We start from the raw sequence: 115343 nt of genomic DNA, 5'->3' as shown, positions 1-115343 counted from the left end.
CTCAATTGTCAGCGGCTCAGCGGCAGGTGCATCGAAAGCCAGGGTGAAGGCCCATTCGAGCGCAATCAACTCAGCCAGCGGCGCGCTCTGTTCCGGCACCAGATGCTCGCGGACGAAGCCTTCGAAGCCTTTGCCCAACCAGCGCAGGCTGAAGTGCGCAGACGGATACCGTTGGATGTAAGCCATTGCGAGGCGGTCGAATTCCTCATCGCCCAGCCAGTGCAGGCTCGTCGGAAAGTCATTGCGCAACACGTCCAGCAAACGCGCCTTGTAAGCATTGTGGTAGATCGCCAGTCCCGTGCCGACATCCAGTGTCGGGCCACCGATCAGGCTCTCGCTCAACGTCGGATTCGCGTTGGGGTCTTCTTCGAGCAGAAACGCTTCAAACGCCAGTTGCCACTCTTTCAGGAGCATGGCTGCCTCCGCGCAAGAACATTGTTCCCGAGCTGACGGGCCGTTTGCAGTTCATCAAGCAGCGCTTCGAAGGGCGGAAAATGATCGTCGCGTTCCAGCAACGTCGCCACCGGGCCGAAATGTTCGAGTGTGCGTTGATAGAGCGCCCAGACCGGATCGCTCACCGGATGGTCGTGGGTGTCGATCACGTAATCGCCGTAATCGCTGTGCCCCGCCAGATGCAGTTGGCGGACTTTATCAACGGGCAGGCTGCTGATGAAGGCCCACGGATCGAAGCCATGATTACGTGAACTGACGTAGACATTGTTCACGTCCAGCAGTAATTCGCAGCCGCTCACATGGCTGAGCAAAGCGAGAAACTCCCACTCGGTGAATTCGTCCGAGGCGCCGCGCACGTAACTGGAGACGTTTTCCAGCACCAACGGGCGCTGCAGAATATCCTGAACCTGCATCACCCGAGCAGCAATGTAAACCAGGCTTTCTTCGGTGTAAGGCAACGGCAGCAAGTCGTGTAGCTGATGGGCATTGCCGCGGCTCCAACACAGGTGATCAGAGATCCATGCCGGTCGGACGCGTTCGGCCAATTGTTTGAGTTGTTTGAGGTACTCAGGATCGAGGGCATGCGGCCCGCCGATGGACAACGATACGCCGTGCATCACCAACGGATAGCGCTCGGCGAAGGCATCGAGGTAATACAGAGCCTTGCCGCCCTGCACCATGAAGTTTTCCGAGACCACTTCGAACCAGTCGACATCCGGCGACTGCTCAAGGATCTGTTGATAATAAGCACTGCGTAAACCCAGGCCATAACCCAGAAAAGGAAGAGAGGCGGACATGTGCGGACTCCTGATAAAAAGTGGCCGCAGTGGCGCAAACCACTGCGGCAACACTTGCCGGTCAGTTATTCGCCGACCTTGCCACCGGCTTTTTCACACGCCGCCTGAGTCATTGCCTTGAAGCCCTGGCCTTTGCAGGCGCCCATGCCTTTACAGGCGTGGTCTTTGGTTTTGCAGTCGTTCTGGCCTTTGCAAGAGGTCACGCCGTAGCAGTGAACGTTGGCATCGGCGGCCATCGCGTTGGAGGCAACACCGGCAAACATTGTGGCGGCAGCCAAAGCGAGAGCGGCACCAGCAGCAGCGGTCTTGATGGTCATTTTTCTTATCCTCGGTAATCGTCAGGGGTGTCGGCTGGAAGGTTGTTCAGTCCCGACATAGCACTAGAGAGAGCGGCCCCGACGGCGTTACAGAGGATCGAAAAATAATTTCAAAGATCGTTCTTGAGCTTGAGCAACGGCTCCTGAAAGCGCAGCAAGCGCCCGGCATTCCCGAGGACCAGCAACGTGCTGAGGTTGTGCAGCAGCGCGGCGATCATCGCCCCGGCGGCACCCAGCCAACCGAAAGCGGCAAACACGACAATGGCCAGCGTCCAGCCCAGGCCGATGATCACATTGACCTGCAACGTCCTGCGGCACTGACGGCTAAGCCGCACACATGTACCGAGACGGCGCAGGTCACTGCCGATCAAGACGATGTCGGCCGAGGCCAGCGCGATGTCCGCTCCGCCCGCGCCCATCGCTACACCGACCACGCCCGCCTTCAGTGCGAGGGAATCGTTGATACCGTCACCGACTACCATCGGCCGAAAACCATTGTTGATTTCCTTGAGTACGTGATTGAGTTTGTCCTCGGGCAGGGCTTGGGCTTGCACCTCATGCAAGCCGACCTCGCTGGCCAGCGATTGCGCCACGCTTTGGCGATCGCCGGTTAGCAGCAATTGCCGGCCAAGACCCAACTCGCGCAATTCGTCGAGGGCAAAACGGGCTTCCGGTTTAACCGTGTCGGCGAGCAACAACCAGGCGAGGAATGCACCGTTCAATGCCAACCCGGCGATGGGACCGTCGTGATCGGGAACCGTCGTCGTGGTGATGCCCAGTTGCGCGAACAACTCCGGTCGGCCCAACGCGGCTTCGCCTTGCGCGGTCATGGCCACCACACCGAGGCCCTGACGTTCGTGGATATCACTGAGTGCCAAACATTCTTCCTGACTGACCAACCCTGCGAGCGCACGACTGACCGGATGACTGCTTGCCGCGCCAAGGCTGGCGGCAAGCGCGATGATCACGGACGAATCTGCACACGGATTATTGATCGACTGCAGGCGCAGGGTGCCGAAAGTCAGGGTGCCGGTCTTGTCGACCACCAGCGAAGTCAGGTCGGCCAGTTCTTCAAGGAACGCCGAACTGCGGATCAGTATGCCGTGACGTGCGGCCACCGCCACACCGGCAATCGCCGTGGCCGGAGCCGACAGCACCAACGCACACGGACAAGCGGCGACCAATACCGCAAGCATCGCTTGCGCATCGTGAGTGATAAACCAGGTCACTGCCGCCAGCAGCAAGACCAGCACCATATAGCTGCCAGCGTAACGTTCGAGCAACCGGGTGATTGGCGGTTTCGAGCGCTCGGCGTTCTGCATCAACGCGATGACCTTGCCCAGTGTCGACTCGCCACCGGTGCGCGTCACTTCAATACGCAACAGACCGTCGAGGTTGATCGCACCGCCGAACACCGACATACCGACACCCGCCTCGACCGGCACCGATTCACCGGTAATCGATGCAGTGTCGAGACTGGCCTGACCGGATAACACTCGACCATCTGCGGGAATCCGATCACCGGCGCGCACTTCAACGGTGTCGCCGGCTTTCAACGTGCCGTTGTCCACTTCGATGATCGAGCCATCCACTTGCACCTTGCGCGCATGGCTGCGCGTCAGTTGGCCAAGGGCATGGATCGCCTCTTGCGAGCCGATGACGCTGCGCTCCTCCAGCACATGGCCGAAGATCATGATGATCGGCAGCAACGCCGCTGTCAGCAAGTCACCAGTCGCCCATGCACCGAGCATAGCCAGGGCAATCAGTTGATCGGTGATGCCGTGCAAGCTCGGATAGCGCAGGCTGTACCACGCCGAGCGCATTACCGGCACGCCAACCAATAAAGATGCAAACCCAAGCAGCAACTGACTGACACCGGTTTGCTCAGGCATCTGCCAGCGCCAGATCAGACCCAGACCAAGCAGGCCCAGCGCAAGCATGGCCAAGGTCAGTTGCCGTGCAGCACGGCGTTGTTCGGCCGAAGACAACAGGCTCGGTGCGGCGGTCGTCGCAGTCATTTACTGGCTCCCTGAATGATCAGGCGGGAATCGTCTTTCGGGTCGACCGTGGTCACCGATCCGGCCTGACCGAGAATCTTCGGTATGCGCTCGCGGTACAGGCGCAGGAGCATTTGCGGGTCGGTAGTTTTGGCCAGACTCGACACCGTGGCCGTATCGGCAGAGGCTTTGGCCAAGCGCTCGCCAGCCTGCGCGTGAGCGACTTGTAGCGTGCGGTCGGCCTGTTCGTTGGCGGTCTGGGTGAGTTTCTCGGCGTCGGTGCGTGCATTGGCCACAGCTTTGTCGGCTTGCTGACTAGCGGTCAATACCGCGTTGAAAGCACTGACCGCCGGATCGGGCAGACTCGATTGCACATCGACTCGCGCCACTTCGATACCGATACCCTGCCCGCTTGCCTTCAAATCGGCCAAGCGTTTGTTGATGCCTTGCACCAGATCGCCACGCAGTTTTTCACGACGTTCCGCGGCTTGATTGTCGGCACCGATCAACTCCGGGCGGGCGACCAGGATGGTGTCCAGATCGCGTGCGGCCGTCAGCGCCACCGCGCTGCGTGTCACCAGACGATCCAGCGCCGGCAAGACATGCTCGCCCTGCAACACGAAGTCGTAAGGGTCAGTGACTTTGTAGAACACCCGCACATCCAGTTGCACCACGCCGGCATCACCGGTCAATAAATAACCGGATCCGGCCAGCGCATCACTCAGGGGGGTGGCAAAGGAAGCGACCCGATCGGCCTTCAGCGCCTCATCACTGCGCAACAGATTCTCGACACGACGCTCGATCACCCGATCGGCTGCCGGCAGCAAAATCACCTGTTCGAATGGCTGCGGCCAAGCCAATAGCAGACCGGCATTCTGGATGCGATCCAGCGCGCCGAAATGCAAAACCACGGCACGATTTTGCGGATCAATTTGCCGCACATTGGAAAACACCCAGACCAATGCAGCCAGGATCGTCACCGCGTACAAGGCAAAAAATGCCAAACGCCCCGCCTGAATCCATGGACTGTTCAGCGAAGATGTTCCACGTGGAACTTCATCATTCATGGCTGCGATCCGGATTTGCTGTCGAGTGTCGGCGGGCCGTCGACCAATACTCGAAATGGCGCGGCGTCGGTACGCAGAATCAGTTTGGTGTCCGGCGTAACGATGGTGCCGAGGGTGTCGAGCGAGCGCAGCAAGTTGTAAAGCTGCGGTGAACTGGCGTAAGCACGGCCATAAATCTGCGCCGCTTCGACACGAGACTGCGCTTCGATCTCTGCCGCTTTTACCGTCGCGTCAGCCTGCACAATTCGCGCATCGCGCTCAGCTGCGGAACGGATTTGCGCGGCCTCACGTTTGCCGATCGCCGTGCGTTCAGTGGCAATTGTTTCACGCTCGGCGCGCATGCGATCGACCGTGGCAGTGAGTGTCACCGACGGCAAGGTCAAACGCTCGATGCCGACTTGCACAACCCGCACGCCATACGTCGCGAGCAATTGCTGATCGATCTGCTGGCGCAACTGCGCTTCGAAATCGGCGATACGCACCTGACTGGCATCGGTGTTCACCAGATTCGCCAGATCAAAACTGCTCGCGGTGGTTTCCAGCGCCGAGCCGACAAAGGTACGAATCTGCCGCGCCGCTTCGTCCGGCTGATTCTGCACCGCACGCATGAAACGCTGCACATTGTCCGCATCGCCCTGCACCTGCCACGCCACGTAGGCCTGCACAATGATGCGCAAGCCGTCACGGGTGCCGACATCCTGCAAGCCACTGGACGTCGTGCGCAAACGCAAGTCGACCGGAATCGCCGCCTCGAACGGCGCTGGCCAACGCCAGCTCAAACCCGGATCAAGCAACACCCGCGCAGGGTTACCAAAACGCGTGATGACCGTGGCCTCGCCCGAGCGCACTTGCACCAGGCTTGCCGCCGCGATGGCGAACGCCACCAGCAATAGGGCCCAACTCATGCGTCGCCACGGGAAAGGCCCTGCCTCTTCCGGCGCACCGTGGTGATGGTGATGATGCCCATGATGATGGTGATGTCCGCCGTTGCCATGATCGTGGCCGCTGTGATCATGCGGTTCGTGAGTATGCGACTGGCTCAATGGGCGACTCCTGGTTGAGCGGTGGTACGCGCGGGCGTCGGGTCAGCCGGCAGCGTGAAGGTCCGCAAGTCGATGGTCGGCGCATTGCTGCTGCCCCCGAGACGATGGTCGAGTACCAGCAACTTGGCCTTGCTCAGCCCTTGGCTGAGCTGACCGAGATATTGCTCCAGCACGAAAGCTTGGCCGGCACTGGCGTAAGCTTTTTGCTCGGCGCTGAATTTCAGATCCGCCGCCTGCGCCGTAGCATTGATTTCCCGCGCATTGGCGCTGGCCTGATCGCGAGCCAGGCTGGCCTGCAATTGCGCCTGATTACTCGCTTCAGCTGCCGCGCCACGCTCGCGGGAGATCAATGCCTGCGCGCCGATCTGCGCGGCTTGCACGCTGTGATAGGCATTGGCGGCACCGGCCGGCGGGTGAATGGCTTCGACGACCGTGGCGAGAATCTCCACGCCACTGTTGAGTGTTTGCAGATCATGCTGCACCGCGCGACCAATCTCATCGCCCAGCCCTACCCTGTCTTGACCAAGTAAGCCGTCCAGCGTGCGCGAGGCAAAGTCGTGCACCAGAATCCGGCTGGCGGTGCTGCGAATCAGCGTTGGCACATCCGCAATGTTATACGTCGCCGCCAGTGCGGCCTGATCGCTGAGGCGTATGCGATAGACGAAGCGCACATCCATGTTGACGATCTGAAAGCTCTGCTGATCGCCACGGCTGCTGGCGATCACTTGCGATTTGTCGTTGACGTGGCTGGCGTCCCACAAACGGTTGGCGGTCATCGGTGCCGGCCCCTCAGCAGGGTTGGCTTGCAGCGGGACCGGGTTTTCGCCGACGCTGGTGGCCAGTTCATGCACCACGCCGTTTTCGATGATCCGCACCCGCCCCAGCGGCCAAGGTAAGCCGCTGTGCAAACCTGGGCCGAATACCTGCACCGGTTTGCCAAAGCGCTCATAAATACCGCGTCCCTGTAGCGGAATTTCATGGATCCCGGTGAGCAACCAACCCACTGCGGCTACTAGCACCAGCACTGGTAGAAAAGCACGGCGCATGTAGCTGAACGCCCAGATCTGGCGCAGATCGATGCCAAAACGGTTGTGCAATTCATGCTGCAACGCGAGTAAAGGTTGTGGCGGCCAGCGCAGCATCTCGGCGACAAAACTGCGCGCCAGCAGGCGCGGCTCAAGCTGCTCGCGACGAGGGCTGAACACTGAAAGAACGGCGCGCAATAACAACTCGATCGCGACCAATCCCGGCAAGATACCGATCAGGACAGCGACGCGAATTGGCCACACCGCATTCTCGCCAGCGAACAACAAACACAGTGCGCCCAGCACCAGGCTGATGATCGCCACACGCGTCAGTTGCGCGAGTGAAACCGCTTCGGGCCATTGCGCCGGGTTTTCCTGGGCCAGTTGCCGCTCCAGCACCAGCAGACCGAACGCCAACAACAATGTCAACGCTGCGCCCACCGTTGCCGATAAACCCACCGCAGCGGGCGGCAACGTCAGATTCCAAACCTGCTCGATGCTCAGCACCGCCAGCAGCGCCCAGCCACCCAACCACAGCGTCGCCGCACCGATCTGGCCAAGCAGATGCAGACTGCGCTCACTCAACCGGTCCAGCAGCCGCTCATACCACCCCTGCGGCGGAGATTGTTCCTCCCCAGCAAGCGGCGCCAGCACAACAGGATTGATCACCCGTGCGCGCCACTGTGTCACCCACCACGCCGATTGCAACCCGGCAACCAGCACCAGCAGGGCGGCGCTCTGATTGACCAGCAGCGGCAGCCACAATGATTGCGCGGCAAACAGCCCGACAAAGAACGCCAGCACCCACCCTGCCCCGGCCAATCCGCCGAAGCCGATCGCCCAGCGGCGCAGACGCCGGCTCTGCACGGCCGCCTGTTGAAAGCGCGGCAGTCCGGTCACGTGCTTGCCATCCACCTCCAGATCGACTTGCATATCACCCCAATTCATTAGCCAACACTGCATATCGTTACGATATAACGAAAAGCGTGAAATATTCGTACACAATTACGCTTATTCAAAGATGCCCAACCTGTCGCTTGGCTGAAGCCTTGACCGAAATGTCCGCAAACGCACATATTACGTTCGTAATTTTTATCCGAAACTACCGTTAGCGATCTGCATCCATCCATCAGGAGCAAGCACATGAGCAACTATGACGTAGTGATTCTGGGCGGCGGCCCGGGTGGTTATAACGCGGCGATCCGCGCCGGCCAGTTGGGCCTCAAGGCCGCTTGCGTCGAAGGCCGGGCAACCCTCGGCGGCACCTGCCTGAACGTTGGTTGCATGCCGTCCAAAGCCTTGCTGCATGCATCAGAGCTTTACGATGCGGCGATGGGTGCGGAATTCGCCAACCTCGGCATCGAGGTCAAACCGACGCTAAATCTTGTGCAAATGATGAAACAGAAAGACGAAAGCGTGGCTGGCCTGACCAAAGGCATCGAATTTCTGTTTCGCAAGAACAAGGTCGACTGGATCAAGGGCTGGGGCCACATCGACGGCCCCGGCAAGGTCACGGTGACCGACGATCATGGCGGCAAAGTCGAACTGACCGCCAAGGACATCATCATCGCCACCGGTTCCGAGCCCACTCCCCTGCCCGGTGTCGAGATCGACAACAAACGTATCCTTGATTCGACCGGTGCGCTTTCCCTGAGTGAAGTGCCCAAACACCTGGTGGTGATCGGTGCCGGTGTGATCGGTCTGGAGTTGGGCTCGGTATGGCGGCGGCTCGGCGCGCAGGTCACCGTGGTCGAATACCTCGACCGCATCTGCCCGGGCGTCGATGGCGAGGCCGGCAAAACCCTGCAACGCTCGCTGAGCAAACAGGGCATCGCGTTCAAGTTGAGTTCGAAAGTCACCAGCGCCACCGCTTCCGCCAACGGTGTGCAACTCAGCGTCGAGCCGGCCGCTGGCGGCACTGCCGAGTTGCTGGAAGCCGATTACGTGCTGGTGGCCATCGGTCGTCGCCCGTACACCCAGGGCCTCGGTCTGGAGAACGTCGGCCTGAGCACCGACAAGCGCGGCATGCTCGCCAACAAACAGCATCGCACCGAAGCGGCAGGGGTCTGGGTGATCGGCGATGTGACCTCCGGGCCGATGCTCGCGCACAAGGCTGAAGACGAAGCGATGGTCTGCGTCGAGCAGATCCATGGCAAGGCCGGCGAGGTCAATTACGACCTGATCCCCAACGTGATCTACACCAAACCGGAACTGGCCAGCGTCGGCAAAACCGAAGAACAGCTCAAGGCTGAAGGACGCGCCTACAAGGTCGGCAAATTCCCGTTCACCGCCAACAGCCGGGCGAAGATCAACCACGAGACCGAGGGGTTTGCCAAAGTCATCGCCGACGAGCGCACTGATGAAGTCCTCGGCGTACACCTGGTCGGTCCGAGCGTGAGTGAAATGATTGGCGAGTTTTGCGTGGCGATGGAGTTCAGTGCTTCGGCTGAGGACATCGCACTGACTTGCCATCCACATCCAACGCGATCGGAAGCGTTGCGCCAGGCGGCGATGAATGTAGAGGGGATGGCGACGCAGATGTAAGCAAAAAATTATCTGGTGACTGGGCGTCTGCTATCGCGAGCAGGCTCACTCCTAACAGTTGATCGCGTTTGTTCAGAAGCACCGCGATCAACTGTAGGAGTAAGCCTGCTCGCGAATGGGGACAACTCGGTCTCAAGCCGGAAGATGCCCCAGCGGCAACGCCCCCGGCGTCTTCACCGTGTGAATCGCAAAGTTGCTGCGGATGTCACTCACCCCCGGCAGTTTCAACAGGCAGCCGCTGAGAAAACGGTCATACGCACGCAAATCCGGCACCACCACTTGCAGCAAAAAGTCCGATTCCCCAGACACCAGAAATGCTGAAATCACCTCCGGCAATGCCGTCACTGCGGTGTAAAACGCCTCGGCCTGTTCATCGTTGTGGCGCTCGACCTTGACCCCGACAAACACCGTCAGTCCCAGCCCGACTTCATCGCGATCGAGATTGGCCTGATAACCGCGAATCACCCCGGCCTCCTCGAGCATCCGCACCCGGCGCAGACACGGTGAGGCCGACAAGCCGATTTCGTCCGCCAGCTCGACATTGCTCAGGCGTCCATTGCGTTGCAGGGCCGTGAGAATCTTGCGATCAAAGGCGTCGAGTTTCATGATTGGCAGATCCTGATAGTCGGGTCGTTGAAAACCAGCAGGTTATGCCAAAGCAGCAGGCTTTTGAAGCGGACTACGCAAGCACCTGCCTCACCTTTCGGGCCTAGACTTGGCGCACCGAATCGACAACGAAAGGGCTGCAACATGGCGAGTCTCTGGCTGTTCTTCCTGGCATTGGCGGTGGTCTATCTGTTGCCCGGCCCGGACATGATCCTGCTGCTGCAAACCGGCGCTCGGCAGGGACGCGGCGCGGCGCTGGCCACCGCTGTCGGTCTGGGCATCGCCCGTGGTTGTCACGTGGCCCTGGCGGCGTTGGGGCTGGCGGCGTTGTTCAAAGCGGCGCCGTGGACGTTCGAGGTGGTGCGATTGGCGGGGGCGGCGTATCTGCTGTGGATCGGCATTCAATGCCTGCGCAGCACCCTGCTGCCGAACCTGAATACCGGTGAAGCTGACGACGCACACGGGCAATGGCGCGAAGCCGTCCGACGCGGTTTGCTGACCAACCTGCTCAATCCAAAAGCGCTGCTGTTCTGTTCGGTGTTGCTGCCGCAATTCATCGTCAATGACGGCGCACCAGTACTGAGCCAATTCGCCGTGCTCGGCGTGCTGCTGGTCGGCGTCGGCCTGCTGTTCGACAGCGCTTACGCGCTGACCGGCGCCGCGCTGGGTCGTTGGCTGCAACACAGTCCAACGGCCCAACGCGTACAACAATGGCTGTTCGGCAGCCTGTTGATCGGTTTCGCCGTGCGCCTGACGTTCATCCAGCAGGCTTAGCCTTTGCGGACCTTGCGCTGGCGACGGCTGATCAACAGCAACGCAGCACCCGTGACCAGCACAATCGCGCCGATCTGCACCGGCCATTTGTACGGCCGCAGCGACGAGCGCACAGCATCGGTTACCTGAGTGACATAACGCTTGTCGGCGTTTTCGAAATCCGGGTACGGGCACTGATTGCCGAAATCCACCGCCCACGGCACAAACGGACCTTCCTTGATGTAACGCTGATACAGCGCGCTCTGATCTTCCAGGCTACTGTTCCAGCCAGCGGCGTTGCACAGCACTGCGGCAAACGCCTGACTGGTGTGCGGCAGGTTGTCAGCGGCGCGCCCGGCCAGCGCGGTGGCGACGAAACGGTAGTGATAGCGCTGATCCGGTTTCGCTTCGCTGGCGACCTGACGTTGCACTTCGGCTTCGCTGACCAGCGGGCCGACTTTCAGCTCAGCGCTTTCCAGGCTGTAGTTGCCACCGAACGTGGCGTAGTCCGGCGCCATCTCGTAACCGAGAATATCCATGCCCCACTCACGCGCCGTCCACGCGGCGTTGTACAGCGCACTGGCGCGTTTGGTCGGCCACCACGCGGCATCGGCCTTCAGCCGTTGTTCGCCGTAGAGTCGGGCCTTGTTTTGCAGGTCGGGATTGTCGAAATAAGCCACCGCGTCGGCGTAATGCCCTTCGCGCAACAAGCGTCGACCAAGCAGATTGCGCAGGCTGGCGGCGACCGGCAGCGGCACGTAGTTGTCACGCTCCTGCTGGGTCAACGCCGGCGGCGCCGGGACGTTGTCGTCGACGTATTTTTTCAGTTCTTCGACCGTCAGCACGCGTTCGGCCACGGTCGCAGCGTCGAACCAATAGGTGCTGTTGCTGCGATACAACTGCACGAAGGCTTGCAGGTATTCGCCGCGCTGCAAGGCGAGAATCGCGCTTTCGCCCTCGACCCGGCACTTCGGCTGAACGGCTTCATACGCCCAGTCCGGGGTGCGCCGGTAACCCCAGTCTTCGCTCTGCGGGAAGGCCTGCGCGGCTTTCGAATAGGCGGCGGCCGCGGCATTTTTATCGCCGTCACGCACCGCCAGTTTCGCCCGTAGCCACCACGCCAATCCGTCGTCGCCGGCGTTCTCGAGAAAAGCCTTGGCCCCAGCGTAATCACCCTGTTGATAACTCATTGCCGCCAGACGATCAGCGTTGTCGAGGCTGCCACGGGTGCTGTTTTGCAGCAGCTTGACCAGTTTCTTCTCGTTCGGCGGCTCATCGCCAAACGACCAGCCTTGGCGGCTGACCAGCGATGCCGTGACCAGTTGCTGCACGGTTTTGTGTTGCAGCAGCTCGGCCAGTTCGGCCTCGGGCAACTCCGCCAGTTCATTCATCAATTGCTTGAGCGAGGTGTAACCCACGGCCGAACCGTGCAGATTCTGTGCTTCATACAATTCGATGGCGCCGCTCCAGTCGCCTGCCGAGCGCAACACCCGCGCCTCTTCACCGAGGCTGGCAACACCCAACTCCAGCGGATCGCTGAAACCGTCGATGCTCAGTTGCCGGGCCTGGCGGAACGCATCACGCGATTGTTCCAGCGCCTCGACCGCATCCCCTCCTTCGCTGCTCATCGCAAACCAGGTACGGCCCATCGAATACGCCGCCCACGTGCTGCGCAACGGACGCTGATCTGCCGGCAGCGCCAGCAGCTTGTTGAAATACTCGACGGCGAGTTGATGATCGCCTGTGGCAAACGCCACTGCACCGGCCACGTACAAACGGATTTCCGTCGGCAGACTGGCGCCCAGCACCTCGACCTGACGCGCATCGGTCAGGCCACGCAGTTGTTTGACCAACGCTTGCTGCTCGGCGCTCAGTCCGGCCTGCTCGGCCTTCTCCCGTGCCTCGGCGGCCGCGTTTTCCTCGCCGTACATATCGTTCGGATTGTGCGTTGCCGCGGTGACATTCTTCAGCCCGGCGATGGCTTTGCCGAGACGACTGAGTTCGAAGTTGAAGTTGCCCTCAGGCAGATCCGCGAGGGTTTGCCCGCGATTGTCGAGCAGGCGCATGGGGAAATCCGGTCCGCAGGCCAGCGCCGAACCCAGCGGCAGGCAGAGGCTCAGGCAGAGCAGATGGCGGGGCCAGTTACGGGTCAACATGCGAACCTCCTTGATCAATATTGGCGCAACGCGCCCAACCGATGGCGCGTTGCCCACCCGCCGGCAAACGGCCGTCGCGCAGGCGGGTGAAGGTAAGCAGATCCGGGCCTTGTTGCAACGAGTAACCGGCGAGCGCATCGGCGCCTTCACAGCTTTGCGCCTTCAAGGTGATTTGCGCAGGCCAGGCACTGTCGAGGTTACCGGGGTTTTCGAGTTTGATGTCGTAGAGACCGTCGTGTTCGCTGAACGTCACGCCGAGCTGGCTGACGAGTTGATCACCCCGGGCCACCGCGCGCAGGGTGGTCAGGCTCCATGCGCGGCGGTCATTAGCCAGCGGCAGGCGAAACCAGATCAATCCGGCCAGATGCGCCGGCGGGTCTTCGCGCAAGGCCTTGCCGAGTTGGCTCAATTGCAGCGGATCAGCCAGCAACTCGCGGCGCTCACCATCCCGTTCAAGTTGCACCTCGCTCTCCACCACCGGCGCCCCGCCGTCATCCGGCAGCAGCGCCACGCCGTAAGCCGGCAGCGCGAGATAGAACGGTTTTTCGGTGATGCGCGCCCAGGCCTTGGCCCATTTCAACGCCTGATCAGGATCGAACAAACCCCGGCGTGGATCGCTGACGGCATGCACTTGCAGCACGCTGCTGTCGACGGTTTGCAGAAGTTCGGGCAATTGCACACTGCCGAGCCAGGCCGGTAGTGCCGTGATGCTCAAGGGCAGATTCGTCGGTAAGGCCGAGCGCAGATGTCTGAGAAATTCAGCATACGCCGGTAACCGCGCATTGCCCGCGTCGTGATCGATTTCGACACCGTTCAATGTCAGGCCTTGTGTTTGCCAATCGGCGAGCACCTGCAGAATCTGCGCGGTGACCTGATCCTGATCCAGCGACTTGAGTTGGCCGTCGAGACGAATCACCGCAATCAACGGACGACCATCGGCTTTCAATAAGTGCGCATCGATCCGCGCCCGACTCCATCCCGCGTTCGGAAAGGCCTGCAGCGCCAGCACCCGCAGCGTCGAGAAGTCATCGCGGCTGTCATGTAGCGCTGCCGTGTGGGCCGGAGTCCACTGACGTTGCCAGATATAGAGGTGTTGGTCGAGGGATGGCGCGTCCTGCTGCTTGCAAGCAGACAGCACGATCAAAGCAAACAGACCGACGATAAACCGCATACCTTCCAGATCCCTGACACCACAAGGCTGCAAGGTTACACAAATCCGCGTGGGGGCGAGCCTGATCGCGAAGGCGGTGTATTAGCCGAAAGCTGTGTGACTGACCCGGCCTCTTCGCGAGGAGGCTCGCTCCCACACGTCGATCCAGAGGTCACTTCAGAAGGCGCTACCTTCGCTCGGGACGTTGCGAGGCGTTTCACCAGTGCGGTGCCACGGTCGCGCATCGGCATTTCGATGAAGCGATAATTCAGTTCGCTGAGCAATACGATCAGACCGAATGCCAACAGCAAGGTAACGATCGGGTGTCCCGCCGGGCTCGGCAGTCCTGCTCCCTGCAAACGGAAAATCACTTCGCGCACCAGGAAGTACGCCGGAATGTGGATCAGGTAGATGCCGTAGGAACGACTGCCCACCCACGCCATCAACCGCTGCAAGCGTCCGGCCGGCAACAGATAATCCCGGTTGTAGGAGGCGATCCACACCAACAAGGCACTGAGTATCGCGATAGCGCCGATGCGATAGTGACTGGCAGAAAAAGGGTCGGTGGCCAGGTAACTCATCAGTAATCCGATGACGATCAGTGCTGAAGTCCCGACCCAGGGACGCCGCAGAAAAGTCGGTTGAAAGCGTTGATAGCTCGGTTGAACACTCCACATTGCCAATAACACGCCAAGGGCAAGCGCGTCGGTTCGCACGACCATCAGCAACGGCGTACGCACCAGCAACAGTTGCACGGCCACCAGCGCCAGCAATACCCACACCAGGTGTTTGCGACAGAGCAGAATCAGCAGCGGAAACAGCAGGTAGAACTGTTCCTCCAGCGCCAGACTCCAGTAGACGAAACTGCTGCCGTACTCATAACGAAAGAAGGCGTCGGCAAAGCGGAAATTGGCGTACTGCAATACCCCCGCGAGCGTGGCCTGCAGGTTGGCCTGTACCGTTCCGAATGCCCCGGAGCGGTTGAAAAACATGCACAGCAATAACACCAGTGCCAGCCATAACCAGGCCGATGGCAACAGGCGAAAGACTCGACGCAACCAGAAGTTACGCGTTTGCTCCCAGCACTCCTGACGGTTGCTGCAACCGCGCAGCGCAGGAATCAGACTACGGGCGATGACAAATCCGGAAATCGCGAAAAAAAGATCGACCCCCCACCACGGCTGCGCCCAGGCGTGAATGGATTCGAGCAGCGGCACAGGATCCTGGAACAGATTGCCGGACAGGTGATGAAACAGCACCCCGAGCACTGCAATGGCGCGCAGCACCTCGATATCCATGATGCGTTTACTGATCATCCGGTCTCCCCGCATCCAGTGGTTTACGGGCAATGATCACCTGGCTCTTGGGCATGAACTGGTCGAGGATCTGTTTGATCGCAAGCCCGTCGGGCCGGTCGAGCATCTCTTCCCAGGTTCTCGCCCACCCGCCCATCAAATGCGGGAACGGTGCCTGAATGCGATCGCGCACCGCACCGCCCGGATCCTTGCCGGCAGCCTTTTCGCTGGCCCAGAAGAAAATCATCCCCATCACCCAGAAGAACCCGGTGGCTTGCCGATGTTCGATGACCAACCCGGCATCCTCGACCATCGCCTCGAAGCGCTCCGGGGTGAAAATCTGTACATGATTGGGAGACTGGTAATAACTCGCAGGGGCGATGCCTTTCTGCAAATGCTCGCCAACCGGTGCCGGCACACTGAGCAGATACAACGCACCGGGCCGCCCCATACGCGCCAGTTCGGCCATGAACGACTCAGGCTCGTCGACGTGCTCCAACACCTCCATACACACCACTCGGCTCGCGCAACCGTCCGCCAGAGGCAAGGGCAAGCTGTTGCTGACCAGCCCCAGACTCGGCCTGGAACTCTTAGCTTCAACCTGACGCGCCAGCTCGCTCACTTTGTCGTGCTCACTGTCGGTGAAGATCACCGATGCGCCCTGACGTACCGCAAACAAAGTCGCGGCACCCTCGCCACAACCGACATCAAGCAAGGTGTCTTCAGGCGTTATGGCGAAGCCCTTGAGCAATTCGCCGCTGTCATTGAGAAACCAGCCGTCCAGAACCGCATCACGCAAACCGACGTCGCGCGGCGACCAGGTGAACAAGGGCTCCGGTTCGGATTCAGGTGTCGGATCAACCACGGGTTCGTCGACGGGTTCAACGGCTTGCGGCGCTTGCGGCTCGGCTAAAAATCGCTGGAACAATCGACGTATCATGCTCCGGCAGCCTCCATGGCAAGTTCAGCGCGGCGCTCGAACAGTTGCGCAAAAAATGCCTGCAAGCGCTGTTCAGCCACAGCCTGACTGCAAAACCCTCGCAGACTCTCCACGGCTTGCGCCGAAAGGTGCGCGTAACGCTGCGGATCGTTTTTGGCCACCGCGTAGCTGGCTCGGTAGGCCGCGCAAATCGACGCCCAATTGGCCGCGTAGCGCAGGGTCCGGTAGGCCGAGCGCGGATCGTGCGGCCAGGCCGTAAACTCCTCGGTCGCCTCGATCAGAAACGCGTTATCGATATTGAGATAGTCGATCATCGCCGTCGTGCACGGCGCCACGGCCGGTTTGCCGCAAGACATGAACTCCATCAGCGGCAGGCACTGGCCTTCGCCGTAGGACGTATTGACGACGTAACGGGTCGCCTGCACCAGCCGTTCGTAATCCGCGTCCGCCAGATAGCCATAGACCAGCACGATACGGCAGCGATAAGGCTGGTTTTTGTAGAGGTGATGAAGGATATCGGTGAGCGCCTCTTCGGCATCGTGGTGAGTGAGTTTGAGCACCAGCGTTGCGTCATCGTTCTCGCGAAAAGTCGCACAGAAGGCACTGATCATGTCCTCCCAGTTCTTGCGGCCGTCGCGCGGATTGAACACCGAGGTGTAGACCACGCCTTCGAGCAACAACGTCTGCTCGGTGACCGGTGCGAGGAAGTCGATACCCGGGCCACTGCGCAGATGAACCGGACCAAAGGCATCCAGATCGACCTCACGGCTGTCGACCACCAGCCCTTTGATCGTCAAACGTACCGAATCGACCACAGGTTGCCCCTGCAACTGAACGCCACGCGCGGCGAATCGATCCCAGACCGGGGCGGGTACGGCAACAATCGGGTAACCGATGCTCATCGCTTCGCGCACCGCATCGACCGTGTAACTGGAATGGGTGATCGCGGCACCGCAGGCCTTGAGTGCAGTGCGCCAGTCGTTCAACGGATCGCCGGCAAATGGCTCGTTGGGGATGGTGCTGAATTCCCAGGCAAAGACAGGCAACGTCGGGCAGGCCAGATGCACCGGAGTGCGGTGCGGTGGCGAGAACGAGAGAAATACACACGGCTCGTCACGGGACTGGCAGTCGGCGTACAACGCATCGACTTCAGTGTTCGGGTCCATGACCTCGATCACCCGCCCGAGTCGCTCCAGGACCGGCCGATACTCCTTGAGAACGAAGTAATAGCTGTACTCCGAACGCCCGAGGTTACGGCTGATGGTGTGCTGGTTGGTTTCCGAATGGATGATGATCAGCATGAGGCGTTATCCGTAATCGGGGCAACGTTGTCGACCGGTGATGCCAGCCCGAAAAAATCGGCGACACGCTTTTGCAACGCCGGTTGCGCGCAGTAATCGTGCATGCGTTCGATCGCCGCCAGCGACATGCGCTGATACTCCTGGGGTTGTGTCTTGGCCATCCGATAGCTGTTTTCGTAGGCCTTCTTCAATGACCCCCAGTCCGGTCGATGCCGTTGTGCGCGAAACAGCATTCGCGGGTCATGGGGCCAGGTGCAAGCCTCTACGCTGGAGCCGACCACGAACGCCACAGACTCATCGATATAATCCTGCATCGCCGTGTGATCGGGAGCGATCACCGGTTTGCCGCTCGCCATGAACTCCATCAGCGGCAGGCACAGGCCTTCGCAATGCGAAGCGTTGACGTAAAAATTTGCGGACTGGTAAAGCCGTGCGTATTCGGCATCGTCCAGATAGCCGTGAATCATCACGACCCGGCAGGAGAATGGTGCCAGTTGCGCCAGCGGTGTCATCAAGTGTGCGTACACCGCCGCCAGATCACTCTGGGTAAATTTCATCACCAGTGTGGCGTCGGGGGTGTCACGAAACGCCGCGCAAAAGGCCGTCAGGATCTGTAGCCAGTTCTTGCGCCCGTCATCGGGGCGGAACACCGTCACGTAGACCACACCGTCCACACGGGTTTGCACCGTTAATGAACTGTCCGGCATATCTCGCGGTGGCGGTTGGACGGCTACCGGTAAAGGCTGTGGGCCTGCGATGTTTGGCAGACGTTTGCCGAGCCAGTCATGCAAAGTCTCTGGAACCAGATCGCGAATCCCTTCCCAGTACCAGTTCTGCAGAAACCTCACGCGTGGCACTGGCGGCTCCTGCTCGTGGCCCAGATTCAGCAACCACAACCGCAGGAAATGTCGGGCAATGATAAAGCGCCGCTTCAAGGTCAGCGGTGGTGGACGCAAGGCCTCCAGCTGTGCCTCGATTTCGGCCAGCTCTTCGGGGGTCAGCGGCTCGGGCAGCAGATTATCCGGATGCAGGTTCATTTGGCGAGAATCAAAGATGCAACCTTTGACCGTCAATGTCGTACCCGCATTGACCGGCGCGCTAACGTGTTGCTCACGAATCGCTGCAAAGTGCTCCCACAGCGGGGCTGGCAAGACCAACACCGGAAAGTCTTCGCCCATGGTGCGCTGGATCACTCGGGCGGTGTAGCTGGACAGTGTGATCACGCGGCCATGTTTGGCCAGCATGCGCGTCCAGTCCTGGCGTGGATCGTTGCCCCACTGCTCGTTGGGGATGGAGTCGTACTCCCACGTCACAACACAAACGGTCGGGCATTGGAGATCGGTCAGGGTTTTCTGCGCCCGGGTGAACGAGAGGAAAACACTCTCCTGGCCAGCGGCGAGCAACTGTCGGTAGAGCGGATCTACCTCTGTCACAGCACTGACCACGTGCACTCGCCCGAGCGTTTCGAGCAACGGCACATAGGCCTTCAGCACAAAGTAGTGACTGGCATCGGGATGCCCAAGATTCTGGCTGATTGAACTGTCGTTGATGTCCGAATAAAGAATGAAATTCATGGCATTCCACAATGAAACTGCCATCCCGGCAGCCTCACACTATGACGGCAAAGCGTTGGATCGGATCAATATCCGTCCTCCGTCTTCGGTCCCGTCTTGTTCTTGTTTTAGTGGTCAGTTTCACCTTTTTTCACGACGATGCCGACGAGCCCGGCCAATCGTGACAAGGCGCATTCTAAACACATCCGCGAAGGGTTCGTGAACCGCCCGGCGAGAATTAATCGACTACGCTGACGAGAACTGACCGGTCACGGTTTGCCCTGTTGAAATTGCTGCGCAATTGGCACAGATTGGTCACAAACAACTACAACAACTGACTTCGCCTGCCTTTCACCCGGTTTTTCTTTCGGTCTGACAGACTTTTCCTCAAGGCCTGTGGGAAGGAGGCGCAAGTTCAAGACCAAGGGGTCGCTGTTTGAAAAAGCGTCTGTTCGTCACGGATCCGAGTGGATGCGTTGGACAACATATCCGGTCGCGTCTGGCATCGTCGGGTTGGTCGTGGGATTTGCTGCCTGCCGCGTCGACCTGCGAACTTATCCATTCGCTTAGCCACACCAATCTGTGGTCGCCACTGCCTGACGCAGTCATTCAATTGGCCGGGCAGCCCCTCGCCTCCGAAGCCTTCCGCGATCCGGCACGTACGCCCGAGATCAATCTGCTCGGTACGCTCACCCTGTTACAGCGCCCCAAAACGCGCGGCCGTGCCGGCACATTCCTGCCTGCCAGTTCCGCTGACGCCTGCGTCCAGAACGGCTCATATCTGGCCAATTCCAAATCGACCTTCATCGCCGCCGGCCACAAGCATCGCCAGGAAAACTCCCATGTGATCGGTGTATCGAGCATAGGAATACGAGGCGGCGAATACCGGGGAGAGGACAACGTCGTCCGCTTCAAAAAACCATACAGCAGGACGACTTAAATGCTGCTTTCCGTTTATCGATCACTGCATGACTACCGAGGTTTCATCCTCGGCAGCGTGCAGAGAGAGTTCCAGGCGCGTTATCGCAATTCACTGTTCGGCGCCCTGTGGCCGATCTTCAATCCGCTGTCGATGATCGTCATCTACACCGTGATCTTTTCCCACATCATGCACACCCGCTTACCGGGCGTGGACGACAGCATGGCCTACAGCATTTATCTATGCGCAGGTCTACTGGCGTGGGGGCTGTTTGCCGAAATCACGCTGCGCAGCCAGAACATGTTTCTGGACAACGCGAATCTGCTGAAGAAGATCAGTTTTCCGAAGGTCTGTTTGCCGGTGATCGTGCTACTCAATGCGGCGATAAATTTCGCCATCATCATCGGCTTGTTTCTGGGTTTTCTGCTCATTACCGGACGCTGGCCGGGTATGGCATTGCTGGCGCTGGTACCACTGGTTGCCCTGCAAATGATGCTCTGCGCAGGACTCGGCATGATGTTGGGCGTACTCAACGTATTCTTCCGCGATGTCGGCCAACTGTTCGGTATCTGTCTCCAGTTCTGGTTCTGGCTGACCCCGATCATTTACCCCATCACCATATTGCCGGAGCGGCTGCAGAGCCTGCTGCAATTCAACCCTCTGACCAGCCTGATGGCTAGCTACCAGAATGTGTTCGTGTACGGACAATGGCCAATCTGGAGTTCGCTGCTTCCGACCTTCGTGATTGGCGCCGCGTTCTGCGCAATCGGTCTGTGTCTGTTTCGCCGTCAGGTCGGTGCAATGGAGGATGAGCTCTGATGGGACATATTCGTGTGACCGGGCTAGGTAAAGCCTTCAAGCAATACCCCAGTCGCTGGAGCCGTCTGGCCGAATGGATGACTCCTTTTTCAACGCTTCATCACCGCCAGCATTGGGTACTCAAGGACCTCACGTTCGAGATTCCTGCCGGCCAAGCCGTGGGCATCGTCGGGGTTAATGGCGCTGGCAAGAGTACGCTGCTGAAGATGATCACCGGCACCAATCGCCAGACTTGCGGCACCATTGAGCTTTCGGGTCGGGTGGCTGCACTACTTGAGCTGGGCATGGGATTTCACCCAGACTTTACTGGCCGGCAAAACGCTGTGATGGCTGGGCAGTTGCTCGGCTTGCATCTCGAGGAAATCAACGCATTGATGCCACAGATCGAGAGCTTCGCTGAAATCGGCGAGGCGATTGATCATCCAGTGCGCACCTACTCCAGTGGCATGCAGATGCGGCTGGCGTTCAGCGTCGCCACCGCACGCCGACCCGATATTCTGATCGTCGACGAAGCGTTGTCCGTGGGCGATGCCTACTTCCAGCATAAGAGTTTTGAACGCATCCGCGGCTTCCGCGCGGCCGGCACCACCCTGCTGATCGTGTCCCACGACCGCTCGGCGATTCAATCGATCTGCGATTCGGCGATTCTGCTCGATGGTGGCCGCATGGCCATGCACGACACGCCCGAAGCAGTGATGGATTACTACAACGCCTTGCTCGCTGAACGTGAGGGCCAGACCGTTCGCCAGGAAATACTCAGCGGCGGCCAGGTACAAACTGTGTCGGGCACCGGTGAAGCCGGCATTCTGCGCGTGCGCCTGCTGGATGAATCCGACCGTTCCATCGAAGTCGCCGAAGTCGGCCAACCCGTAGTACTGGCAGTGGATGTCGAAGTGCGTCAGGACCTCGAACGTCTGGTACTGGGGTTCATGATCAAGGATCGCCTCGGCCAGCCCATGTACGGCATCAACACCCATCGCCAGAACCAGGCACTGGAAAACGTGCGGGCCGGCGAGCGCATCACCTATCGCTTCGCGTTTGTCATGGGGCTGGGCAAAGGCAACTACTCCGTGGCCCTTAGCCTGTCGCGGCTCGACTCGCACCTGGACCGCAATTACGAATGGCGGGATCTTGGTCTGGTGTTTCATGTCATCAACAATCGACGCGAAGATTTCGTTGGTTGCTCGTGGCTCAATGCTCAGACCACGATCAACCGGCATACCGAAGTCAGCCTGCTCGAGCGCACACCATGAACCGCTTGCTAGTGGAATGCACCCATGTGTTTAAACACCCGATGGTCAACTCGGGTATTCAGCGTGTAGTGCGAAACGTCATTAATCAATTGCCCGCCAGCACCGAAGGCATCGAATGCATGCCGGTGGTGTTGCTCAATGGCCAACTCTATCGCGTGCTGCAACTCGCACCGCTCAATACGCCATTCTTCAATAAACTTGAAAACTTCGGAGAACGCCTGGAGCGCCTGGCCCATCGCCTCTGCCAATGGCATGAGCGGCGCGATGCACAATGCACCTCGAAACTGACGCGACGGATTTTGTATGTCGGCTACCGGCTGACCAGCTTCGGCGCGTTCGGCCTGCAACTGCGCCTGATTCGACGGATCAATCGCTCGCAATTGCTTAAACGTTGCACCCCGCTCCAACACCAGCCGGGGGATCAACTGCTGTTGCTGGACTCGTCCTGGCACTCGGACTTTTTCGCCCAGGTCGAGCGAATCAAACGCGACGGCGTCGGTGTGATTGCGGTGATCTACGACCTCATTCCGCTGACTCATCCACAGTTTTACGAATCCCGGCTGGTTGGGGTTTTCAGCGAGTGGTTCGACTGGATCACCCGCACGGCCGATGGCTACATGGCGATTTCCGCAACGGTACGCGATCAACTGCGTGAGGAGTTGAAGTACCGAATCGGTACCGAACGGACCGACAAATGTTGGTTCGATTTTTTTCACCTTGGCTCCGAACTTGATCTGCGAAACACCGAAGGAACCGTCGAGCCGCGCCTGAAGAAGTTGTTTATGACAACCGATCCGGTGTTCCTGATGGTGAGCACCATTGAGCCGCGCAAGAACCATGCGTATCTGCTCGACGCCTTAGAACGCGCCTGGGCCGCCGGTTCCACGGCACGGTTGTGTATCGCCGGGCAGGTCGGCTGGAAGTGCGATGCCCTGCTTGCCCGTGTGAGCAATCATCCAGAGCTCAACCGGCGCCTGTTCATGTTCAACGACCTCAGCGACACCAGCCTCGAACATGCCTACGCCCACGCCAGCGCGTTGGTGTTCCCCTCGTTCGTTGAAGGCTTTGGTTTGCCGCTGGTGGAAGCCATGCAACGCGGCCTGCCGGCGATGGGCAGCGATATTGCAGTGTTCCGCGAAATTGCCGGCGAGTTCATGGCGTATTTCGACTTGCAGGATCCGCAAAGCCTTGCCGACCTGATCAATGGCTTCCAACGCAGCGGGAAGTTCCCCGCCGCCCGCAATATTGCCGACTGGCAGTGGATCAATTGGCGTGAGGCCAGCCTGCAACTGGTCGAACGCAGCGTGCGAAATATCGTGGGAGCTCGTGCGAAGCCAACAAGACGCCGAGCACGGGCATAGGCCATTACGGAGACGAACTGCTCAACTCCTCTCGCAGCGAAGCCGTCGGCGAAAGCGTCGCTCCCCGACTGATGCCGGGATTCAACGCTGGCGGAAGCTGCCTGCAAGGCTATCGGCAATTGATGCCACTGCTGCGACAGATTCCAGATGCCTGTCAGTGGTGAAAACGACTGATTCGAAATCCGCAAAAATTCGTCGCAGGAAAGTAGCTACAGATCCAGTACCAGTGGCTGATTGCTTTGCGCCGGAACTGCGCAGCAAATCAGCACATGCCCCGCTTCCGGAATATCCGCCGGCACCTGTGGATAATTCACCGCACCACTGACCAGCCGGGTCTTGCAGGTACCGCACGAACCACCGCGGCAACTGAACTCCGGACGCAATCCGCGGCTTTCCGCCAACTCCAGCAAACTGCCGCCATCGGGTTGCCAACGTGCCTCTTTCGCCGAGCGCTCAAACACCACCGGCACCGACGTGGCTGCTGCGGGCGGTTGCTCGATCACAATCGCATCCGGATCGGCCTGACGTTTCAGCGTCGACGGGCCAAAGGTTTCCGCGTGAATCTGCGCGTCGCGCACATCCAGTTCGCGCAGGGTGTCGTACAACCCTTGGGTAAAACCACCAGGGCCACAGAGCACAAAGTCGAGCTGATCGAAATCCTCGGCCTCCAGCAGGTTGCTCAGCACCGCGCCGTCGATGCGCCCATGCACATCGAAATCCTCGCCCTCTTGCAGATCGGCTTCCGGCTGGCTGAGCAAACGCAGCACTCGTACAGAATCGCCTGCGGTTTCGAGCAAACGATCCAGCTCCTTTCGAAATGGCTGATCCGCCAGACTGCGCGAACTCTGCAGCAACAACGTCGGACGAATCCCCCGCGTGCGCAAGCCCTGGTACACAACCTCGCGCAACATCGACAGCAACGGCGTGATGCCGACCCCGGCAGCCAGCAGCACCAACGGTCGCTGTTCCAGCGGCGCCACGGTGAAATGCCCCTGCGGCGCCCGCGCCTCGAGCACATCACCAACGCGAATCTGCTCATGCAGGTGCGAGGAAATCAGCCCTTCGCGCTTCACGCTGATCCGGTAGAAACCATCCGATGGCGCACTCGAAAGACTGTAGGTGCGGATATGCACCTCGCCATCAATAGTGAAACGCACTGGCAAATGCTGACCCGCGAGAAACACTGGCAACCCGGCGCCATCGGTTGGCTCCAGATAGATTGAACGGATGCTGCGACTTTCTGCTTCGATCTTCGCCACGCGCAACGGCCGCCATTGATTACCCAGTGCCTGCGCCTGCAAACGCGCGTCCGCCTCGGCCCAATTGCCGGTCAGCAGGCTGGTCGGCGACATGCCGTCGAAGCGCCAGCGTAACGCCAGAGCGGCCGGACGCCGCACCAGTTTTTCCACCTCAAATGTCCACAGCCGTTCCGCACCTTGAAAGGCTTCGATCTGCGGGTCATCGAGAAGGATCTCGGTACGCCCGCTGAGTTGCAGCAGATCACCTGTGGAAAAGTCGATGAACAGCAAGCCGGCCTTGGGATTGAGCAGCAGATTGCCGAGGGTGTTGAAATGCAGATTGCCGGCAAAGTCAGGGATGGTAAGACGATTGCCTTTCACACGGACGAAACCGGCCTGGCCACCCCGGTGGGAAACATCCACCGCACGCTGGCCGTCGACATCCACATAACTGGCAACAAAAAACGTATCGGCGCCAGTGATCAGCGCAACGGCCGCGTCATCGAGGCCGTGTAGATGCTCAGCCGGGCGTGTCTGCGGATCCGTCAGCGGCACCCGCTGAAACTGACGCAGTTGAATGTATTGCGGGCAGTTGCCGAAGGCCTGATCCACGCTTACTTCAAAACCATCAGCGCTCAGATTGCCGACATGGCCGTTGAGGCGATTGCGCCGGCGGGTATGCAATTCGATGCCGAGTAAACCGATCGGCTCGCCATTGCGCAGTTGCGCCGGGTCATCGGCAGCAGGCTGGCTGGCGAAATGCAAATGCTCGGGATCCGGCGAACGGGCAAACCCCGGCGCACCTTCGAGCACACTGGCCCACGGCATCCCCTGCGCATCGACTGCGCCGTACAGCATGAAGGGCAGTTGCTGATAGAACTCACGGTGCTGATCCGGCATCCAGGTGCGAATCACCTTACGCCCGAAGGCTTCCATACGATCGGCAACGCCGACATGGGCCTGCAATTGCTGTTCGCCAGCGTGCCACGGTGAACGTTCCATCACGACCTCTCCCCTGCACCGTCGGCGCAGTGTCGATTGCGAAAATCAGGCAGTGGTTTGCAGACCGGCAACCGTACGCGGCATGCCGACGAAACCAGGCAAGGCTTCAACCCGCGCCAGCCAGGCGCGGACGTTGCCGTAATCGTCCAGTGACACGTTGCCTTCCGGTGCGTGGGCGATGTAACTGTAGGCAGAAACGTCGGCAATGGTCGGTTCGTCGCCGGCCAGGTACGCGGTTTTGCCCAACTCGATGTCCATCACGTTGAGCAGGTTGTGCGCCCGGGTGATTGCCTCGTCCGCATTCAGTTGTGCGCCAAACACCGTGACCAGTCGCGCTGCAGCGGGCCCGAAAGCGATCGGTCCGGCGGCGGCCGACAACCAGCGCTGCACACGTGCGGCGCCGACAGGATCCGTTGGCAACCAACGGCCGTTGCCGTATTTCTGCGCCAGGTACACCAGAATCGCGTTGGAGTCGGCCAGCACCACACCGTCGTCATCGATGGCCGGCACCTGGCCGAAACTGTTGATCGCCAGATACGCCGGCTGCTTGTGCTCACCTTTGGCCAGATCGACGAAGATCAGCTCGGTCGGCAGTTGCAACAGGGACAACATCAGCTCGACACGGTGGGCGTGGCCGGAACGTGGAAAGTTGTAGAGTTTGATCGCTTGCATGGTCGACTCCGCTGAACAGTGGCGCCGCTGCGAGGATGAGAGCGCCGATGGAGGCCATCTTGCGCTGATCGCGAAAACAACAGAATCACCAGCAACTGCAATCGATTATTTCATCGGGTGCAATAACGCAGCGCCTTTCAAAGCAGGATGTTCGCGCAAAGCGTTGGCGGTGAAATCGACAAAACTGCGGATCCGCGCCGGCGCCTTGCGCCCTCCCTGATACACCACATGGATCGGCAATGTCGGCAGTTCAAATTCAGCGAGGACGATTTCCAGCTCACCGGTCGCGATTTTGCTGGCAACTTGATAAGACAGCACCCGAGTCAAGCCCAGCCCCATGCAGGCTGCGGTAATCGCTGCCTGATTGGCGGTCACGATCAGACGCGGCTCAGGACGCACGCTAAGCGGTTCACCCGCGTCGAGAAACGGCCAACTGCGTTGCTGGCCAATCGCTGAAGTCGCCACCACTGGCGCGCCCGCCAACGCGTGGGGATGAGCCGGTCGGCCATATTTGGCAAAGTAGTCCGGCGAGCCGCAAATGACCCTACGCACCTCACCCACGCGAACAGCATGCTGACTGCTGTCCGGCAGATCACCGATGCGCACCGCCACATCGATGCCCTCCTCGACCATGTTGACGATCCGATCGACCAGTACCGCATTGATCGTGACATCCGGATACTGCGCCAGATAACGCGCCATCAGCGGCGTCACAAACAAATCACCGAACAACACCGGCGCTGTGACCGTCAGTTGCCCACGCGGCTCGGCATGACTGCCCGCTGCCGAATCCTCGGCTTCCTGCACCTCAGCGAGAATCCTCCGACAATCCTCCAGATAACGCTGCCCGGCTTCGCTCAAATGCACACTGCGCGTAGTACGAATCAGCAACTGCGTGCCGATGCGCAACTCCAGCGCCGCCACCGCACGCGTGACGCTGGCCGCTGACAAACCCAGACGCCGCGCGGCAGAGGAGAAGCCTTGCTCTTGAGCGACGGTGGTGAAGATGTGCATTTCCTGGAAGCGGTCCATGGTGCCTCTCGAGTCAGATACAAAAATCGCAGCCGAAGCTGCGATTTTTTGTGCGTAGGTCAGCTGTGGATAACTTATTCCACCGTCACCGACTTCGCCAGGTTACGCGGCTGATCGACGTCCGTGCCCTTGAGTACCGCCACGTAGTACGACAGCAACTGCAGCGGAATCGTGTAGAGGATCGGCGAGAGGATGTCGTGGATGTGCGGCATCTGCACCACGTGGGTGCCTTCGCCGTTGGTCATCCCGGCTTTCTCATCGGCGAATACGATCAGTTCACCGCCACGGGCACGGACTTCCTGCAGGTTGGATTTGAGCTTTTCCAGCAGTTCGTTGTTCGGCGCGACGGTAACCACCGGCATATCGTTATCCACAAGCGCCAGCGGGCCGTGTTTCAGTTCGCCGGCCGGGTAGGCTTCGGCGTGGATGTAGGAGATTTCCTTGAGTTTCAAGGCGCCTTCCATTGCTACCGGGAATTGCGCACCACGACCGAGAAATAGCGTGTGGTTCTTCTCGGCGAACAGCTCGGCGATTTTTTCCACGGTGCTGTCCATGGCCAATGCTTCACCGAGACGGGTTGGCAGACGACGCAGTTCCTCGACCAGACGCGCTTCAACGCCCTCGGCTAACGTCCCGCGTACTTGACCCAGCGACAGAGTCAGCAGCAACAGGCCGACCAGTTGCGTGGTGAAGGCTTTAGTCGAGGCGACGCCGATTTCGCGGCCGGCCTGGGTCAGCAGGGTCAGGTCGGATTCGCGCACCAGCGAGCTGATGCCAACGTTGCAGATGGCCAGGCTGGCGAGGAAGCCCAGTTCCTTGGCATTGCGCAGCGCCGCCAGGGTGTCGGCGGTTTCGCCGGACTGCGAGATGGTCACGAATAAGGTGTCCGGCTGCACCACCACTTTGCGGTAGCGGAATTCGCTGGCGACTTCGACCTGGCACGGAATGCCGGCCAATTCTTCGAGCCAGTACCGCGCGACCATACCCGCGTGATAACTGGTGCCGCACGCGACGATCTGCACGTTGCGGACTTTGGCGAACAGTTCGGCCGCTTGTGGGCCGAACGCTTGCACCAGCACCTGATCGTTGCTCAGGCGACCTTCGAGGGTGCGTTGTACAACGGCCGGTTGCTCGTGGATTTCCTTGAGCATGTAGTGGCGGTATTCACCTTTGTCGGCAGCTTCAGCACCATCGCTGTACTGCACGGTCTGGCGCTCGACGGCATTGCCGTTGATGTCCCAGATCTGCACGTTATCGCGGCGAATTTCGGCGATATCGCCTTCTTCCAGATACATGAACCGGTCGGTGACCTGACGCAGGGCCAATTGGTCAGAGGCGAGGAAATTCTCGCCCAGACCCAGACCGATCACCAATGGGCTGCCACTGCGCGCGGCGACCAGACGATCAGGCTGTTTGGCATTGATCACCGCCAGACCGTAAGCACCGTGCAATTCCTTGACCGTCGCTTTTAGCGCAACGCTCAGGTCTGGCTGGTCCTTGAGCTTGTGGTTGAGCAGATGGGCGATAACTTCGGTGTCGGTATCCGAAGTAAACACGTAACCCAGCGCTTTCAGTTGTTCACGCAGGGCTTCGTGGTTTTCGATGATGCCGTTGTGCACCACCGCGATGTCGCCGGAGAAATGCGGGTGCGCGTTACGCTCGCACGGTGCGCCGTGGGTGGCCCAGCGGGTGTGAGCAATGCCGAGACGGCCAACCAACGGATGCTCGGCCAATGCGGCTTCGAGTTCGCTGACCTTGCCCGGACGACGCATGCGCTCGAGGGTTTCGTCGTTGGTGAAGACCGCGACACCGGCGCTGTCGTAGCCGCGGTATTCAAGGCGCTTGAGGCCTTCGAGCAGGATGGCGGTGATATTACGTTCAGCAACTGCGCCGACAATTCCACACATGCTTATTTCTCCTGACTGACAGCCGCGCAAATCACGGTGATACCGCGGGCCTGTATCTGATCGCGCGCTTCGATAGGCAGGCGATCATCGGTAATGAGGGTATGGACGCTGCTCCACGGCAGTTCCAGATTGGGAATCTTGCGACCGATCTTGTCGGCCTCGACCATGACGATGACTTCTCGCGCCACCTCGGCCATGACCCGGCTCAGTCCCAGCAATTCATTGAAAGTCGTCGTGCCGCGCACCAGATCGATACCGTCGGCGCCAATGAACAACTGGTCGAAGTCGTAAGAGCGTAGTACCTGCTCGGCGACCTGGCCCTGAAAGGATTCCGAATGCGGATCCCAGGTGCCGCCAGTCATCAACAGCACAGGCTCGTGTTCGAGTTCGCTCAAGGCATTGGCGACGTGCAGGGAATTGGTCATCACCACCAAACCCGGCTGCTGGCCAAGTTCGGGGATCATCGCGGCAGTGGTGCTGCCGCTGTCGATGATGATGCGCGCGTGCTCGCGGATGCGTTTCACCGCCGCGCGGGCGATGGCCTGTTTGTACTTGGAAACGCTCTGCGCGGTTTCCGCGACCAGTTCCTGCGGCATGGTGATCGCCCCGCCGTAGCGGCGCAGCAACAGACCGTGGCTTTCCAGCGCGGCGAGATCCTTGCGAATCGTAACTTCCGAGGTTTCGAAGCGCTTGGCCAGTTCATCCACACTGACTTCGCCCTGCTCGTTGAGCAAGGCGAGGATGTTGTGGCGGCGTTGCGGCGTGTTGCGTTTCGACATGGCGACTTAAGTTTCGTTTCGAAAGATAACGGAAGCAATCAAAACCTATCGGCTCTAAATCGTCAAGCTGTCACCCAAAAAAAATCGCAGCCTTCAACATTCCCGTAGGAGCTGCCGAAGGCTGCGATCTCTTGATCTTCAAAAAACCGCTGTGGATAACTCAGCTCTTCTTGATCTTCTCCGGCCGCTTCCAGCCGTCGATATTTCTCTGCCGCGCTCGGCCCACGGCCAACTGCGCGTTATCCACATTCTGCGTAATCGTCGAGCCGGCCGCCGTGGATGCACCGTCGGAGATATCCACAGGCGCGACCAGCGAATTATTGGAACCGATGAACACATCTGCACCCAGCACGGTTTTCCACTTGTTGGCGCCATCGTAGTTGCAGGTGATTGTGCCGGCGCCGATGTTGGTACGGGCACCGATCTCGGCATCGCCCAGATAAGTCAGGTGTCCCGCCTTGGCGCCTTCGCCCATGCGGGCATTTTTCAGCTCAACGAAGTTACCCACATGTGCGCCCGCTTCAAGCACGGTGCCTGGACGCAGACGCGCGAACGGGCCGGCATCACTGCCCTCGCCCAGTACGGCACCTTCGATATGACTGTTGGCTTTGATGACCACGCCTTTGCGCAGGGTGCTGTCCTTGATCACGCAGTTCGGGCCGATCACCACGTCATCTTCGATGACAACGTTGCCTTCGAGGATCACGTTGATGTCAATCAGCACATCGCGACCGACGGTCACTTCACCACGCACGTCAAAGCGCGCCGGGTCACGCAGGGTGACGCCTTGCGTCATCAACCGACGACCAGCGCGCAACTGGTAATGACGCTCCAGCTCAGACAGTTGCTTGCGATCGTTGGCGCCCTGCACTTCCATTGGGTCGTGCGGTTGCTCGGTGGCGACCACCAGACCATCACTGACAGCCATCTCGATCACGTCGGTCAGGTAGTACTCGCCCTGAGCATTGTTGTTCGACAGACGGCTCATCCAGTCAGCCAGACGATTGGCCGGGACAGCAAGAATGCCGGTGTTGCCTTCAGTAATTGCGCGTTGCGCTTCGCTGGCATCTTTGTGCTCAATGATCGCGGCCACCTTACCGTCGGTATCGCGCACGATGCGGCCGTAACCGGTCGGGTCATCCAGCTCGACGGTGAGCAAGCCCATCTGTCCAGGCACGACGTGCTTGAGCAGACGCTGCAGGGTTTCGACTTCGATCAGCGGCACGTCCCCGTAGAGGATCAGCACGGTGTCGGCAGTAATGAACGGCACCGCTTGAGCGGTGGCGTGGCCGGTGCCGAGTTGCTTGTCCTGCAGGACGAAATTCAGATCGTCGGCAGCCAGTCGCTCGCGCACCACGTCGGCGCCGTGACCGATCACCACATGAATGCGTTGCGGATCAAGTTGCCGGGCGCTGTGGATAACATGACCCAGCATGGAGTTGCCGGCAATCGGATGCAGCACTTTCGGCAGTGCCGAACGCATACGAGTGCCTTGACCGGCCGCGAGGATAACGATTTCAAGAGACATGACTGGCTACCAATCCTGGGTGGTCAGCAACTGCGACCGGGTTTCGGGAATTCGGAAAAGAAAAAAGGGTAGCCGAGGCTACCCTTTTTTATCAATCGCACAACAAGCGGCTGACGGATTAACCGCCAAACTTCTTGCGGATCTGCTGGACGGTGCGCAGCTGAGCTGCAGCCTCGGCCAGACGTGCGGACGCAGCTCCGTAGTCGAAATCTGCGCTCTTCTCGTGCAGAGCAGCTTCGGCAGCCTTGAGAGCTGCCTGGGCTTGAGCTTCATCCAGGTCGGCGGCGCGTTGCACGGTATCGGCAAGCACCTTGACCATGTTCGGCTGAACCTCGAGGAAACCACCGGAGATGTAGAACACCTCGGCTTCCCCGCCTTGCTTGATCAGGCGGATCGGACCTGGCTTCAGATTAGTGATCAGCGGCGCGTGACCCAGAGCGATACCAAGATCACCCAGTGCACCGTGCGCAATCACCATCTCGACCAGGCCGGAAAAGATTTCCCCTTCCGCGCTGACGATATCGCAATGGACTGTCATAGCCATCTGATTGCCTCAACCTAAATTAGCGCCCGTTGCCGGGCGCCGGGATTACAGTTTCTTGGCTTTCTCGATCGCTTCTTCGATGCCGCCAACCATGTAGAACGCTTGTTCTGGCAGGTGGTCGTAGTCACCATTGAGGATGCCTTTGAAGCCAGCAATAGTGTCTTTCAGGGAAACGTATTTACCCGAAGCACCGGTGAAGACTTCAGCCACGAAGAACGGCTGCGACAAGAAGCGCTGGATCTTACGAGCACGGTTTACCAACTGCTTGTCGGCTTCCGACAGCTCGTCCATACCCAGGATCGCGATGATGTCCTTCAGCTCTTTGTAACGTTGCAGAACGTACTGAACGCCGCGAGCGGTGTCGTAGTGGTCCTGGCCGATTACGTTCGGGTCCAGCTGGCGCGAAGTCGAATCCAGTGGATCTACCGCTGGGTAGATACCCAGGGAAGCGATGTCACGGGACAGAACGACGGTGGCGTCCAAGTGGGCGAAGGTGGTCGCTGGCGACGGGTCGGTCAAGTCATCCGCAGGTACGTATACCGCTTGGATCGAAGTGATCGAACCTTCCTTGGTCGAAGTGATACGTTCTTGCAGAACGCCCATCTCTTCAGCCAGGGTCGGCTGGTAACCTACTGCCGAAGGCATACGGCCCAGCAGTGCGGATACTTCAGTACCGGCCAGGGTGTAACGATAGATGTTGTCGACGAACAGCAGAACGTCGTTACCTTCGTCACGGAACTTCTCGGCCATGGTCAGGCCGGTCAGTGCTACGCGCAGACGGTTACCCGGCGGCTCGTTCATCTGACCGTAAACCAGTGCCACTTTGTCCAGAACGTTGGAATCCTTCATCTCATGGTAGAAGTCGTTACCCTCACGAGTACGCTCACCCACACCGGCGAACACGGAATAACCGCTGTGCTCGATGGCGATGTTACGGATCAGTTCCATCATGTTTACGGTTTTGCCTACACCGGCACCACCGAACAGACCGACTTTACCGCCTTTGGCAAACGGGCAAACCAGGTCGATAACCTTGATGCCGGTTTCCAGCAGGTCGTTGCCGCCTGCTTGCTCAGCGAACGAAGGCGCTGGACGGTGAATGCCCCAACGCTCTTCGGTGTCGATCGGGCCAGCTTCGTCGATCGGGTTACCGAGGACGTCCATGATCCGGCCCAGGGTCGCTTTACCGACCGGTACGGAGATGGCTGCGCCAGAGTCGGTAACTTCCAGACCGCGCTTCAAGCCCTCGGTGGAACCCATCGCAATGGTGCGAACCACGCCGTCGCCCAGCTGTTGCTGAACTTCCAGAGTGGTTTCAGCCGCGCTCACTACTTTCAGCGCGTTGTAGATGCTCGGTACGCTGTCGCGTGGAAATTCCACGTCGATAACGGCGCCGATGATTTGAACGATACGTCCGCTACTCATAGCTGGATCCTCTGAATATTTGAACCGTTAAACCGCGGCAGCGCCGCCGACGATTTCCGAGATCTCTTGGGTGATCGCAGCCTGACGCGCCTTGTTGTAGATCAGCTGCAAATCGCTGATCAAATCACCGGCGTTGTCGGTAGCGTTCTTCATCGCGATCATCCGCGCAGCTTGTTCAGCCGCGTTGTTCTCGACCACCGCCTGGTAGACCTGCGACTCAACGTAGCGGACCATCAAGCCGTCAAGCAGCTCTTTGGCATCCGGTTCGTAGAGATAGTCCCAGTGGTGCTTGAGATCCTGATCCGGGGTTGCCACCAGTGGAATCAACTGCTCCACGGTAGGCTGTTGCGTCATGGTGTTGATGAACTTGTTGGACACCACGGACAGGCGGTCAATACGGCCGTCCAGGTAGGCATCCAGCATCACCTTGACGCTGCCGATCAGATCATTGATCGACGGCTCTTCACCCAGGTGGCTGATAGCTGCAACGACGTTACCGCCGAAGTTGCGGAAAAAGGCCGCACCCTTGCTACCAACGACACACAGATCAATCTCGACGCCGTTTTCGCGGTTTACCGCCATGTCCTTGACCAGGGCCTTGAACAGGTTGGTGTTCAAGCCGCCGCACAGACCACGGTCACTGCTCACCACAACATAACCAACGCGCTTGATTTCGCGGTCGATCATGAACGGGTGGCGGTATTCCGGGTTGGCGTTGGCCAGATGCCCAATAACCTGGCGGATACGCTCCGCATAAGGACGGCTAGCAGCCATGCGCATTTGTGCCTTGCGCATTTTGCTGACCGCCACTTTTTCCATGGCGCTGGTAATCTTTTGCGTGCTTTTGATGCTCGCAATCTTACTGCGAATCTCTTTTGCGCCTGCCATGTAACACCTATCAGGTTAGCAAGCGGGAGCCTCGCGGCTCCCGCTGCGGCTTACCAGGTTTGGGTGGCCTTGAACTTCTCGATACCGGCTTTCATGCCAGCGTCGATTTCGTCATTGAAGTCACCTTTAACGTTGATCTTGGCCATCAAATCGGCGTGATCGCGGTTGAAGAAAGCAATCAGCGCTTGTTCGAAGCTGCCGATCTTGGCGATTTCAATGTCAGTCAGGAACCCACGCTCAGCGGCATACAGCGACAGCGCCATGTCAGCGATCGACATTGGTGCGTATTGCTTCTGCTTCATCAGCTCGGTAACGCGCTGACCATGCTCAAGTTGCTTACGGGTCGCTTCGTCCAGGTCAGAAGCGAACTGGGCGAATGCCGCCAGTTCACGGTACTGAGCCAGAGCGGTACGGATACCACCGGAGAGCTTCTTGATGATCTTGGTCTGAGCGGCACCACCCACACGGGATACCGAAACACCGGCGTTCACTGCAGGGCGGATGCCCGAGTTGAACATGGCCGATTCCAGGAAGATCTGACCGTCGGTGATGGAAATCACGTTGGTCGGAACGAACGCGGAAACGTCGCCAGCCTGGGTTTCGATGATCGGCAGTGCGGTCAGGGAACCGGTTTTGCCGGTCACTGCGCCGTTGGTGAACTTCTCTACGTATTCTTCCGAAACGCGGGATGCGCGCTCCAGCAGACGGGAGTGGAGATAGAACACGTCGCCTGGGTAAGCTTCACGGCCTGGTGGACGGCGCAGCAGCAGGGAAATCTGGCGGTAAGCCACTGCTTGCTTGGACAGATCGTCATAAACGATCAGCGCGTCTTCACCGCGGTCGCGGAAGAATTCACCCATGGTGCAACCGGAGTACGGTGCCAGGAATTGCAGCGCAGGAGATTCCGAAGCACTGGCAGCCACGATGATCGTGTTGGCCAGGGCGCCGTTTTCTTCCAGCTTGCGAACCACGTTGGCGATGGTCGATTGCTTCTGACCGATAGCTACGTAGACGCAGAAAATGCCGCTGTCTTTCTGGTTGATGATCGCGTCGATCGCCAGAGCGGTTTTACCGATCTGACGGTCACCGATGATCAGCTCACGCTGGCCACGGCCGACAGGGATCATGGCATCGACAGCCTTGTAGCCAGTCTGTACAGGCTGGTCTACCGACTTACGCCAGATCACGCCCGGTGCAACTTTCTCGACCGCGTCGGTCTCGGTGTTGCCCAGTGGACCTTTGCCGTCAACAGGGTTACCCAGTGCGTCGACTACGCGACCCAGCAGTTCCTTACCAACCGGAACTTCGAGGATGCGGCCAGTGCACTTGGCGCTCATGCCTTCAGCCAGAGACTGGTAAGCGCCCAGTACAACGGCACCTACGGAGTCTTGCTCCAGGTTGAGGGCCATACCGTAGACGCCGCCCGGAAACTCGATCATCTCGCCGTACATAACGTCGGCCAGACCGTGAATCCGCACGATGCCGTCAGATACGCTGACGACAGTGCCTTCGTTACGGGCTTGGGAGGTCACATCGAGCTTGTCGATGCGGCCCTTGATAATTTCACTTATTTCGGAAGGATTGAGTTGCTGCATTGCTCTGCTGCCCCTTCAAACTCAAGATTTCAATGCTTCGGCAAGTTTCGCGATTTTGCCGCGAATCGAGCCATCGATAACCAGGTCGCCGGCGCGGATAACGACACCACCTATTAGGGCAGCATCCTCCGCAACTTGCAGGCGCACTTCCCGGTTGAGTCGTGCACTGAGAACCTTGGCGAGTTTGTCTTGCTGTTCTTGGTTCAATGCAAAAGCACTGGTCACTTCAACGTCTACCGACTTCTCTTGTTCGGCCTTGTACAGGTCGAAAAGAGCGGCAATCTCCGGCAGAAGCGGGAGACGGTCGTTTTCGGCAACGACATTGATGAAGTTCTGTGCCTTGGCATCAAACTTGTCGCCGCACACGTCAATAAACGTGGCGGCCTTTTCTGCGCTCGTCAGTCGCGGGGCCTTGAGCACGCGCTGCATGGTGTCGTCTTGCGACACCGCTGCAGCCAGGCCGAGCATGGCTGACCAATTGGCCAGTTGCTGGTGGGCCTGAGCGTGCTCGAAGGCCGCCTTAGCGTAAGGTCGGGCCAACGTGGTCAGTTCTGCCATGATCGCCCTCGCTTAGATTTCAGCAGCCAGTTGGTTAACCAGCTCTGCGTGCGCGTTTTGATCGATTGTGGCACCCAGGATCTTCTCGGCGCCGCCGACAGCCAGCAAGCCCACTTGGGCACGCAGCTTGTCTTTGACACTGTTCAGTTCCTGTTCGATCTCGGCTTGAGCCTGAACCTTCACACGGTCAGCGTCGACACGGGCCTTTTCAACGGCCTCTTCGACAATCTGGTTACCGCGTTTCTTGGCTTGCTCGATGATTTCAGCTGCCTGAGCTTTCGCTTCGCGCAGTTGCTGACCCGCTTTTTCTTGGGCCAACTCCAGGTCGCGAGCTGCACGGCTGGCAGCGTCCAGACCATCAGCGATCTTCTTTTGACGTTCGTGCAGAGCAGCGATGACCGGAGGCCATACATACTTCATGCAGAACAGTACAAAAATCAGGAACGCAACGGACTGGCCAATCAGGGTCGCATTAATGTTCACGCCAACACCTCGCAGTTACGTTGTCCATCACATCAAATTACTCGGAAGAATCCGGGTAATTAGCCAGCGATCTGACCAACGAACGGGTTCGCAAAGGTGAAGAACAGAGCGATACCAACACCGATCATGGTTACGGCGTCGAGCAGACCGGCAACGATGAACATTTTAACTTGCAGCATTGGAACCATTTCTGGCTGACGCGCTGCGCCTTCCAGGAACTTGCCGCCCAGCAGGCCGAAACCAATTGCGGTACCCAGTGCGCCCAGGCCGATCAACAGTGCAACAGCGATAGCGGTTAGACCAACTACAGTTTCCATCTTTCCTCCCGACTTTTACGTCGTATGGTTTAGGTTTTTTAGATTAAAGCGGTAAAACAAATCGTTTCAGGTGCCCTGTGAAGAGCCCCTTCCCGTTTGACCGGGAAGGACATCAGACTAGTCGAGACTGGCCTTAATGGTTTTCTTCGTGCGCCATCGACAAGTAGACGATGGTCAGCATCATGAAGATGAACGCCTGCAGCGTGATGATCAGGATGTGGAACACAGCCCACGCCCACTGCAGAACAACGCCCAGGCCGCTCAGCCAGAGCAGGCCGCTGCCGAACATCACAGCGATCAGAATGAACACCAGCTCGCCGGCATACATGTTGCCGAACAGACGCAGAGCCAGAGAGATCGGCTTGGCGATCAGGGTCACGAATTCCAGCAGGAAGTTCACCGGGATCAGCAGGGCTTGAACGAAGATGTTCTTGCTGCCGAACGGGTGCAGGGTCAGTTCGCCGATGAAGCCGCCGAAGCCCTTGACCTTGATGCTATAGAAAATGATCAGTGCGAAAACCGAGAACGCCATGCCCAGGGTCGCGTTCGGGTCGGTGGTCGACACGGCGCGGAACGGGATGTGGTGGTCACCGGAGATCAGGATGGCCAGCTGAGGAATCCAGTCGACCGGTACCAGGTCGACGGCGTTCATCAGGAACACCCAGACGAAGATGGTCAGTGCCAGCGGTGCAATCACCGGGCTACGGCCATGGAAGCTGTCTTTCACGCTGCCATCGACGAATTCGACCAATACTTCAACGAAGTTCTGCAAAGCACCCGGCTGACCCGAAGTCGCTTTCTTTGCCGCCATGCGGAAAAGAAGTACGAAGATCAGACCCAACGCGACCGACCAGCCGAGGGTATCGACGTGGAAAGCCCAGAAGCCCATTTCTTTGGCTTCTGCTGCGGTATGGGCAAAGCCCCAGCCGCCGTTAGGTAGCTGACCGAAGGTCAGGTTCTGCAAGTGGTGCTGGATATAGCCCGAAGCGGTTGTTTCTGCCATGGTTGCCTCAAACGCCCTAAGGTCTCGAAAGTCTTGTTCTCATCAGCAGGGGAGCGAACCAGCTGACCGACTGAGTCAGCACGAACGCGCCGAATACAGCTATCGGCGCCAATGGCTTCACACCTGCAAACACCAGTGCAAAGAGCACTGCCGTCAAAATCAGTTTGCCTGCCTCGCCGGCGTAAAAGGACCGGACGATGGACTGGGCTGCTCGGGCGCCGGAAAACCGAAATGCCTTGTGAGCGAAATAAACATTGGGCAGCAAGGCTATCAGGCCTCCGCAAAGTCCCGAGTATCCGGCAACGACTCCGTGCCATTGCCAGAGCGCCAAAGCGGCAATGAGCAAAATGACAAATTGAGCCATTAACACCGGAAAAACCGCCAGGCGATGGAACGGCAGGCGGTTTGGCTTGCGGGTTTCCATCACGTTTGCTCTCCAATGGTCGGCTGCCAGAATTCAATAACTTGGCATAATTTGTGCCGACAAAATGCGCGCAGAGTATAGGGGCGGTTCTGCCCCTATTCAACTGTCAGGTAGTGATTTCCGACTGCGCGCTACATGAGGAAATGTTTCAGCGGATGTGTGCGAGCACACCTTGAAGCTCATCGAGGGAGTTGTAACCGATCACCAACTGGCCCTTTCCCTTCTTCCCATGGCGAATCTGCACCGCAGAGCCTAGGCGCTCGGCCAGACGCTGTTCGAGGCGGGCGATATCCGGGTCGGGTTTGGTCGCCTCCACAGGCTCCGGTTTGCCACTCAACCACTGACGAACCAGTGCCTCAGTTTGGCGCACAGTGAGACCGCGTGCGACAACATGTCGCGCCCCTTCCACCTGTTGATTGTCCGGCAGACCGAGCAATGCACGGGCATGACCCATTTCCAGGTCGCCATGGGACAGCATGGTCTTGATGACTTCCGGCAGCGCAATAAGCCGCAACAGGTTAGCCACAGTGACGCGGGACTTACCCACAGCTTCGGCGACCTGTTGCTGAGTGAGCTGGAACTCCTGCTGCAAACGCTGCAGGGCCACCGCTTCTTCGATCGGATTGAGGTCTTCGCGCTGGATGTTCTCGATCAGCGCAATAGCGATTGCGGTTTCATCCGGCACATCGCGGACCATCGCCGGGATGGTTTCCTGCCCGGCTTGCTGACTCGCGCGCCAGCGACGTTCACCAGCGATGATCTCGAAGCGGCCACCGCCAATCGGGCGCACCACGATCGGCTGCATCACGCCTTGCGCCTTGATCGACGCTGCCAGTTCTTCCAGCGCCTGCGGATCCATGTCGCGGCGCGGCTGGTATTTGCCGCGCTGCAGCAGATCCAACGGCAAGTGCTGCAGTTCGCGGGTGTCAGCTTGCGCCGCTTGTTCTTCCAGCGCGCTGACGGTCGGACCACTCAGCAGTGCATCCAGTCCACGTCCGAGACCTCGTTTCTTGACGGCCATGGGGATTCCTTAAGTTGCCTGAGCGGCGGCGATGCGTGAGTTTTTGCGCTGACGGCGAACCATCTCGCCGGCCAGGGCCAGATAAGCCAGGGCGCCGCGCGATTGCTTGTCGTAGGCAAGCGCCGGCATGCCGTAGCTCGGCGCTTCGGCCAGGCGGATGTTGCGCGGGATCACCGTGTCGTACAGCTGATCGCCGAAGTGTTCCTTGAGCTGCGCCGAAACGTCGTTCATCAGGCTCAGGCGCGGGTCATACATGGTCCGCAGTAACCCTTCGACTTTCAGGTTCGGATTCAGCAGTTCGGCGATGCGCTTGATGTTATCCACAAGGTCGCTCAAGCCTTCGAGCGCAAAGTACTCACACTGCATGGGGATAATGACCCCATCAGCGGCGACCAGTGCGTTCAGCGTAAGCATCGACAGCGACGGCGGGCAGTCGATCAGAATGTAATCGTAGTTTTCGCGGATCGGCGCCAGCGCGCTGCGCAGACGGCTTTCCTTCATCTGCATTTCCAGCAGCACCACTTCGGCCGCGGTCAGGTCGCGGTTGGCCGGCAGCAGTTGGTAACCGCCATGTTCGGAATAGTGCATGGCCTGGGCCAGATCGCATTCGCCGATCAGCAGGTCGTAGACCGAATTTTCCAGGCCGTGTTTATCCACACCGCTACCCATGGTGGCGTTGCCCTGTGGATCGAGATCGATCAACAGCACCCGGCGCTTGGTCGCGACCAGCGATGCTGCGAGGTTGATGCAGGTGGTGGTCTTGCCCACACCACCCTTTTGGTTCGCTATCGCGAATACCTTAGCCATTCTTGCTTGTGTTCCCAATCATGCCGTGCGGCGCAGTATCAGCAGATGGCGTTGGCCTTGGCAACCGGGTACGGCCAGGGCGTGTTCGCTATCGAGTTTGAAGTCTGCCGGCAATGCTACCAGCTCATCGGCCGGATGAACGCCCTTCATTGCCAGCCAACGTGTATCGGCGTCGCCTAAGTGGCGAGTCCAGTTGGTGAAGTTTTCCATGCTGCTGAACGCCCGGGAAATGATCCCATTGAACGGTTGAGCAGGCTGGAAGGCTTCGACACGACTGTGGATAACTTGCAGGTTATCCAGTTTGAGTTCGAGTTTGACCTGAGTCAGAAAGCGGGTTTTCTTGCCGTTGCTGTCCAGACAGGTCACTTGCGAGTCCGGATACAGGATCGCCAACGGGATCCCCGGCATGCCGCCGCCACTGCCGACGTCGAGCCAGCGACCGTTTTCGATGAACGACATCACGCTCAGACTATCGAGCAAGTGTCGCGAAACCATTTCGTCCGGATCGCGCACCGCAGTCAGGTTGTAGGCCTGGTTCCATTTGATCAACAGGGCCAGATAACCCAGCAGCAATTCGTGCTGGGTTTCAGTGAGATGGACACCGAGCTCGCGGGCTCCTGTGGATAACTCTTCGGCGTGTTGCGAAGTGACCTTAGAACTCAAGCGCTTTGCTCCAACTGACGGCCCGCGCCGCGTTTTTTCAAATGAATCATCAACAGCGAAATCGCTGCCGGGGTCACACCCGGGATCCGCGAAGCCTGACCCAGCGTCTCTGGACGCGTGGCACCGAGCTTGCTCTGGATCTCCTTGGAGAGACCGGAAATGTTGGTGTAATCGATATCCACAGGCAATTTCGTGTCTTCACTGGCGCGCAGACGGGCGATTTCGTCCTGTTGACGGTCGATGTAACCGGCGTACTTGGTTTTGATTTCAACCTGCTCGGCGACCTGAGGATCTTCGGCGCCGTTGCCGGTCACTTCGACCAGACCAGCGTAGTCGATTTCCGGACGGCTCAAGAGGTTGAGCAAGTTGTATTCGTGGGTCAGCGGCGTGCCGAATTTTTCCGCGATCGCATCGCCCTGCTGCGTATTCGGGCGAACCCAAGTGCTTTTCAGGCGCTGTTCTTCGAGTTCGATGCTTTCGCGTTTCTTGCAGAAGGCTGCCCAACGTGCGTCATCGACCAAACCGAGCTCGCGACCTTTTTCGGTCAAACGCAGGTCGGCGTTGTCCTCGCGCAGGATCAGGCGGTATTCGGCACGGGAAGTGAACATGCGGTACGGCTCTTGGGTACCGAGGGTGATCAGGTCGTCGACCAACACACCGATGTACGCTTCATCGCGACGCGGACACCAGGCTTCTTTGCCCTTGGCGCGCAGTGCGGCGTTGGCCCCGGCCAGCAAACCTTGGGCGCCAGCTTCTTCGTAACCTGTGGTGCCGTTGATTTGCCCGGCGAAGAACAGACCGCCGATGACTTTGGTCTCGAGGCTGTACTTCAGGTCACGCGGATCGAAGTAGTCGTACTCGATCGCATAACCCGGACGCACGATGTGCGCGTTTTCCATGCCGCGAATCGATTGCACGATCTGCAATTGCACGTCGAACGGCAGGCTTGTGGATATTCCGTTCGGGTACAGCTCATGGGTGGTCAAACCTTCCGGTTCGATAAACACCTGATGGCTTTCCTTGTCGGCAAAGCGGTGGATCTTGTCTTCGATCGACGGGCAGTAGCGCGGGCCAATGCCTTCGATCTCACCGGCAGCGGAATACATCGGCGAACGATCGAGGTTCGCGCCAATGATTTCGTGGGTGCGGGCGTTGGTGTGAGTAATCCAGCAACTGACCTGACGTGGATGCTGTTCTTTGTTGCCCATGAACGACATCACCGGGATCGGCGTATCGCCTGGTTGCTCGGTCATTACCGAGAAATCCACAGACTTGCCGTCGATACGCGGCGGCGTACCGGTTTTCAGGCGACCGACACGCAGCGGTAGTTCACGCAGACGGTGAGCCAGTGCGATGGACGGCGGATCACCGGCGCGACCGCCGGAAAAATTCTGCAAACCGATGTGGATAAGTCCGCCGAGGAACGTACCGGTGGTCAACACCACGGAATCGGCGAGAAAACGCAGACCCATTTGCGTGACAACACCACGGACTTGTTCCTGCTCGACGATCAGGTCGTCAGCAGCTTGTTGAAATATCCACAGGTTCGGCTGGTTTTCCAGAATTTCGCGGACAGCGGCTTTGTACAGAATCCGGTCAGCTTGCGCACGGGTCGCCCGAACGGCGGGGCCTTTGCGGCTGTTCAACACGCGAAACTGGATGCCACCGAAATCGGTAGCGGTGGCCATCGCGCCGCCGAGGGCATCGATTTCCTTGACCAGATGGCTTTTGCCAATGCCACCAATGGCCGGGTTGCAACTCATGGCACCGAGGGTTTCCACGTTATGCGTCAGCAACAGGGTTTTTGCCCCCATACGTGCTGAGGCCAGTGCTGCCTCGGTACCGGCATGACCGCCGCCGATGACGATCACTTCAAAACGGGAAGGGAAATCCACCACGCACCTCGTGCCTGCTTAAGTAGGTAATTCAGGAATAGTTTGAGATCAGGTTTCTGAACCTGGTCGACAAGTATAGGGACTTCGCCCTTCCTAAAGAACCCTTTGCACAAAATTTAACCAGCTGTGGAGAACTCGAGGTTAAAAGAATAAAAAAGAGAGAAATTTATAAAACCTTTGTTTTTATGTTTATTTTTACTGAGCATACTTTCTGTGGATAGATTGCTACAAGCCTTTATATTCAATATGTACAGAGTTTCAAAACCCTGTGATCATGTGCCAATAAGGGCCTTGGATAACCGGTTTAAGCCTGTGGATTAAAGGGGTGGTTATCCACAACGTGGGTTATATCCAGTTTTCAGGCCCTGTTATCAACTGCCCTTAGTGGCAGTTATTCACAGGGCTTAATCCACAGAAATGCGGTGAATGAAGAAATAACGGGCACGAGAAATCTGCTCAGGGAGACGAAATCTGCCCGGCACTGGAGAAAGGTTTGAGAAAGAGGAGGCGCAGACAGGTCGCGAATGGACCTGTCTGTGGAAAGCGGAGGGTTTATTTACCGATACAGAAGCTGGAAAAGATCCGTCCCAGCAGATCATCAGAGCTGAATGCCCCGGTGATTTCCCCTAGAGAGTGCTGAGCCTGACGCAGGTCTTCGGCCAGCAACTCGCCCGCACCCGCCAGAGTCAGTTGTGCACGACCGTGTTCAAGGGCTGCACTGGCATGGCGCAACGCTTCCAGATGGCGACGACGAGCACTGAAGCTGCTTTCCGAAGTCTGCTCGTAGCCCATACAGGCCTTGAGGTGATCACGCAGGAGTTCCAGACCATCACCTGCAGATTTGGCGCTCAGGCTGATCGTCACGTGGCTATCTTCACTGACTTCCAGGGAAATGGATTCACCAGTCAGGTCTGCTTTGTTACGAATCAACGTAACCTTGGCCGGATCCGGGCGGGTTTCGAGGAATTCAGGCCACAAGGCAAACGGATCCAGTGCTTCCGGAGCGGTTGCATCGACCACCAGCAGGACGCGATCCGCTTCGCCGATGGCTTTCAGTGCGCGTTCAACGCCAATCTTTTCCACCTGGTCTTCGGTATCACGCAAACCTGCGGTATCCACAACGTGCAACGGCATACCGTCGATGTGGATATGTTCACGCAAAATATCGCGGGTGGTGCCGGCAATCTCGGTGACGATCGCCGCTTCCCGACCGGCTAACGCATTCAACAGGCTGGACTTGCCGGCATTCGGACGACCGGCAATCACCACGGTCATACCATCGCGCAACAACGCGCCCTGTCCGGCTTCACGCAGTACTGTGGATAATTCATCACGGACCTTGTCCAGCATGCTCAGCACGTGGCCATCGGCAAGAAAGTCGATTTCCTCTTCCGGGAAGTCGATGGCGGCTTCGACGTAGATGCGCAGACCTATCAGCTGTTCGGTCAAGTTATGCACACGCTGGGAAAACGCGCCTTGCAAAGAACGCAGGGCATTGCGCGCCGCTTGTGCAGAACTCGCCTCGATCAAATCGGCAATCGCCTCGGCCTGGGCCAGGTCGAGTTTGTCATTGAGGAACGCGCGTTCGCTGAACTCCCCCGGACGCGCCAGACGGCAGCCCAGTTCCAGGCAGCGTTTGAGCAGCATGTCCAGAACGATCGGCCCACCGTGGCCCTGCAATTCCAGAACGTCTTCGCCGGTGAACGAGTTTGGCCCCGGGAAATATAGCGCCAGACCTTCATCGAGCACTTGCTGGTCATCACTGAAAAATGGCCCGTAATGGGCGTAACGCGGTTTCAGTTCGCGGCCGCTTATAGCTTTGGCTGCAACGCTGGCCAGCGGCCCGGAAATACGAACAATGCCCACACCGCCGCGACCCTGAGCGGTGGCGACGGCGGCGATGGTTTCACGAGGTGTGCTCATAAACCGGAATCCAGACAAAAGTGGCAGATAGCAAAACGCCCCACTAGGGGGCGTTTTGAGTGGTGTTATCCACAGTGCAAGTTACGCCTCGGCTTTTTTCGTCGCCGCTTCGATCTTACGCGTGATGTACCACTGTTGTGCAATCGACAGGCAGTTGTTCACAACCCAGTACAGCACCAGACCAGCAGGGAACCACAGGAAGAAGAAGGTGAAGATGATTGGCATCATTTTCATGACCTTCGCCTGCATCGGATCCGGCGGAGTCGGGTTCAGCTGCTGCTGGATGAACATGGTTGCGCCCATGATGATCGGCAGAATGAAGAACGGATCCTTGATCGACAGGTCAGTGATCCACAGCATGAACGGCGCCTGGCGCATTTCCACGCTTTCCAGCAGAACCCAGTACAGCGAAAGGAAAACCGGCATCTGTACGAGGATCGGCAGGCAGCCGCCCAGCGGGTTGATCTTCTCTTTCTTGTACAGCTCCATCATGGCTTGCGACATTTTCTGCCGGTCATCGCCATGTTGCTCTTTCAGAGCAGCCAGTTTCGGCGCGACAGCACGCATGCGCGCCATCGATTTGTAGCTGGCAGCCGACAGAGGGAAGAAAATACCCTTGATCAGCATGGTCAGGAAGATGATCGACCAGCCCCAGTTACCGACAATGGCGTGGATGTGTTGCAGCAGCCAGAAGATTGGCTGGGCAATGAACCACAGAATGCCGTAGTCGACGGTCAGTTCCAGACCTGGGGACAACTCTTTCAATACAGCCTGGCTTTTCGGACCGGCGTACAGCACAGCGCTGGTTTCAACTTTGGCACCCGGAGCAGCGGTCAGTGTAGGACCGGTGTAGCCGATGATGTAGTTGCCTTTGCTGTCTTTACGGGTCTGGACGATGTTGTTTTCGCCCTTGGCCGGAATCCACGCGGTCACGAAGTAGTGTTGCAGCCAGGCTACCCAGCCACCGGTGACGGTTTCTTTCAACTGCGCCTTGTCCATGTCTTTCATGGACACTTTCTTGTACGGCTCCGAACTTGTCCACAGGGCGGCGCCCAGGTAAGTCGCGGTGCCAGTAGCAGTAGTGGACGAAGGATCAGCGCTGTTATCACGCTTCAACTGAGCAAACATTGCGCCGTTCCAGGGCTGAGCGCTCTGGTTATCCACAATGTAGGAAACGGCTACGTCATACAGGCCGCGTTTCAGGGTGAAACGCTTGATGTAATTGACGCCGTCCTTGCTGAACTTCAGGTCGACGACCAGTTGGTCCTGACCGTCAGCCAGTTGATAAGTCTTCTTCTCCGAAGAGTAGACCGGACGACCGGCCGGATTTGCATCCGGGCCATTGGTGCCGATCAGACCGCTTTGGGCCAGATAAACACGTTCGCCGCCGTTATCGAACAGCTGGAACGGTACATCAGGACGATCCTGACGACGTGGATACAAAGGCAAGGTCAGTTGAGCAACATCACCACCTTGTGGATCGATCGCGAGATCGAGCACGTCGGTTTTGATCTGGATCAGATCCTTGCTGGCGGCTACCGGAGTTTCGGCAGGTGCACTGGTATCGCTAGCGGCGCGCGGAATATCGTCACTGGCGGCAGCATTATTGCCAGTGGCGGTGTCCGGCAAACCGGATGTAGTCGTACTGGAAGCAACATTCTGAGTCGGCAGGGCAGCCTGGCCATAGTCCTGGTTCCATTTAAGAACCATAACGTAGGACACGATTGCCAGGGCGACGATCAGGATCGTGCGTTTGATATCCATGATTACTCGGCCATCGAAGAAGAACGGGAGGTAGGGATAGGTGGAACCGGGTCATAACCACCGGGATTCCACGGATGACAGCGACCTAAACGACGAAAGGTCAGCCAGCCACCGCGCAGAAGGCCATGATTTTCGATGGCTTCATACGCGTAGCAGGAACAACTGGGGTAGAAACGACAGTGGCTGGCCATCAAAGGACTAATGGCATAGCGATAAAACTGGATCGGAACGAGGGCCAGTTTACGCATCGGTACTGTCTACCCCTACAGTTTCGGTTTTGACTTCTGGAACTGGCTTGCTGCGTGCCAGACGCTTCCAGAGCTTGCCGAAATGCTGAATCAATTCGGGGTTTTCTACATCGCCCAGACCTTTGCGCGCGACGATAACGATATCCCAGCCGACCAGTGAATCCTGGTGCAGACGAAATGATTCGCGCATCAAACGTTTGAGGCGATTGCGCTCAACGGAGAGCTTTACGCTCTTTTTCCCGATAACCAGCCCGAGACGGGGGTGATCAAGATCGTTGTTGCGTGCAAGGAGCAGGAGATTTTTCCCCGGAACCTTGCCGGTAGGGGAGTCAAAGACTGCCTTGAAATGCCGGGGAGTAAGCAGACGCTTTTCCCGACTGAAGTCCTGACTCACCTCCAGTACCGGATTATCAAACTGCCAGACGCGCACGACCTTTGGCGCGGCGACGCGACAGGACAGCACGGCCGTTCTTGGTAGCCATGCGAGCACGGAAACCGTGGGTACGGGCGCGTTTGATAGTGCTTGGTTGGAAAGTACGTTTCATGTCGTGTTACCTGGTTCGTCCACAACGGGCCGGAATGGCCCCCGTTTTAAGAGACCGGGGATTCTAGAGAAAGCAAGCCTTCAGGTCAATTTCCAACCAGCGTTTCCTTATAAATAGATATCTAGGTGTTCTTTGCCTGATCACCTGCTTGCCATACATAAAAATAAAGAAGGGAATTATTTAAAGCTTTTCTGTAAAGCTTATAAAAGCTAGGCACACCTTCTTCTGTGGATAAGTAGCATTAGGCCTTGTCTGACGTGATGTACAGAGAATGACAACTACAGTGGAAAACCGTGTTCAGCCTGTGCTGCGCTGTCGGATAACCTGTGTGTGGAATGGCCTGTTATCCACAGGCAGGTTATCCACCGAGTTCAACCCCCAGTTGTCCAGTGCCCTTAGAGGCGGTTATCCACAGAGCTTATTCACACACCGTTGGTCGCCTTTTTCCGATTTAACGCATTGATAAATCATGGTCACCGGGCAACCTGCATGTGGATAAGTGGACGGCTCGCCGCTACAATGGCCGCTTGTTTTTGCCTCACCGGCTTTCAACTTAGGGGATATCCGTGTCAGTGGAACTTTGGCAGCAGTGCGTGGAGCTTTTGCGCGAGGAGCTGCCTGCCCAACAATTCAACACCTGGATCCGTCCACTACAGGTCGAAGCCGAAGGCGACGAGTTGCGCGTCTACGCACCGAACCGTTTTGTGCTGGACTGGGTCAACGAAAAGTACCTGGGCCGCGTCCTTGAACTGCTGGATGAGCATGGCAACGGCATGGCGCCGGCGCTTTCCTTATTAATAGGCAGCAAACGCAGTTCCGCTCCGCGTGCCGCACCGAATGCGCCGCTTGCAGCCGCGCAGGTTTCCCAGCAGGCCCAGGCAAATGCCACGCCTGTGAGTACGCAGGCACCGACGCAGACGCCCGCACCGACGGCCAAGCGCTCGACGCAGAAAAGTCCTGAAGTCAGCGATGAACCGTCTCGCGACAGTTTCGATCCGATGTCCGGTGCCGCTTCGCAGCAAGCCCCGGTTCGCGCCGAACAGCGCACCGTGCAGGTCGAAGGTGCGCTCAAGCACACCAGCTACCTGAACCGCACCTTCACCTTCGAAAACTTCGTCGAAGGTAAATCCAACCAGCTCGCCCGCGCGGCCGCCTGGCAAGTGGCGGACAACCCCAAGCACGGGTACAACCCGCTGTTCCTTTATGGTGGCGTCGGCCTGGGTAAGACCCACTTGATGCACGCGGTGGGTAACCATCTATTAAAGAAGAACCCGAATGCGAAGGTTGTGTACCTGCATTCCGAGCGCTTCGTGGCCGACATGGTCAAGGCACTGCAACTGAACGCGATCAACGAGTTCAAGCGTTTCTACCGTTCAGTGGATGCGTTGCTGATCGACGATATTCAGTTCTTCGCCCGCAAAGAGCGCTCGCAGGAAGAGTTTTTCCACACCTTCAACGCCCTGCTTGAAGGTGGCCAGCAGGTCATTCTCACCAGTGACCGCTACCCGAAAGAAATCGAAGGCCTTGAAGAACGCCTCAAATCCCGCTTCGGCTGGGGCCTGACGGTTGCCGTCGAGCCGCCGGAACTGGAAACCCGCGTGGCGATCTTGATGAAGAAGGCCGACCAGGCCAAAGTCGAGTTACCGCATGACGCCGCGTTCTTCATTGCCCAGCGCATTCGCTCCAACGTCCGTGAGCTGGAAGGTGCGCTGAAACGCGTGATCGCCCACTCGCACTTCATGGGCCGCGACATCACCATCGAGCTGATTCGCGAATCCCTGAAAGACTTGTTGGCGTTGCAGGACAAACTGGTCTCTGTGGATAACATTCAGCGCACCGTCGCCGAGTACTACAAGATCAAGATCTCGGATCTGCTGTCCAAGCGCCGTTCGCGCTCGGTGGCTCGTCCGCGTCAGGTCGCCATGGCCTTGTCCAAGGAACTGACCAACCACAGCCTGCCGGAAATCGGCGATGTGTTCGGCGGCCGCGACCACACCACGGTGTTGCACGCCTGCCGCAAGATCAACGAACTTAAGGAATCCGACGCGGACATCCGCGAGGACTACAAGAACCTGCTGCGTACACTGACCACTTGATGAACACCAGCGCAGCTTATTAAGGCAAGGGACTAGACCATGCATTTCACCATTCAACGCGAAGCCCTGTTGAAACCCCTGCAACTGGTCGCAGGCGTCGTCGAGCGCCGACAGACCTTGCCGGTACTCTCCAACGTGCTGCTGGTTGTCGAAGGCCAGCAACTGTCGCTGACCGGTACCGACCTCGAGGTCGAGCTGGTCGGTCGTGTGCAACTTGAAGAGCCGGCTGAAACAGGTTCCATCACCGTGCCTGCGCGCAAGCTGATGGATATCTGCAAAAGCCTGCCCAACGACGCGCTGATCGACATCAAGGTCGACGAGCAGAAGCTGGTGGTGAAGGCAGGCCGCAGCCGCTTCACCCTGTCGACTCTGCCGGCCAACGATTTCCCGACCGTTGAAGAAGGTCCGGGCTCGCTGACTTGCAGTCTTGAACAAAGCAAACTGCGTCGCCTGATCGAACGCACCAGCTTCGCCATGGCCCAGCAGGACGTGCGTTATTACCTCAACGGCATGCTGCTGGAAGTGTCCGAAGGCATCATCCGCGCTGTGGCCACCGACGGTCACCGTCTGGCCATGTGCTCGATGAAGGCCGATATCGGCCAGCCGGATCGCCATCAGGTGATCGTGCCGCGCAAAGGTATTCTGGAACTGGCGCGTCTGCTCACCGAGCCGGACGGCAATGTCAGCATCGTGCTGGGTCAACATCACATCCGCGCCACTACCGGCGAATTCACCTTCACCTCGAAACTGGTTGACGGCAAGTTCCCGGACTATGAGCGCGTTCTGCCAAAGGGCGGCGACAAGCTGGTGTTGGGCGATCGCCAGGCCTTGCGTGAAGCGTTCAGCCGTACCGCGATTCTGTCCAACGAGAAGTACCGTGGTATCCGTCTGCAACTGGCCAGCGGTCAGTTGAAGATCCAGGCCAACAACCCGGAGCAGGAAGAAGCGGAAGAAGAAGTGGGCGTTGAATACAACGGCGGCTCCCTGGAAATCGGCTTCAACGTGAGCTATTTGCTCGACGTGCTGGGCGTGATGACCACCGAGCAGGTTCGTCTGATCCTGTCCGACTCCAACAGCAGTGCACTGGTGCAAGAGTCCGACAACGACGATTCGGCTTACGTTGTCATGCCGATGCGTCTGTAATCAGCTGACCCTGGATGTCCTTAAGTCGTGTTTCGGTCACCGCGGTGCGCAATCTGCACCCGGTGACCTTCTCCCCCTCCTCCCGCATCAACATTCTTTACGGCGCCAACGGCAGCGGCAAAACCAGTGTTCTGGAAGCCATTCATCTGCTGGGGCTTGCCCGTTCGTTTCGTAGCACGCGGCTGTTACCTGTCATTCAGTACGAGCAACTCGCCTGCACCGTGTTCGGTCAGGTCGAATTGGCTGAGGGTGGGCACAGTGCGTTGGGGATCTCGCGCGATCGTCAGGGCGAGTTCCAGATCCGCATCGACGGCCAGAACGCCCGCAGTGCTGCGCAACTGGCGGAGATCCTGCCGCTGCAGTTGATCAACCCCGACAGCTTCCGCTTGCTTGAAGGTGCGCCGAAGATTCGTCGACAGTTTCTCGACTGGGGCGTGTTCCACGTCGAGCCGCGCTTTATGGCCACCTGGCAGCGGTTGCAGAAGGCCCTGCGCCAGAGAAACTCTTGGCTGCGACATGGTACACTTGACGCCGTTTCGCAAGCGGTTTGGGACAGGGAACTGTGCCAGGCCAGCGCTGAAATCGATGAATACCGCCGCGCCTACATCAAAGCCTTGAAACCAGTCTTTGAACAAACCTTGAGCGAACTGGTTGAGCTTGAAGGTTTGACGCTCAGCTATTACCGAGGCTGGGACAAAGACCGGGAATTGAGCGCCGTACTGGCTGGATCCGTGCAACGGGATCAGCAAATGGGTCATACCCAGGCCGGACCGCAACGGGCTGATTTGCGTCTTAGATTGGGCGCTCACAACGCCGCGGACATCTTGTCCCGGGGTCAGCAGAAGTTAGTGGTCTGTGCACTACGGATTGCCCAAGGGCATTTGGTCAGCCAGGCCCGTCGCGGTCAGTGTATTTATCTGGTGGATGACTTGCCGTCCGAGCTGGACGAGGGCCACCGTCGCGCGCTGTGCCGCTTGCTGGAAGACTTACGCTGCCAGGTATTTATCACCTGTGTAGATCACGAATTATTGAGGGAAGGCTGGCAGACGGAAACGCCAGTCGCTCTGTTCCACGTGGAACAGGGCCGTATCACCCAGACCCACGACCATCGGGAGTGAAGGCATTGAGCGAAGAAAATACGTACGACTCAACGAGCATTAAAGTGCTGAAAGGCCTGGATGCCGTACGCAAACGTCCCGGTATGTACATTGGTGACACCGACGATGGCAGCGGTCTGCACCACATGGTGTTCGAGGTGGTCGACAACTCGATCGACGAAGCCCTCGCCGGCCACTGCGATGACATCAGCATCATTATCCACCCGGATGAGTCCATCACCGTTAAAGACAACGGCCGTGGCATCCCGGTAGACGTGCACAAAGAGGAAGGCGTTTCCGCCGCCGAGGTCATCATGACCGTCCTCCACGCTGGCGGTAAGTTCGACGACAACTCCTACAAAGTATCCGGCGGTCTGCACGGTGTAGGTGTGTCGGTAGTGAACGCACTGTCCGAGGAGCTGGTACTGACTGTTCGCCGCAGCGGCAAGATCTGGGAACAGACCTACGTCCACGGCGTACCTCAGGCTCCGATGGCCATCGTTGGCGACAGCGAAACCACCGGTACCCAGATCCACTTCAAGGCTTCCAGCGAAACCTTCAAGAACATTCACTTCAGCTGGGACATCCTGGCCAAGCGCATTCGTGAACTGTCCTTCCTCAACTCCGGTGTCGGCATCGTCCTCAAGGATGAGCGCAGCGGCAAGGAAGAGCTGTTCAAGTACGAAGGCGGCCTGCGTGCGTTCGTTGAATACCTGAACACCAACAAGACTGCGGTCAACCAGGTGTTCCACTTCAACATCCAGCGTGAAGACGGCATCGGCGTGGAAATCGCCCTGCAGTGGAACGACAGCTTCAACGAGAACCTGTTGTGCTTCACCAACAACATTCCGCAGCGCGACGGCGGTACCCACCTGGTGGGCTTCCGTTCCGCTCTGACGCGTAACCTGAACAACTACATCGAGCAGGAAGGTCTGGCGAAGAAGCACAAAGTCGCCACCACCGGCGACGATGCCCGTGAAGGCCTGACCGCGATCATCTCGGTAAAAGTGCCGGATCCGAAGTTCAGCTCGCAGACCAAAGACAAACTGGTGTCTTCCGAAGTGAAGACTGCGGTCGAGCAGGAGATGGGCAAGTACTTCTCCGACTTCCTCCTGGAAAACCCGAACGAAGCCAAGCTGGTCGTCGGCAAGATGATCGACGCCGCCCGTGCCCGCGAAGCGGCGCGCAAGGCCCGTGAGATGACCCGCCGCAAAGGCGCGCTGGACATCGCCGGTCTGCCGGGCAAGCTCGCTGACTGCCAGGAAAAAGACCCGGCGCTGTCCGAACTGTATCTCGTGGAAGGTGACTCCGCGGGCGGCTCTGCCAAGCAGGGACGTAACCGCAAGACCCAGGCGATCCTGCCGTTGAAGGGCAAGATCCTCAACGTCGAGAAAGCGCGTTTCGACAAGATGATCTCTTCCCAGGAAGTGGGCACCTTGATCACCGCACTGGGCTGCGGCATCGGTCGCGACGAATACAACATCGACAAGCTGCGTTATCACAACATCATCATCATGACCGATGCTGACGTCGACGGTTCGCACATCCGTACCCTGCTGCTGACCTTCTTCTTCCGTCAGTTGCCGGAGCTGATCGAGCGTGGCTACATCTACATCGCCCAGCCGCCGCTGTACAAGGTCAAGAAAGGCAAGCAAGAGCAATACATCAAAGACGACGACGCCATGGAAGAGTACATGACGCAGTCGGCTCTGGAAGATGCGAGCCTGCACCTGAACGAAGAGGCCCCGGGCATTTCCGGTGAAGCTTTGGAGCGTCTGGTAAACGACTTCCGCATGGTGATGAAGACCCTCAAGCGTCTGTCGCGCCTGTACCCGCAAGAGCTGACCGAGCACTTCATCTACCTGCCGGCCGTGAGCCTGGAAATGCTTGGCGACCACGCCAAGATGCAGGACTGGCTGGCCCAGTACGAAGTCCGTCTGCGCACCGTCGAGAAGTCCGGTCTGGTCTACAAGGCCAGCCTGCGTGAAGACCGTGAACGTGGTGTGTGGCTGCCGGAGGTCGAACTGATCTCCCACGGCCTGTCGAACTACGTCACCTTCAACCGCGACTTTTTCGGCAGCAACGACTACAAAACCGTCGTCACCCTTGGCGCTCAACTGAGCACCCTGCTCGACGACGGCGCGTACATCCAGCGTGGCGAGCGCAAGAAGGCAGTCACCGAGTTCAAGGAAGCCCTCGACTGGCTGATGGCGGAAAGCACTAAGCGCCACACCATTCAGCGATACAAAGGTCTGGGCGAAATGAACCCGGATCAGCTGTGGGAAACCACCATGGACCCAAGCGTGCGCCGCATGCTGAAAGTCACCATCGAAGACGCCATTGGTGCAGACCAGATCTTCAACACCCTGATGGGTGATGCGGTCGAACCTCGCCGTGACTTCATCGAGAGCAATGCGCTGGCGGTTTCGAACCTGGATTTCTGATCCCGGTTTGCGTCAAACAAAAGGCCAACGCATTGCGTTGGCCTTTTTATTGGCAGATCAAAAGATCGCAGCCTACGGCAGCTCCTACAGAGATAGGTGTAGGAGCTGCCGTAGGCTGCGATCTTTTGCTCTTTTTACTCGGATGCTGCAGACACACTCTCCAACCGATACCCATACCCATAAATCGTCAGCAACTGCCACCCTCGATCCGCCGTCAGCCCGAGCTTGTTCCGCAACCGGTAGATATGAGTATCCAACGGTCGCGATGATGCCATCTCCTCATGTGGCCAAAACCGCTCATACAGATAATCCCGCGACAACGGCCGGCCCAGATTGCTGAACAGACACCGCGCCAGTCGATACTCGCGTTCGGTCATGACGATGGGTTTTCCCTCGCGGGTAACAGTCAGTTCGGCGTCATCGAAGGTCAGGTCGTTGAAGCTCAGCACTTCCGTCGCCGCCGCACGTTGCTGGCTATGCCGACGCAACACCGCAGCCACACGCGCTTTCAGTTCATTCGGCCGGAATGGCTTGCTGACGTAATCATCAGCCCCGGCATTCAACGCCTGGACGATATCGCTTTCGCCATCGCGGCTGGTCAGCATGATCGCCGCTGGTGGCGCTTCCATGTGTTCGCGGGTCCAGCGCAGCAGGGCCAGGCCGGTGAGGTCGGGCAGTTGCCAGTCGAGGATCAGCAGGTCGAAGGTTTCCCGGCGTAGCTGTCGCAACAGGTCTTCGCCACGCTCGAAGCTGTGCAGTGACCACGGCTGTTCGCCGGCATCGGCCATTTGCTGCAGGGTTTGCTCGACCCGGCGCAGTTCGGCGGGTTCGTCGTCCAATATCGCAACGCGCATACGCGGTGGTTCCTTGTTGCTTGGGCAGTTGGGCGTCAACCATAGTCGCTTGGTCATCACCTTGAAAGTAAGCGGCCCGCCGTTGGTCGACGTCCGCTATGATTCTTCGAGTCTACGTCTCAGACCTGTGACCTATGAAAGCATTCATCCTGCCCTGCCCTTTTTCCCCATGAATAATCAGCGCCGGCGCGAAAGCCGTGAGCCAAGTCAGGTGCAGCGACTGTTTCGACAGTTGGTGCGTGAATGGTTGTGGATAAGTCTAGTGCTGTTGCCGCTGACTGCGCTGCTGTCTTATCGCGCGCAGATCAACCTGCACGATGCGCATCCGGCGATGGGCGCATTATTGTCGGTCGTTTGGGTGGCAGGCAGTCTAGGGCTGCTGTTATGGCGCCCGCGCTGGGCGCTTTGGGTCACGTTGATCGGCATGGCGTGCGCACTGCTGGCCAGTACGGGTCTGGCAGAAATGCGCCATTGGTGGTCGCCGACGCCGGCAGTGCTGGGCATGTTGTTCGGTTATCTGATCTGGAACTGGCGGCGCCTGAGTGTGGTGCTGACCTATTTCGGTTGGGAACTGGCGCGGCTGGACAGTGAACCGAAGGTGTTCCCCGAGCGCCGTCGTTCGCAATTTACTGGCGCCGATCGCTTGCAGGGCCAGATCATGGCGCTTGAACAGGCCATGAGCCGTACCCGCGATACGCGGCGGTTCATCGCCGATGGCCTGGAATACCTGCCCGTCGCCACGCTGATCAGCGATCCCAAAGGGCAGATCCTGCTGGGTAATCGCAAAGCTCGTCAGCTCTTCGATAACAATCTGGTAGGTGACGACGTTCTCGATCAACTGGCTCGACTCGGTTATCCGGAGTTGTCCACAGAGCAACGGCCGCCACTGTCGGCCATGCCGCTGCTGGAGTTTCGCGATTACAAGGAACGCAGCTTGCGGCTGGAGCGTGCGGCTTTACTGCCGGTGGATGGAGACACGCCGATCGGTTGGCTGCTCAGCCTCACGGACCTTAGCGCCGAACGTGCCGCCGAGGAGCAACGCAGCGTGTTACTGCGGTTTCTGTCCCACGACCTGCGCGCACCCCATTCGGCGATTCTTGCGCTGCTGGACGTTCACCGCCATCAGGCCGGGGCGGATTCACCGTTGTTCGAGCAAATCGAACGCCAGGTACGTCGCGCTCTGGACCTGACCGATGGATTTGTTCTGTTGGCGAGGGCCGAATCCGAGGCTTATCAGTTTCAACCGACGCTGTTCGCGATGCTGGTGCTGGACGTGCTGGATCAAGCGTTGCCCATCGCCCAGCAGAAACGTATCGAGCTGCTGCATGACATGGATGAAGAGTCGCAGGAACGTCTGATCAATGCTGATCAGGGCTTGCTGACCCGCGCGCTGTTCAACCTCCTGGAGAACGCGATCAAGTACAGCCCGGCAGATACCACTATCACCCTGCGCGTCAGTTGCCGTGAGGAATGGTTGCACTGTGAATTGATCGATCAAGGCAAGGGCATCGCCGCTGATGAATTGCCCGACCTGTTCAGTCAATACCGACGTTTTTCTTCCGCACAGGGCATCGACGGCGTGGGCCTCGGCTTATCGATGGTCAAAGCGGTATTCGATCATCACGGCGGCAAAATTGAATGCCGCAGCGTGGTTGATCAAGGCACCACCTTCCTGCTTGAGTTACCGCTGATCCCCGAATGATCAGGCACAAAAAAACCGGCTATATCAGCCGGTTTTTTTACTTCCGAAAAAAACTTATGCACCTTTTACGGTGTTTTATGAGCTTGAGAAATATATAAGTAAATCAATAACTTAATTTCAATATTCAGGCTTTTTCAACAAAACCGTACACAGGTTATCCACAAAATCTCAGACAGCGATCTGATCATTTGCAGCCGGTGCCTGCGGAGCAGGTGGCAGTGAGCCCATTTCCCGTTGAGTCTTCTCGTTCCACGCTTGTACGCGGTCGTTCAGATGAGCAATGGCGCGAGGCCCTGTGCCTTCGGCATACATCGGCTCACCGATGACCACGGTGATCACCCCAGACTTCTTGCCCCAGCCGATTTTCGGCCAGAACTTGCCGGCATTGTGTGCAATCGGCAGTACCGGAAGCGCCGCATTCACTGCCAAAGCGCTACCACTGCGGGAGAACTTGCCGACAGTGCCGTAAGGAACGCGTGTACCTTCAGGGAAGATCAGCACCCAAACGTTGTCCTTGAGCAGTTCATCACCCTTCGCTGCGACTTGTTTCAGCGCGGCTTTCGGGTTGTCGCGGTCAATCGCGATCGGCCGCAACATGGCCATCGCCCAGCCGAAGAACGGCACATAAAGCAATTCGCGCTTGAGCACCTGGCTCAGCGGCGAGAAATAAGCGGAGAGAAAGAACGTCTCCCAAGTGCTCTGGTGGTTCGACTGAATCACGCAGGGCCGATCAGGTACGTTTTCCGCGCCTTTGATTTCGTAACGGATACCGAGAAACACCTTGGTCAACCACAAGGCGCAGCGGCACCAGTACACGTTGATAAAACGATAGCGCGCCTTGAACGGCAAAAATGGCGCGATAAAGAAACTCAAGCTGCACCACAGCAGGGAGGTGGTGCCCAGCAGCAGGTAAAAGAGAAAAATCCTGATGGCCCGCAGTATCGACATAGTGACGTTTACCGTTACGGGGCAATGCCCGAATGTTCAAGCGCACTCCCGATCAATCCCTGGTCAGGAACTTCAGAAGTACTCTAGTTGTGGATAAGTTCTGCGGCAATCGCCGCCAGATCGTCAAAAATCAGAGTGCCAACCGGCAGGGTTTTGCCCTGAGTCTTTGCGCCTTTTCCGGTCTTTACCAAAACTGGCTGTGAATCGACGGCTTTGGCGGCCTCCAGGTCACCAAGGCTGTCGCCGACGAACCAGACATTGTTCAGTTCGACGTCGTAATGCGCGGCGATGGTTTTCAACATCCCCGGTTTCGGCTTGCGGCAATCGCAGCCTTCGTCCGGCCCATGCGGGCAATACACGATCAGCCCGACTTCACCGCCCTGCTCCGCCACGAGCGTACGCAGTCGCGCGTGCATGGCATCGAGGGTGGCGAGGTCGTAGTAGCCGCGAGCAATGCCCGACTGGTTGGTGGCGACCGCCACCGTCCAGCCGGCCTTGCTCAACTGCGCAATCGCTTCGATCGAGCCGGGCAGCGGAATCCACTCCTCTACCGACTTGATGTAAGCGTCGGAGTCGTAATTGATCACTCCGTCCCGATCGAGAATCAGCAGTTTCAACAGCAATCCCTCAACCCAGCAGCGAAATGTCGGCAACACCGAGGAACAGACCACGCAGACGCGCCAGCAGCGCGTAACGGTTGGCCCGCACATTGGCGTCGTCGGCATTGACCATCACCGCGTCGAAGAACGCATCCACCGGTTCACGCAATGCCGCCAAGCGTGCCAGCGATTCGTTGTACTGACGCGCTGCCGCCATTGGCTGCACCGCTTGATCCGCTTGCTGGATCGCCGAGTACAGCGAGAACTCGTTGGCGTTGTCGAAGTACTTGGCTTGCACCTCGGTCGGTACCGCGCCTTCGAGTTTGCTCAACAGGTTCGACACACGCTTGTTCACCGCCGCCAGCGCTGCTGCTTCCGGCAGTTTGCGGAAGGCTTGCACTGCTTGCACACGCTGGTCGAAGTCCAGCGCCGAACCCGGCTTCAGGGCACGCACCGACAGGTAAGTGGCAACATCGACGCCTTCGTCTTCGTAACGTGCACGCAGACGATCGAAGATGAACTCCAGCACGGCTTCGTTGAGGCCGGCAGCCTTGACCTTGGCGCCGAACGCAGTCACGGCGAAAGCCACGGCGTCGTTCAGGTCCAGATCGAGTTTTTTCTCGATCAGGATGCGCAGCACACCGAGGGCCGCACGGCGCAGGGCATACGGGTCTTTGCTGCCGGTTGGCAGCATGCCAATACCGAAGATACCGACCAGGGTGTCGAGCTTGTCAGCGATCGCGACGGCTGCACCGGTCAGGGTGGCTGGCAGTTCCGCACCGGCACCGCGTGGCATGTACTGCTCGTTGAGCGCCAGCGCGACGTCTTCCGGCTCGCCGTCATTCAGTGCGTAGTAGTAACCGGCGACACCTTGCATCTCCGGGAACTCGCCGACCATTTCAGTCGCCAGGTCGCACTTCGACAGCAGGCCTGCACGGGCAGCCCACGAGGCGTTGCCACCGATGCGTGCGGCGATGTACGCAGCCAGTTTGGAAACGCGCTCGGCCTTGTCGTAGACGCTGCCGAGTTTTTCCTGGAACACCACGTTCTTCAGGCGATCATTGAAGGCTTCGAGTTTCTGCTTCTTGTCTTGCTTGAAGAAGAACTCGGCGTCGGTCAGGCGTGGACGAACCACTTTCTCGTTACCGGCGATGATCTGTTGCGGGTCTTTGCTTTCGATGTTGGCCACAGTAATGAAACGTGGCAGCAACTTGCCGTCGGCATCCAGCAGGCAGAAGTACTTCTGGTTGTCCTGCATGGTGGTGATCAGCGCTTCTTGCGGCACGTCGAGGAAACGTTCCTCGAACGAGCACACCAGCGGCACCGGCCATTCAACCAGGGCGGTCACTTCGTCGAGCAGCGCCGGCGGAACGATTGCCGTTCCTTCCTGACGGGTGGCCAGCTCTTCGGTGCGCTTGCTGATGATCTCGCGACGCTCATTGGCATCGGCCAATACATAAGCGGCACGCAGGTCGGCGAGGTAGCTCGACGGCGAACCGATGCGCACGCTTTGCGGGTGATGGAAGCGGTGACCACGGGAATCACGGCCAGCCTTCTGCGCGAGGATGGTGCAGTCGATGACCTGGTCACCGAGCAGCATCACCAGCCATTGGGTCGGACGCACGAACTCTTCCTTGCGCGCACCCCAACGCATGCGTTTCGGGATTGGCAAATCGTTCAGCGAATCTTCGACGATGGTCGGCAGCAGGCTCGCGGTCGGCTTGCCGGCGATGCTCTGGCTGTAACGCAGTTTCGGGCCGCTCTGGTCGATTTCGCTCAGATCGACGCCGCACTTCTTGGCGAAGCCCAGTGCTGCTTGCGTTGGATTGCCGTCAGCGTCGAACGCCGCCTGACGTGGTGGGCCGTCGAGGTTGATGCTGCGATCCGGCTGTTGAGTGGCCAGTGCAGTGATCAGCACGGCCAAACGACGCGGTGCGGCGTAGACGGTTTTAGTCTCGTAGCTCAGGCCAGCGGCTTGCAGGCCTTTGTCGATACCGGCGAGGAACGCTTCAGCCAGGGTGTTCAGGGCTTTCGGTGGCAGTTCTTCGGTGCCCAGTTCAACCAGAAAATCTTGCGCACTCATTGTGCAGCCTCCAGCTTGGCCAGTACTTCGTCACGCAGGTCCGGGGTCGCCATCGGGAAGCCCAGCTTGGCGCGCGCCAGCAGGTAGGCTTGCGCAACGGAACGCGCCAGGGTGCGTACGCGCAGAATGTATTGCTGACGCGCGGTCACCGAGATCGCCCGGCGCGCATCCAGCAGGTTGAAGGTGTGCGACGCCTTCAGCACCATTTCGTAGCTCGGCAACGGCAGCGGCTGGTCGAGTTCGATCAGGCGCTTGGCTTCGCTTTCATAGAAGTCGAACAGTTCGAACAGCTTGTCGACGTTGGCGTGTTCGAAGTTGTAAGTGGACTGCTCCACTTCGTTCTGGTGGAACACGTCGCCGTAGGTCACTTTGCCGAACGGGCCGTCAGCCCAGACCAGGTCGTAGACCGAATCCACGCCTTGCAGGTACATGGCCAAACGCTCGAGACCGTAAGTGATCTCGCCGGTCACCGGGTAGCACTCGATGCCGCCCGCCTGCTGGAAGTAAGTGAACTGAGTCACTTCCATGCCGTTGAGCCAGACTTCCCAGCCCAGACCCCAGGCGCCGAGAGTCGGCGATTCCCAGTTGTCTTCGACGAAGCGAATGTCGTGGACCAGCGGGTCCAGGCCAACATGCTTGAGCGAGCCCAGATACAGTTCCTGGAAATTGTCCGGGTTCGGTTTCAGGACGACCTGGAACTGATAGTAGTGCTGCAGACGGTTCGGGTTTTCGCCGTAACGGCCGTCAGTCGGACGGCGGCTTGGCTGTACGTAGGCGGCGTTCCAGGTTTCCGGGCCGATGGCGCGGAGGAAGGTCGCGGTGTGGAAAGTGCCGGCGCCTACTTCCATATCGTAGGGCTGAAGTACCACGCAACCTTGCTCGGCCCAGTATTGCTGGAGCGCGAGGATCAAGTCTTGGAAGGTACGCACGGCTGGCGTAGGCTGGCTCACGAAATTCACCTGTTTCTTGGGCTGCGATTTAAAGAGCGGGAGTATACCCGATTCAGTCGCACCTCCACCCCCTGGAGCCTTATGCCACGCTGCTTTTGGTGTACCGAAGATCCGCTGTACATGGCTTATCACGATCAGGAGTGGGGCACGCCGCTACGCGATGCGCAGGGTTTGTTCGAGTTGCTTTTGCTCGAAGGGTTCCAGGCCGGGCTGTCCTGGATCACCGTGTTGCGCAAGCGCGAGCGTTATCGCGAGGTGTTGTTCGGCTTCGACGTACAGCGCGTGGCGCAGATGAGCGACGCCGAAATCGACGAATTGATGCTCGATCCTGGGATCATCCGCAACCGCCTGAAACTCAACGCCGCCCGGCGTAATGCCCAGGCCTGGCTGGCCTTGGAGGACCCGGTGGCGTTTCTCTGGTCGTTCGTCGGTGATCAACCGCTCATCAATCATTTCAAGGATCGCAGCGAAGTCCCGGCGATCACCCCCGAAGCCGTTGCCATGAGCAAAGGCCTGAAAAAGGCCGGGTTCACGTTCGTCGGCCCAACCATTTGCTACGCACTGATGCAGGCCTCGGGCATGGTCATGGATCACACTCAGGATTGCGACCGCTACGCGCAGCTCGTCAACGGCGGTTAGAATGGCCGCCTCGCGCACCGCACAAGATCAGGAGTGACCTGTGGAAAAGTTTAAAGGCGCCTTGCTGGTAGGCGCTCTGCGGCTGTTTGCCCTGCTGCCATGGCGGGCCGTGCAGGCCGTAGGTTCGGCGATCGGCTGGATCATGTGGAAAACCCCCAACCGTTCCCGCGAAGTGGTGCGGATCAACCTTGCGAAATGTTTTCCACAGATGGATGCCGCCGAACGTGAACGTCTGGTCGGCCAAAGCCTGAAAGACATCGGCAAGTCGCTGACCGAAAGCGCCTGCGCGTGGATCTGGCCGGCGCAGCGCTCGATCGACCTGGTGCGTGAAGTTGAAGGCCTCGACATCCTCAAGGATGCCTTGGCCTCGGGCAAAGGCGTGGTCGGCATCACCAGCCATTTAGGCAATTGGGAAGTGCTCAATCACTTCTATTGCAGCCAGTGCAAACCGATCATTTTCTACCGTCCGCCGAAGCTCAAGGCTGTGGATGAGTTATTGCGCAAACAGCGCGTGCAACTGGGCAACAAAGTCGCTGCTTCCACCAAGGAAGGCATCCTCAGTGTGATCAAGGAAGTGCGCAAAGGTGGTGCAGTGGGCATTCCTGCTGACCCGGAACCGGCCGAATCCGCCGGGATCTTCGTGCCGTTCTTCGCCACCCAGGCGCTGACCAGCAAATTCGTGCCGAACATGCTGGCGGGTGGTAAAGCGGTCGGTGTATTCCTGCATGCGCTGCGCCTGCCCGACGGTTCTGGCTACAAAGTGATCCTCGAAGCCGCGCCAGAAGCCATGTACAGCACCGATACCGCCGAATCCTGCGCCGCGATGAGTAAAGTCGTCGAGCGTTACGTCGCCGCGTACCCGAGTCAGTACATGTGGAGCATGAAGCGCTTCAAGAAGCGTCCGCCGGGCGAAGAGCGCTGGTACTGAGCTGATTGGCATGATCTGTGGATAACCTCACTAGCGAGGTTATCCACAACCGTTCATCAAAGGGCGCAACAAGATGTCCGAACAACGCAAATCCTTCCGCATCAAGATTACCCACGACAGCTTTGGCGAATGCCTCGGGCAGACGCGCAACTTGTCGCCTACCGGGGTGTTTGTGCAGCATCCGGTTTTGGCTTCTTTGCCCAAAGGCGCAGTGGTTTACGGCGAGGTGCAGGGTTTACCCACAGGCGCGCCGCGGGTGCGGATGGAAGTGGTGACGGTAGATGCCGATGGTATCGGTCTTCGCTACCTTTGACTTATAGCGCCTGACGATCAAGCTTCTTCAGAAACACAGTCATTTCCTTCTCGGCCTGCTTGTCGCCATGGGCGCGAGCCGCTTCCAGACCGTGTTCCCACGCCAGACGTGCGGCGGCGTGATCGCCCAGCGCCAGATGCGCCTTGCCTAACAGTTTCCATGCCGCCGAATACTTCGGATCGAAACCAACACATCGCTGGAAGTGCTCGGCGGCCTTGGCGTTTTCACCCAGATCCAGATAACCCTTTCCCAGGCCGAAGCGCAGCAGGGAGTTATCCACACCCTTGGCGAGCATTTTTTCCAGGGATTCGAGCATTTTTTGCACCCTCGTTTCAGTGATCGTTCCCACGCTCCGCGTGGGAATGCCTCAATGGACGCTCTGCGTCCGCTCTTGGGACGCAGAGCGTCCCGGGCTGCATTCCCACGCAGAGAGTGGGAACGATCAACCTCAGAAGAAGCTCAACCCCACATGGAACAGCTTCTCCACATCGCGAATATGCTTTTTATCCACAAGGAACAGGATCACATGGTCGCCTGCTTCGATCACCGTGTCGTCGTGGGCGATGATCACTTGCTCGTTGCGAATGACCGCGCCAATGGTGGTGCCCGGCGGCAGGCCAATCTTCTCGATGGGTTTGCCGATGACCTTGCTCGACTTCGCATCACCGTGGGCAATCGCCTCGATGGCTTCTGCCGCACCGCGGCGTAGTGAGTGCACACTGACGATATCGCCACGACGCACGTGCGCCAGCAAGGTGCCGATGGTCGCCAGTTGCGGGCTGATGGCGATGTCGATATCGCCGCCCTGAATCAGATCGACGTAGGCCGGGTTGTTGATGATCGTCATGACCTTCTTCGCCCCCAGCCGTTTGGCCAGCAGCGACGACATGATGTTGGCTTCATCATCGTTGGTCAGGGCGAGGAAGATATCGGCGTCGGCAATGTTCTCCTCCAGCAGTAAATCACGATCTGATGCACTGCCCTGCAGCACCACGGTGCTGTCGAGGGTGTCGGAGAGATAACGGCAACGCGCCGGATTCATCTCGATGATCTTCACCTGATAACGGCTTTCGATGGCCTCGGCCAGACGTTCACCGATCTGCCCGCCACCGGCAATGACAATGCGTTTGTAGGTTTCGTCGAGGCGGCGCATTTCGCTCATCACTGCGCGAATATTCTCACGGGCGGCGATGAAAAAGACTTCGTCATCCGCCTCGATCACCGTATCGCCCTGGGGCAGGATCGGCCGGTCACGGCGGAAAATTGCGGCGACGCGAGTCTCGACATTCGGCATGTGCTCACGCAACTGCCGCAGTTGCTGACCCACCAGCGGACCGCCGTAATAGGCGCGCACCGCCACCAGTTGCGCTGCACCCTCGGCGAAGTCGATCACCTGCAAGGCGCCCGGATGCTGGATCAGGCGCTTGATGTAGTTGGTCACCACCTGCTCGGGGCTTATCAGCACGTCGACCGGAATCGCTTCGTTCTGAAACAGTTGCTCCTCGCGATTGAGGTAGGACGCTTCGCGCACCCGGGCGATCTTGGTCGGCGTGTGGAACAGCGTGTGGGCGACCTGGCAGGCGACCATATTGGTTTCGTCGCTATTGGTCACCGCCACCAGCATGTCAGCGTCGTCCGCTCCGGCCTGACGCAGCACCGACGGCAGTGAGCCCCGGCCCTGCACGGTGCGGATGTCGAGGCGGTCGCCGAGGTCGCGCAGGCGCTCACCGTCGGTGTCGACTACCGTAATATCGTTGGCCTCGCTGGCCAGATGTTCTGCCAGCGAACCGCCGACCTGTCCCGCACCGAGGATGATGATTTTCATCCAGTCACTCCGTTAAATCCGTTTAGCTGCGCGCTGCAGCGATCTTGATCAGCTTGGCGTAGTAGAACCCGTCATGGCCCCCTTGCTGGGCCAGCAGTTGGCGACCATGGGGCTGTTTGAGCCCGGCCGACGTGGCCAGATCCAGTTCGCGGGCGCCGGGGGTACGCTCAAGGAACGCAGCGATGACTTCGGTATTCTCGGTCGGCAGCGTCGAGCAGGTGGCGTACAGCAGGATGCCGCCGACTTCGAGGGTTTTCCACATCGCGTCGAGCAACTCGCCTTGCAGTTGCGCGAGGGCGACGATGTCGTCCGGTTGACGGGTCAGCTTGATGTCCGGATGACGGCGAATCACACCGGTGGCGGAGCATGGTGCGTCGAGCAGAATGCGCTGGAACGGTTTGCCGTCCCACCATTTCGCGGTATCGCGGCCGTCGGCGGCGATCAGTTCGGCGTTGAGACCAAGGCGTTCGAGGTTTTCTTTCACTCGCACCAGACGCTTGGCTTCCAGATCCACCGCCACTACACCGGCCAGCGCCGGTTCGGCTTCGAGGATGTGGCAAGTCTTGCCGCCCGGCGCGCAGCAGGCGTCGAGCACGCGTTGGCCCGGCGCCAGATCGAGCAGATCGGCGGCCAGTTGCGCCGCTTCGTCCTGCACGCTGATCCAGCCTTCGGCGAAACCTGGCAGGCTGCGTACGTCGGCAGCGGCTTCGAGAATGATGCCGTCGCGACTGTAAACGCACGGCGTCGCGGCAATCCCGGCTTCAGTCAGCAAGCCGAGGTAGGCGTCGCGGCTGTGATGGCGGCGGTTGACCCGCAGGATCATCGGCGGATGTGCGTTGTTCGCTGCGCAGATGGCTTCCCACTGCTCCGGCCAGAAGGCCTTCAGGGATTTTTGCAGCCAGCGCGGGTGAGCGGTACGCACCACCGGATCACGTTCCAACTCAGCGAAAATCGTCTCGCTTTCGCGCTGGGCGTTACGCAGCACCGCGTTGAGCAGGCCTTTGGCCCACGGCTTCTTCAGCTTGTCCGCGCAACCCACCGTTTCGCCGATGGCGGCGTGGGCCGGCACGCGGGTGTAGAGCAATTGATAGAGACCGACCAGCAGCAACGCCTCGACGTCGGCATCCGCGGCTTTGAACGGCTTTTGCAGCAGCTTCTCGGCCAGTGCCGACAGGCGTGGCTGCCAGCGCGCAGTGCCGAAGGCCAGGTCCTGAGTGAAGCCGCGATCACGATCCTCGACTTTGTCCAGTTGCGTCGGCAGGGAGCTGTTCAAAGAGGCTTTGCCGCTGAGCACGGCGGCGAGTGCCTTGGCGGCGGCCAGGCGCGGGTTCATTGCGCGTCCACCGCTGCGCCGAGCACGGTGCCGACAGCGAATTTCTCTCGACGGCTGTTGAACAGGTCGCTGAAGTTCAGCGCCTTGCCGCCGGGCAGTTGCAGGCGGGTCAGGCACAGCGCCTGCTCGCCGCAAGCGACGACCAAACCGTCCTTGCTGGCGCTGAGGATTTCACCCGGCGCGCCTTTACCTTCGGCGAGTGTCGCCGCCAGTACTTTCAGCGCTTCACCGTTGAGGGTGCTGTGGGTGATCGGCCATGGGTTGAAGGCGCGCACCAGGCGTTCCAGCTCAACGGCCGGACGGCTCCAGTCGATGCGTGCTTCGTCTTTGTTCAGCTTGTGCGCGTAAGTGGCGAACTCATCGTTCTGCACTTCGCCTTCCAGCGTGCCTGCAGCCAGACCGGCAATCGCCTGGACCACGGCGGGCGGGCCCATTTCGGCGAGGCGGTCGTGCAGGCTGCCACCGGTGTCGTCAGCGCTGATCGGGGTCACCACCTTGAGCAGCATCGGTCCGGTATCCAGGCCCGCTTCCATGCGCATCACGGTCACGCCGCTTTCCGCGTCACCGTGTTCGACGGCGCGCTGAATCGGCGCCGCACCGCGCCAGCGTGGCAGCAAGGAGGCGTGGCTGTTGATGCAGCCCAGACGCGGGATATCCAGCACCACTTGCGGCAGGATCAGGCCGTAGGCGACCACTACCAGCAAATCCGGCTTCAGTGCGGCCAGTTCAGCCTGAGCGTCAGCGTTGCGCAAGGTCGGCGGCTGCAACACCTGAATATGGTTTTCCAGGGCGAGTTGTTTGACCGGGCTTGGCATCAGTTTTTGCCCGCGACCGGCCGGACGATCCGGTTGGGTATAGACCGCAACGATCTCGTAAGGGCTGTTCAGCAGGGCCTTGAGGTGTTCGGCGGCGAATTCGGGGGTGCCGGCAAAAACGATGCGCAGTGGCTCAGTCATGAAGGGAGTCTCATAAAAAGAAAAAGGCTTGCCGCAGCAAGCCTTTGAAGAGGGGCATCAAGCGTTCTGGCGGTGCTGCTTTTCCAGTTTCTTCTTGATCCGGTCGCGTTTGAGCGTGGACAGGTAATCGACGAACAATTTGCCGTTGAGGTGGTCGCATTCGTGCTGGATGCACACCGCGAGCAGGCCTTCGGCGATCAGTTCATAGGGCTTGCCATCGCGGTCCAGCGCCTTGATCTTGACCTTTTGCGGGCGGTCGACGTTTTCGTAGAAACCCGGTACCGACAGGCAACCTTCCTGGTATTGGTCCATTTCGTCGGTCAGCGATTCGAACTCGGGGTTGATGAACACCCGCGGTTCGGTGCGGTCTTCGGAAAGGTCCATCACGACGATACGTTTGTGCACGTTGACCTGGGTCGCGGCAAGGCCGATGCCCGGCGCTTCATACATTGTTTCAAACATGTCATCGACCAACTGACGCACTTCGTCGTCCACTACAGCCACAGGCTTGGCGATAGTGCGCAGACGCGGGTCCGGGAATTCGAGGATGTTTAAAATGGCCATAGGCTTTGATTGCTGCACACGTTGAGTAAAGTCGGGCGATGGCCTGGCAGGTCCGAAGATGCAGGCTACCGTTGTGAAGCGTAGCTTGTGCATTTTGCACAAGCGAGCCACGGGGGCTCTGACGGTTCACGCGAATGCACATGATAAAGGGATTCACTGCATGAGGAAAACACTACTCGCCCTGCTGCTGTTGGCCTCGGCCGGCGTGGCGCAAGGGCAAGTGCAACTCAGGGATGGTTTTCCACAGCAATACACGGTGGTTTCGGGGGATACGCTCTGGGACATTTCCGGCAAATACCTGCGCGAGCCCTGGCAGTGGCCACAACTGTGGCGGGCCAATCCGCAAATCGAAAACCCCAACCTGATCTATCCCGGCGACACGCTGACGCTCAGTTATGTCGATGGCCAGCCACGTCTGACCCTTAATCGCGGCGAGTCGCGCGGCACCATCAAGCTCTCGCCACGCATTCGCACCAGCCCGGTGGCCGAGGCGATTCCGAGCATTCCGCTGAAATCCATCAACAGCTTTTTGCTGAGCAACCGCATCGTCGACAAGGTCGAGGATTTCGACAAGGCGCCGTACATCGTCGCGGGTGACGCCGAACGCGTGCTCAGCGGCACTGGCGACCGGATCTTCGCTCGCGGCCATTTCGATCCCGATCAACCGGTCTACGGCATCTTCCGTCAGGGCAAGGTCTACACCGATCCACAGACCCAGGAGTTTCTCGGGATCAACGCCGACGACATCGGCGGCGGCGAAATCGTCGCCACCGAAGGCGACGTCGCCACCCTCGCCCTGCAACGCACCACCCAGGAAGTGCGCCTCGGCGACCGTTTGTTCAGCGGCGAAGAGCGCTCGATCAACTCGACCTTCATGCCCAGCGCGCCAACCACCAGTATCAACGGCGTGATCATCGATGTACCGCGCGGCGTCACCCAGATTGGCGTGATGGACGTGGTCACGTTGAACAAAGGCAAGCGCGACGGTCTGGCCGAAGGCAACGTGCTGGTGGTGATGAAAACCGGCGAAACCGTGCGTGACCGCATCACCGGCCAGCCACTGAAGATTCCCGATGAACGCGCCGGGTTGCTGATGGTGTTCCGCACTTACGACAAACTCAGCTACGGCCTCGTCCTCAACGCATCGCGCTCGTTGGCGGTGCTCGACAAGGTGCGAAATCCGTAAGCGTGCTTCACAAGTTACCAACAGAGTTATCCACAGCTTGTTCCGAATGGTTCGGGGCTTATAACGATCAAGGATGATCCATCATGTTGCCTGTCTGTACACCAGTTTCCCCGGCGGAACTGGAAGCGCGTTTGCGCCTGCACCGCTTGCCCGATGTCGGCCCCAAGCGCTTTGCCAAATTGCTCGAGGCTTTCGGCTCGGCCTCCAAAGCCATCAGCGCACCGGCCAGCGCCTGGCGTTCGCTGGGTTTGCCGGCGACGTGTGCCGAAGCGCGGCGCTGTCCCGAGGTTCGCGACGGCGCCAGCCATGCAATGCGCTGGCTAGAGCGCCCGGAGCATCATTTGCTGATGTGGGATCAGCCGGATTACCCGGCGTTGCTGGCGCAGATTCCCGATCCGCCACCACTATTGTTTGTTGCCGGTGATCCGCAGATTCTGGAAAAACCGCAACTGGCGATGGTTGGCAGTCGCCGGGCATCGCGTCCGGGCATGGACACCGCAGTGGCATTTTCCCGCAGTCTCGCCGGGGCCGGTTTCGTCATCACCAGCGGCCTGGCGCTAGGCATCGATGCCGCTGCGCATCAGGCCGCGCTGGATACTGGCGGGTTGACGGTCGGTGTCCTCGGCACGGGGCTGGAAAATTTTTATCCACAGCGCAACCGCCGCCTGGCTGACGCGATGATTGCGTCCGGCAGCGCAGTGCTTTCCGAGTTTCCGCTGGACGCCGGACCAACGGCGAGCAACTTCCCGCGACGTAACCGCATCATCAGCGGTTTGTCCCTTGGTGTACTGGTGGTCGAGGCCAGTGTGGCCAGCGGTTCGCTGATCACCGCGCGGCTGGCAGCAGAACAGGGGCGCGAGGTTTATGCCATTCCCGGTTCGATCCATCATCCCGGCGCGCGCGGCTGTCACCAATTGATCCGCGATGGCGCGGTGCTGGTGGAAACCATTGAGCACATCCTCGAAGCCTTGCGTGGTTGGCAGCATCTGCCGCTATCCACTGACACGGCGAAAGCCGATCACCCGTTGCTCATCCTGCTCCATGCCGCCCCGCACACCAGCGAAGGCTTGGCTGACAGCAGCGGCTGGACGTTGCCCAAAGTGCTGGCGGCACTCACCGAACTGGAAATGGATGGCCGTGCAGTGTGCGAAAACGGTCGCTGGTTGGCCAGGACACGCTAGGTTTTACAAGGAAGATCGGTAAACTGCGCGAAACCTGTTTGCGGAGAGTTTTTTCATGGTTAACAGTTGGCGTGTGCAACAAGCCGCACGAGAGATTCGCGCCGGGGCGGTGATTGCCTATCCAACCGAAGCCGTCTGGGGGCTGGGTTGCGACCCATGGAACGAAGAGGCCGTGGATCGTTTGCTGGCGATCAAGAATCGTTCGGTGGTCAAAGGCCTGATTCTGGTTGCCGACAACATTCGCCAGTTCGACTTTCTGTTCGAAGACTTCCCGCAAGAATGGATCGACCGCATGGCCAGCACCTGGCCGGGGCCGAACACCTGGCTGGTGCCGCATCAAGGCTTGCTCCCGGAATGGGTGACCGGCATGCACGATACCGTCGCGCTGCGGGTCAGTGATCATCCGCAAGTACGCGATCTGTGCTCGATGGTCGGGCCGTTGATTTCGACCTCAGCCAACCCGCAGGGCCGCCCGGCGGCGCGCACGCGATTGCGTGTCGAGCAGTATTTCCGTGGGCAGATCGATCTGATACTGGGCGGGCAACTGGGTGGGCGCAAGAACCCCAGCGTGATTCGTGATCTGGCGACCGGCAAAGTCATTCGTCCCGACTGATCCAGCCTCGAACATTTGTAACGTGAGTACTCCTCGCCTTGATGGCGAGGAGTACTACAGGTGTCTGCGATTTATCCTGCAATGATGCTGGTTGTTGCGTCGGAAAAATCGTCAACTATTTGAATCAACTGAATTTTCCCACCTGATTATCAGACCGCATTTCGTGGCGGTATCGCCAAAAGCAACCATCCTTTCCCTGCACTCGAAACACTTCGATAAGTTAAGGTCTGCGGAGAAAGAATGGACACTACGGATTTGCAACTCACGGATTACCTGCAGGCGCTCCAGGTGACGTTAAACAGTCATCAGGAGGGTTGCCGTATCGTGATGCTTGAAGCGGGGTCGGATACCCAGGTGTTCGATCGGTTTATCGATCGGCAATTTCGGCTTCGGCTGCAGCATTACATGCTGACGTCCAGGGCGCGGATGCTCGAAACCCGACTGGCGACACGGTCGCGCAGTACCCATTTTCTGCTGTATCGGCACGAGCAACTGCTGGCGGTATTGAGGGCCACTCCGGCGCCGTTCGAGTGGGCATCACTGGCGCAGCAACATGTTTCGCCCACGGTGGCGTTGTCACGCCATGTCGAACTCAGTCGCTTGATCTCGTACGCGCCCAGCCAACAGCCCATTGCCGTCGACAGTCTGCTGGCGGCCGCTGCCGAGTGGGCCATAAAACAGGGCTATCAAGGTGTCACAGCGTTGTGCAGGGCATCGCAGCTACGCCTGTACCAGCGTTTCGGTCTGATGCCGGTCGCCTCCAATCCCTTGCATATCGAACAGCGCGCACGCGGGGATTACTGGGTGTTGTCAGCCGAGTGGCGGCAAATCCTCGCCGCTTTGCAACAGCCTGATTCCGCGACGGTCGGTCATTGGGCGCCAAGACCGTTGGCGGCTCATCCACCGCAGTACTGAACGCGCTCGAAGCGTCCTGCCAGTCATGGTTCTGAAACCCTGACTGGCAGGACGCCCGGAGGTATCAAGGCAGCAGGACGGTGGAACCGGTAGTGCGCCGCGCCGACAGCTCGGTTTGCGCCTTCGCCGCATCAGCCAGTGGATAACGCTGGCTGACATCCACCTTCAACTTGCCGCTGATGATCATCTCGAACAGCTCATCGGCCATTCGCTGCAGGTTTTCGGCGTTGTTGGCATAAGTCGCCAGCGTCGGCCGGGTCACGTACAGCGAACCCTTGGCGGAGAGAATCCCCAGATTCACGCCGTCCACCGCACCGGAGGCATTGCCGAAGCTCACCACCAGGCCACGCGGCGAAACGCTGTCGAGGGACGTCAGCCAGGTGTCCTTGCCGACACCGTCATAGACCACCGGGACTTTCTTGCCATCGGTCAATTCCAGCACGCGCTGGGCAACGTTTTCGTGGCTGTAATCGATCGTCGCCCAGGCGCCATTGGCCTTGGCCAGTTCGGCTTTCTCTTTGGAACTGACGGTGCCGATCAGCTTCACACCCAGTGCCTTGGCCCACTGACAGGCTAGCGAACCGACACCGCCGGCCGCCGCGTGGAACAGAATGGTTTCGCCACCCTTGAGTTCATAGGTCTGGCGCAGCAGGTATTGCACGGTCAGGCCTTTGAGCATTACACCGGCAGCCGTTTCGAAACTGATTTCGTCGGGCAGATGCACCAGATTGTCCTGGGGCAGCACATGCAATTCGCTGTAGGCCCCCAACGGGCCGCTGCCATAGGCCACGCGATCACCGACCTTGAACCGGGTGACGTCGCTGCCCACGGCATCGACGATCCCCGCACCTTCAGCACCCAGGCCGGACGGCAAGGCGGGCGGTGCGTACAGACCGCTGCGGTAATAGGTGTCGATGAAGTTCAGGCCGATCGCCTTGTTCGCCACGCGGACTTGATTGGGGCCGGGCGCGGCGGGTTGGTAATCAACATATTCGAGCACTTCGGGGCCGCCATGGGCGCGGAACTGGATACGCTTTGCCATCTGCCTGCTCTCCTTGGGTCTTTTGTGAGCCCCCTATCCAACTCCCATGCTTGATCTTCGTCAACTGCGGCGGGCTGTTGTGCGGTGGTATGCTACGCGCCCATTTGCGTCGCCCGTCTGCCGGGGCGCCGCCCGATTCAAGGTGAAGCCATGACGACCCGCACCGACGCCGTAAAGGCCTATCTGCTCGACCTGCAAGACCGCATCTGCGCGGCTCTCGAAACCGAAGACGGCGGCACGCGCTTCGTCGAAGACGCCTGGACCCGGCCCGCCGGCGGTGGCGGTCGTACTCGCGTGATCGAGAACGGCACGGTAATCGAAAAGGGTGGTGTCAACTTTTCCCATGTCTTCGGCAGTGGTCTGCCACCGTCGGCCAGCGCCCATCGCCCGGAATTGGCTGGCCGCGGTTTCGAAGCCCTTGGCGTGTCGCTGGTGATCCACCCGCACAACCCGCATGTGCCGACGTCCCACGCCAACGTGCGCTTTTTCATCGCCGAGAAGGAGGGTGAAGAGCCGGTCTGGTGGTTCGGCGGCGGCTTCGACCTGACCCCGTATTACGGCAATGAAGAAGATTGCGTTCACTGGCACCGCATCGCCGAGCAGGCCTGCGCACCGTTCGGGGCAGACGTTTATCCGCGCTACAAGGCTTGGTGCGATACCTATTTCCACATCAAGCATCGCCACGAACCGCGTGGCATTGGCGGCCTGTTTTTCGATGACCTGAACGAATGGGACTTCGACACCAGCTTCGCCTTTATGCGCGCCATCGGCGATGCGTACATCGACGCCTATCTGCCGATCGTGCAGCGCCGCAAGAACGATGCCTTCACTGCCCGGCAGCGAGAGTTCCAGGAATTCCGCCGTGGCCGTTACGTCGAGTTCAATCTGGTCTACGACCGTGGCACCTTGTTCGGTCTGCAATCGGGCGGGCGCACCGAGTCGATCCTGATGTCGTTGCCGCCGCAAGTGCGCTGGGGCTATGACTGGAAAGCCGAGCCTGGCAGCGAAGAAGCACGCCTGACCGAGTACTTCCTGCAAGACCGCGACTGGCTGGCTGAGGCCTGAGGACATCTGATGGATCGTTACGTCGTTTTCGGCAACCCGATCGGCCACAGCAAATCGCCGATGATTCACAAGCTGTTCGCCGAGCAGACCGGCCAGCACCTCGACTACAGCACCTTGCTGGCGCCGCTCGACGATTTCGCCGGCTGCGCCACGGCGTTTTTCCAGGAGGGTCGCGGCGCCAACGTCACTGTGCCGTTCAAGGAAGATGCCTATCGTCTGGCCAACAGCCTGACCGCGCGTGCACAACGGGCTGGCGCGGTGAACACCTTGAGCAAACTGGCCGACGGCTCACTGCTCGGTGATAACACTGACGGCGCCGGACTGGTGCGCGATCTGACGGTGAACGCCGGGTTCAGCCTGACCGGCAAACGCATTTTGCTGCTCGGTGCCGGTGGTGCGGTGCGCGGGGCGTTGGAGCCGTTGCTGGCGGAACAACCGGCCTCGGTGATCATCGCCAATCGTACGGTGGACAAGGCTGAATTGCTGGCGGAGTTGTTCTGTGACCTCGGGCCGGTGTCGGCCAGTGGTTTCGACTGGTTGCGCGAGCCGGTGGACGTGATCATCAACGCCACGTCAGCCAGCCTGAGCGGCGACGTGCCGCCGATTGCGCCAAGCCTGATCGAGCCGGGCAAGACCCTCTGCTACGACATGATGTACGGCAAGGAGCCGACGGCGTTCTGCTGCTGGGCCCGTGAACATGGCGCGGCGGTGGCGATGGATGGCTTGGGGATGTTGGCGGAGCAGGCGGCTGAGGCGTTTTTCCTGTGGCGTGGTGTGCGCCCTGATACCGCTCCGGTACTCGCCGAACTACGCCGCCAACTGGCGCAATAAATACCCATGTGGGAGCGAGCCTGCTCGCGAAAGCGGTCTGTCTGACACATCAATGTTGGATGTGCAGCAGTCTTCGCGAGCAGGCTCGCTCCCACAAGGATTACCTTGATCGCCAATCAATCCTCAAACCGGATCGGGCATTTCTCTGGCCCTTCCAGTTTGCGTAACTCCTCTACGACCTGCGGCCGCGCCCGGCGCAAGGTCAGGCTGCGATCCTGGCCAAGCAAGCGTCGCGCCTCCTGATGCAACATCTCCACGCCCGAATAGTCGATGAAGTTGATCTGCTGCGCCTCAATCACCACGCGTGCGCCGTGCATGCGCTGCAGACGTACTTGCAGGTAATGGCTGGCGCCGAAAAAGATCGATCCGCCGACACGCAACACATCGTCTTCGCCGTCGCGCCAGTGCTGTACGCGCGGTTGCGAAGTGCGCTTGAGGTAGAAGAACAGCGAGGCCAGCACACCGGCATAAATCGCCGTCTGCAATTCCAGCAGCAAAGTCGCGAGGCAGGTCAGCGCCATCACCACGAACTCGGCGCGGCTGACGCGCAGCAATGAGCGAATGCCTCGGTGGTCGACCAGCCCCCAGGCAATCAACAGAATGCTCCCAGCCATCGCCGGGATCGGAATGTGCGCAATCAGCCCCGCACCAAAAATTGCGAACAACGCCACCCAGATTGCTGAAAACACCCCGGCCAGCGGCGAGCAAGCGCCCGCCTCGTAACTTAGGCCCGAGCGGGTGAACGACCCGGCCGACAGCGACCCGGAAAAGAACGCCCCGAGAATATTCGACAAGCCCTGCGCACGGACTTCCTGATTGGCATCAAGCAATTGCTGCGACCGCGTCGAAATCGAGCGGGCAATCGACAGACTGGTAACCAGGCCGAGCATGCCCACCGCCACAGCGCTTGGCAGCAACCGCAGGATCAAATCCAGATCCAGCGGCAACGCACTGAACGGCGGCAAACGCCCGACAAACGCGCTGATCAGATGCACATGGCCGAACATCGCCGGCCACAGCCACACCAGCAGGCTGGCCAAAGCGAGGGTTATCAACAGCGTGGGCCAGCGCGGCAGCAGGTGTTTGAGCAGCAGACCGACGACCACCGTGGCCAAACCCAATACCAGCGAAGGTTTATCCACAGCCCGCAGGTGTTGCAGCAGATCCATCAAACTGGCCAGCGCAGTGGCTTTTGCCGGCAACTCCAGGCCCAGCAGGTTTGGCAATTGCCCGATAGCAATCACCACCGCCGCGCCAAGGGTGAACCCCAGCACCACCGAATGCGAGACAAAATTCACCAGCGCGCCAAAGCGCAGCAAACCGAGCAGCCACTGGAATATCCCCGCAAGCAAGGTCAGCAGCAGGATCAGGGTGATGTAGTCCTGCGAGGCCGGAACCGCTAAAGGGCTGACACTGGCAAACAGCACAATCGAAATCGCTGCCGTCGGACCGCAGATCAAATGCCACGACGAACCCCACAGGCAGGCGATCAGCACTGGGATGATCGCGGCGTAGAGGCCGTACTCAGGTGGCAGACCGGCGATCAATGCGTAGGCAATCGACTGGGGTAAGGCGAGAATCGCCCCGCTGAGGCCGACGATCAGATCCCGTCCGACGCTGGCGCGGGTTTGTCGCGGCAACCAGGTGAGGAAGGGCAAGAGAGAGTGGCGGCTGGGGAAGGCCATGGGTCCTCGCGGTTGGGTTTTGTTCAAGGTTATCAGGGTGCCAGGGCAAAGGCCCCTCACCCTAACCCTCTCCCGGAGGGAGAGGGGACTGACCGAGGTGAATGAGGGGGGTACGCTGACCTGAGATATCCAGTCGAACTCAGGTTCTGAACGGCATAAAGATCGGCTCCCTTCCCCCTCGCCCCCTCTGGGGGAGAGGGCTGGGGTGAGGGGGCAACAATCTCAAGCCGGGCACAATTCCAACAGCCCCACGATCAAAGCTTCGCTTTCACCGCCGCCAACGCATCCTTTCCGTCAGCCGTCTTGACGCCATCCAGCCACTTATCCAACACCGCCGGATTCGCCTTGATCCAAGCCTTCGCCGCCTCGGTATTGCTGACCTTTTTGTTCACCACCTCAGCCATGATGCTGTTCTCCATCTCCTGAGTGAACGAAAGATTGGTCAGCAATTTGCCCACATTCGGACACGCCTCGGCGTAGCCTTTGCGCGTTAACGTAAACACGCTGCCGGTGTCGCCAAAGTACTTCTCGCCACCCTTGAGGTAATGCATCTTCAACTGCACGTTCATCGGGTGCGGCGTCCAGCCGAGGAAGGTGACGAATTTCTGTTTCTTCACCGCCCGCGACACTTCAGCCAGCATCGCCTGTTCGCTGGATTCGATCAGCTTCCACTGGCCCATGTCGAAGTCGTTCTTCTTGATGATTTCCTGCAGCGAGATATTCGCCGGCGCACCCGAACCGATGCCGTAGATCTTACGATCGAACTTGTCCGCGTATTTGTTCAGGTCGGCAAAGTTATGCACACCCGCGTCCCACACGTAGTCCGGCACGGCGAGGGTGAATTCTGTGCCGTCGAGGTTCTTCGCCAGTTGCGTGACATCGCCGGTGGCGACGAACTTGTCATAGAAACCCTGCTGCGCCGGCATCCAGTTGCCGAGAAACACGTCCACCTGGCCGTCCTTCAAACCACCGAAGGTGATCGGCACCGCGAGGGTGTCGACCTTGGCCTTGTAGCCCATGCCATCCAGCAGAAACCCGGTGATGGCGTTGGTCGCGGCGATGTCGCTCCAGCCCGGATCGGCCATTTTCACGGTGTCGCAGCTTTGCTCGGCGAAGGCCGAGGCGCTGCTCAGCGCGAACAGGCCGACCGTCACTATTGTGGATAACTTACGCATGGACTTCCCCTTAACATTATTGGTTTTGGCAGGGTTGTGGATAACGTGCTTTGCGTTCCAGATCGTCGAGGTCGATGTGGTTGCGCATGTATTGCTGACTGGCGTCCACCAGTGGCTGGTGATCCCAGCTCTTCAGCTTGCCGATGGTCAACGCGTCGGCGACAAATCGGCGGCGGCGCTGGCTGGCGAGGACCTCCCGGTGAATCGACTGAATGTCCCATTTGACCCGTGCTTCGGCGAGAAAATCGTCGAACAGCGGGCGATGCTGCGGCGATTGGCTGAGTTCTTCCAGTTCACGCGGATCGTTATCTACGTCGAAAAGTAGGCAAGGGTCGCTTTCACTGTAGATAAATTTGTAGGCGCCGCGACGGATCATCATCAGCGGGCTGATGGTGCCTTCGGCCATGTATTCGCCGAACACTTCGTCATGACCGCCCTGCCCTCGCAGGTGCGAAACCAGTGAGCGGCCATCCAGTGGCAAGCCGGGTTCCAGCGTGCCGCCGGCCAATTCGACGAAGGTTGGCAACAGGTCTGCGGTCGATACGGCAGCGCTGACACGCCCGGCATCGAACTGGCCTGGAGCACTTATCAACAGGGGGACGCGCGCCGCCATTTCGTACCAATGCATTTTGTACCAAAGGCCCTTTTCGCCGAGCATGTCGCCGTGGTCACCGGAGAAGACAATAATTGTGTCATCGATCAGCCCGGTTTCTTCGAGGGTTTGCAGAAGTTTGCCGACGTTGGCGTCGATATAGCTGCAGGCACCGAAATACGCCCGGCGTGCATCGCGAATCTTATCCACAGGCAGTGGCTTATCCCACAGGTCATAAACCTTGAGCAGCCGCTGCGAGTGCGGATCGAGTTCGTGTTGATCCGGAGTTGTAGGCAACGGGATATCGGCATCGTCGTACAAATCCCAAAATGCTTTGGGAATGGTGTACGGGTCGTGTGGATGGGTCATCGACACGGTCAGGCAGAACGGCTGATCGCCGTCCTCGCGGATGTGATCGAACAGATATTGCTGCGCCTTGAACACCACCTCTTCATCGAAATCCAGCTGATTGGTGCGCACACATGGCCCAGCCTGCAGCACCGAAGACATGTTGTGGTACCAGCTCGGCCGTACATCCGGCTCATCCCAGTTCACGGCCCAACCGTAATCGGCCGGGTAGATATCACTGGTCAGGCGTTCTTCATAACCGTGCAACTGGTCCGGACCGCAGAAGTGCATCTTGCCGGATAGTGCGGTGCGGTAGCCCATGCGGCGCAGGTAGTGCGCGTAGGTCGGAATGTCGGCAGGGAAATCGGCGGCGTTGTCGTAGGCGCCGATCTTGCTCGGCAACTGGCCGCTGACCAGGGTGAACCGCGACGGCGCGCACAACGGGCTGTTGCAGTAAGCGGCGTCGAACACCACGCCTTGGGCGGCGAGGCGGGAAAGATTCGGCAGTTTGATCGGCGATGGGCCGTAAAACGGCAACATTGGCGCGGCCATCTGATCGGCCATGATGAAAAGAATATTCTTGCGCTTCATGTGATCGCGGCATTCCATAGTGAATATTTATGCGACATTGCTGCGATCGAGCATGGAGTCCATGCTTTATTCGGTAAAGCCGGCGCCGGACAATGACTAGGATAAGCACAGCTTATGTTTGAAGCCTTGGGTGATCTGTCCCTCGACCTGTTGCGTGCCTTCGAAGCGGCAGCCCGCCAGCGCAGCTTTACCGCAGCGGCGGTAGAGCTTGGCACCACGCAACCAGCGATCAGTCAGCAGATCAAACGGCTGGAAGAACAACTCGGTACGCGACTATTTGATCGCATTTACCGTGGGATCGAGCTGACCGAAGTCGGCGCGATACTGTTTGAGCAAGTTACTCTCGGCTTGCAGAATATCGATGCAGGATTGAGCGCGATCAGCGCACAACAGCAGCATGAAGTCCTGCAAGTTGCCACCGACTTTGCCTTCGCTGCTTATTGGCTGATGCCGCGCCTGCACCGCTTTCATGAAGCCAACCCGCAGGTCGACGTCAGCCTGGTGACCAGCGAACGCAACCACAACATGCTGCGCACCGATATCGATGTGGCGATCCTGTTTGGCGACGGGCGTTTCAAGCAGGGCGAAAGCCATTGGCTGTTCAGCGAAGAAGTGTTCCCGGTGTGCAGTCCGCAATTGCTCAAGGACCGCGCCCTGCCCTTGCCTGCTCACGCGCTGCTGGAGTTCCCGTTGCTGCACCTGCGTGGGGAGAACAGCAGCAACTGGTTTGACTGGAGCGGTCTGTTTCGCGAGTTGGGCATCACTACACCGCCGGCGCCGGGGCAATTGCGTTTCGACAATTACACGCTGTTGATTCAGGCGGCGATTGGCGGCCAGGGCGTGGCGATCGGTTGGCGGCACCTTGTGGATAACTTGCTGACGCAAGGTCTGTTGTGTCGCCCGATTGCTGAAACGACGCTGTCGCGGTTGGGTTATTACGTGGTGCTGCCGCAACGCAAACGTCGGGGCGCGCTGATTCAGCAGTTTGTCGATTGGTTGATGGCGGAACAGGCGAGCAGTGCTGAGTCGCTTAATGGACTCGCACTGCCTTCGATCGCGGTTTGAAAGTCAAAAGATCGCAGCCTGCGGCAACTCCTACATCTGGAGCGCGGTCCCCCTGTAGGAGCTGCCGAAGGCTGCGATCTTTTACGAATCTGAAGCCGCAACGAAATTCACATGCTGCCCTACATGCAAATTCAGCCTTAGCTCATCGGCAATCCCCACCGCCACGCGGTTCAGCCGCTCCAGTGGCTCGGCCAGTCCCGGTTCGAGATTGCCGCCGACCTGGCTGAAATGCTCAATGGTCAACCCGGCCACGCCGTGTGGCGCATTGACCAGTGTCCAGTGCAGCGGACTGCTTTGCACGGCTTCGCGAATTTCTTCGGCGGCATGGCGTTGCAGGCGATCATCGACGTCCCGCTCATCGAGTACGGCAAAATCCCCCACCAGAAACAGCCGCGACACATTGGCCGCTTGCAGGCCATCGACCAGTGCGTCGACGGCCAGTACCTGCTCGACCGGTCCGAGCACAACGGAGCGTTCAATTTGATCGCTACTGAATGGCAACCCCGGTGCATCCAATAAACAGATCACTGCCGAACTGCCGGCCACGCTCTGATTGATCCGCTCCGAGTCGAACAAATCACCGGTTTTGGTACGCAAGCCCGGACGCGGCGCAAGTGCGGTCAGATCGTCGAGAATGGCGATGACTTCATGCTGACGACGCAGCAACTCAGCCATCAACGCGCTGCCCAGGCTACTCATGGCACCATAGAGCACCACTTTTACCGCCGGGGTTTCGGCATTTTTCATGGCTGATCCCTTTTCTTATACCTTGTATGGCGTGTGACATACGGGTAACGCTGAGGGTTCGAACCGATTTCCGAGGGTTTGCGATGCAAGCGATCAAGGGCTACCACGCCCACGTCTATTTCGACGCCGACACCATCGATCAGGCGCGCGCGTTGTGTGAGAAAGCCGCGCAATTGTTTCCATTGAAAATGGGCCGCGTCCACGAACGCCCGGTCGGCCCGCATCCGGACTGGAGTTGCCAGTTGGCCTTCGGCCCCGAGTTGATCAGCGATGTGCTGCCGTGGCTGGCGCTGAACCGCAAAGGTCTGGTGGTATTCCTGCACCCGGACACCGGTGATGACCTGCTCGACCACACCGAACACGCAATCTGGATGGGCGCGATGCGGTCGCTGGATCTGTCTGTTTTCTGATCACAGCGTTTCTTCGGCTTCGCCCGGCAGATGCTCGTCCAGGTGCAGCCAGGGCAATTGGCTGTCCGTCCAGATGTGTCGCTCGGCGGGTGCCTGCTCTGGGTGATCAAGTGTGGCGATGGTCACGTCGATGCTTTCAGGGCTGAGCAACGTCACCAGCGCCAGTTGCGCGCCGCACTGCGGGCAAAAGAACCGCGCACAACTGGCGGACGAGTCGTAACGCGACGGCGTACCGGCCAGCCATTGGAAACTGGAGCCTGGCACTGTGATCCACGTCGTGACGATGCCGCCGCTGACCTTGCGGCAGATCGAACAATGGCAATGGGCGATATCCTGCAACGCCCCGCTGAACTGATAACGAATGTGTCCGCAATGGCAGCCGCCGCTGTGCAATTGGCTCATGATCAAAGCCCTCCTTCCCGTGTTTATTGACTCTGGTTCGCATCCGACGGCCGGTTGACCGTTCACCCAAAGCTTTCTTCAGCGAAAGGTAGCTGAAAGCTTCCGCGATTAGGATCGCCTCCACTTCCGGCAACAGACCGGTCGGCCAATGCGTGTGATACCCCGCACGAACGGCCCAATTAACAACAACAATGGTGATTCTGATGTCCTCTGTAGCCCGCCTTCGCGCTGTCACTCCTCCCGTACGTCTCGTGCTTCCCGTTCTGCGCTGATCGGCCCGATCTGCTCATTTAACTAGCCACGCTACGCCTGGAGTATTCCCATGCTGACTTTCCTTGGCTTCGCCATGGTCATCACGTTCATGTTCCTGATCATGACCAAGCGCCTGTCCGCGCTGATCGCTCTGATCATCATCCCGATCGTCTTCGCCCTGTTCGGCGGTTTCGCACCGAAGATCGGTCCGATGATGCTCGAAGGCATCACCAAGCTCGCGCCGACCGGCGTGATGCTGATGTTCGCCATTCTCTATTTCGCCCTGATGATCGACTCCGGCCTGTTCGACCCGGCCGTGCGCAAGATCCTCAAACTGGTCAAGGGCGACCCGCTGAAAGTTTCGGTCGGCACCGCCGTACTGGCGCTCGTCGTTTCCCTCGATGGTGACGGCGCGACCACTTACATGATCTGCGTGGCCGCCATGCTGCCGCTGTACAGCCGCATCGGCATGAGCCCGCGGATCATGGCCGGTCTGATCATCCTCGCCGGTGGCGTGATGAACATGACCCCATGGGGCGGCCCGACTGCCCGCGCCGCCAGTGCGCTGCACGTCGATCCATCGGACATTTTCGTGCCGATGATTCCGGCGATGGCGGCTGGTGTTTTGGCGATCCTGGTCATCGCCTACTTTTACGGTAAGCGTGAGCGTGCGCGTCTCGGTGAGCTGCATCTGGTTGGCGATGATATCGATCACAGCGAAATCAGCGTGTCGCAATTCCCGGATGCCCGCCGTCCGAAACTGATCTGGTTCAACGGCGCCCTGACCTTCGGCCTGATGTGCACGCTGATCGCCGGCCTGTTGCCGTTGCCGGTGCTGTTCATGGTGGCGTTCAGTATTGCCATGATCGTCAACTACCCTTGCCTGCAGATGCAAAAGGATCGTGTCGCCGCTCACGCCGGCAGCGTGCTGGCAGTGGTCGGGCTGATCTTTGCGGCGGGTATCTTCACCGGTATCCTGAGCGGCACCGGCATGGTCGATGCGATGTCGAAGAGCCTGTTGGCGGTGATTCCGGATTTTCTCGGCCCGTACCTGGCCGTGATCACGGCGCTGGTGAGCATGCCGTTCACCTTCTTCATGTCCAACGATGCGTTCTACTATGGCGTGTTGCCGGTGTTGGCCGAGGCCGCCAGCCACTACGGGATCACCGCAGTGGAAATGGCCCGTGCCTCGATCGTCGGTCAGCCCGTCCACTTGCTGAGCCCGTTGGTGCCATCGACGTATCTGTTGGTGGCCCTGGCCGGCATCGATTTTGGTGACCACCAGCGTTTCACCCTGAAATGGGCGATCCTGGTTTGTATCTGCATCCTGATTGCTGCACTGCTGTTGGGGACTTTCCCGGTGTTCAGCACTCTATAAGCCCACGACTCACCGTTTCGGGTCCTGGCTTCGCTGTTTGAAGCCCGGACCTTTTTCGGTTTAACAATCGCTCAAAGGAATACACATGGAATGGCTGACCAACCCCGAAATCTGGGTTGCCTTCTTCACCCTGACCGCCCTGGAAATCGTCCTCGGCATCGATAACATCATCATGATTTCGATCCTGGTCAGCCGCATGCCCAAACACATGCAGCAGCGCACCCGGATCTTCGGTCTCGGCCTGGCCATGATCACCCGCATCCTGTTGCTGCTGTCGATCACCTGGGTCATGCGCCTCACCGCCGACCTGTTCGAGGTGTTCGGCCAAGGCATTTCCGGCCGTGACCTGATCCTGTTCTTCGGTGGTCTGTTCCTGCTGTGGAAGAGCTCGCAAGAGATGTACCACGCGCTGGAAGGCGAAGACGAAAGCGACGAAACCCCGGGCGGCAAGGGTGGCAACTTCCTCTACACCATCATCCAGATCGCGATCATCGACATCGTCTTCTCGCTGGATTCGGTGATCACCGCCGTGGGCATGGTGTCCCACGTGCCGGTGATGGTCGCGGCGATCGTCGTGGCGGTGCTGGTGATGATGCTGGCCTCGGGCAAGATCAGCGAGTTCATCGACAAGCACCCGTCGCTGAAGATGCTGGCGCTGTCGTTCCTGCTGGTGGTCGGCACCGTGCTGATTGCCGAGTCGTTCGACGTGCATGTACCGAAAGGCTACGTCTACTTCGCCATGGCGTTCTCGCTGGCGGTGGAAGCGATCAACATCAAGCTGCGCGGCGCGATGGCCAAGAAGAGACAGCAGCAAGATCCGGTGAAACTGCGCAAGGACATCCCGGGCCAGTAACCCGGTAATCCAGACGCACGCAATACCCCCTGTGGGAGCGAGCCTGCTCGCGAAGACGGAGTGTCAGTCGACAAAAATGTTGGCTGATCCACCGCTTTCGCGAGCAGGCTCGCTCCCACATTTGTTTGTGCAACATTCAGTCACTGCGGACCTTGTGGGAGCTGGCTTGCCAGCGATAGCGGAGTGTCAGGCGACATCAATGTTGGTTGTGCCGACGCCATCGCTGGCAAGCCAGCTCCCACAGGAGACGGCGTTGATTTAAAGGGAGTGTATGAAGCGCTTTTCATGACACTTTTGTTTCAATCGACACTTTAGCTGTGCAATGCTGGCGCCCAGACCGTTAGCCAACTACAGCTTAAGTATCAAAAACGTAGAAACCGCGCGGTACCGTCAACTTGCCTCTCTGAGGCACTGCTATTACAGGGGGTCTGCATGCTCACCCTGCTCAATCTGCTTTCCGCCGTCGCCCTGCTGATCTGGGGCACGCATATCGTTCGAACCGGCATCCTGCGGGTGTACGGCACCAACCTGCGCCATGTGATTGGCCAAAACATGTCCAAGCGCTGGCTGGCCTTTGTCGCCGGCATCGTCGTTACCGCGATGGTGCAGAGCAGCAATGCCACGGCCATGCTCGTGACCTCTTTCGTCGGCCAGGGCCTGATGGCGCTGACCCCGGCGCTGGCGACCATGCTCGGCGCCGACGTCGGTACCGCGCTGATGGCGCGGGTGCTGACGTTTGACTTGTCGTGGCTGTCGCCGCTGCTGATTTTCCTCGGGGTGATTTTCTTTCTGTCGCGCAAACAGACGCGGCTCGGGCAGATGGGCCGGGTCAGCATCGGTCTGGGGCTGATCATTCTCGCGCTGCAATTGATCGTCGAGGCCGCTGCGCCGATCACTCACGCTCAAGGGGTCAAGGTGATCTTCGCCTCGCTGACCGGCGATATCCTTCTCGACGCCTTGGTCGGCGCATTGTTCGCGATGATTTCCTACTCGAGCCTCGCCGCCGTGTTGCTCACCGCGACACTGGCCGGCGCCAGTGTGATCAGCTTGCCGGTGGCGATCGGTCTGGTGATCGGCGCCAACATCGGCAGCGGCATTCTCGCTTTCATGAGCACCAGCATGCAGAACGCGGCCGGGCGGCAAGTGGCGCTGGGCAGTCTGCTGTACAAACTGATCGGCCTGCTGCTGATCATTCCGGTACTCGATCCGCTGGTGCACTGGATCGACAGCCTCGATTTCAGCCCGCAGGAAATGGTCATCGGTTTCCACTTGCTCTACAACACTGCGCGCTGCCTGATTCTGCTGCCGTCGGTGGGGCCGATGGCGCGCCTCTGCGCGTGCCTGCTGCCGGAACGGCCGGAGGTCAACGGCACTGCCAAACCGCGTCACCTCGATGCGACGGCACTGGTCACGCCGAGCCTGGCGTTGGCCAACGCCGCGCGGGAAACTCTGCGCATGGGCGATCTGCTCGACAACATGCTCGACGCCACCCTCGATGTGCTGCGCGGCAAGCAGACCGCCGTCACCCAGGAAATGCGCCGACTGACCGACGACGTCGAAGCGCTGTACAGCGCGATCAAGCTGTACCTGGCGCAGATGCCCCGCGAAGACCTCGGCGAGCAGGACAGTCGGCGCTGGGCCGAGATCATCGAGCTGGCGATCAATCTGAAACTGGCCGCCGACCTGATCGAACGCATGCTGCGCAAGATCCAGCAGCAGAAAACCTCGCAGCGGCGCTCGTTTTCCGAGGAAGGTCTGGAGGATCTGGCCGGATTGCAGCAGCAATTGATCGCTAATCTGCGGTTGGGGCTGTCGGTGTTCCTCAGTGGTGACCGCGAAAGCGCCCGCCAGCTACTGCGCGAGAAACGCCGCTTTCGCGCGCAGGAACGTCGTCTGGCCCATGCGCATGTCAGCCGTTTGCAACGCAAGATCGTGCAGAGTATCGAGACCAGTTCGCTGCATCTGGAGTTGATTGCCGACATGAAGCGGCTCAATTCGCTGTTTTGCGGCAGTGCGTATGTGGTGCTGGAAACGGCGGATACCGGGGCGCTGGCGACGGATGATATTGCCGACATTACGCATTCGCCTTGAACGACTGGGGCTGGGTTTAGTCAGTTACATTGATTCAGCCTTCAGGCCGCTATCGCGAGCAGGCTCACTCCTACAGTGGGGAATGCATTTCAAATGTGGGAGCGAGCTTGCTCGCGAAGGCGATCTGACTGACGACACGGATCTCCAAATCAGCCGTATGGAAGCCTGTTATGCGTTGCCTGTTGTTCGCCTGTCTGTTGCTCGGTTCCCTGCCCGCCTTCGCCCTGGATCGTTTTCAGGTTGAAGGCTATGCGCTGCCCAATGGTTTGCAGTTGCTGCTCAAGCCCGGCACCGAGCGCGGGCATGTTGCGATCCGGTTGGTAGTGGGCGTCGGCCTTGATGATTTCGATTGCGATGACAAGGAGTTGCCGCACCTGCTTGAGCATTTGTTGTTCAGCGGCATCGATGCGACCGGCGAAGGCGGTTTAGAGGAACGTATGCAAGCGCTGGGTGGTGACTGGAATGCGTTCACCAGTAACGCCGACACCACGTTTGTCATCGAAGCGCCGGCGAAAAACCAGCGCAAGGTACTCGACCTGCTGCTCGCTCTGCTCACGCAAACGCGCATCGACGACAACGCGATCAACGCCGCCAAACGTGTGGTCGAGCGCGAGGACGGCGGCCATTACACGCGCCTGCAACGCTTCCTTGATCGTCAGGACCTTGGCCACACCGCGAGCAATCAGCTCGCCGTCGAACTGGGCTTGAAATGCCCGCAGCGCGCCGAGGTCGGTCACCTGACTCAGGAACAACTGGAGAAGGTGCGCGAGGCCTGGTACGCGCCGAACAACATGACCCTGATCGTCGTCGGCGAACTCGACAAACTGCTGCCGGCCTATCTGGAACGCACCTGGGGCGCGCTCGAAGCGGTCGAGCCGAGCGAGCACCGTGCACTGCCGGACATCAGCACTAGCGCCGCCCATGAGCGCACCCTCACCCGTGGCTTTATCGGCGACAGCGCCAAGTTGCACTGGCTGGTGCCGGAACCGGTGCTGAACGATCAGTACGATGAGACGTTCGATATCCTCAAGGATTATCTGGATTGGGCGCTGTATCGGCAGATTCGTCTCAACCACGGTTTGTCCTATGGGCCGTGGGCCGAGCGTGAGGTATTTGGCGGCGTCGGTTTCATGAGCCTGAATGCCGATCTGGATCGTGATGACGTCGACGAAGCTATTCAGGTGCTGGAGGACCTCAAGGCTGATCTGCTGAAAAACGGCCTAGACCCGGATACTTTCGCGCGGATCAAGCAGGCCTCGATCGCCCATCAGGCGTGGGCGGTGCAAGGCAACAGTGCGCTGGCGGATTATTACTGGAGCGCCCTCGGTGATTACCAGGACGGTCGTTTTGCCAACCCGGCGCGGGAGCTTCAAGGGGTGACGCTGGAAGCGGCGAACAAGGCCATGCGTGAGTTGCTGTTGCAACCGGGGTATCTGCGGATCGAGAAGCCGTTGATCAGTGATGATCAGGTTTTGTGGTTGAGTGCGGGTGGCTTGGGTCTGGTGTTGCTGGTCCTGATCGGCTGGCGTTTGCATCACCGCCGCCGGCCGGCCGAGCACTAATCCTGTAGGAGTGAGCCTGCTCGCGATAGCGGTCCTTCAGTCACCATTTCTTCGGCTGATATTCCGCAATCGCGAGCAGGCTCACTCCTACAATGAAATGCGTTGGTTTTAAGTGACCATCAGCCTTGCCAGCGCTACTCTGTCCAGGTTTTTTCCCCTCAAGTCGTGAACCGCCCAAATGCCAAAAATACAGCTCCTGATCCAGCGTATTCTCGAACTGATGAAGCGCTATCCCGGGGTCATTGCGCTTGGTGGTTTTATCTCTGGGGTCGGCAGTTTCATCATGGTCGATCGTCAGCAGGGCCTGGCGAGTTGGATCACCGTGATCATGCTGCTCAGCTGGATCTGGCTGATGCTGGAAAACACCCTCACCGGCCTCTTCACCCGCGTGTTCAAACGCGAGATTCCCCAGCCGCTGCTGCGTTACGCGACGCAGATGATCCATCAGGAAAGCCTGTTTTTCGTCCTGCCGTTCTTTTTCATCACCACGACGTGGAATAGCGGACAGCTGTTTTTCACCGGCCTGCTCAGCGTCGCGGCACTGATTTCCATCGTCGATCCGCTCTATTACAAATGGCTGGCGCCACGGCGCTGGGCGTTTCTCGCGCTGCACACTCTGACCCTGTTCGCCGCCCTGCTCACCGCGTTGCCGGTGATCATGCACCTGACCACCGCGCAAAGCTTCAAGTGGGCGCTTGGCATTGCCGTGTTGTTGTCGTTCCCGAGTCTGGCGTCGATCTTCCCGATCCGCACGCTGCGCAATGCCCTGGCGATCCTGTGCATCACGGTCGGCATCGGTGGCGTGGGTTGGGCGCTGCGTTCGTGGGTGCCACCGGCGACGCTGTGGATGACCGACGTGGCGATCAGCACGCAAATGCAGGACCGCACCCCAGGCGCCAGCCTCGACACGGTCAGCGCCGAGCAGATTCGTGGCGATGGCCTTTACGCCTATACCGCTATCAACGCGCCGCGCGGGCTGGATGAGCGGATTTATCACGTCTGGCAATTCAACGGCAAAGAGGTCGACCGCATCGCCCTCGACATCCATGGCGGGCGCAAGGAAGGCTACCGTGCGTGGACGCACAAGCAGAACTTCCCCGGCAACCCGGCGGGCAAGTGGCAAGTGCGGGTGTTGACCGAGGATGGCCAGGTGATCGGCGTGCTGCGTTTCGAAGTCACGGACAGCACAGCGATCAAAGAAAAGTAATCCGGTTCGTGCTATTACGTTAGTTCGCATAAAGGCCGAACAAGCACGGAGCTTATGACCAGCAGCTCGATCAGCGGTAATGCTCAACTGGACACGTCGATAACCCCTGCCCGCCTGAGGGTCACGGGGGACTGGACGCTTGCCCATTACGCCGAGCTCAAGCAACTGAGCGAAAAGCTCCACGGTCAGTACGATGCCAACACCCCGATCGACCTCAACAGCCTCGGCGCCCTCGACACCGCTGGCGCTTCGTTGCTGGTCGAACTGCTCGGCTCCGAACGCCTGGGCAAATCCGCCGAACACCCCGATTGCACCCTGACCTCCGCCGACCGCGCGCTGCTGCAAACCGTGTACTGCTCGATGACCGATTTCTGCGTGCCGATCAAAGAGCCGGAAATCAGCGTCAGTGTGCAACTGCTGAAGCGCATTGGTCGCGCCGTCGACACCGTCTGGCAGGACACTCTGCAACTGCTCGGTTTCGTCGGCCTGATCATGGAAACCATCGCTCGCAACCTGTTACGGCCCAAGCGCTGGCGCATCACGCCAATGATCGCGCACATCGAGCAGACCGGCCTCGATGCCGCGCCGATCGTGGCATTGCTGACATTTCTGGTGGGTGCGGTGGTGGCGTTTCTCGGCGCCACGGTGCTGGCCAGTTTCGGTGCGACGATTTTTACCGTGGACCTGGTGGGCTTCTCGTTCCTGCGCGAATTTGGTGTGCTGCTCACGGCAATCCTCATGGCCGGGCGCACTGCCAGTGCCTTCACTGCGCAGATCGGCTCGATGAAGGCCAACGAGGAAATCGATGCGATTCGCACCCTCGGCCTTGATCCGATGGAGCTGCTGGTGGTGCCGCGCGTGCTGGCGATGCTGGTGGCGTTGCCGATGCTGACCTTCCTGGCGATGCTCTGCGGGATAATCGGCGGCGGCGTGGTCTGCGCGGTGTCGCTGGATATCTCGCCGGCGATGTTCCTGACGCTGTTGCAGTCGGATATCGGCGTGCAGCACTTTCTGGTCGGCTTGGTGAAGGCGCCGATCTTCGCCTTCATCATTGCTGCAATTGGTTGCCTGGAAGGCTTCAAGGTCAGTGGCAGCGCCGAGTCGGTCGGCGCCCACACTACGTCTGCCGTGGTGCAATCGATTTTCGTGGTGATCGTGCTCGACGCGGTGGCCGCGCTGTTCTTCATGGAGATGGGCTGGTGAGTCGTCTACCCCGCGCGCCCTCGGAGGCGGTGATCGAAGTCCGTGGCCTGTGCAATCGCTTTGGCAGCCAGAGCGTGCACGAGAACCTCGACCTGGATTTGTACAAAGGCGAGATTCTCGCCGTGGTCGGCGGCTCCGGCAGCGGCAAATCGGTGTTGCTGCGCAGCATCGTCGGCCTGCGCCGGCCCAGCGAAGGCATCGTCAAAGTGTTCGGCAAGAACCTGCCGAGCCTGTCCGAGCATGAGCGCTCGCTTATCGAACGCCGTTTTGGTGTGCTGTTTCAGAAAGGCGCGCTGTTCTCCTCGCTGACCGTTACTGAGAACGTCGCCCTGCCCCTTATCGAACACGCCGGCCTCAGCCGCAACGACGCCGAGCACTTGGCTGCGGTGAAGCTGGCGCTGGCCGGGTTGCCGCTGTCGGCGGCGGACAAATACCCGGCATCGCTGTCCGGCGGCATGATCAAACGCGCTGCTCTGGCCCGGGCTCTGGCGCTGGACCCGGACATCCTGTTTCTCGATGAACCCACCGCCGGCCTCGATCCGATTGGTGCGGCGCAGTTCGATCAATTGATCCTGACCCTGCGCGATGCGCTCGGTCTCAGCGTGTTTCTGGTGACCCACGACCTCGACACGCTCTACACCATCACCGACCGCGTGGCGGTGCTGGCGCAGAAAAAAGTGCTGGTCGCCGGCCCGATCGACGTCGTCTCGGAAACCGACGACGCATGGATTCACGAATACTTCCACGGTCCGCGTGGCCGCTCGGCGCTGGACGCCGCCAAATTGCTCAACGAGGTCTGACATGGAAACCCGAGCGCATCATGTGTTGATCGGCCTGTTCACCGTGATTGTGGTGGCAGGTGCCCTGCTCTTCGGTCTTTTCCTGGCAAAGTCCAGTGTCGACACCGAGTTCAAGGATTACGAGATTGTCTTCAGCGAGGCGGTCAGTGGCTTGTCCAAGGGCAGCCCGGTGCAGTACAGCGGGATCAAGGTCGGCGATGTGATCAACCTGCGCCTCGATCCAAAGGATCCGCGGCGGGTGCTGGCGCGGATTCGTCTGGCCGGTGATACGCCGGTCAAGGAGGACACCCAGGCCAAACTGGCGCTGGCCGGGATCACGGGGACCTCGATCATCCAGCTCAGCGGTGGTACACCCGAAAGCCCGAAACTGCGTGGGCATGACGGCAATCTGCCGACCATCGTCGCCTCGCCCTCGCCTATTTCGCGCTTGCTCAATGACAGCAACGATTTGATGACCGGCATCACTGCGCTGCTGCAGAACGCCAACCAGATGTTTTCTGCCGAGAACGTCGAGCGTGTGAGCAAAACCCTCGCCCATCTGGAGCAGACCACCGGCACCATCAACGATCAGCGCGGTGACATCAAGCAAGCCATGCAGCAACTGGCGAGCGTTGGCAAACAGGCCGGCAGCATGCTCGAACAGACCTCGTTATTGATGCGCAATGCCAACGGCTTGATCAACGATCAGGGCAAACAGGCATTGGGCAGTGCCGAACAAGCCATGAAGTCGCTGGAGCAAAGTACCGCGACGATCAGCACCCTGCTGAACAAAAACGAAAACTCCCTCGACAACGGCATGCAGGGCCTTAATGGCCTGGCCCCGGCGATCCGCGAACTGCGCGAGACGCTGACCTCGCTGCGCGCCATCTCCCAACGCCTTGAGGCCAACCCCAGCGGCTACCTGCTGGGCCGTGACAAGAACAAGGAATTCACGCCATGAAGCTGACTCGACTTGCCCTCCTCGCCGGCTTCACGCTGATCAGCGCCTGTTCGATTCTGCCCCAGTCCGAGCCGTCGGATGTCTATCGCCTGCCGGCCGCACAGGCGCCCGCCTCGGCCAGTTCAGCGGCGACTCAGTCTTGGTCGTTGCGGTTGAACAAGTTGCAGGCCAGTGAGGCGTTGAACCGGCCGACGATTGCGGTGATTCCGCAGGGCGACGTGATCAGCAGTTACAAGGGCTCGCGCTGGAGTGATCCGGCGCCGGTGCTGGTGCGTAATCGCTTGCTCGATGGGTTTCAGCGTGATGGTCGGGTGACGTTGCTTAGTACCGATGACAGCAACTTTGCGGCGGATCTGGAATTGGGCGGGAGTTTGCAGGCGTTTCAGACCGAATACCAAGGCTCACAGGCCAGCGTTGTGGTGCGCGTCGATGCGTTGCTGGTGCGCGGTTATGACCAGCGCATTCTGGCCAGTCGCCGCTTTGAAGAGCGCCAGCCTCTGAACGATGTACAGGTGCCGGCGGTGGTGGCCGGGTTTGGCCAGGCCAGTGATCGCCTGACCGCCAAAATCGTCGCTTGGGCTGTCGAACAAGGCCAGAAACTGGCCCCCCCAAAACCTTAAGCCCGACACACAACCCCCGTAGGAGTGAGCCTGCTCGCGATAGCGGTGTATCAGTCACCGATGATGGCGATTGATAAACCGCTATCGCGAGCAGACTCGCTCCTACAGTTTTGATGTGTGATCAGCCGAAGAACCAGTAGCACACGCCAATCGCGCCGAGCACACCCGCCAGTTCCGCCAGCAACGCACACCCCACCGCATGCCGCGCCCGCTGAATGCCCACCGCGCCGAAATACACTGCCAGCACATAGAACGTCGTCTCGGTACTACCCTGCACCGTCGCCGCGACCAGCGCCGGGAAGCTGTCGACGCCCGAGGTCTTCATCGTCTCGATCAGCATGGCCCGCGCTGCGCTGCCGGAGAACGGCTTGACCATCGCCGTCGGCAACGCATCGACAAACCGTGTGTCCCAACCCGCCCACTCGACCAGATGACGAATGCCATCCAGACCGAAGTCCAACGCCCCGGAAGCACGCAGTACGCCGACCGCACAGAGCATCGCCACCAGATACGGCAGCAGGTTCTTCGCGACGTCGAAGCCTTCCTTCGCGCCTTCAACGAACGCCTCGTAAACCTTCACTTTCCTCAACGCGCCGATGATCAGAAACAGCATGATCAACCCGAACAGCGTGAGATTGCCGAGGATCGACGACAATCCCGCCAAAGCCGTCGCTGAAAGGGTGCCGAGCAACGCCATGAAGCCACCCAACAACAGCGCACCCGGTACCAGATAGGCCAGCACCACTGGATCCCAGATCCGCAGGCGCTGCATGAACGCCACCGAGAGGAAGCCGACGATCGTCGAGCAACTGGTTGCCAGCAGGATCGGCAGGAACACCAGCGTCGGATCTGGCGCGCCTTGCTGGGCGCGGTACATGAAGATCGTCACCGGCAGCAGGGTCAGGGAGGAGGCGTTGAGCACCAGGAAGAGGATTTGCGCGTTACTGGCGATGGTGGCACTGGGATTGAGCTCCTGCAGCGCCTTCATGGCTTTCAGGCCGATGGGCGTGGCCGCGTTGTCGAGGCCCAGACCGTTGGCGGCGAAGTTCAGAGTGATCAGGCCAAGGGCAGGGTGACCGGCCGGGACTTCCGGCATCAGCCGAAGGAACAGCGGGCCGAGTACCTTGGCCAGCCACTCGACGATCCCGGCCTTCTCGGCGATGCGCAGAAAGCCCAGCCACAGGGTGAGGGTGCCGAACAGCAGCACCATGACTTCGACCGAGAGCTTGGCCATGGCGAAAATGCTTTCCACCATCGCCGCAAAGATCCCGGCGTTGCCGCCGATCAGCCACTGCGCCAGCGCCGATACGGCTGCCACGATGAAGAAGCCAAGCCACAGGCCATTAAGCATCAGTCAAATCCCCCGAAGAATGCCGCGAATGATAGCGGGGTCACCAGAAACGACAAACCCCGGATTTCTCCGGGGTTTGAGTGTACCTGCTGCCACCCCATTTACCGGGTTGACCTCAATCTCCTGTAGGAGCTGCCGAAGGCTGCGATCTTTTGATTTTGTTTTTAAAAAGCAAGATCAACAGATCGCAGCCTGCGGCAGCTCCTACAGGGGTGTGTCAGTTCTTCGAGATTTCGCCTGCAGGCAGTTTTTCCTTGCTGCGCCAGTGCGGCAGGGAGTTCCAGTAGCGCTGGCCCTTGGCATCGTCGTACATGCCTTCCCAACGTGCGATAACCAGTACCGCCAGGGCGTTACCAATCACGTTCAGAGCGGTACGCGCCATGTCCATGATGCGGTCGACACCGGCGATGAACGCCAAGCCTTCCAGCGGAATGCCGACGCTGCCCAGAGTGGCCAGCAGTACCACGAAGGACACGCCCGGTACACCGGCGATGCCTTTGGAGGTGACCATCAGGGTCAGGACCAGCAGCAGCTGCTGGCTGATCGACAGGTCGATGCCGTAGAGCTGGGCAATAAAGATGGCGGCGATCGACTGGTACAGGGTCGAACCGTCGAGGTTGAACGAATAACCGGTAGGCACCACGAAGCTGCAGATGGCTTTCGGTGCGCCGTAGGCTTCCATCTTCTCGATCACGCGTGGCAGCACGGTTTCCGAAGACGCGGTGGAGTAGGCCAGCACCAGCTCATCCTTGAAGATGCGCATCAGCTTGATCACAGAGAAACCGAACAGCTTGGCGATCAGGCCCAGCACCACGAAGGCAAAGAAGGCGATGGCGACGTAAACCAGGATCACCAGTTTCGCCAGCGGCAGCAGCGAGGCGAAGCCGAAGTTGGCCACGGTCACCGCGATCAGTGCGAACACGCCGATCGGCGCATAGTTCATGATCATGTGGGTGACTTTGAACATGCTTTCCGAGACGCCCTGGAACATCTTCACCAGCGGCTCGCGCAGGTCCGACTGCAGGCTCGACAGACCGAGACCGAACAGCACGGAGAAGAAGATGATCGGCAGCATTTCGCCGCGGGCCATGGCCGCGAAGATGTTCGACGGGATCAGGTTGAGGATGGTCTCGATGAACGCGTGTTCATGCTGCACTTCGGCGGCGGTCGCCTGGTACTTCGAGATGTCCACCGTGCCCAGGGTGCTCATGTCGATGCCGGTACCCGGGTGGAACAGGTTGGCCAGCAGCAGGCCGACAACGATGGCGATGGTGGTGACGATTTCGAAATAGATGATCGTCTTCAGGCCAATCCGCCCGAGTTTCTTGGCGTCGCCCACGCCGGCAATGCCGACAATCAGGGAAGAGATGACGATCGGGATCACGATCATCTTGATCAGACGGATAAAGATATCGCCTGCCGGTTGCAGGACGTTGCTGATCCACCAAGCCTTCTCGGCACTGAAGTGATTGAGCAACGCACCAATTGCAATCCCTAGAACAAGACCGATGAGGATCTGCCAGGCGAGGCTGATTTTTGCCTTCTTCATTATCTTTACCCTTACTTGCGTTTGACTCAGGCACATGCAGGAACTGGAACGCTCTTTAGCGGAAAAGTCTGTGCATCTGCCTCCGTATAAGGTGCCCCGAAGCGCGTATTTACGGCTCTTCGGCAGGCGAAAAAAGGCGCAACTATTCCGATGCAAGGTTGCGCCGTCTAATGCCGTAAACGCCTACCCTATGCCGAATCGGCATGAGCTTTTTTAAATGAAACTGGCGTCCCAACCGGTTCGATTGTGACATTTCGGCCGGCATAAGTGCCGTGAACCGGCCATCACAGCCTAGGTTGGTTGTTTTTTGAACGAGAAAAATCGACGAAATATTTAGGAAAAAGCCTACGCAGGAAGACTAGAAGTCCTACTGTTTAAGTGGTCTCTTTGTCGATATACGGTCGCCATGAAACACCGCGTAATGTTTTCGCGCGCAGTGTCAGCGATAAAAAGGATGAGCTAGACGCTCTGGATCAATGTTTTGCGTGTTGGAAAGCTCAGCGCAAGTCCGTCGAGCCACTACGGGTCGGCGAACCTGCGGCGCAGCTTTTACCCTGACCCGGCCCTTGCGCAGGCACTCCCTGTCCCCGTAGGTCACTCCGACCCTGCAACAGTCAGAACGTCCCGGCCCCTTGGTCATGCGCCTGCCTTCCTCAGGTGGGCGCAATGGAAGGCAGCAGGGCTGCTGCCTTCATGTTCAAATCAGTACCACTTCGGATCTTTCTTCAGGGTTTCCATCAAAAGATCCTGCATGCCCTGATCGGGTTTGCCGAGGAAGCGGTAGGTGGCATGTCGCGTTGGCGACTTGTCGGCCGGCAGTCCTTCGGGCACATCCACGAGCATGGCGTATGCGTCTTTCTTGTCGAAACTGAACGCGACGATCAAGCGGTGGTTCAGGCACTTGTCTGCGGATTCGCAGAGCGGGCCGACCAGATACTGGTCGCCATCTTCAGTTACGGCATTCATCTGCTGGTCAGGCGTGCCGGACAGGTTCATCACCCATTCCGGCAGGCGTTCTTCCTTCTTCACCACGCCTTCCCAGGTTTCGCGATACTGCGGGTCGGAACTCAATAGTTCGTTGACCCGCGCCTGGCCGTCATTGGCCGCCATCGCCATGGCACTGCCGCCCAGAAGCAGGGCGGCTGCCAGTGTCTTTAACACAGTCATCGTTAACCTCGGCCGCGACGGCCAAAGAAGAAGGAAGCGATGAACATCACCAGGAACACGACAAAGAGAATCTTGGCGATACCCGTGGCGGTGCCCGCGATACCACCGAAGCCCAGTACGGCAGCGATGATGGCAATGATCAAGAATGTAATTGCCCAGCTCAACATGGTGATTCTCCTTACTTCTCTATTTAGGGGTGTTACGTGTTCTGGCGCTGCGCGCCCGAATTCATCTGTTCTTTAGAAAACCCAACGCTCTTCACGTGGCAGTTGATCCAGCGGCTGCGCCTGATCGACATCCATCATGCGCATCGAGGCGCTCTCGGCCTGGCTGCTGCTGACGGCGCTGAAGTGTGTTTGCGTGTTGTGCTGGATCGAAATCAGCGGCTCAACCTGCTGGCTGTTTTCCCAGCGCAGGTATTGCTGACAGGCGATCAGGGTGATCAACAGCGCCAGTACGCCAAACAGACCTTGCTGAATATGCAGTGGCGAGATACGCACTTGGGCGGCACGTTGGCGAGTCATCCTGGGTTCCTCACTCTTATTCGGTTGGGGCAGTTCATTTCTGCCCGGGCTGAATGAGGTATTGCAGCCTGCATGCCAGTTTTTTAATTGAAAAATATTCAATAAAATCAATTGGTTATAGGCGCGGTAGAAAACCTTCGCGACGCATCCTGCACGATGGGGCATCTGGGATCGTGCGCAATGCACGATTTTTTCGTAGGAGATTTCATTCTTATGGAATTGAGAGCAGGGCGCAGATGTCAGAAAAGTACGCAGGGAATGCCCTGCAAATCGGCATTTGTTTAAAAAACCAACAAAATCAACGTATTGGCCGTAAAGGCAGGAGAGAGCTACCCTCCTATGGCTGGCATCGTTCAGAATCAACCATGCAACTTGCCCGATTTTTCCGGGACTAACCCAAGACCAATCACTATGGAGCGTAGGAAAAATGGAATCTGCCACTGAGCATCAAGGCCGCATTCTGCTGGTGGACGACGAATCCGCCATCCTGCGTACTTTCCGTTATTGCCTCGAAGATGAAGGCTATACGGTTGCCACAGCCAACAGCGCGGCTCAGGCCGACACCTTGCTGCAACGCCAGGTCTTCGATCTGTGCTTCCTTGATTTACGTCTGGGAGAAGACAACGGCCTCGACGTACTGGCGCAGATGCGCATTCAGGCACCATGGATGCGAGTGGTGATTGTCACCGCGCATTCGGCTGTCGATACCGCCGTCGACGCGATCCAGGCCGGCGCCGCCGACTATCTGGTCAAACCGTGCAGCCCGGATCAGTTGCGTCTGGCCACTGCCAAGCAATTGGAAGTGCGCCAACTGTCGGCGCGCCTCGAGGCCCTCGAAGGCGAGATCCGCAAACCGAAGGACGGTCTCGATTCCCACAGCCCGGCGATGAAGGTCGTACTGGAAACTGCACGTCAGGTCGCCGGCACCGACGCCAACATTCTGATCCTCGGCGAGTCCGGCACTGGTAAAGGTGAGCTAGCCCGAGCGATTCACGGCTGGAGCAAGCGCGAGAAAAAATCCTGCGTGACCATCAACTGCCCGTCGCTGACGGCGGAATTGATGGAAAGCGAGCTGTTCGGTCACAGTCGTGGCGCCTTTACCGGGGCCAGCGAAAGCACGTTGGGTCGAGTCAATCAGGCTGACGGCGGCACTCTGTTTCTCGACGAGATCGGCGATTTTCCACTGACATTACAACCCAAGTTGCTACGTTTCATTCAGGACAAGGAATACGAGCGGGTAGGGGATCCGGTCACCCGCCGCGCCGACGTGCGCATTCTAGCGGCGACCAATCTCAATCTCGAAGACATGGTCCGTGACGGGCGTTTCCGTGAAGACCTGCTCTATCGCCTCAACGTCATTACTCTGCACCTGCCGCCTCTGCGCGAGCGTGCCGAGGACATCCTGACGTTGGCCGACCGCTTCCTCGCCCGCTTCGTCAAAGAGTATGCGCGTCCGGCACGTGGCTTCAGCGACGAGGCTCGCGAGGCACTGCTCGGCTATCGCTGGCCGGGCAACATTCGCGAGTTGCGCAACGTGGTCGAGCGGGCGAGCATCATCTGCCCGCAGGAACGCGTGGAGATCAGCCACCTGGGCATGGCCGAACAACCGGCCAACAACGCGCCACGAGTCGGTGCCGCGTTGAGTCTCGATGAGTTGGAGAAGGCGCACATCGGCGCCGTCCTCGCCACCGCCGGCACCTTGGACCAAGCGGCGAAAACGCTCGGCATCGATGCCTCGACCCTGTATCGCAAGCGCAAGCAGTACAACCTGTGAGTGCCCGACGATGAAATTGGCGATGAAGTTGCGGACCCGTTTGTTCTTGAGCATTTCCGCTCTCATCACCGTGGCCTTGCTCGGGCTGTTGCTCGGGCTGGTCAGCGTGATGCAAATGGCTGGCTCGCAGGAAACGACGCTGCGTAACAACTTCGTCACTCTCGATCTGGGCCTCAAGCTGCGACAAACCCTGGGTGATCAACTGGTCCTCATGCTCGCCGAAGAACCCGATCCGGTCGCGTTCGAGGCGTCCAAGCAGCAGTATCTCAAGTTGCTTGATGACGGTATCGCCCAAGAGCACATTGGCGATGGCCGCCAGTATGGTTTTAGTCAGGCCAAGGCTGATTACCTGAGTTTTCTTCAGGCCTTTGATGTGTCCCGTGATCCGGCGGCTGCGTTGAGCAGCAACGCCAACCTCCGAGAGCGCTTCAACACGCTGCGCAACGGTTTGATCACTGAACACAAGCATGCACTGGACAACATTAACGTGGTTCAGCATCAAGCGCGCGACCGGGCATTGTTGATCGCCGGTCTGCTGGGATTTGTCGGGCTGGCGGTGTTGATCATCGGCTTCATCACGGCCCACGGGATTGCCCGGCGTTTCGGCGCGCCGATCGAGGCGCTGGCGCAGGCGGCGGACAATATCGGCCAAGGCAATTTTGAAGTGACCCTGCCGATTTCCTCCGCGATGGAAATGAACCTGCTGACCAAGCGTTTCGGTCTGATGGCTGAGGCCCTGCGGGAACATCAGGCGACCAACGTCGACGAATTGTTCGCCGGTCAGCAGCGGCTGCAAGCGGTGCTCGACAGTATCGACGACGGCTTGCTGATGATCGACCGCCAGGGGCATCTGGAACACCTCAATCCGGTGGCTCAGCGCCAGTTGGGTTGGGAAGATGATCGCCTCGGCCAAGGCTTGGGCACCGCGCTGGAGCGGCCGGAGCTGGATGCGCAGTTGCAACTGGTGTTGCGCGGTGGCTCGCTTGAGCGCGCACCGGAAGACCTGAGCATCGAGGTCGACGGCGAATCTCGTTTGCTGACCTACAGCCTGACGCCGGTCAGCCACACGCAGGGGCATATCCTTGGCGCGGTGATGGTCTTGCATGACGTGACCGAGCAACGCGCCTTCGAGCGGGTGCGCAGCGAATTCGTGTTGCGCGCTTCCCATGAGCTGCGCACGCCGGTCACCGGCATGCACATGGCCTTCGGGCTGTTCCGCGAACGAGCGAAGTACGCCCCGGAATCGCGCGAAGCCGATTTGCTCGACACCGTGAACGAAGAGATGCAGCGCTTGATGCAGTTGATAAACGACTTGCTCAACTTCTCGCGTTATCAGAATGGCCTGCAGAAACTCACGCTGGCACCATGCTCCATCGAGGATTTGCTGGAGCAGGCGCAACTGCGCTTTGCCGATTCGGCGGCGGCCAAGGGCATCGCCCTGCATGTCGAAGTGCAGGGACCGTTGCCACGTTTGCAGGCCGATCAGGCACAGCTCGATCGTGTGCTGGATAACCTGATCGACAACGCCTTGCGCCATACCGCCCGCGACGGTCAGATCCGCTTGCAGGCACGTCGGCATGGCGAGCGGCTGATTATCAGCGTCGAAGACAACGGCGAAGGCATTGCCTACGGCCAGCAGGGGCGGATCTTCGAACCTTTCGTGCAGGTAGGGCGCAAGAAGGGCGGTGCCGGTTTGGGCTTGGCGTTGTGCAAGGAAATCGTCCAGTTGCATGGTGGACGCATGGGCGTTTACTCACGGCCGGGGCAGGGCACGCAGTTTTATATGGCGCTCGCTGTCTAGGCTTCATCATCCATGCGTCGACCGGCAAGGCGCCGGCCACGGGTGATCAGTTCGATGAATTGCACCGCGCTCAGCGCATGGGCGAACAACCAGCCCTGACCGAATTTCACCCCTTCACTGCTGAGCAATTGCGCTTGGGATTCGAGCTCGATGCCTTCGGCAATCACCTTCAAATCCAGCGCCTGGGCCATGTGAATGATGTGCGGGGCGACGCCGCTGCTGGCCGCGTCATGGCCCAGTGCATCAATGAATGCTTTGTCGATCTTCAAGCAGTCCACTGGCAAGGTTTGCAAGTAGGCGAGGCTGCAATAGCCGGTGCCGAAATCGTCGATCAGCACCTGATGGCCAACATCGCGCAGCGCTTGCAGGTTTTCCCGTGCCACCACCACATCAATCAAGCCACGTTCGGTGACCTCGAAGGCAATCTGCCGCGCCGCCACGCGATGCAGTGTGAGCAGCCGCGCCATGACCTGGCCGATGCGTGGCACCATCACGTCGCAGGCTGCCAGGTTGACCGAGATGTATAGCTGCGGATTGGCGCGCAGCAACTGGCCCAGTTGCTCCAGCAGGCGCTGCAGGACGAAGTCGGTCATCTGCCGGATCTGCCCGGTGTTTTCTGCCATGGGGATGAACAGGTCAGGGCTGGTCAGCGTACCGTCGGGGCGGCGCCAGCGCAGCAGGGCCTCGGCACCGACGCAGTTGCGGCTGTCGAGGTCGAAGATCGGTTGATAGAGCACCTGCAGCTCGCCACGGCGAATTGCACCGTGTAGTTCGGCATCCAGAGACTGACGCTGGCGCACCAGTAAGAACACGAAAAATCCGACAAAGGCGCCGAGCAGCAGACACGCCGGGATGATCCACCACCAGACAGCCGGAATGTGCATGCCGGTTCTGGGTGTGATCAGGACCAACTGATACTCCGGATTATCCGTGGGCATGCGGTAGATCAGCCGGGTTTGCGTAACTTGCAGGGCATCGCGACTTTTCGGTGGCCAGTGTTCCGTGGGTGGCCAGGCTTGCGCCGTGCCAAGCACCGGGATAGCACGGGTGCCATGATCGAGCACCACCAGCAGGCTGCTACCGGGAGACAAATCGACCATGTCGGTCAGATGCCCGCGCGAGGTGGCGACGCGGAAATTGCCGCGCCCCAGCATCAGCGCCGCGCGGTTTTCATCAGGTTCGGTGGTGGTGTTCAGCCAATAGCTGTAGGTCGGGCCTTTGATGTCTGGCGCGCGGACCACCGACAGGCCTTCCTGGCGCGGACGGTTGGAGCAGATCCGCGAAGCGTCCATGTAAGCCGCTTCATAGACGAAGCGATAGTTGAAGGTGACTTGCTGCAGGGTGGCGATCATTTCATCGTCACAACTGCGCAAGGGCTGCGCTTCCAGGTCATCGAGACTTTCACGCAACTGGCCAAACAATTGTTCGAGGCGGGCCAGGAAACGTTCGCCTTGTGCGTTCATTTGTTGGCTTTCGTTTTGCTCGACCTGACGCATCGCCACGAACATACCGCCGGCGATCAGCAGGCAGGCACTGAGGACAGCCGCGATCATCGCCAAAAACCAGGGGCGATAAAACCAGCTACGCAGCGTCTCTCGGGTAGCAACCATCATGGAATATCCGAAGAATTACCAATGAGTTATAGCTGCTGATTGCAATTTCGCCCTGACCGTCGGGCGGGCGTCATTATTTTGTCTGATTGAGTACCAGCAACAACGCTGCCGTTTGTGCATCCGGCGTGCCGTCGAAGCGCGAAGGGCGGAAGTGCATCTGGAAGGCGGCGAGGACGTGGCGTGTGGCAACGTCCAGCTCACCGGTCTGCGGTGTGTCATAACCCAAGTGCGCCAACTGTGCCTGGAACCAGCTGATGCTCGGCAGTTCGCTGCTGTTGAACAGCATTTGCTGGCGCGCTACTGCCTGTTCGTTCGGCCATACGCCCAAGCCTTCGGCGGCGAGACGTTTCCACGGGAACAAAGGGCCCGGATCGAGTTTGCGCAATGGCGCGATGTCGCTATGGCCAATGATGTGGCGCGGGCTGATGCCATTGCGCTTGCTGATGTCCTTGAGCAGGACGATCAACGATTGAATCTGCGCTTCGCTGTACGGATACCACAGACGGCCGGTCGGGGTGTCCTTGAAGCCCGGATTGACGATTTCGATACCGATCGAGCTTGAGTTAAGCCAGGTACGGCCCTGCCATTGGCTTTCGCCGGCGTGCCAGGCGCGCTGGTTTTCGTCCATCAGCTTGTAGATGGTGCCGCTCTTGTCGTCGCCGATCAGGTAATGGCTGCTGACTTCGCCGTGGGTCAGCAATTGCAGCGAGCGCTCCAGCGAGGCCGACGTGTAATGCACAACCACAAACTGAATGCGGCTGTCGTAATTGGCCGAAGGATGGCTGGTGTTGTAGCGCGGGCCGCTGGCACAACCGGCCAGAACGAGCAGCGAAGCGAGGAGGGTAAAGAATTTCATGGCAGAAGGCAGTACACGCAAGACAGTAATGCAACAGTGTAACGTACTGCCTCGCGTCTCGACGGTCAGTGGACGGATTTAAACAAAATGGAACAATTTGCTCAGCCCAGCTCGACCCTGTTGCGCCCCGCATTTTTCGCTCGGTATAACGCCTGATCGGCTCTCTTCAATACAAGATCGCTGTGTTCTCCGGCACGGAATGTCGCCAGTCCCATGGAGATGGTGATGGTCACTCGTTCACCCTTGAAGTGGAACGGGCAGGCTTCGATAGCGGCGCGCAGGGTTTCCAGCAGTTTTGCGCCGACCGCTGGCGGCGTCGCCGGCATCAACAGAACGAACTCCTCACCGCCGAAACGGGCGATGAAATCGGCGCCGCGCAGACGCTTGCGCAGTACGGTGGCGATGATTTTCAGCACCTTGTCGCCGGCCAGATGGCCGTAGTTGTCATTGATCCGCTTGAAGTGATCGAGGTCGAGCATGGCCAGGCTCAGCGTGTTGCCGTGCAGTTGCCACTGTTTGATTTCATGCTCAAGGCGTTCGCTCCACGCGGCGCGGTTCGGCAGGCCGGTGAGCGGGTCGATCAGTGCTTTCTGCCGTTGTACTTCAAGATGTTCGCGGAAACCCTGGGCTTCCTGCTCCATATGCGCCACGCGTTCGGACAGGCTTTTCAGCCGCGTGGCGACTTCTTGCTCGCGGGCGTCGCGCTGCTTCTGATGCTGGTCCATGGTGCCGAGCAGGCCTTCAAGATGATTTTCCAGCACGTGCTTGAGGTCTTCCAGATCCGCAGCTTCCTGCACGCTGGTCTGCAGGCCGTCGACTTGCTCACGGATCTGCGTGTCCATGGCTTTCGCCGCCGAGCTGTTGTCGGCATGGCCCTCGCTGGCGGCTTGCAGATTGCTCTGAAACGCTTCGAGGCGTTCATTGAGCTGTTGTAGATAGGCTTCGAATTCGTGCTGGCCGCTGTCGGTGATCGCCAGCATCAACGTTGCAAGATCGTCGAGAATAGGGATCAGTTCGTACCAGTTCAAACCGTGTTTTAGCCGCTCACGCATGGCTTCGGCTTGCGGGCGGTGGCGTTCCGGCAGAGTCAGGTCGTCGAGCAGCCCGATCAGGGTGTCTTCGATGTGCTTGGCCACGGAACTGTAAGACGGCTCCGGGGTGTCCGGCAGGGCGAACAGGATGTCGTGCTCGGGCTGTTCCGGGTCGATGGCGGCCAGCGCCTGAGCAATCGGTTCGGGCAGGGGCAGGCTGTCGATGATCGGTGGTGATGGATCACCGGGGTGGATCAGTTCATCGGGATTGACCGCCTCAGCGGTGATCGGCGCTTGAGCCGGCGCTGAAGCCGGGGCGAAAACAGGCTCGGGCTCGAAGCGCTCTGCCTCCGGTTCGAGCGGTTCACTGATAACTTCGCTGATGACCGTTGGCGGTACGAAGGCCACTACATTTGCCGGTTCCAACTGGGCTGGAGCGGCTGGCGTGGGTGGTTCGACAACAGGCGCAAGTGCTTTGCTGGCAGGCGCTGCCGGTACCGGCTCAGCCGCCGCGACAGGCGCGAGCTGTGCGGTTTCCGCTGTGGTTGACGGTACAGCCAGTGGTTGCTCTGGCGGCGAGGCTGGAACCTGCGCGGGGGATTGTGTCGCTAGCGCTTCTTCGCTGTCACGGCTACCAAACAAACGCTGCAACAATCCTGGGCGTCCCGGTTCGGCTGGCGTTTCCAGCTGACTCAAAGCCTTGCCCTGCAAGCCGCTGAGTTCACTCAGCAACAGTGGCATTTCCCGCGCCGAACCGACGCGGCTATCCAGTTGTTTGGCGAATTTCTTCAGTGGCTGAGCGACTTCACGCGGCAACGGCAAAGCCTGCAACTGAGTGACCAGCGATGTCAGCGCGGTACTGACTTGATCGATGCGGGTTTCGCGGCGCTGCTCGGAATCGAGCACGGCTTTTTCCAAGCGCGGCAACAGGGCGGCGAGGCCGGCGTCCATGTCGTCGGTGCGCACCACGTCGCGCATCTCTTTCATGCACTGATCGACGACTTTATCGGTGCCTTCAGCCGCTAGTGTGCTGCGCACCAGACCGCGCCGCAGCAAGTCGAGCCTGGCGGCCCAGCGCCGCTCAAGCTTGTCTTGCTGTTCGATGCTTTTGAGGTACTTCTCTTTCCAGCGCTGGGCGTCGTCGCTCATTCAGGGGTTCCGCGAGGGGCAGGACTCAACGCGGGCAATGCATCGGCCGTGAGCGAACCCGGCAGACGAATCTCTACCGCGACCGGCAGGTGATCGGAAATCGGTTGTGCCAGCACTTCGACCTTTTCCAGCGTCAGGGTCGGGCTGAGCAAAATATGATCAAGGCAACGCTGAGGACGCCAGCTGGGGAATGTCGCTTCCACCTGCGGGGCCAGCAGGCCGAGATCGCGTAACGGAGAATGTTGCAGCAGATCGCTGGCATGGGTGTTCATGTCGCCCATCAACACTTGGTGTTTGTAACCGCCGATCAGCTCACGAATATAGGCCAGTTGCAGGCTGCGGGTTCGCGCGCCAAGGGCCAGGTGCATCATCACCACCACTAACGCCTCCGGACCTTCGCCGAAGCGCAGCAGAATCGCGCCACGACCTTTCGGGCCTGGCAGCGGGTGATCTTCAATCGCCGACGGTTTCAGACGACTCAGCACGCCGTTGCTGTGCTGGGCCAGTCGGCCGAGATTGCGATTGAGTTGTTGATACCAGTAAGGGAAGGCGCCGAGCTGGGCAAGGTGTTCGACCTGATTGACGTAGCCCGAACGCAGGCTGCCGCCATCGGCTTCCTGCAAGGCGACCAGATCGAAGTCGCCGAGCAAGTCGCCGATCTTTTGCAGATTGCCTGAGCGACCGTTGTGCGGCAGCAGGTGCTGCCAGCTACGGGTCAGGTAATGCCGATAGCGCTCGGTGCTGATGCCCACCTGGATATTGAAACTGAGCAGGCGCAGACGTTGGTCTGCGGGCAGGCCCGTGGACTCCAGGTGATGCTCGTTGACCTGCGGATCATGCAGGCCAACGATGCGTTCAGACTTCCAGCGGCGCATGGCGGGGGCGGCGCTTAGTTGGCTGCAGCCTTGGTTGCCGCTCGCTCTTTGGCGACCAGTTGGTCAGCCAGTTGCAGCGCTTGTTCGGCACCACCGGCAGAGCCGATGTCAAAGCGGTACTTGCCGTTGACGATCATGGTTGGCACGCCAGTGATTTCATACTTCTTGGCCAGTTCACGGGCCTTGACGATCTGGCCTTTGATGGCGAACGAGTCGAAGGTGGCGAGGAACTTGTCCTTGTCCACGCCTTGAGTGGCGAGGAAGTCAGCCATGTCGTTCTTGTCGGTCAGCTTCTTGTGTTCTTTCTGGATTGCGTTGAACACGGCGCTGTGAACCTTGTGCTCGACACCCATGGCTTCGAGGGTCAGGAACATCTGGCCGTGAGCGTCCCATGGGCCGCCGAACATCGCCGGAATACGCACGAAGTTGACGTCGGATGGCAGTTTTTCAACCCACGGGTTGATCACCGGCTCAAAGGCGTAGCAGTGCGGGCAGCCGTACCAGAACAGCTCGACCACTTCGATCTTGCCAGGCTCTGCCACCGGCACCGGATTGGCCAGTTCGACATACGGTGCGGCAGGGGTTTCGGCGGCTTGAGCGGTCACGCCGAACAGGCTGGCAGCGACGAGGGCGGCGCTGATGATCAGATTACGCATGCTTTACTCCTGGACAATTTGGGTCGCCTCGCGCGACCTGTTTTCAGACAGATCCTGGCGGGCATGAGTTCTGTAGTGTAACGGCAGCGGCCACAAAAAAGGGCGGCCAAAGCCACCCTTTTTATACTTGCTGCGACGGATTAATCGAGCGTTAACGTTGCGCGAGATCTATCGCTGCCAAATGCGCTTAGTGCAGACCTTGAATGTAGCTGGAGACCGCAGCAATATCTTCGTCGCTCAGGCGCTTGGCGATGGTCTGCATGGTCATGGTGTCGCCGTCGTTGTTGCGGCCGCCTTCTTCCTTGCGGAAATCGGTCAGTTGCTTGGCGATGTATTGAGCGTGTTGGCCACCCAGGTGCGGGAAGCCTGCCGCGGCGTTGCCAGCGCCGTTCGGTGAGTGACAGCCGGTGCAAGCTGGCAGGCCCTTGGCCAGGTTGCCGCCACGGAACAGGGCCTCACCGCGAGCGACGATCTTCGGATCGGCGGCGCCGACGCTGCCTTTCTGGCTGGCGAAGTAGGCGGCGATGTCGGCCAGGTCCTGATCGCTCAAGTTGGTCAGCAATCCGGTCATTTCCAGAACGGTGCGCTTGCCCGACTTGATGTCGTGCAATTGCTTGGTCAGGTAGCGTTCACCTTGACCGGCCAGTTTCGGAAAGTTTGGCGCCATGCTGTTCCCGTCCGGGCCATGGCAGGCTCCGCATACGGCGGCTTTTGCCTGGCCTGCTGCGGCATCACCGGCAGCATGGGCGAAGCCTGAGATTCCCACGGTCAACAGCAGACTCACGATCAATTTGTTCATCAGCTAATCCAACTACGGCTAAGGGTTAAGTTATGGACCGGGCTTACTCGCGCTCATCCACAGGATGATGGCTTGGTAATCCTCGGCACTGCAGTCCATGCACAAACCACGCGGCGGCATCGCCTTGAAACCCTGGGTCACGTGTTGCACCAGCGTCTCCATACCTTTCGCCAACCTCGGCGTCCAAGCTTCCTGATCGCCTCTTTCGGGCGCCATGGGTAGTTGGCCGGAATGACAGGCACCACAAACACGGTTGTACACAGCTTCCGGATCCTGTGTAGCCTGTGCGCTGTAAAGCGGCATCAAGACTCCGGCAGCCAGCAGCCATTTCGTCATAAAACGACCTTTTCAGGGTTGAGAGCGTTCTGCGTTCTAATGCGCAATCAAGGTCTGTCGCTCTCGTGAACTTCATCCTACGCTGGGACAAAGCACACACAAAATCTGCGGCATTATATACTGGCGTCACTGAAACGGAAGCGACACCGCGTTCCGCGCCCAATCCCGGCGCCGCCCACATCGGAAATCCCATGCAACTCAAGAATCCCATCCTCGGCCTGTGCCAACAGTCCACGTTTATGCTCAGTGCCGCCAAAGTCGATCAATGCCCTGACGACGAAGGCTTCGAAGTAGCGTTCGCCGGTCGTTCCAACGCCGGCAAATCCAGCGCACTGAACACTTTGACTCACGCCAGTCTGGCGCGCACCTCGAAAACCCCAGGTCGCACACAGCTGTTGAACTTCTTCAAGCTAGACGAAGATCGTCGTCTGGTCGACCTGCCGGGCTACGGTTACGCAAAAGTACCGATCCCGCTGAAGATGCACTGGCAGCGTCACCTCGAGGCTTACCTCGGTGGCCGCGAGAGTTTGAAGGGGCTGATTCTGATGATGGACATCCGTCATCCAATGACCGACTTCGACCTGCTGATGCTCGACTGGGCCGTTGCGGCCGGCATGCCAATGCACATCCTGCTGACCAAGGCCGACAAGCTGACCTACGGCGCAGCCAAGAACACCCTGCTCAAAGTGCAGTCGGAAATCCGCAAGGGTTGGGGCGACCTGGTCACCATCCAGCTGTTCTCGGCGCCAAAACGCATGGGCCTGGAAGAGGCCTACACTGTACTGGCCGGCTGGATGGAACTGGCAGACAAAGGCGCCGAGGCGGCTGAGTAAAACAGGGATTAGAAAATTGGCTGTGGTGCGCTCAGGCAAGGCGAAAGCACAGCTAAAAAGCGGAGTTTAGGTTACCTAAATGAGCATTTTTAGCTGTGCTTTCAACGCAGTCTGAGCGTGCCACAGCCAATTTTCGGGCAAAAAAAGCCCCGGACTTCATTGGGGAGGGAGAAGTTCCGGGGTTTAAGTTCCGAACCGCTAGGGCGGGGTTCAGATATCTGCCAACACTTAACACAACATAGGAGCATCGAAGGGCTTCACCAGCCATTCAGTATCTCTGAGTGGTGTCCTTCCAGATTAGTTCAGATTTTTTTCAAAAAGCTTTGGAATAATCCCAAGCGCTTTTCGAAATAAGCAGGTTTTACTGGCGCTGCCGCGACAACAGGTCGCGGCAAACCGTGTTCAAAAGCCTCAGTGAGCCTCATCCCAATTGTTGCCCACACCCACTTCGACCAGCAGCGGCACATCCAGTTTCGCCGCCTCGCTCATGTGCACGCGAATCTCGGCACTGACTTGTTCGACCAGATCCTCACGAACCTCCAGCACCAGTTCATCGTGCACCTGCAGGATGACTTTGGCGTCCAGCCCGGATGTCGCCAACCAGTTATCCACCGCCACCATGGCTTTCTTGATGATGTCGGCAGCCGTGCCCTGCATCGGCGCGTTGATCGCTGTGCGCTCGGCAGCGGCACGTTCCTGCGGCTTGTTCGAGTTGATTTCTGGCAGGTACAGACGACGACCGAAGAAGGTCTCGACATAACCCTGATCCGCCGCCTGTGCGCGGGTGCGATCCATGTATTCGCGAACCCCCGGATAACGGGCGAAGTAGGTGTCGATATAAGCCTTGGCGGTCTTGGTGTCGACGCCGATGTCCTTGCCGAGCTTCTGTGCGCCCATGCCGTAGATCAGGCCGAAGTTGATCGCCTTGGCGCCACGGCGCTGGTCGGAGGTCACTTCGTTGAGTTCGACCTTGAACACTTCGGCAGCGGTGGCGGTGTGCACGTCCAGATTGTTGCGGAAGGCATTCATCAGGCCTTCGTCCTTGGACAGGTGCGCCATGATCCGCAGTTCGATCTGCGAATAGTCCGCCGCCAGCAGTTTGTAGCCCTTTGGCGCGACGAACGCCTGACGGATGCGCCGGCCTTCCGCGGTGCGCACCGGGATATTCTGCAGGTTTGGATCGCTCGAGGACAAACGCCCGGTTGATGCCACAGCCTGGTGATACGAGGTGTGGACACGCCCGGTGCGCGGATTGATCTGCTCCGGCAGGCGATCGGTGTAGGTGCTTTTCAGCTTGCTCATCGACCGGTGCTCCATCAGCACCTTCGGCAAGCGGTGATCGTCTTCAGCGAGCTTCGCTAGCACTTCTTCAGCGGTGGACGGTTGGCCCTTGGCGGTCTTCTTCAATACTGGCAGGCCGAGTTTCTCGTAGAGAATCACGCCCAACTGCTTCGGCGAGCCAAGGTTGAATTCTTCCCCGGCGATCTCGAACGCTTCGCGCTCAAGTGCGACCATTTTGTTGCCCAGTTCGATGCTCTGAATGCCGAGCAGTTCGGCATCAACGAACGCGCCTTGGCGTTCGATGCGCGCCAGTACCGGCACCAGCGGAATCTCGATGTCGGTCAAAACGCTGGCCAGACTCGGGATGGCGCTGAGTTTTTCGAACAGCGTCTGGTGCAGGCGCAGGGTGATATCAGCGTCTTCGGCGGCGTACGGCCCGGCCTGTTCCAAAGCGATCTGGTCGAAAGTCAGCTGCTTGGCGCCTTTGCCGGCGATGTCCTGGAAGCTCACGGTGGTGTGATCCAAGTACTTCTGCGCGAGGCTGTCCATGTCGTGGCGGGTGGCGGTGGAGTTGAGCACGTAGGACTCAAGCATCGTGTCGAAGGCGATGCCGCGCACGTTGATGCCTTGGCTCTGATCGCCGCCGATGGCACAGTTGGCCAGAATATTCATATCGAACTTGGCGTGCTGGCCGACCTTCAGCTTGCTCGGGTCTTCGAGAATCGGCTTGAGTGCGCGCAGCACGGTGTCGCGATCCAGCTGTTCCGGCACGCCGATGTAGGAGTGAGTCAGCGGAATGTACGCGGCTTCGTTGGCCTGCACGGCGAACGACAGGCCGACCAGCTGCGCTTGCTGCGCGTCGATGCCGGTGGTTTCGGTGTCGAAGGCGAACAGTTTGGCGTTGTTGAGTTTTTCCAGCCAGACGTCGAAGCGCGCCTGATCAAGGATGGTTTCGTAGGCAGCTTCGGCGGGAGCGACAGGCGCTTCTTCCGCTGGTGCGCTGAACAGATCGCCGGCCAGCGCAGGTTCGCTGGCTGCGCTCAGTTCCAGACGTTTGGCGTCGCGATCGAGATCATTGATCCAGCTTTTGAATTCCAGCAGCGAGTACAGCTCGTAGAGCTTGGCCGGGTCTTCGGCGCCCATCTGCAGGTCGTCGAGTTCGACGTCCAGCGGCACGTCGACCTTGATGGTCGCCAGTTGATAGGAGAGGAACGCCATCTCCTTGTGCTCTTCAAGCTTGGCCGGCAGGGTCTTGGCGCCGCGAATCGGCAGGGTCGGCACGATGTCGAGATTGGCGTACAGCTCGGTGAGGCCGCCGTTGACGCCGACCAACAGGCCGGACGCAGTCTTCGGGCCGATGCCGGGAACGCCCGGAATGTTGTCGGACGAATCGCCCATCAGCGCCAGATAATCGATGATCTGCTCCGGAGCGACGCCGAATTTCTCCTTAACGCCCTCCACGTCCATCGAGCTACCGGACATGGTGTTGACCAAAGTAATGTGGCCATCGACCAGTTGCGCCATGTCCTTGTCGCCGGTGGAGATGATCACCGGGCGATCCGCCGCCGCGCTGCTGCGCGCCAGGGTGCCGATCACGTCGTCAGCCTCGACGCCTTCCACGCACAGCAGCGGGAAACCGAGGGCGATCACGCTCTGGTGCAGCGGCTCGATCTGCACGCGCATGTCGTCGGGCATGCTCGGGCGATTGGCTTTGTATTCGGCGTACATTTCATCGCGAAATGTCCCGCCCTTGGCGTCGAACACCACGGCGAACGGGCTGTCCGGGTACTGCTTGCGCAGACTCTTGAGCATGTTCAGCACGCCTTTGACCGCACCGGTCGGCAGGCCTTTGGAGGTGGTCAGTGGTGGCAGCGCGTGAAACGCGCGGTACAGGTAAGACGAACCGTCCACCAGGACGAGGGGGGCTTGGCTCATGAGCAGGATCAACCTTTTCGGCGGGTCCGGCGCTAGAATAGCGGGACCGTTGACGACAAAGGGACAAGGTTATCATGCGTACGTTAAATCGCTTGCTGCTGGTCGGTCTGATTGCTGCCTCACCGTTGGCCGCGATGGCGGCGGATGATGCGCCGTCAGGGGATCCTGAAGTAACCATTCGCACGGAAGGCGACAAGACGATTCAGGAGTACCGGCAAAACGGCTTCCTGTACGCGATCAAAGTCACGCCGAAGGGCGCGCCGCCGTACTTTCTGGTGCGTGCAGATGGGACGGATGCAAACTTCATCCGCTCGGATCAGCCGGATATGCTGATTCCGTCGTGGAAGATTTTCGAATGGAAGTAGATTTTTAATTCACCCGGCGCCGCGATTGGCGGCGCCCGTACTGGCAGTTAAAACATGTCTGTGTTCACTCCCCTGGCTCGGCCCGAGCTGGAAACCTTTCTCGCCCCTTACGGGCTTGGCCGTCTGCTTGATTTCCAGGGGATCGCCGCCGGCAGCGAAAACACCAATTTCTTTATCAGCCTGGAGCAGGGCGAATTCGTCCTGACCCTGGTCGAGCGCGGCCCGGTGCAGGAGATGCCGTTTTTCATCGACCTGCTCGATGTGCTCCATGAAGCCGATCTGCCGGTGCCGTACGCACTTCGCACCACCGACGGCGTGGCGCTGCGTGAGCTGAAAGGCAAACCGGCACTGCTGCAACCGCGCCTTTCCGGTAAGCACATCAAGGTCGCTAATGCTCAGCATTGCGCGCAGGTCGGCGAGTTGCAGGCGCACCTGCACCTGGCGACCCAGGACGAGCGCATGATCAAGCGCAAGACCGACCGTGGCCTGGACTGGATGCTGGAAGAGGGCACGGAGTTTCTTTCGCACCTGAGCGATGAGCCGCGTGCGCTGCTGCAAAAGGCGTTGAACGAGATCACCGAGCGCAAAGACAAGATTCTTGCGCTGCCTCGCGCCAACATCCACGCCGACCTGTTTCGCGATAACGCGATGTTCGAAGGCACGCACCTGACCGGTTTGATCGACTTCTACAACGCCTGCTCAGGGCCGATGCTCTACGACGTGGCGATCGCCTTGAATGACTGGTGCTCGGACGAGGACGGTTTAATCGACGGGCCGCGTGCCCGCGCGTTTCTCGGCGCCTATGCGGCGTTGCGACCGTTCACGGCGGCGGAGGCTGAGTTGTGGCCGACGATGCTGCGTGTAGCCTGTGTGCGGTTCTGGCTGTCGCGGTTGATCGCGGCGGAGCAGTTCGCCGGGCAGGACGTGTTGATTCACGATCCGAAAGAGTTTGAACAGCGGTTGGCGCAGCGGCAGCAGGTCAATACACCTTTGCCTTTCGCGCTTTAATATCAAAAGATCGCAGCCTTCGGCAGCTCCTACATGGGATTACCTGTAGGAGCTGCCGAAGGCTGCGATCTTTTTCTATGCGGCTACAGAGATTCCAGGCATCCCGCCAGATCATTGCCCAACTTCTCTAGCACTTGCTCATAGCCCTGAGCTGTCGCCGGGGTGTACCCGCCCAACGCGTCCAGCTCCGCCAGTTTCACCGGCAAACCTGCAACCAAGGTTTCGGCCAAACGCGGCCGCAACGGCGGCTCACTGAACACACACGTCTTGCCGACTTCCTGCAAACGCTTGCGCATCGCCGCAACATGCTGCGCACCGGGCTGCACTTCGGCGGCCACGCTGAACACGCCGGCATGCTTCAGGCCATAAGCCTCTTCAAAGTAATCAAACGCCTCGTGAAAGACGAAGTACGGCTTGCCTTCAACGCTGGCCAGACGCTTCTTCAAACGCTGATCCAGTGCGTCCAGACGTTCGTCAAATGCCTTGGCGTTTTTCTGATAGCGCTCGGCATTGGCCGGATCAACGGCGCTCAAGTCCGCGGCCATTTTGTCGGCAATTACCCGCGCATTGACCGGTGATAACCACAAGTGCGCATCGAGCGTGCCAGGACGGTGATCGTGATCATGCTCGTCAGCCTCTTCGGCGTGGGAGTGGCTGTCCTCAGCGAAACGCCGCAGTTTCATCCCTGGCAGATCCTGCACCGCGACGCTCGGCAGCGTTCGACCGTTCAACACGCGCGGCAGAAAGCCTTCCATGTCCGGGCCGATCCAGTAGAGCAGATCCACCGATTGCACCTTCCGTACGTCGGATGGCCGCAGCGCGTAATTGTGTGGCGAAGCACCCGGCGGCAGCAGCACTTCGGGAATCGCTACGCCGTCCTGCACGGCCGCTGCAATCAGCTGCAACGGTTTGATGCTGGTGAGGACTTTGACCTCGGCCTGAGCCGAACCGATCAGCAGAAAACTGGCGACAAAAGCCACAAAAACAGAAAAAAGTCGGGACACGATGACCACTCAAGGAGGCGAGAACGGGTAACATAATAACGTCTCTATCAAAACTCGTCGCCGCCCATGCCTATTACACCGATTGCCAGCCGTCCCCACGACCACTCTCATTGCGTGCACAGCGCTTTGTCCGAGGCCGATACCTTGTGCGCCCAGAAAGGCTTGCGCCTGACCGCGTTGCGCCGCCGGGTGCTGGAACTGGTGTGGCAGAGCCACAAGCCGCTGGGCGCCTACGACATTCTTGCGGTGCTGAGCGAGCAGGATGGCCGCCGCGCCGCACCGCCGACGGTGTACCGCGCGCTGGATTTCCTCCTGGAAAACGGCCTGGTGCACCGCATTTCTTCGCTGAACGCCTTCGTCGGCTGCGTGCACCCGGAACACGCGCATCAGGGCCAGTTCCTGATCTGCCGCGATTGCCACGCTGCCATCGAGCTTGAGCAAAAAGTGATCAGTGACGCGATCATCAACAGCGCCAAAGACGTTGGTTTCATCGTCGAAGCGCAGACCGTCGAAGTCGTCGGCCTGTGCTCTGGTTGCCAGGGGGCTTGATGAGCAATGCGCTGATCCGTCTGGAACAGGTCGCCGTCACATTTGCCGG

105 protein-coding genes and 2 pseudogenes (2 of these 107 cut by a window edge) are annotated in these 115343 nt (G+C 59.2%); 39 read left to right on the top strand and 68 right to left on the bottom strand.

From position 1 onward, the window contains the following. From CKW26_RS18260 to hflK (CKW26_RS18230), 7 genes are all read right to left on the bottom strand, one after another. On the bottom strand, positions 1–414 hold the 5' portion of the coding sequence (locus CKW26_RS18260; protein ID WP_095049607.1) for a DNA-binding domain-containing protein. Its footprint begins 375 nt before the window's first position; the window shows 414 of its 789 coding nt (coding positions 1–414); it begins with the start codon at positions 412–414; its stop codon lies beyond the left edge, outside the window. Beyond that, entirely contained in the window at positions 405–1250 is an 846-nt protein-coding gene (locus CKW26_RS18255) for a DUF692 domain-containing protein (RefSeq protein WP_095049606.1), read from the bottom strand. Before CKW26_RS18255 ends, CKW26_RS18260 begins: the two co-directional genes overlap by 10 nt. Positions 1251–1315: 65 nt before the next feature. Then, entirely contained in the window at positions 1316–1567 is a 252-nt protein-coding gene (locus CKW26_RS18250; protein ID WP_095049605.1) for a hypothetical protein, read from the bottom strand. A 110-nt stretch (positions 1568–1677) separates the two neighbouring features. Then, the gene (locus CKW26_RS18245) at positions 1678–3585 is read right to left on the bottom strand and encodes a heavy metal translocating P-type ATPase (protein ID WP_095049604.1); all 1908 of its coding nucleotides are present in this window, start codon (positions 3583–3585) and stop codon (positions 1678–1680) included. After that, positions 3582–4631 (bottom strand): protease modulator HflK, encoded by a 1050-nt coding sequence (hflK, locus tag CKW26_RS18240; protein WP_095049603.1) that lies wholly within the window; start codon positions 4629–4631, stop codon positions 3582–3584. Before hflK (CKW26_RS18240) ends, CKW26_RS18245 begins: the two co-directional genes overlap by 4 nt. Beyond that, the gene (hflC, locus tag CKW26_RS18235; RefSeq protein WP_095049602.1) at positions 4628–5674 is read right to left on the bottom strand and encodes a protease modulator HflC; all 1047 of its coding nucleotides are present in this window, start codon (positions 5672–5674) and stop codon (positions 4628–4630) included. Before hflC ends, hflK (CKW26_RS18240) begins: the two co-directional genes overlap by 4 nt. After that, positions 5671–7632: a protease modulator HflK gene (gene hflK / locus CKW26_RS18230; RefSeq protein ID WP_095049601.1), complete on the bottom strand. Its 1962-nt coding sequence runs from the start codon at positions 7630–7632 to the stop codon at positions 5671–5673. Before hflK (CKW26_RS18230) ends, hflC begins: the two co-directional genes overlap by 4 nt. A 210-nt stretch (positions 7633–7842) precedes the next feature. Between hflK (CKW26_RS18230) and lpdA the strand changes: the two genes are divergently transcribed. Then, complete coding sequence (lpdA, locus tag CKW26_RS18225; protein WP_095049600.1) at positions 7843–9243, top strand: dihydrolipoyl dehydrogenase; 1401 nt, start codon at positions 7843–7845, stop codon at positions 9241–9243. Between the two features lie 132 nt (positions 9244–9375). Here lpdA and CKW26_RS18220 read toward each other — a convergent pair whose 3' ends face one another. After that, on the bottom strand, positions 9376–9849 hold the full coding sequence (locus tag CKW26_RS18220; RefSeq protein WP_095049599.1) for an Lrp/AsnC family transcriptional regulator: 474 nt from the start codon (positions 9847–9849) through the stop codon (positions 9376–9378). A gap of 144 nt (positions 9850–9993) precedes the next feature. Here CKW26_RS18220 and CKW26_RS18215 point away from each other — a divergent pair, with 144 nt between their 5' ends. Next, positions 9994–10623 (top strand): LysE family translocator, encoded by a 630-nt coding sequence (locus tag CKW26_RS18215; protein ID WP_095049598.1) that lies wholly within the window; start codon positions 9994–9996, stop codon positions 10621–10623. On the opposite strand, the gene CKW26_RS18210 is transcribed toward CKW26_RS18215, so the two are convergent. The 6 genes and pseudogenes from CKW26_RS18210 to CKW26_RS18185 form a co-directional block, all read right to left on the bottom strand. Continuing rightward, a complete protein-coding gene (locus CKW26_RS18210; protein WP_095049597.1) occupies positions 10620–12758 on the bottom strand; it encodes a hypothetical protein in 2139 nt (712 codons plus the stop codon). The two genes, CKW26_RS18215 and CKW26_RS18210, sit on opposite strands and share 4 nt — an antisense overlap. Then, positions 12745–13929 (bottom strand): DUF3142 domain-containing protein, encoded by a 1185-nt coding sequence (locus CKW26_RS18205; protein WP_095049596.1) that lies wholly within the window; start codon positions 13927–13929, stop codon positions 12745–12747. Before CKW26_RS18205 ends, CKW26_RS18210 begins: the two co-directional genes overlap by 14 nt. Before the next feature lie 146 nt (positions 13930–14075). Next, positions 14076–15224, bottom strand: a pseudogene (locus CKW26_RS18200) (acyltransferase family protein); the annotation flags it as partial. After that, on the bottom strand, positions 15214–16143 hold the full coding sequence (locus CKW26_RS18195) for a class I SAM-dependent methyltransferase (protein WP_095049594.1): 930 nt from the start codon (positions 16141–16143) through the stop codon (positions 15214–15216). The gene CKW26_RS18195 and the pseudogene CKW26_RS18200, both read right to left, overlap by 11 nt. Continuing rightward, a complete protein-coding gene (locus CKW26_RS18190; protein ID WP_095049593.1) occupies positions 16140–17444 on the bottom strand; it encodes a glycosyltransferase in 1305 nt (434 codons plus the stop codon). Before CKW26_RS18190 ends, CKW26_RS18195 begins: the two co-directional genes overlap by 4 nt. Continuing rightward, on the bottom strand, positions 17438–19018 hold the full coding sequence (locus tag CKW26_RS18185; protein WP_256579907.1) for a glycosyltransferase: 1581 nt from the start codon (positions 19016–19018) through the stop codon (positions 17438–17440). The genes CKW26_RS18190 and CKW26_RS18185 overlap by 7 nt, the downstream gene beginning before the upstream one ends. Before the next feature lie 415 nt (positions 19019–19433). On the opposite strand from CKW26_RS18185, the pseudogene CKW26_RS30530 reads away from it, so the two are divergent. The 5 genes and pseudogenes from CKW26_RS30530 to CKW26_RS18165 all read left to right on the top strand — a co-directional run. After that, a pseudogene (locus CKW26_RS30530) lies at positions 19434–19754 on the top strand (NAD-dependent epimerase/dehydratase family protein); the annotation flags it as partial. Further along, complete coding sequence (locus tag CKW26_RS30525) at positions 19734–19937, top strand: hypothetical protein (protein WP_371917968.1); 204 nt, start codon at positions 19734–19736, stop codon at positions 19935–19937. The pseudogene CKW26_RS30530 and the gene CKW26_RS30525, both read left to right, overlap by 21 nt. After that, positions 19938–20735 (top strand): ABC transporter permease, encoded by a 798-nt coding sequence (locus CKW26_RS18175; RefSeq protein WP_095049590.1) that lies wholly within the window; start codon positions 19938–19940, stop codon positions 20733–20735. It begins immediately after the preceding gene. Beyond that, positions 20735–21988, top strand: coding sequence for an ABC transporter ATP-binding protein (locus CKW26_RS18170; protein ID WP_095049589.1), 1254 nt, complete (start codon positions 20735–20737; stop codon positions 21986–21988). The genes CKW26_RS18175 and CKW26_RS18170 overlap by 1 nt, the downstream gene beginning before the upstream one ends. Then, positions 21985–23349 carry a glycosyltransferase family 1 protein gene (locus CKW26_RS18165; protein ID WP_095049588.1) on the top strand — a complete coding sequence of 455 codons (1365 nt, stop codon included), beginning with the start codon at positions 21985–21987 and terminating at the stop codon, positions 23347–23349. The genes CKW26_RS18170 and CKW26_RS18165 overlap by 4 nt, the downstream gene beginning before the upstream one ends. 209 nt (positions 23350–23558) lie before the next feature. On the opposite strand, the gene CKW26_RS18160 is transcribed toward CKW26_RS18165, so the two are convergent. The 24 genes from CKW26_RS18160 to rpmH all read right to left on the bottom strand — a co-directional run bounded on the left by CKW26_RS18160 (position 23559) and on the right by rpmH (position 47610). Further along, entirely contained in the window at positions 23559–25589 is a 2031-nt protein-coding gene (locus tag CKW26_RS18160; RefSeq protein WP_095049587.1) for a pyridoxamine 5'-phosphate oxidase family protein, read from the bottom strand. 45 nt (positions 25590–25634) lie between these two features. Next, positions 25635–26261, bottom strand: coding sequence for a glutathione S-transferase family protein (locus CKW26_RS18155; RefSeq protein ID WP_095049586.1), 627 nt, complete (start codon positions 26259–26261; stop codon positions 25635–25637). 105 nt (positions 26262–26366) lie between these two features. Further along, positions 26367–27293 carry a LysR family transcriptional regulator gene (locus CKW26_RS18150; RefSeq protein WP_093429557.1) on the bottom strand — a complete coding sequence of 309 codons (927 nt, stop codon included), beginning with the start codon at positions 27291–27293 and terminating at the stop codon, positions 26367–26369. A gap of 74 nt (positions 27294–27367) precedes the next feature. Continuing rightward, on the bottom strand, positions 27368–29200 hold the full coding sequence (gene glmS, locus CKW26_RS18145; RefSeq protein ID WP_095049585.1) for a glutamine--fructose-6-phosphate transaminase (isomerizing): 1833 nt from the start codon (positions 29198–29200) through the stop codon (positions 27368–27370). A gap of 2 nt (positions 29201–29202) precedes the next feature. Further along, positions 29203–29979 (bottom strand): DeoR/GlpR family DNA-binding transcription regulator, encoded by a 777-nt coding sequence (locus CKW26_RS18140; RefSeq protein WP_007911964.1) that lies wholly within the window; start codon positions 29977–29979, stop codon positions 29203–29205. Between the two features lie 160 nt (positions 29980–30139). Next, positions 30140–31507, bottom strand: coding sequence for a bifunctional UDP-N-acetylglucosamine diphosphorylase/glucosamine-1-phosphate N-acetyltransferase GlmU (glmU, locus tag CKW26_RS18135; protein WP_095049584.1), 1368 nt, complete (start codon positions 31505–31507; stop codon positions 30140–30142). A 118-nt stretch (positions 31508–31625) separates the two neighbouring features. After that, positions 31626–32051, bottom strand: coding sequence for a F0F1 ATP synthase subunit epsilon (locus CKW26_RS18130; RefSeq protein ID WP_007954164.1), 426 nt, complete (start codon positions 32049–32051; stop codon positions 31626–31628). 45 nt (positions 32052–32096) lie between these two features. Beyond that, entirely contained in the window at positions 32097–33476 is a 1380-nt protein-coding gene (gene atpD, locus CKW26_RS18125; protein WP_007911961.1) for a F0F1 ATP synthase subunit beta, read from the bottom strand. Positions 33477–33503: 27 nt separating this feature from the next. Next, on the bottom strand, positions 33504–34364 hold the full coding sequence (gene atpG / locus CKW26_RS18120; RefSeq protein WP_007911960.1) for a F0F1 ATP synthase subunit gamma: 861 nt from the start codon (positions 34362–34364) through the stop codon (positions 33504–33506). A 50-nt stretch (positions 34365–34414) separates the two neighbouring features. After that, complete coding sequence (gene atpA / locus CKW26_RS18115; RefSeq protein WP_016984064.1) at positions 34415–35959, bottom strand: F0F1 ATP synthase subunit alpha; 1545 nt, start codon at positions 35957–35959, stop codon at positions 34415–34417. Between the two features lie 21 nt (positions 35960–35980). Then, a complete protein-coding gene (locus CKW26_RS18110) occupies positions 35981–36517 on the bottom strand; it encodes a F0F1 ATP synthase subunit delta (RefSeq protein ID WP_007911956.1) in 537 nt (178 codons plus the stop codon). 12 nt (positions 36518–36529) lie between these two features. After that, the gene (locus CKW26_RS18105) at positions 36530–37000 is read right to left on the bottom strand and encodes a F0F1 ATP synthase subunit B (protein ID WP_003229781.1); all 471 of its coding nucleotides are present in this window, start codon (positions 36998–37000) and stop codon (positions 36530–36532) included. A gap of 59 nt (positions 37001–37059) precedes the next feature. Next, a complete protein-coding gene (atpE, locus tag CKW26_RS18100; protein WP_003097235.1) occupies positions 37060–37317 on the bottom strand; it encodes a F0F1 ATP synthase subunit C in 258 nt (85 codons plus the stop codon). 133 nt (positions 37318–37450) lie between these two features. Continuing rightward, a complete protein-coding gene (atpB, locus tag CKW26_RS18095; protein ID WP_007911917.1) occupies positions 37451–38320 on the bottom strand; it encodes a F0F1 ATP synthase subunit A in 870 nt (289 codons plus the stop codon). A 16-nt stretch (positions 38321–38336) separates the two neighbouring features. Beyond that, a complete protein-coding gene (locus tag CKW26_RS18090; protein ID WP_003229783.1) occupies positions 38337–38744 on the bottom strand; it encodes a F0F1 ATP synthase subunit I in 408 nt (135 codons plus the stop codon). Positions 38745–38892: 148 nt separating this feature from the next. After that, positions 38893–39765 (bottom strand): ParB/RepB/Spo0J family partition protein, encoded by an 873-nt coding sequence (locus tag CKW26_RS18085; RefSeq protein ID WP_034152184.1) that lies wholly within the window; start codon positions 39763–39765, stop codon positions 38893–38895. A 9-nt stretch (positions 39766–39774) separates the two neighbouring features. Beyond that, positions 39775–40572 (bottom strand): ParA family protein, encoded by a 798-nt coding sequence (locus CKW26_RS18080; protein WP_008084406.1) that lies wholly within the window; start codon positions 40570–40572, stop codon positions 39775–39777. Positions 40573–40590: 18 nt separating this feature from the next. Beyond that, entirely contained in the window at positions 40591–41235 is a 645-nt protein-coding gene (gene rsmG / locus CKW26_RS18075; protein WP_064116544.1) for a 16S rRNA (guanine(527)-N(7))-methyltransferase RsmG, read from the bottom strand. After that, complete coding sequence (gene mnmG, locus CKW26_RS18070) at positions 41232–43130, bottom strand: tRNA uridine-5-carboxymethylaminomethyl(34) synthesis enzyme MnmG (RefSeq protein ID WP_095049583.1); 1899 nt, start codon at positions 43128–43130, stop codon at positions 41232–41234. Before mnmG ends, rsmG begins: the two co-directional genes overlap by 4 nt. Positions 43131–43682: 552 nt before the next feature. Next, positions 43683–45053, bottom strand: coding sequence for a tRNA uridine-5-carboxymethylaminomethyl(34) synthesis GTPase MnmE (gene mnmE / locus CKW26_RS18060; protein ID WP_093429551.1), 1371 nt, complete (start codon positions 45051–45053; stop codon positions 43683–43685). Between the two features lie 81 nt (positions 45054–45134). Continuing rightward, the gene (gene yidC / locus CKW26_RS18055; protein WP_095049582.1) at positions 45135–46817 is read right to left on the bottom strand and encodes a membrane protein insertase YidC; all 1683 of its coding nucleotides are present in this window, start codon (positions 46815–46817) and stop codon (positions 45135–45137) included. A gap of 2 nt (positions 46818–46819) precedes the next feature. Next, positions 46820–47065, bottom strand: a complete 246-nt coding sequence (gene yidD / locus CKW26_RS18050; RefSeq protein WP_010465488.1) for a membrane protein insertion efficiency factor YidD — start codon at positions 47063–47065, stop codon at positions 46820–46822. Then, positions 47058–47459: a ribonuclease P protein component gene (gene rnpA / locus CKW26_RS18045; protein WP_016984072.1), complete on the bottom strand. Its 402-nt coding sequence runs from the start codon at positions 47457–47459 to the stop codon at positions 47058–47060. The genes yidD and rnpA overlap by 8 nt, the downstream gene beginning before the upstream one ends. Positions 47460–47475: 16 nt before the next feature. Further along, complete coding sequence (rpmH, locus tag CKW26_RS18040) at positions 47476–47610, bottom strand: 50S ribosomal protein L34 (protein ID WP_003213577.1); 135 nt, start codon at positions 47608–47610, stop codon at positions 47476–47478. A 566-nt stretch (positions 47611–48176) separates the two neighbouring features. Between rpmH and dnaA the strand changes: the two genes are divergently transcribed. Genes dnaA through gyrB form a run of 4 tightly spaced genes read left to right on the top strand, consistent with a single transcriptional unit; the run spans position 48177 to position 54390 of the window. Then, the gene (gene dnaA / locus CKW26_RS18035) at positions 48177–49706 is read left to right on the top strand and encodes a chromosomal replication initiator protein DnaA (RefSeq protein WP_095049581.1); all 1530 of its coding nucleotides are present in this window, start codon (positions 48177–48179) and stop codon (positions 49704–49706) included. A 39-nt stretch (positions 49707–49745) separates the two neighbouring features. Continuing rightward, positions 49746–50849, top strand: a complete 1104-nt coding sequence (dnaN, locus tag CKW26_RS18030) for a DNA polymerase III subunit beta (protein WP_007911887.1) — start codon at positions 49746–49748, stop codon at positions 50847–50849. Between the two features lie 14 nt (positions 50850–50863). Further along, positions 50864–51967, top strand: a complete 1104-nt coding sequence (gene recF / locus CKW26_RS18025) for a DNA replication/repair protein RecF (protein ID WP_095049580.1) — start codon at positions 50864–50866, stop codon at positions 51965–51967. 5 nt (positions 51968–51972) lie between these two features. Continuing rightward, on the top strand, positions 51973–54390 hold the full coding sequence (gyrB, locus tag CKW26_RS18020) for a DNA topoisomerase (ATP-hydrolyzing) subunit B (RefSeq protein WP_093429549.1): 2418 nt from the start codon (positions 51973–51975) through the stop codon (positions 54388–54390). Positions 54391–54524: 134 nt separating this feature from the next. On the opposite strand, the gene CKW26_RS18015 is transcribed toward gyrB, so the two are convergent. Then, entirely contained in the window at positions 54525–55244 is a 720-nt protein-coding gene (locus CKW26_RS18015) for a response regulator transcription factor (RefSeq protein WP_034152192.1), read from the bottom strand. A gap of 169 nt (positions 55245–55413) precedes the next feature. Between CKW26_RS18015 and CKW26_RS18010 the strand changes: the two genes are divergently transcribed. Then, positions 55414–56946: a HAMP domain-containing sensor histidine kinase gene (locus CKW26_RS18010; protein ID WP_095049579.1), complete on the top strand. Its 1533-nt coding sequence runs from the start codon at positions 55414–55416 to the stop codon at positions 56944–56946. A 168-nt stretch (positions 56947–57114) separates the two neighbouring features. Here the strand turns inward: CKW26_RS18010 and CKW26_RS18005 are convergent, their stop codons facing one another. From CKW26_RS18005 to glyQ, 4 genes are all read right to left on the bottom strand, one after another. Continuing rightward, on the bottom strand, positions 57115–57894 hold the full coding sequence (locus CKW26_RS18005) for a 1-acyl-sn-glycerol-3-phosphate acyltransferase (RefSeq protein ID WP_095049578.1): 780 nt from the start codon (positions 57892–57894) through the stop codon (positions 57115–57117). Between the two features lie 83 nt (positions 57895–57977). Further along, positions 57978–58517: a D-glycero-beta-D-manno-heptose 1,7-bisphosphate 7-phosphatase gene (gmhB, locus tag CKW26_RS18000; RefSeq protein WP_176471260.1), complete on the bottom strand. Its 540-nt coding sequence runs from the start codon at positions 58515–58517 to the stop codon at positions 57978–57980. A 4-nt stretch (positions 58518–58521) separates the two neighbouring features. After that, positions 58522–60576, bottom strand: a complete 2055-nt coding sequence (glyS, locus tag CKW26_RS17995; protein ID WP_095049576.1) for a glycine--tRNA ligase subunit beta — start codon at positions 60574–60576, stop codon at positions 58522–58524. Further along, on the bottom strand, positions 60573–61526 hold the full coding sequence (gene glyQ, locus CKW26_RS17990) for a glycine--tRNA ligase subunit alpha (protein ID WP_003187265.1): 954 nt from the start codon (positions 61524–61526) through the stop codon (positions 60573–60575). Before glyQ ends, glyS begins: the two co-directional genes overlap by 4 nt. A gap of 81 nt (positions 61527–61607) precedes the next feature. Here glyQ and CKW26_RS17985 point away from each other — a divergent pair, with 81 nt between their 5' ends. The 3 genes from CKW26_RS17985 (at position 61608) to CKW26_RS17975 (ending at position 63406) form a co-directional block, all read left to right on the top strand. Continuing rightward, positions 61608–62165, top strand: a complete 558-nt coding sequence (locus CKW26_RS17985) for a DNA-3-methyladenine glycosylase I (RefSeq protein ID WP_095049575.1) — start codon at positions 61608–61610, stop codon at positions 62163–62165. Between the two features lie 40 nt (positions 62166–62205). Next, positions 62206–63093: a lysophospholipid acyltransferase gene (locus tag CKW26_RS17980; protein ID WP_095049574.1), complete on the top strand. Its 888-nt coding sequence runs from the start codon at positions 62206–62208 to the stop codon at positions 63091–63093. Positions 63094–63166: 73 nt separating this feature from the next. Next, positions 63167–63406 (top strand): PilZ domain-containing protein, encoded by a 240-nt coding sequence (locus tag CKW26_RS17975; RefSeq protein ID WP_095049573.1) that lies wholly within the window; start codon positions 63167–63169, stop codon positions 63404–63406. 1 nt (position 63407) lies between these two features. On the opposite strand, the gene CKW26_RS17970 is transcribed toward CKW26_RS17975, so the two are convergent. The 5 genes from CKW26_RS17970 to def all read right to left on the bottom strand — a co-directional run bounded on the left by CKW26_RS17970 (position 63408) and on the right by def (position 68084). Then, positions 63408–63722 carry a tetratricopeptide repeat protein gene (locus CKW26_RS17970; protein ID WP_095049572.1) on the bottom strand — a complete coding sequence of 105 codons (315 nt, stop codon included), beginning with the start codon at positions 63720–63722 and terminating at the stop codon, positions 63408–63410. Positions 63723–63854: 132 nt separating this feature from the next. After that, positions 63855–65231 carry a Trk system potassium transporter TrkA gene (gene trkA, locus CKW26_RS17965; RefSeq protein ID WP_064389689.1) on the bottom strand — a complete coding sequence of 459 codons (1377 nt, stop codon included), beginning with the start codon at positions 65229–65231 and terminating at the stop codon, positions 63855–63857. A gap of 22 nt (positions 65232–65253) precedes the next feature. Next, a complete protein-coding gene (gene rsmB / locus CKW26_RS17960) occupies positions 65254–66564 on the bottom strand; it encodes a 16S rRNA (cytosine(967)-C(5))-methyltransferase RsmB (protein WP_095049571.1) in 1311 nt (436 codons plus the stop codon). Further along, positions 66561–67520 (bottom strand): methionyl-tRNA formyltransferase, encoded by a 960-nt coding sequence (gene fmt, locus CKW26_RS17955; protein WP_095049570.1) that lies wholly within the window; start codon positions 67518–67520, stop codon positions 66561–66563. The genes rsmB and fmt overlap by 4 nt, the downstream gene beginning before the upstream one ends. Before the next feature lie 57 nt (positions 67521–67577). Then, positions 67578–68084, bottom strand: coding sequence for a peptide deformylase (gene def, locus CKW26_RS17950; RefSeq protein ID WP_016984087.1), 507 nt, complete (start codon positions 68082–68084; stop codon positions 67578–67580). A 160-nt stretch (positions 68085–68244) separates the two neighbouring features. Here def and CKW26_RS17945 point away from each other — a divergent pair, with 160 nt between their 5' ends. The 4 genes from CKW26_RS17945 (at position 68245) to CKW26_RS17930 (ending at position 71979) form a co-directional block, all read left to right on the top strand. Then, a complete protein-coding gene (locus CKW26_RS17945) occupies positions 68245–69270 on the top strand; it encodes a LysM peptidoglycan-binding domain-containing protein (protein WP_095049569.1) in 1026 nt (341 codons plus the stop codon). Between the two features lie 80 nt (positions 69271–69350). Next, a complete protein-coding gene (gene dprA, locus CKW26_RS17940) occupies positions 69351–70451 on the top strand; it encodes a DNA-processing protein DprA (RefSeq protein ID WP_095049568.1) in 1101 nt (366 codons plus the stop codon). Positions 70452–70506: 55 nt separating this feature from the next. Beyond that, positions 70507–71064 (top strand): L-threonylcarbamoyladenylate synthase, encoded by a 558-nt coding sequence (locus CKW26_RS17935; protein WP_093429535.1) that lies wholly within the window; start codon positions 70507–70509, stop codon positions 71062–71064. A gap of 240 nt (positions 71065–71304) precedes the next feature. Further along, a complete protein-coding gene (locus CKW26_RS17930; RefSeq protein ID WP_095049567.1) occupies positions 71305–71979 on the top strand; it encodes a hypothetical protein in 675 nt (224 codons plus the stop codon). Between the two features lie 64 nt (positions 71980–72043). Here CKW26_RS17930 and CKW26_RS17925 read toward each other — a convergent pair whose 3' ends face one another. Continuing rightward, entirely contained in the window at positions 72044–73021 is a 978-nt protein-coding gene (locus tag CKW26_RS17925; protein WP_095049566.1) for an NADPH:quinone reductase, read from the bottom strand. A gap of 150 nt (positions 73022–73171) precedes the next feature. Between CKW26_RS17925 and hemF the strand changes: the two genes are divergently transcribed. Both hemF and aroE read left to right on the top strand, forming a co-directional pair. Next, complete coding sequence (gene hemF / locus CKW26_RS17920) at positions 73172–74086, top strand: oxygen-dependent coproporphyrinogen oxidase (protein ID WP_095049565.1); 915 nt, start codon at positions 73172–73174, stop codon at positions 74084–74086. A gap of 9 nt (positions 74087–74095) precedes the next feature. Then, a complete protein-coding gene (gene aroE / locus CKW26_RS17915) occupies positions 74096–74917 on the top strand; it encodes a shikimate dehydrogenase (protein ID WP_095049564.1) in 822 nt (273 codons plus the stop codon). A gap of 116 nt (positions 74918–75033) precedes the next feature. On the opposite strand, the gene CKW26_RS17910 is transcribed toward aroE, so the two are convergent. The 3 genes from CKW26_RS17910 to betC all read right to left on the bottom strand — a co-directional run bounded on the left by CKW26_RS17910 (position 75034) and on the right by betC (position 79308). Then, positions 75034–76602, bottom strand: a complete 1569-nt coding sequence (locus CKW26_RS17910) for a SulP family inorganic anion transporter (RefSeq protein WP_095049563.1) — start codon at positions 76600–76602, stop codon at positions 75034–75036. 254 nt (positions 76603–76856) lie between these two features. After that, positions 76857–77777: a choline ABC transporter substrate-binding protein gene (choX, locus tag CKW26_RS17905; RefSeq protein WP_095049562.1), complete on the bottom strand. Its 921-nt coding sequence runs from the start codon at positions 77775–77777 to the stop codon at positions 76857–76859. A 16-nt stretch (positions 77778–77793) separates the two neighbouring features. After that, the gene (gene betC / locus CKW26_RS17900) at positions 77794–79308 is read right to left on the bottom strand and encodes a choline-sulfatase (protein ID WP_095049561.1); all 1515 of its coding nucleotides are present in this window, start codon (positions 79306–79308) and stop codon (positions 77794–77796) included. 114 nt (positions 79309–79422) lie between these two features. Between betC and CKW26_RS17895 the strand changes: the two genes are divergently transcribed. Beyond that, positions 79423–80373, top strand: coding sequence for a LysR family transcriptional regulator (locus CKW26_RS17895; protein WP_095049560.1), 951 nt, complete (start codon positions 79423–79425; stop codon positions 80371–80373). Between the two features lie 81 nt (positions 80374–80454). On the opposite strand, the gene CKW26_RS17890 is transcribed toward CKW26_RS17895, so the two are convergent. Then, on the bottom strand, positions 80455–81120 hold the full coding sequence (locus CKW26_RS17890; RefSeq protein ID WP_095049559.1) for an NAD(P)-dependent oxidoreductase: 666 nt from the start codon (positions 81118–81120) through the stop codon (positions 80455–80457). 83 nt (positions 81121–81203) lie between these two features. On the opposite strand from CKW26_RS17890, the gene CKW26_RS17885 reads away from it, so the two are divergent. Then, positions 81204–81530 (top strand): DOPA 4,5-dioxygenase family protein, encoded by a 327-nt coding sequence (locus CKW26_RS17885; protein ID WP_095049558.1) that lies wholly within the window; start codon positions 81204–81206, stop codon positions 81528–81530. On the opposite strand, the gene CKW26_RS17880 is transcribed toward CKW26_RS17885, so the two are convergent. Further along, positions 81531–81932 (bottom strand): GFA family protein, encoded by a 402-nt coding sequence (locus tag CKW26_RS17880; RefSeq protein WP_095049557.1) that lies wholly within the window; start codon positions 81930–81932, stop codon positions 81531–81533. Between the two features lie 322 nt (positions 81933–82254). Between CKW26_RS17880 and CKW26_RS17875 the strand changes: the two genes are divergently transcribed. From CKW26_RS17875 to CKW26_RS17835, 9 genes are all read left to right on the top strand, one after another. Beyond that, complete coding sequence (locus CKW26_RS17875) at positions 82255–83562, top strand: CitMHS family transporter (RefSeq protein ID WP_095049556.1); 1308 nt, start codon at positions 82255–82257, stop codon at positions 83560–83562. Positions 83563–83647: 85 nt separating this feature from the next. Further along, positions 83648–84415: a TerC family protein gene (locus CKW26_RS17870; protein ID WP_007911817.1), complete on the top strand. Its 768-nt coding sequence runs from the start codon at positions 83648–83650 to the stop codon at positions 84413–84415. A gap of 432 nt (positions 84416–84847) precedes the next feature. After that, complete coding sequence (locus tag CKW26_RS17865; RefSeq protein WP_095049555.1) at positions 84848–86506, top strand: Na/Pi cotransporter family protein; 1659 nt, start codon at positions 84848–84850, stop codon at positions 86504–86506. Between the two features lie 170 nt (positions 86507–86676). Beyond that, positions 86677–88068: a pitrilysin family protein gene (locus CKW26_RS17860; protein WP_095049554.1), complete on the top strand. Its 1392-nt coding sequence runs from the start codon at positions 86677–86679 to the stop codon at positions 88066–88068. 178 nt (positions 88069–88246) lie between these two features. Further along, positions 88247–89275 (top strand): DUF5924 family protein, encoded by a 1029-nt coding sequence (locus tag CKW26_RS17855; RefSeq protein ID WP_095049553.1) that lies wholly within the window; start codon positions 88247–88249, stop codon positions 89273–89275. Positions 89276–89329: 54 nt separating this feature from the next. Continuing rightward, a complete protein-coding gene (locus CKW26_RS17850; RefSeq protein WP_095049552.1) occupies positions 89330–90478 on the top strand; it encodes an ABC transporter permease in 1149 nt (382 codons plus the stop codon). Then, positions 90475–91278, top strand: coding sequence for an ABC transporter ATP-binding protein (locus tag CKW26_RS17845; protein ID WP_095049551.1), 804 nt, complete (start codon positions 90475–90477; stop codon positions 91276–91278). The genes CKW26_RS17850 and CKW26_RS17845 overlap by 4 nt, the downstream gene beginning before the upstream one ends. A gap of 1 nt (position 91279) precedes the next feature. Continuing rightward, on the top strand, positions 91280–92218 hold the full coding sequence (locus CKW26_RS17840; RefSeq protein ID WP_095049550.1) for an MlaD family protein: 939 nt from the start codon (positions 91280–91282) through the stop codon (positions 92216–92218). Next, positions 92215–92838, top strand: a complete 624-nt coding sequence (locus CKW26_RS17835) for an ABC-type transport auxiliary lipoprotein family protein (protein ID WP_095049549.1) — start codon at positions 92215–92217, stop codon at positions 92836–92838. The genes CKW26_RS17840 and CKW26_RS17835 overlap by 4 nt, the downstream gene beginning before the upstream one ends. Before the next feature lie 121 nt (positions 92839–92959). Here CKW26_RS17835 and CKW26_RS17830 read toward each other — a convergent pair whose 3' ends face one another. The 5 genes from CKW26_RS17830 to CKW26_RS17805 all read right to left on the bottom strand — a co-directional run bounded on the left by CKW26_RS17830 (position 92960) and on the right by CKW26_RS17805 (position 97429). Next, a complete protein-coding gene (locus CKW26_RS17830) occupies positions 92960–94189 on the bottom strand; it encodes a nucleoside recognition domain-containing protein (RefSeq protein ID WP_095049548.1) in 1230 nt (409 codons plus the stop codon). 217 nt (positions 94190–94406) lie between these two features. Further along, positions 94407–95738 carry a glutamate/aspartate:proton symporter GltP gene (gene gltP, locus CKW26_RS17825; RefSeq protein ID WP_034152229.1) on the bottom strand — a complete coding sequence of 444 codons (1332 nt, stop codon included), beginning with the start codon at positions 95736–95738 and terminating at the stop codon, positions 94407–94409. Between the two features lie 702 nt (positions 95739–96440). Continuing rightward, positions 96441–96905: an inhibitor of vertebrate lysozyme family protein gene (locus CKW26_RS17815; protein WP_095049547.1), complete on the bottom strand. Its 465-nt coding sequence runs from the start codon at positions 96903–96905 to the stop codon at positions 96441–96443. A 2-nt stretch (positions 96906–96907) separates the two neighbouring features. Then, on the bottom strand, positions 96908–97072 hold the full coding sequence (locus CKW26_RS17810) for a DUF1328 domain-containing protein (RefSeq protein WP_003177151.1): 165 nt from the start codon (positions 97070–97072) through the stop codon (positions 96908–96910). A 72-nt stretch (positions 97073–97144) separates the two neighbouring features. After that, entirely contained in the window at positions 97145–97429 is a 285-nt protein-coding gene (locus tag CKW26_RS17805; protein ID WP_093429512.1) for a hypothetical protein, read from the bottom strand. 427 nt (positions 97430–97856) lie between these two features. Between CKW26_RS17805 and algB the strand changes: the two genes are divergently transcribed. Beyond that, positions 97857–99203, top strand: coding sequence for a sigma-54-dependent response regulator transcription factor AlgB (algB, locus tag CKW26_RS17800; protein ID WP_095049546.1), 1347 nt, complete (start codon positions 97857–97859; stop codon positions 99201–99203). 10 nt (positions 99204–99213) lie between these two features. After that, positions 99214–101004, top strand: a complete 1791-nt coding sequence (locus CKW26_RS17795) for a KinB sensor domain-containing domain (RefSeq protein ID WP_095049545.1) — start codon at positions 99214–99216, stop codon at positions 101002–101004. Here CKW26_RS17795 and CKW26_RS17790 read toward each other — a convergent pair. The 7 genes from CKW26_RS17790 to CKW26_RS17760 form a co-directional block, all read right to left on the bottom strand. After that, the gene (locus CKW26_RS17790; protein WP_176471263.1) at positions 101001–102614 is read right to left on the bottom strand and encodes an EAL domain-containing protein; all 1614 of its coding nucleotides are present in this window, start codon (positions 102612–102614) and stop codon (positions 101001–101003) included. The genes CKW26_RS17795 and CKW26_RS17790 overlap by 4 nt on opposite strands. A gap of 76 nt (positions 102615–102690) precedes the next feature. After that, positions 102691–103473 carry an N-acetylmuramoyl-L-alanine amidase gene (locus CKW26_RS17785; protein WP_095049543.1) on the bottom strand — a complete coding sequence of 261 codons (783 nt, stop codon included), beginning with the start codon at positions 103471–103473 and terminating at the stop codon, positions 102691–102693. 101 nt (positions 103474–103574) lie between these two features. After that, positions 103575–105653 carry a GGDEF domain-containing protein gene (locus CKW26_RS17780; RefSeq protein WP_095049542.1) on the bottom strand — a complete coding sequence of 693 codons (2079 nt, stop codon included), beginning with the start codon at positions 105651–105653 and terminating at the stop codon, positions 103575–103577. Next, positions 105650–106528 carry an endonuclease/exonuclease/phosphatase family protein gene (locus tag CKW26_RS17775; protein WP_007911779.1) on the bottom strand — a complete coding sequence of 293 codons (879 nt, stop codon included), beginning with the start codon at positions 106526–106528 and terminating at the stop codon, positions 105650–105652. Before CKW26_RS17775 ends, CKW26_RS17780 begins: the two co-directional genes overlap by 4 nt. Before the next feature lie 14 nt (positions 106529–106542). After that, on the bottom strand, positions 106543–107184 hold the full coding sequence (locus tag CKW26_RS17770) for a thiol:disulfide interchange protein DsbA/DsbL (RefSeq protein WP_095049541.1): 642 nt from the start codon (positions 107182–107184) through the stop codon (positions 106543–106545). Positions 107185–107371: 187 nt separating this feature from the next. Further along, on the bottom strand, positions 107372–107983 hold the full coding sequence (locus CKW26_RS17765) for a cytochrome c (protein ID WP_016986443.1): 612 nt from the start codon (positions 107981–107983) through the stop codon (positions 107372–107374). Positions 107984–108013: 30 nt separating this feature from the next. Beyond that, positions 108014–108319 carry a cytochrome c5 family protein gene (locus CKW26_RS17760; RefSeq protein ID WP_095049540.1) on the bottom strand — a complete coding sequence of 102 codons (306 nt, stop codon included), beginning with the start codon at positions 108317–108319 and terminating at the stop codon, positions 108014–108016. Between the two features lie 191 nt (positions 108320–108510). On the opposite strand from CKW26_RS17760, the gene yihA reads away from it, so the two are divergent. Further along, positions 108511–109152, top strand: a complete 642-nt coding sequence (gene yihA, locus CKW26_RS17755) for a ribosome biogenesis GTP-binding protein YihA/YsxC (protein ID WP_007911767.1) — start codon at positions 108511–108513, stop codon at positions 109150–109152. 411 nt (positions 109153–109563) lie between these two features. Here yihA and polA read toward each other — a convergent pair whose 3' ends face one another. Then, positions 109564–112368 (bottom strand): DNA polymerase I, encoded by a 2805-nt coding sequence (gene polA, locus CKW26_RS17750; protein WP_095049539.1) that lies wholly within the window; start codon positions 112366–112368, stop codon positions 109564–109566. Positions 112369–112442: 74 nt separating this feature from the next. Here polA and CKW26_RS17745 point away from each other — a divergent pair, with 74 nt between their 5' ends. After that, positions 112443–112733, top strand: a complete 291-nt coding sequence (locus CKW26_RS17745; protein ID WP_064389732.1) for a DUF2782 domain-containing protein — start codon at positions 112443–112445, stop codon at positions 112731–112733. Between the two features lie 54 nt (positions 112734–112787). After that, positions 112788–113741 (top strand): homoserine kinase, encoded by a 954-nt coding sequence (locus CKW26_RS17740; protein ID WP_095049538.1) that lies wholly within the window; start codon positions 112788–112790, stop codon positions 113739–113741. A gap of 83 nt (positions 113742–113824) precedes the next feature. Here the strand turns inward: CKW26_RS17740 and CKW26_RS17735 are convergent, their stop codons facing one another. Then, positions 113825–114745, bottom strand: a complete 921-nt coding sequence (locus tag CKW26_RS17735; protein ID WP_095049677.1) for a zinc ABC transporter substrate-binding protein ZnuA — start codon at positions 114743–114745, stop codon at positions 113825–113827. A gap of 66 nt (positions 114746–114811) precedes the next feature. Between CKW26_RS17735 and CKW26_RS17730 the strand changes: the two genes are divergently transcribed. Both CKW26_RS17730 and znuC read left to right on the top strand, forming a co-directional pair. Further along, positions 114812–115294: a Fur family transcriptional regulator gene (locus tag CKW26_RS17730; protein WP_007911760.1), complete on the top strand. Its 483-nt coding sequence runs from the start codon at positions 114812–114814 to the stop codon at positions 115292–115294. After that, positions 115294–115343, top strand: partial view of a zinc ABC transporter ATP-binding protein ZnuC gene (gene znuC / locus CKW26_RS17725; RefSeq protein ID WP_007911759.1) — the 5' end (the start) only. 736 nt of this gene lie beyond the right edge of the window; 50 of the gene's 786 nt are visible here — the first part of the coding sequence; its start codon is at positions 115294–115296; its stop codon lies off the right edge, out of view. Before CKW26_RS17730 ends, znuC begins: the two co-directional genes overlap by 1 nt.

The organism is Pseudomonas sp. Irchel s3h9, from assembly GCF_900187475.1.
GTDB classification, from domain to species: Bacteria; Pseudomonadota; Gammaproteobacteria; order Pseudomonadales; family Pseudomonadaceae; genus Aquipseudomonas; species Aquipseudomonas neuropathica.
This window is presented reverse-complemented; position numbering and strand designations above follow the sequence as displayed.

Coding starts and splice junctions, on each gene's coding strand:
- CKW26_RS18255 (WP_095049606.1), bottom strand. CDS start 1,250: ATGTCCGCCTCTCTTCCTTTTCTGGGTTATGGCCTGGGTTTACGCAGT.
- CKW26_RS18250 (WP_095049605.1), bottom strand. CDS start 1,567: ATGACCATCAAGACCGCTGCTGCTGGTGCCGCTCTCGCTTTGGCTGCC.
- CKW26_RS18245 (WP_095049604.1), bottom strand. CDS start 3,585: ATGACTGCGACGACCGCCGCACCGAGCCTGTTGTCTTCGGCCGAACAA.
- hflK (WP_095049603.1), bottom strand. CDS start 4,631: ATGAATGATGAAGTTCCACGTGGAACATCTTCGCTGAACAGTCCATGG.
- hflK (WP_095049601.1), bottom strand. CDS start 7,632: ATGCAAGTCGATCTGGAGGTGGATGGCAAGCACGTGACCGGACTGCCG.
- lpdA (WP_095049600.1), top strand. CDS start 7,843: ATGAGCAACTATGACGTAGTGATTCTGGGCGGCGGCCCGGGTGGTTAT.
- CKW26_RS18220 (WP_095049599.1), bottom strand. CDS start 9,849: ATGAAACTCGACGCCTTTGATCGCAAGATTCTCACGGCCCTGCAACGC.
- CKW26_RS18215 (WP_095049598.1), top strand. CDS start 9,994: ATGGCGAGTCTCTGGCTGTTCTTCCTGGCATTGGCGGTGGTCTATCTG.
- CKW26_RS18210 (WP_095049597.1), bottom strand. CDS start 12,758: ATGTTGACCCGTAACTGGCCCCGCCATCTGCTCTGCCTGAGCCTCTGC.
- CKW26_RS18205 (WP_095049596.1), bottom strand. CDS start 13,929: ATGCGGTTTATCGTCGGTCTGTTTGCTTTGATCGTGCTGTCTGCTTGC.
- CKW26_RS18195 (WP_095049594.1), bottom strand. CDS start 16,143: ATGATACGTCGATTGTTCCAGCGATTTTTAGCCGAGCCGCAAGCGCCG.
- CKW26_RS18190 (WP_095049593.1), bottom strand. CDS start 17,444: ATGCTGATCATCATCCATTCGGAAACCAACCAGCACACCATCAGCCGT.
- CKW26_RS18185 (WP_256579907.1), bottom strand. CDS start 19,018: ATGAATTTCATTCTTTATTCGGACATCAACGACAGTTCAATCAGCCAG.
- CKW26_RS18175 (WP_095049590.1), top strand. CDS start 19,938: ATGCTGCTTTCCGTTTATCGATCACTGCATGACTACCGAGGTTTCATC.
- CKW26_RS18170 (WP_095049589.1), top strand. CDS start 20,735: ATGGGACATATTCGTGTGACCGGGCTAGGTAAAGCCTTCAAGCAATAC.
- CKW26_RS18165 (WP_095049588.1), top strand. CDS start 21,985: ATGAACCGCTTGCTAGTGGAATGCACCCATGTGTTTAAACACCCGATG.
- CKW26_RS18160 (WP_095049587.1), bottom strand. CDS start 25,589: ATGGAACGTTCACCGTGGCACGCTGGCGAACAGCAATTGCAGGCCCAT.
- CKW26_RS18155 (WP_095049586.1), bottom strand. CDS start 26,261: ATGCAAGCGATCAAACTCTACAACTTTCCACGTTCCGGCCACGCCCAC.
- CKW26_RS18150 (WP_093429557.1), bottom strand. CDS start 27,293: ATGGACCGCTTCCAGGAAATGCACATCTTCACCACCGTCGCTCAAGAG.
- glmS (WP_095049585.1), bottom strand. CDS start 29,200: ATGTGTGGAATTGTCGGCGCAGTTGCTGAACGTAATATCACCGCCATC.
- CKW26_RS18140 (WP_007911964.1), bottom strand. CDS start 29,979: ATGTCGAAACGCAACACGCCGCAACGCCGCCACAACATCCTCGCCTTG.
- glmU (WP_095049584.1), bottom strand. CDS start 31,507: ATGTCTCTTGAAATCGTTATCCTCGCGGCCGGTCAAGGCACTCGTATG.
- CKW26_RS18130 (WP_007954164.1), bottom strand. CDS start 32,051: ATGGCTATGACAGTCCATTGCGATATCGTCAGCGCGGAAGGGGAAATC.
- atpD (WP_007911961.1), bottom strand. CDS start 33,476: ATGAGTAGCGGACGTATCGTTCAAATCATCGGCGCCGTTATCGACGTG.
- atpG (WP_007911960.1), bottom strand. CDS start 34,364: ATGGCAGGCGCAAAAGAGATTCGCAGTAAGATTGCGAGCATCAAAAGC.
- atpA (WP_016984064.1), bottom strand. CDS start 35,959: ATGCAGCAACTCAATCCTTCCGAAATAAGTGAAATTATCAAGGGCCGC.
- CKW26_RS18110 (WP_007911956.1), bottom strand. CDS start 36,517: ATGGCAGAACTGACCACGTTGGCCCGACCTTACGCTAAGGCGGCCTTC.
- atpE (WP_003097235.1), bottom strand. CDS start 37,317: ATGGAAACTGTAGTTGGTCTAACCGCTATCGCTGTTGCACTGTTGATC.
- atpB (WP_007911917.1), bottom strand. CDS start 38,320: ATGGCAGAAACAACCGCTTCGGGCTATATCCAGCACCACTTGCAGAAC.
- CKW26_RS18090 (WP_003229783.1), bottom strand. CDS start 38,744: ATGGAAACCCGCAAGCCAAACCGCCTGCCGTTCCATCGCCTGGCGGTT.
- CKW26_RS18085 (WP_034152184.1), bottom strand. CDS start 39,765: ATGGCCGTCAAGAAACGAGGTCTCGGACGTGGACTGGATGCACTGCTG.
- CKW26_RS18080 (WP_008084406.1), bottom strand. CDS start 40,572: ATGGCTAAGGTATTCGCGATAGCGAACCAAAAGGGTGGTGTGGGCAAG.
- mnmE (WP_093429551.1), bottom strand. CDS start 45,053: ATGAGCACACCTCGTGAAACCATCGCCGCCGTCGCCACCGCTCAGGGT.
- yidC (WP_095049582.1), bottom strand. CDS start 46,817: ATGGATATCAAACGCACGATCCTGATCGTCGCCCTGGCAATCGTGTCC.
- yidD (WP_010465488.1), bottom strand. CDS start 47,065: ATGCGTAAACTGGCCCTCGTTCCGATCCAGTTTTATCGCTATGCCATT.
- rpmH (WP_003213577.1), bottom strand. CDS start 47,610: ATGAAACGTACTTTCCAACCAAGCACTATCAAACGCGCCCGTACCCAC.
- dnaN (WP_007911887.1), top strand. CDS start 49,746: ATGCATTTCACCATTCAACGCGAAGCCCTGTTGAAACCCCTGCAACTG.
- recF (WP_095049580.1), top strand. CDS start 50,864: ATGTCCTTAAGTCGTGTTTCGGTCACCGCGGTGCGCAATCTGCACCCG.
- CKW26_RS18015 (WP_034152192.1), bottom strand. CDS start 55,244: ATGCGCGTTGCGATATTGGACGACGAACCCGCCGAACTGCGCCGGGTC.
- CKW26_RS18010 (WP_095049579.1), top strand. CDS start 55,414: ATGAATAATCAGCGCCGGCGCGAAAGCCGTGAGCCAAGTCAGGTGCAG.
- CKW26_RS18005 (WP_095049578.1), bottom strand. CDS start 57,894: ATGTCGATACTGCGGGCCATCAGGATTTTTCTCTTTTACCTGCTGCTG.
- glyS (WP_095049576.1), bottom strand. CDS start 60,576: ATGAGTGCGCAAGATTTTCTGGTTGAACTGGGCACCGAAGAACTGCCA.
- CKW26_RS17985 (WP_095049575.1), top strand. CDS start 61,608: ATGCCACGCTGCTTTTGGTGTACCGAAGATCCGCTGTACATGGCTTAT.
- CKW26_RS17975 (WP_095049573.1), top strand. CDS start 63,167: ATGTCCGAACAACGCAAATCCTTCCGCATCAAGATTACCCACGACAGC.
- CKW26_RS17970 (WP_095049572.1), bottom strand. CDS start 63,722: ATGCTCGAATCCCTGGAAAAAATGCTCGCCAAGGGTGTGGATAACTCC.
- trkA (WP_064389689.1), bottom strand. CDS start 65,231: ATGAAAATCATCATCCTCGGTGCGGGACAGGTCGGCGGTTCGCTGGCA.
- rsmB (WP_095049571.1), bottom strand. CDS start 66,564: ATGAACCCGCGCCTGGCCGCCGCCAAGGCACTCGCCGCCGTGCTCAGC.
- fmt (WP_095049570.1), bottom strand. CDS start 67,520: ATGACTGAGCCACTGCGCATCGTTTTTGCCGGCACCCCCGAATTCGCC.
- def (WP_016984087.1), bottom strand. CDS start 68,084: ATGGCCATTTTAAACATCCTCGAATTCCCGGACCCGCGTCTGCGCACT.
- CKW26_RS17945 (WP_095049569.1), top strand. CDS start 68,245: ATGAGGAAAACACTACTCGCCCTGCTGCTGTTGGCCTCGGCCGGCGTG.
- CKW26_RS17935 (WP_093429535.1), top strand. CDS start 70,507: ATGGTTAACAGTTGGCGTGTGCAACAAGCCGCACGAGAGATTCGCGCC.
- CKW26_RS17930 (WP_095049567.1), top strand. CDS start 71,305: ATGGACACTACGGATTTGCAACTCACGGATTACCTGCAGGCGCTCCAG.
- CKW26_RS17925 (WP_095049566.1), bottom strand. CDS start 73,021: ATGGCAAAGCGTATCCAGTTCCGCGCCCATGGCGGCCCCGAAGTGCTC.
- hemF (WP_095049565.1), top strand. CDS start 73,172: ATGACGACCCGCACCGACGCCGTAAAGGCCTATCTGCTCGACCTGCAA.
- aroE (WP_095049564.1), top strand. CDS start 74,096: ATGGATCGTTACGTCGTTTTCGGCAACCCGATCGGCCACAGCAAATCG.
- CKW26_RS17910 (WP_095049563.1), bottom strand. CDS start 76,602: ATGGCCTTCCCCAGCCGCCACTCTCTCTTGCCCTTCCTCACCTGGTTG.
- choX (WP_095049562.1), bottom strand. CDS start 77,777: ATGCGTAAGTTATCCACAATAGTGACGGTCGGCCTGTTCGCGCTGAGC.
- betC (WP_095049561.1), bottom strand. CDS start 79,308: ATGAAGCGCAAGAATATTCTTTTCATCATGGCCGATCAGATGGCCGCG.
- CKW26_RS17895 (WP_095049560.1), top strand. CDS start 79,423: ATGTTTGAAGCCTTGGGTGATCTGTCCCTCGACCTGTTGCGTGCCTTC.
- CKW26_RS17890 (WP_095049559.1), bottom strand. CDS start 81,120: ATGAAAAATGCCGAAACCCCGGCGGTAAAAGTGGTGCTCTATGGTGCC.
- CKW26_RS17885 (WP_095049558.1), top strand. CDS start 81,204: ATGCAAGCGATCAAGGGCTACCACGCCCACGTCTATTTCGACGCCGAC.
- CKW26_RS17880 (WP_095049557.1), bottom strand. CDS start 81,932: ATGAGCCAATTGCACAGCGGCGGCTGCCATTGCGGACACATTCGTTAT.
- CKW26_RS17875 (WP_095049556.1), top strand. CDS start 82,255: ATGCTGACTTTCCTTGGCTTCGCCATGGTCATCACGTTCATGTTCCTG.
- CKW26_RS17870 (WP_007911817.1), top strand. CDS start 83,648: ATGGAATGGCTGACCAACCCCGAAATCTGGGTTGCCTTCTTCACCCTG.
- CKW26_RS17865 (WP_095049555.1), top strand. CDS start 84,848: ATGCTCACCCTGCTCAATCTGCTTTCCGCCGTCGCCCTGCTGATCTGG.
- CKW26_RS17860 (WP_095049554.1), top strand. CDS start 86,677: ATGCGTTGCCTGTTGTTCGCCTGTCTGTTGCTCGGTTCCCTGCCCGCC.
- CKW26_RS17855 (WP_095049553.1), top strand. CDS start 88,247: ATGCCAAAAATACAGCTCCTGATCCAGCGTATTCTCGAACTGATGAAG.
- CKW26_RS17850 (WP_095049552.1), top strand. CDS start 89,330: ATGACCAGCAGCTCGATCAGCGGTAATGCTCAACTGGACACGTCGATA.
- CKW26_RS17840 (WP_095049550.1), top strand. CDS start 91,280: ATGGAAACCCGAGCGCATCATGTGTTGATCGGCCTGTTCACCGTGATT.
- CKW26_RS17835 (WP_095049549.1), top strand. CDS start 92,215: ATGAAGCTGACTCGACTTGCCCTCCTCGCCGGCTTCACGCTGATCAGC.
- CKW26_RS17830 (WP_095049548.1), bottom strand. CDS start 94,189: ATGCTTAATGGCCTGTGGCTTGGCTTCTTCATCGTGGCAGCCGTATCG.
- gltP (WP_034152229.1), bottom strand. CDS start 95,738: ATGAAGAAGGCAAAAATCAGCCTCGCCTGGCAGATCCTCATCGGTCTT.
- CKW26_RS17815 (WP_095049547.1), bottom strand. CDS start 96,905: ATGACTGTGTTAAAGACACTGGCAGCCGCCCTGCTTCTGGGCGGCAGT.
- CKW26_RS17810 (WP_003177151.1), bottom strand. CDS start 97,072: ATGTTGAGCTGGGCAATTACATTCTTGATCATTGCCATCATCGCTGCC.
- CKW26_RS17805 (WP_093429512.1), bottom strand. CDS start 97,429: ATGACTCGCCAACGTGCCGCCCAAGTGCGTATCTCGCCACTGCATATT.
- algB (WP_095049546.1), top strand. CDS start 97,857: ATGGAATCTGCCACTGAGCATCAAGGCCGCATTCTGCTGGTGGACGAC.
- CKW26_RS17795 (WP_095049545.1), top strand. CDS start 99,214: ATGAAATTGGCGATGAAGTTGCGGACCCGTTTGTTCTTGAGCATTTCC.
- CKW26_RS17790 (WP_176471263.1), bottom strand. CDS start 102,614: ATGGTTGCTACCCGAGAGACGCTGCGTAGCTGGTTTTATCGCCCCTGG.
- CKW26_RS17785 (WP_095049543.1), bottom strand. CDS start 103,473: ATGAAATTCTTTACCCTCCTCGCTTCGCTGCTCGTTCTGGCCGGTTGT.
- CKW26_RS17780 (WP_095049542.1), bottom strand. CDS start 105,653: ATGAGCGACGACGCCCAGCGCTGGAAAGAGAAGTACCTCAAAAGCATC.
- CKW26_RS17775 (WP_007911779.1), bottom strand. CDS start 106,528: ATGCGCCGCTGGAAGTCTGAACGCATCGTTGGCCTGCATGATCCGCAG.
- CKW26_RS17770 (WP_095049541.1), bottom strand. CDS start 107,184: ATGCGTAATCTGATCATCAGCGCCGCCCTCGTCGCTGCCAGCCTGTTC.
- CKW26_RS17765 (WP_016986443.1), bottom strand. CDS start 107,983: ATGAACAAATTGATCGTGAGTCTGCTGTTGACCGTGGGAATCTCAGGC.
- CKW26_RS17760 (WP_095049540.1), bottom strand. CDS start 108,319: ATGACGAAATGGCTGCTGGCTGCCGGAGTCTTGATGCCGCTTTACAGC.
- yihA (WP_007911767.1), top strand. CDS start 108,511: ATGCAACTCAAGAATCCCATCCTCGGCCTGTGCCAACAGTCCACGTTT.
- polA (WP_095049539.1), bottom strand. CDS start 112,368: ATGAGCCAAGCCCCCCTCGTCCTGGTGGACGGTTCGTCTTACCTGTAC.
- CKW26_RS17745 (WP_064389732.1), top strand. CDS start 112,443: ATGCGTACGTTAAATCGCTTGCTGCTGGTCGGTCTGATTGCTGCCTCA.
- CKW26_RS17740 (WP_095049538.1), top strand. CDS start 112,788: ATGTCTGTGTTCACTCCCCTGGCTCGGCCCGAGCTGGAAACCTTTCTC.
- CKW26_RS17730 (WP_007911760.1), top strand. CDS start 114,812: ATGCCTATTACACCGATTGCCAGCCGTCCCCACGACCACTCTCATTGC.